Here is a 115343-nt window from a genome sequence, read left to right as displayed (position 1 = left end):
CGCTACACCTTCGACGCCCGCGTCGCGAAACCGCTGCAGGTCACCGCGCCCGACCCCGCCGCGGCCCCGATGATCGGCGACATCAACGTGTCCCGGGTGCTCAACGGCAGGCGCGTGGTGCTCAACACGGCGTTCCTCGGCGGCTTCGGGGACATGGCGCTCGGTCACGTCGGCCCGACCCTGACCGACCAGGAGCTGACCGTCTCGATCGGCGCGCAGTTCCAGAGCCCGCCGGTCGACGGCACGCCGACGCACTACCGGTTCCGCTGGATGGAGCAGGGCGCGGTGCCCACCGGGTACACCCGCGCGCCGACCAGGGCCGAGCTGGCCGAGGTGCGGACCACGTTCGCGCCCGGCCCGGCCGACCGCCAGTACCTGCACAGCGGCAACGCCAGCCCGCCGGACGGCTCGGGCGGCTGGTCGGTGGGCCTGCCCGTGCCCGTGGGCGGCGCGGTCGTCGACCTGGTCACGCCCGACCGGCTCACGTGGAGCTGGGGCTTCCAGCGGCTGTCGCCCCAGTACCGGACCGAGGCCGACTACTCCTCGTTCAACCGCACGTACCGGCTGGGTGAGGAGCACGTGGAGCGGTTCGGGCGCCCGGTGCTCGGGCCCGGCCTGTCCGGCTACTCGGCCACCTACCTCGGCGTGCACGAGGACCGCGTCACGGCGCAGATCCCGCTGATCAACGACCGCGACGGCAACCTCGGCCGCGGCGGCCACGAGTCGGCGCGCACCTCCGTGTACCGGGACGGGCGGCTGGTCGGCCAACTCCGCGACCAGTGGGGCGAGTTCACCGTGCCGGAGGGCGAGGGCCGCTACCGGGTGGAGCACGACATCGTCCGCGATCCGACCGCGCACGAGCTGAGCACGCGGGTCAGCGGCGCGTGGACGTTCCGGATGGCGACCCTGCCCGACGGGCACGGCCGCCGGCTGCCGATGTCGGTGGTCCGGTTCAACCCGGAGCTCGACGCCGCCGGCGGCACGCCCGCCGGACGGCTGCTGAGCGTGCCGCTGGTCGTGGAGCAGCAGGACGGCGCGGACAACGGCGAGGTGGGCCAGGTCCGGGTCGACGTGTCGTTCGACGACGGCAAGACCTGGCGCCGGGTGCCGGTGGCGGGCGGGGCGGCCCTCGTGCGGCATCCCGACGCGGCCGGCTACGTCTCGCTCAAGGCGTCCGGCTCCGACAGCGACGGCAACACGTTCGAGCACACCGTGATCCGCGCTTACAAGATCACCCGCGAGTAGCGCCTGCGGTGGCGCCCCGGGCCGGTCGACCACCGGCCCGGGGCGTCAGCCGGGGGCGTCAGCCCCAGACCGGGAGCCACGCCTGCCAGCGGTCCTCCTCGCAGGAGTTGCGGCGGTTGAACTCGGCCGCCACCTCGACCCCGAACAGCCGACCGCTCACCTTGGCGTGCTCCGGCCCGAAGACGCGGTCGTAGCAGTTCGCCGTCGGCGGTGGCGGCTTGATCGTGCCCGGTGACTTCCGGATCGCCTCGCACGCCGCCTTGGGCTGCGGGTGCGTGCCGCCGTCCGGGTCGCACGTGAGGCGGAACTCGCGGACGACCGGCGTCAACCGGCCGTACACGGAGATGGTGAGGTCGGTGGTCGGGTCGGCGGTCGGGGCCGCGGTCGCGGCCGGTGCGAGCACCGCGGCGAGAGCGGCCACGACGGACAGCAGGGACAGCGCCCCGCGGATCGGGCTGATGACGGACACGTCGGTCTCCTCCAACTGATCTGCGGTGATCAAATGTGGAACCCGGTCGGGCGGCGGCGGTGTCCGCACCAGTAAACCATCTGTCCACTGTGGACAGCCTTCGGCAGGCCGCAGCGCCCCGGCCCACCCCGCCGGCGAGCGGACCTGTCACGTCTCCGGGTGTCGGCCGAGCACGTCGGCCGCGTGCACCGCCTCCAACGACAGCGTCTTGTACCCGACCTGCTCGAACAGCACGGTGAGCCGGTCGGCCTCGCTCTGCACCACCGTGCCCGAACCCCACTCGGCGTGGTGGACGCGCGACTGCGCCGGGTACTCGGGGTTGGCCGACACACCGGTGCCCGCCTCGCCCCGCGCGCACGTGTCGCAGTTGCCGCACGCCCGTTCCAGCACCTCGCCGAAGTACCCCAGCAGGTGCTGCCGCCGGCACGCCCTTGTCTCCGCGTACGCCCGCAGCACCTCGATCCGCGACCGGTCCAGGCGTTGCAGCCGCTCCGCCTCCTCCGACGCCAGGTCGGCCGCCCGCGCCGGCTCGACGACGAGTCGGAACCGGGACTTGGCCGCCTCCACCGCGCCCACCCGTTCCAGCAGGTTCACCCCGGAGGTGACCTTGCGGCGAGACTGCCCGATCTCCCGCGCCAGCTCGGTGACCCGCAGCCCGGGGTGGTCGCGCACGAACGCCGCCAGCCCGGCCAGCGCGTCCCGGTCGACGTGCCGCGACTGCAGGAAGCGCTGCAACCCCAGGTCTTGCGGCCGGTAGAACAGCACCGCCTCGGCCGGCTCGCCGTCCCGTCCCGCCCGGCCGATCTCCTGGTAGTAGGCGTCCAGCGAACCGGGCGCGGACGCGTGCGCGACGAACCGCACGTCCGGCTTGTCGATGCCCATGCCGAACGCCGAGGTCGCCACCACCACGTCCACCCGGCCGCGCATGAACGCGTCCTGCACGCGTTCCCGCTCCGCGGCCTTCATCCCCGCGTGGAACGGCTCGGCGCCCAGCTCCTCCGCGTACCGGCGGGCGTCCTTGCGCGTCGCGACGTAGACCAACCCCGGTTTCGGCGCCTCCCGCACCCAGTCGCGCACCGCGCGCCGCTTGTCGTCGTCCTCGACGAACGCGCGCACGGCCAGCGACAGGTTGGGCCGGTCGAACCCGACGGCCACCACGACCGGGTCGCGCAGACCCAGGTGGGTGATCACGTCCTCGCGCACGGTCGTGCCCGCCGTGGCGGTGAGCGCGAGCACGGGCGGCCGGCCGATCCGCTCCACCGCCGAGCCGAGCCTCAGGTAATCCGGCCGGAAGTCGTGGCCCCACACGGACACGCAGTGCGCCTCGTCGACCACGACCAACGCGGGCTCGCCCAACCGGTCCGGCACGTCGGGCTTGGCCAGTTGCTCGGGCGAGACGAACAGGTACCGCACCTCGCCGCGCCCGACGGCCGCCCACGTGGCCTCGTTGTCCACTTCGGACTGCGCGGAGTTCACCAGGGCGGCGGGCGGCGCGCCGTTGCCGCGCAGCGCCGCCACCTGGTCGCGCTGCAACGCGATCAACGGCGACACCACGACGACGAGGCCGTCCAGCAGCACGCCGGGCACCTGGTAGACCGCCGACTTGCCCGCGCCGGTGGGCAGCACGACGAACACGTCCCGTCCTGCCTGCACCTGCTCCATGGCGTCGATCTGCTCATCACGCAGCTCCGGCCACCCGAACACGTCCGCGGCGGCCCGGCGCAGGCGTTCGCGCACGCCGCTCACCGGCTCGCCCGCTCCCGCGCGAGGAGCCCGCCGACCAGGACCAAGATCGCCCCCAGCGCGAGGAAGCCGAGGTCGTAGGCGAGTTCGTGCGGGCCGCCACGCACGTGGTGGATGCCCAGGACGAGGTGGTCGGCGACGCCTTCGACGAGGTTGAACACACCCCAACCGGTCAGCACACCGCCCCACAGCACCGGGCGCGGCACCGTGCCGGCGCGGTTGAGCATGGCGACGCCGATCAGCACGAGCAGCAGGCACAGCAGGTGGAACAGCCCGTCAGCCCGCATGTTGAGGTGCAGGTCGTCCGGGTACCAGCCGGACAGCATGTGGTGCCAGCCCAGGAGCTGGTGGGCGACGATGCCGTCCACGAACCCGCCGACCCCCAGGCCGAGCACCAGCGCCGCTCGCGCGCCTCTCGTCATGGCCCGGGAGTTGCCCGCCCTGAGCGCATCAAACTCGCGTCACGCGCGGTCGAGCTGGTCCGGCGGTCACCGACCCACCCGGAACGCGAGGTCACTCGGGATCGCCGCCGCGCAGGGACGCCACCAGCGCGGTCACGGCCGGGTGCCACTCGCGCCCCGCCGGGCCGCACGCCACCAGCCGGCGCACCACCCTCGGCCGCAACGGCACCAGCACCAACCCCGCGGCCGGCATCGACGCCACCAGACCGGGCACGATCGAGATGCCGACCCCGGCCCGCACCATCGCCAGCAACGTCCCCAGCTCGCGCACCCGGTGCAGCGGGTCGAACGGCAGGCCCGCGTGCACCTGCCGCACGTGCCGCTCGCACCCGCCGCACGAGAGCAGGAACGGGTCGTCGGCCAGGTCCGCCACGTGCACCTCGCCCACCCCTGCCAACGGGTGGTCGGCGCGCACCAGGGCGTGGAACGCGTCCTCGCCCACCAGCACGCCGTGACCGGGCGGCGGGTCGACCACCACGGCCATCTCCACCGTGCCGTTGGCCAGCCACTCGGCCACCTCGTCGTCCTCGCCCTCGAACACCCGCACCCGCACGTGCGGGAACTCCGCCTCCCACCGGGACATCAGCTCCGGCAGCAGCCCCTGGCACACGGTCGGCGGCGCCGCCAGCCTGATCGTGCCGCGGGCCGCCCCACCGCGCCGCGCGGCCAGGTCCGTGATCGCCACCGACGCGGCCACCGCGGCCCGGGCGTGCGCCACGACCTCCGCTCCGAACGCCGTCGGCCGGGGCCTGCCGCGCCGGAGGAGCACCGGGTGGCCGAGGGTGCGTTCGAGCGCGGCCACGGCGTGAGACACGGCGGACTGCGTGAGGCCGAGCGCGTCGGCGGCCGTGCCGAAACCGCCCTCGTCCACGACGGCGAGGAACGCGCGGAGCTGCGCGAGGTTCAGGGCCATGAACAACTCTCATGGGTGGGCAGGTGTCACTTGTTGGACTCATCCTCGCAGGTGCGGCGATTCTCGCCCAGTGCCTACGTCCGGGAAGTTCGTGCTGCTGTCCGTGATCTGGGGCGGCAGCTTCGCGTTGATCAAGGTGGCGGTGGACGCGGGCGTGCCCGCGGTGTGGGTGGCGTTGTTCCGCTGCCTGTTCGGCGCGCTCACGTTGTGGGCGATCTGCCTGGCGCAGGGCGCGACCGTGCCGCTGGACCGGCGCACGTGGGGTCACGCCGCGGTGGTCGCGCTGCTGCTCAACGCGGTGCCGTTCACGCTGCTGGCGCACGGCGAGACGCAGGTCAGCTCGGTGCTGGCCGGTGTCTTCAACGCCACCACGCCGTTGACCACGCTGGTGTTCGTGCTGCTGATCGTGCCGAGCGAACGGATGACGGTGGCTCGGGTCGTGGGGCTGCTGGTCGGCTTCACGGGTGTGCTCGTGGTGCTGGGCGCGTGGCGCGGGTTGGCCGACGACGTCCTCGAAGGCAGCCTCGCCTGCCTGGCCGCGACCGCGTGCTACGGCGCGGGTTTCGCCTACACCCGCCGGTTCTTCTCCGGTGGCGACCACAGCGCGAGCGCGTTGTCGGCCGTGCAGATCACGTGCGCGACGCTGCAACTGGCGCTGGTCGCGCCCGCGTCGGGCGGCTTGCCGTCCTGGCCGGGGATGTCGGCCGCGGTGGCGCTGGTCGTGCTCGGCGCGGCGGGGACGGGACTGGCGTACGTGCTGAACCTGGACGTGATCCGGGCAGCCGGGCCGGCGGTGGCGTCGACCGTCACCTACGTCGCGCCGCTGTGGTCGACGGCGATCGGCGCGGTGCTGCTCGGCGAGACCGTGGGCTGGAACACACTGGTCGGCGGTGCGGTCGTGATCGGTGGCGTGCTGCTGGCCCGGTCACGGCCGAATGTGAGGATCTCTCCATGAACGCGATCTACGTCTTCGTGCACGGCTCCAACAGCAACTCGTTCCACTGGTCCCCCCTGCTCCGCGAACTCACCCTGCTCGGCCGCCGCGCGCTGGCCGTCGACCTGCCCGGGCACGGCTTCGGCGCCCCGTTCCCCGCGTCGTACCAAGCACCTCAGGACCCCGCGTCGCTGGCCACCGCCCCGTCCGGGCTCACGGGCGTGAGCCACGCCGACAACGTCGACCACGTGATCGACGTGGTGCGCCGGGCGGGCGAGCACGGCCCGGTGGTCCTCGTCGGGCACAGCCGGGGTGGGATGACCGTGACCGGGGTGGCGAACGCGGTGCCCGACCTGCTGCACCGGGTCGTGTACGTGTCCGCGTGGTGCTGCGTCGACGTGACCGCCGGCGGCTACATGGAGGGGCCGGAGTGGGCGTCGAGCGCGCTGAACGACCTCCCGGGCCTGATCGCGGCCAACCCGGCCGAGCTCGGCGTGCTCCGGATGAACTGGCGCACCGCCGACCCGGAGCTGCTGGCCAAGCTCAAGGCCGCGATGCTGGCCGACGGCACGGACGCGGAGTTCCTGGCCGCGCTGAACACCCTGGAGCCGGACGAGAGCCTGGACGGCGGCAGCGACCGCGTCGACCCGGAGGCCTGGGCACGCCTGCCGCACACCTACGTCCGCCTGGCCGGCGACCGCTCGGTCCCGGTCGGGTTGCAGGACCGGTTCATCCGCGAGGCCGACGCGCTGCTCCCGGACAACCCGTTCGACGTGCACACCCTCGACACCAGCCACATGGGCTTCCTGGTCCGCCCGCGGCAGGCCGCCGAGCTGCTCGCCGGACTCGACTAGTCCCGGTCCGCCGCCAGAATCCCGGTTTGTCGAATTATTGCGTGACGCTGCTCACTTCTTGCATGCTGATGCCGTCCCTCCAACGAAGGAGCGTGCGGTGCCCCTGTCACGCAGGACATTCCTCGGGTCGGCCCTGGCCGCGTCCGCCCTGACCACCACCACGTCGACCCCGGCGGGCGCGGCCAGTCCGCCGGGCGACGTGGTCGGCAAGATCACCGTCGGCTACCAGGGCTGGTTCGCCGCCCGGGGCGACAACTCGCCGATCGACGGCTGGTGGCACTGGAGCGACGACTGGAGCCGGCCGCCGTCGCCGACCAACCACGCGCTCATGGCCTGGCCGGACATGACCGACTACGCGACCAAGTACCCCACCGCGTTCGGCGCACTGGGCAACGGCCAACCGGCCACCGTGTTCTCCAACCACGATCACCAGACCGTGGACGTGCACTTCCGCTGGATGCGCGAGTACGGCTGCGACACCGCCGCCCTGCAGCGGTTCAACCCGACCGGCGGCGAGGGCCCGATCCGCGACGCCGTCACCGCGCACGTCCGGCGGGCCGCCGAGGCGCACGGGGTGAAGTTCTACGTCATGTACGACGTCACGAACTGGACGAACATGCAGTCGGAGATCAAAACCGACTGGCTCACCAAGATGCGCGCGCACACCTCGTCCCCCATGTACGCGCGCCAGAACGGCAAGCCGGTGGTCTGCGTCTGGGGTTTCGGCTTCAACGACCCCGGCCGCCCGTTCACCCCGCAGCAGTGCCAGGACGTGGTCGACTGGTTCAAGGGCCAGGGCGTGTACCTGATCGGCGGCGTGCCGACGCACTGGCGGCGGGAGATCGAGGACTCGCGGCCCGGGTTCGGCGGCGTCTACCGCAGCTTCGACATGCTCTCGCCGTGGATGGTCGGCCGGATCGGGAACGTCGCCGACGCCGACCACTTCTTCACGAACGTCAACTCGCCCGACCAGGCCGAGTGCACCCGGCTCGGCATCGACTACCAGCCCTGCGTGCTGCCCGGCGACCTGTCCCGGCGGCACCGGGCGCACGGCGACTTCATGTGGCGGCAGTTCTACAACATGTGCCGCCTCGGCGTGCAGGGCATCTACATCTCGATGTTCGACGAGTACAACGAGGCCAACCAGATCGCCAAGACGCCGGAGACGCAGGCCGGCATCCCGGTCGGCTCCGGCTTCCTCGCCCTCGACGAGGACGGCACACGGTGCTCGTCGGACTACTACCTGCGGCTCACCGGCGACGGCGGCCGGATGCTCAAGGGCCAGATCGCGTTGACGGCCGTGCGCCCGACCAAGCCGATGCTCACCGACACACCGCCCGTCGAGCGCGACCTCGCGGCGGGCAGGCCGACCACGCAGAGCAGCCAGACCCAGCACTACGGCAGCCACTTCGCGGTGGACGCCGACCCGCACAGCTACTGGGAGAGCGCGAACGGCGCGTTCCCGCAGTGGATCGGGGTCGACCTCGGCACGGTGGCCGCGCCGCGCCGGATGGTGCTGAGCCTGCCGCCGAACCCCGCGTGGGGACGCCGCACGCAGACCATCGCGGTGGAGGCAGGGGTGGACGGCTCGACGTTCACCACGGTGGTCGGCGGGGCCGGCCACGTGTTCGACCCGGCCACCGGCAACGCGGTCACCCTCACGCTGCCCGCCGGGGTGAGCGCCCGGCACGTGCGGCTGAGGTTCAGCGGCAACACGGGCTGGCCGGCCGGGCAGCTGGCCCGGTGGCAGGTCTTCGGCTGAGCGCCTGGGAGCGCTCCCACGGTACGCTGCCGCGCATGACGAGCGTTCTGGTCACGGGTTCGGCGGACGGTATCGGTCGGGAGACGGCGGCGACGCTGGTGTCGCTCGGGCACCGGGTGGTGCTGCACGCGCGCGACGAGGCGCGGGCCGGGCAGGCGCTGGCCGCCGTGCCGGGCGCGGCCGGCGTGCTGGTCGGCGACCTCGCGTCGCTGGCCCGGACCAGGGAGATGGCGGCGGCGGCCTCCGCCGAGCCCTTCGACGTGGTGATCCACAACGCGGGGCTCGGCGGCGGCCTGCCGGAGCGGACGGTGACCGAGGACGGCCTGGAGCTGTTGTTCCAGGTCAACGTGCTGGCGCCGTACGTGCTCACGGCCCTCGTGCCCCGGCCGCGGCGGTTGGTCTACCTGACGTCGGGGCTGGAGTCGCAGGGCGTGGCGGACCTCGACGACCTCCAGCACGAGCGCGGCCCGTGGGACGGGATGCAGGCGTACTCGGACTCGAAGCTGCTGGACGTGGTGCTGGCGTTCGCGGTGGCGCGCCGGTGGCCGGACGTGCTGAGCAACGCGGTCGACCCGGGCTGGATCAAGACCAAGCTGGGCGGCCCGAACGCCACCGACGACCTGCCGACCGGCGCCGACACGCAGGTGTGGCTGGCCACGAGCGACGAGCCCGCCGCCACCGTCACCGGCCGCTACTTCAAGTGGCGCGAGGACCTGCGCGCCAACCCCGCCGCCTACGACGTGGAGGTCCAGGAGCGCCTGCTCGGCGCCTGCGCGGAGATCACCGGCGTCACGCTGCCGTGATCAGCGGTGATCGACCTGGGGGTGGCCCAGGTCAGTGGGCCAGGGTCTCCTCGGTGACCTGCCACAACTCCGCGGCCGCCTCCGGGTCGAGCGCGTAGGCCGCGACACCGCTGATCATGGTGTCGCCCCGGTTCGGCAGGGCTTCGCCGCAGTCCTCGAAGTACCGGCCGCCGACGCCCTCCAGCAGCGGTGACGTCGCCAGCAGCACCGACGTGGCCGCGCCCTGCTCCGGCGTCTTCAGCGTGAAGCCGTCGGCCACGGCCTGGCTGATCATCGCGTCCATCTGCGCGCGGTCGGTGTGCCGCTGGAGGTTGGTCATGATCCCGCCGGGCATCAAGGCGTTCACCGTGATCCCGTCGGCCGCCCAGCGCTTGTTCGCCTCCACGGCGAACAGGATGTTCGCGGTCTTGGACTGCCCGTACGCCGTCCACGGGTCGTAGGGGCGGTCGGTGTAGTGGATGTCGTCGAAGACGACCGGCGACATGAGGTGCGCGCTGGAGCTGACGGCCACGACCCGTGCGCCCTCCCGGGCCAGGAACGGGTGCAGGCCCCTGGTCAGCGCGAAGTGGCCGAGGTGGTTGGTGGCGAACTGGAGTTCCCAGCCCTCCGGCGTCCGGGTCTCCGGCGTGGCCATCACGCCCGCGTTGTCGACCAGGATGTGCAGCGGGCCGTCCCAGCCGGCGACGAACGCCGCCACGGACGCCTGGTCGGCCAGGTCGAGCCGCGCGACCCGGACGTCGCCGCCGATCTCGTCGGCCACCCGCCGCCCGGCCCCGGTGTCGCGGACCGCCAGCGTGACCTCGGCGCCCGCCGACGCCAACGCCCGGGCGGTCTCGACGCCGATGCCGGACGCGGCGCCGGTGACCACCGCGCGCTTGCCCGTGAGGTCGATGCCCGCGACGACCTCCGCCGCGGTGGACTCCGCGCCGAACGGCGTGGTGATGTGCCCGGTCATGTCTGCTCCCCTGCCGTACACTGAAGCGGAGGTTCCTCCGTTACGTTCGACAGTAACCGGAGACTCCTCCGCTTAGCATGGAGAGCTGCGTCACACCCGTATGGAGGCACCGTGTCCCGCCCACTGCGCGCGGACGCCCAGCGCAACCGCCACCGCCTGATCGAGACGGCGCTGGAGGCGTTCACCGACGAGGGCGCGGACGCCACGCTGGACGCGATCGCCAAGCGCGCGGGCGTCGGCATCGGCACGCTCTACCGCCACTTCCCCACCCGCGAGGCGCTGGTGGAGGCGGTCTACCGCAACGAGCTGGCCAAGCTGTGCGACGCCGTGCCCGAGTTGCTGCGCACGCTGCCGCCGCACGAGGCGACCAGGGCGTGGATGGACCGGTTCGTCGAGTACATGGCCACCAAGCAGGGCATGGGTGACGCGTTGCGCGCGGTCATCGCGTCCGGCGGCGACCCGTACGCGGAGAGCAAGGACCGGCTGACCGAGGCGATGGGCACGTTGCTGACGGCCGTCGACCGTCCGGACGTCAAGCCGTTGGACGTGATCGCCACGATCGCGGGCATCGCGCTCACGGTGCCCGACGTCGGCCCGGCGGACGGGATGCTCGACCTCGTGATCGACGGCCTGCGCTACCGACCCTGACCCGCCCGCTCGCGACGCTGTCCGCTCGTGACGTCCCCCGAACGGGTTACAGACGGTAACGCACCCGCCCGGCCCGGCGAGTTCCGAGCAGGTAGGGCCGAGCGGAGTGGAGCGGGTGATGGTGAACCGTCGGGTGTTCCTGGGTGCGGCGAGCGGCGCGGTGGTGGCGACCGCCGCCGGTCAACTCGTCGCCCCGGCCACGGCGCACGCCGCCCAGGGCGGGTGGTCGAGGTGCCGGAAGTGCCGGAGCTTGTTCTTCCCCAACGTGGCGGCGGTGTCGCTGTGCGTCGGAGGCGGGGTCCACGAGCGCGACCCGTTCGACGGCGTGGTGTACAAGGTGCTGCTGGAGCAGGACGGTCCGGCGGAGCAGGTGGGGTGGCGCTCCTGCGCGGCGTGCCAGTGCCTGTGGTGGGCGGGCGGCTTCTCCGGCCACTGCCCCGGCGACCCCAACGGCCACCGGGTGAACAGCCGGACCGTCCGGGCGTCGTTCGCCTACGTCGTCGAGCACGACCTGGGCAACCCCGCGAACTGGCACCACCGGGGCTGGCGCTCGTGCTTCAAGTGCACCAACATCTTCCTGCCCGCCTACGGGACCATTCCGGTGGACAACGGCCGGTGCATGGCCGCACCCGGTTCGGGGCACGACGCCACCAACTCGTTCGACTACGCGGTGCAGGTCCACTCCGCCTAGGCGCGCTACCGGCGCACCGACAGCGCGCCGTCGACGGCCGCGCGCCGCGTGCCGACGAGGTGCCGGCCCAGGTCGCCGCGCAACGTGGACAGGGCGTCGAGCGGGTAGTTCTGCCGCACCCGCCACGGACCGCGGTCGCCTTGACGCGGGAACGCGTCGACGGCCCGCTGGATGTAGCCGGAGGCGAGGTCGAGCATCGGGCGGCGGACCAGCGGGCGGTCCGGGGTGGGCACGACGGAGGCGTAGCCGTGCCGGTCCATGTGGTCGAGCACCCGGCACACCAGGCGTGAGGTCAGGTCGGCGCGCAACGTCCACGACGCGTTGGTGTAGCCGACGCACACGGCGAAGTTCGGCAGCCCGGTGATCATCGCGCCGCGCCAGACGAACTGCTCGGACAGCTCCACCCGCCGCCCGTCCACGGTCGGCGCGATCCCGCCGAAGGCGAGCAGCCGCAGCCCGGTCGCCGTGACCACGACGTCGGCCGCCAGCTCGCGCCCGGACCGCAGCCGCACGCCGTCCGGCGTGAACGTGTCGACGTGATCGGTGACGACGGACGCGCGACCGCTCTTGAGGGCCTTGAACAGGTCGGCGTCCGGGATCGCGCAGAGCCGCTGGTCCCAGGGGTCGTAGGTGGGCGTGAAGTGCTCGCGGACCACGGCCTCGTCCTGGAGCACCTTGGTCGACAGCCCGGTGAGCACCTTGCGCGCGGCCCTGGGCCAGCGGCGGCAGAACTGGTAGAAGGCCACGCCGAACAGGATGTTCTTGGTCCGGATCAGCCGGTGCGCGACGTGGGCGGGCAGCAGCTCGCGGACCTTGTCGGCGAGCTTGTCGCGGCCGGGCACCACGCCGACCCACGTCGGCGAGCGTTGGAGCATGGTGACGTGCGCCGCGGTCTCGGCCATCGCCGGCACCACCGTCACGGCGGTCGCGCCGCTGCCGATCACGACCACCCGCTTGCCCGCGTAGTCCAGGTCCTCGGGCCAGAACTGCGGTCGCACCACGTCGCCGCGGAACGACTCGACGCCGGGGAACACCGGGTCGTGGCCCTGGTCGTAGTCGTAGTAGCCGGCACAGGAGTAGAGGAAGTCGCAGGTGATCACGCTCTCCGCGACCGCGCCGTGCTCGTCGCGGCGGCTGATCGTCACCGTCCAGCGGGCGGTCTCGGTGGAGAAGTCGGCGGCGAGCACCCTGGTCCGGTAGCGCACCAGCCGGTCGATGCCGAACCGCGCGGCCGTGGCCCGGATGTAGCGCAGGATCGACGGGCCGTCCGCGATCGACTTCGCGTCACGCCAGGGGTGGAACGGGTAGCCGAGGGTGAACATGTCCGAGTCGGACCGGATGCCCGGGTACCGGAAGAGGTCCCACGTCCCGCCCATCGTGTCGCGGGCCTCGAGGATCGCGACGGACTTGCCGGGGCACTCGGTGCGCAGCCGGTAGGCCGCGCCGACGCCGGACAGTCCGGCGCCCACGATCACGACGTCGAGGTGCTCGGGAGTGGTCATGCGCCCAGTGTGCTGGAGGGGCCGGCGCGGTTCTTGACTGGACACGACAAGTATTTGACCCTGTACGACATGTCGGTGGTCCGGTCGGCGGGGTTGCGGGGGTTCCGGGCGACGGTGGCCGAGCTGGGCGGCCGGGCCGAGGACTACGCCCGCGCGGCGGGGCTGCCGGTGGCCGCGCTCGACGTGGACGACCTGCTGGTGTCGGACCGGGTGCTGGCGGCCGTGCTGGAGGTCGCCGCCGAGGGGCTGGGCTGCCCTGACCTCGGCCTGCGGGTGGCCGCGCGGCAGGATTTCGGCATGCTCGGGCCGCTGGCGCTGGCCATCCAGAACTCGCCGACCGTGGCCGACGCGCTGGAGTGCACGTCGCGCTACCTGTTCGTGCACGCCCGGTCGTTGAGCCTGTCGCTGGTGGACGACCCCTACGGCGCGCCCGACCTCGGTGCGCTGCACTACGGCGTGCCGCCCGGCCTGCCGATCTCGGTGCAGGCGATCGACCTGGGTCTCGGGTTCCTGCACCGGTCGATCACCTACCTGGTGGGCGGCTCGTACGGGTTGCGCAGCGTGGAGCTGCCGTACACGCCCGTCGCGCCGCTCGCGGTGTACGAGGAGTTCTTCGGCGCGACCGTCCACACCGGACAGGGCGCGCCGTTGCTGCGGCTGCCGCGCGCCCTGCTGGACCGGCGGTTGGCGGGCGGTGACGAGCGGGTGTGGCGGTTGGCGCTGGCGTTCCTGGCCGAGCAGACCGCGGGCGAGGGCGCGACCACGACGGCACGGGTGCGCGGCGTGCTGACCCGGTCGTTGGGCACGGTCCCGCCGCAGATCGGCGCGGTGGCCCGGCTGGTGGACCTGCACCCGCGCACGGTGCAGCGGCGGTTGGCCGCCGAGGGCACCACGTTCGCCGCCGTGCTCGACGAGGTGCGACGTGAGGCGGCCAAGCGCTACCTGACCACGACGGACATCCCGATGAGCCAGGTGGCGGGGATGCTGGGGCTGTCCGAGCAGTCCGCGCTGAGCCGCTGCTGCCGCCGGTGGTGGGGCATCACGCCGAGCGCGGTCCGCCGCGGGGCGTGAGCTGTCCGGGTCCGGTGCGGGGCGTGATGTCGCGCGGGTGTGGTGTCGTGCCGGGTCAAGTTCCTGTCGCGTGAGGTCAAGCCGCGCCGGGCGGGTCGGGCCAGACTGGGTGGTGTCCACCGACGTCCCCCGGGAGGCCCCATGTCCCAGCTCGCGCGTTACCGGTTCGCAGGCGGCACGGCGGTGGTGACCGGCGCGGCCAGTGGGATCGGCGAGCAGGTGGCGTACGGGTTGGCGCGGCGCGGCAGCGACCTCGTGCTGATCGACCGGGACGCCGAGCGGCTCGCCGCGGTGGCCGGGAGGATCCGGGGCACGCGGGTCGAGACGCTCGTGGCCGACCTGTCCGACATCGCCGGGCTGGCCGACCTCGCGGCGCGCGTGCTGGCCGCCGCACCGCGGGTCACCCTGCTGGTCAACAACGCGGGCGTGGCGCTCGGCGGCACGTTCGACCAGGTCAGCGCGGACGAGTTCGACTGGGTCATGGACATCAACTTCCGCGCGCCGGTGGCGTTGACCCGGCTGCTGCTGCCGACGTTGCTGGAGTCGCCGGGCAGCCACGTGGTCAACGTGTCGAGCCTGTTCGGCCTCATCGGGCCGCCCGGCCAGACGGCGTACTCGGCCAGCAAGTTCGCCCTGCGCGGGTTCAGCGAGTCGTTGCGCCACGAGCTGGCCGACCGGGGCGTCGGCGTGACCTGCGTCCACCCGGGCGGCATCCGCACCAGGATCGCGGAGACCGCGCGGGTGGCGTCCGGGGTCGGCGAAGCCGAGGCGGCGCAGGGCAAGGCGAGCTTCGCGAAGCTCCTCACCTACCCCGCGGACAAGGCGGCCGAGCGCATCCTGGCCGGTGTGGCGAAGCGCCGGGGCCGGGTGCTGATCGCGTGGACCGCCATCGCACCCGACATCCTGGCCCGTCTCTTCCCCACCTCGTACCTGGCCGTGATGAACCGCCTCAGCCCCGCCGCGGCCCGCAACGCGACTCAGCGCAACACGACCTCCACCGGCAACTGAGTCACCTGGTCGTGCGACGTGATCACCGGCGACACGCGGTAGTCGTCGGTGTCGAAGAGCGCTCGCAGGTCGGCACGGGGGTCCTGCATCGACGCCGCCAGCTCGTCGGCCGCCGTGATGTCCTCTTCGGACAGTTCCGGGTCGTCGCTCAACCGGCCCCACAGGTCCCACAGGATCATCTCGTGCTTGTTCAACGACGCCAGGTCCTGCACGAGGTCGTGCCGCACCTGCGTGAGGCCGCGCGTGCCGGGGATCGTCAGCTCGGGCGAGACCACGAACCGCTCGGGCTCGATCGCACCCGAACGGCACGCCTGCCACGCGTCCGCGCCGACGAGGAACCGGTCCCTCGGCACGTCCATCAGGTCGACCTCGCCGTCCAGGAACTGCGGGTCGACCAGCCGCCACCGCCGCCCGTCCCACACCTCGGCCACCACGTGGTCCAGGTACCAGTCGGCGGCGAGGTACCCGGCGAACCCGACCCGCGACCGCGCCGGCACGCCGTGGTGCCGCGCCATCGACACGAACAGCAGCGTGAAGTCGCGGCAGCAGCCCACGATCCGCTCGGTCGGCGCACGCTCCTGTGCCAGCGGCGCGGGGTCGAGCACGTGCAGCCGGGCGAACATGTCCGCCGCGTACCGCAGGTCGACCTCCGCCAGCCGCTCCGCCGGGAACCCGTGGTCGGTGATGTCCCCGTTGCCCCAGTAGTGGAACACCAGCCCGGCCGCGACCCGCCGCAACTCCGCCAGGTCCGGTCCGACGCCGTCCAGCCACCCGGCCGCCGGACCGGGGTCGGTGAACCGGCTGTGCGTGGTGTAGTCGATCATGTGGGCTCCCCTCGGCCTGTGTGCCGCCCTGTCTAACGCCTGCCCCCGGGGCACGGTCAAGCGGTCACGGTGAACAGCACGTAGCCGTAGGTCAACTCGTGCCGACCGGGGTTCGCGCGGACCCAGCCGTCCACGACGTCGCCGGGGAACTCGATGCGCAGCACGGCTTCCAGCTCCGCCGCGTCACGGCACCGCCAGGACGCCATCACCTCGGTGCGCCCGGCGCCCCGCTCCCGCCACCACGCGTCCGTCGTGTCGGCGGTCCCCTGCGCGGACGCCCACGGTGAGGCGGCGAGCAGCTCGGAGAACTCACCGCGCCGCCAGTCGTTGTCGATCACGACGAGCGTGCCGCCGGGCCGCAGCACGCGCCGCACCTCGGCGAGACCCGGCTCGCCGTCCGGCGGGAAGAAGTAGGCGAACCGGGCGTGCACCACGTCCACGCTCGCGTCGGGCAGCGGGACGTGCTCCGCCGAGCCGTGCCGCACGTCGCCCCGCTCCCGCGCCCTGGCCAGCAGGTCCGGGTCCGGCTCGACGCCGATCACCGCGCCCGCGTCGACCGCGTAGCGGGGCAGCCAGAACCCCGTGCCGCAGCCGAGGTCCAGCAGCGTGCGACCGGCCCAGTCGGCCTGCTCGCGCAGCGCGCGCCACAGCCGTCCGTCTGGGTCGATCGCCTCGTTCTCCCGCTCGTAGAGGTCGGGGTGGTCGGCGATGTTGGGCGCGCGGTGGAAGTCGGAGAACGTCACGACGCACACGGTAGACACCGACGCCGCGGCCACGCTCAGGATTCGAGGAGCCGCTCGAAATCCGTGCCCGACGTCCCGTGACGCGAATTCGAGCCGGCCACGACCGCCGTTTTCAACACTTCGGGCTCGACGTCCGCGGCGGCTCGCGGGGAGGTCATTCCAGGTGCCTGCTCGTAATTCCAGACGATGACGTCGAGGAACACCGGGTCCGTGAACCGCCAGCCCTGGAGCAGGAGCACTTGGGAAATGGCCGGGTAGGGGGTGAAGGCCGGATTGGCGAGCCAGGTCAGCAGCACGTCGCGCGTGACGCTGAAGTCCACGCCGGCGGTGCGCAGCGCCTCGATGATCGCCGGGGCCAGGGGCGGTGCGTTGCGCTCCGGGTCGAGCTCGACCAGCTCGCCGTAGAGGCGCACGGCGTCGACGAGCGCGGCCCGGGCGTCTTCTCCCCTTCCCTCTTGGTCGAGCTCCCGCGCGGTGGCGAAGAGCTCGTGCGCGCGTTCGACCGACGGCGGGGTGTCCTCGTCACGCTGGAAGGCGAGCACCGACCCGATCGACGCGAGCAGACCTACGGCGATCAACGCGACCAGCACCGTCCGCCGGCGCAACCACCCGGGCGCCTCGGGCACGTGCGGAGTCTCGGGTGCGCTGTCCTCCGGCGCCGACGGCTCGTCGTCCGCCCTGTGCGTGGCGGACACCGCGGAGTTCTGCGGTTCGCCCCGGAGGACGGCCTGGTGCGCGGCACGCAGCTCCGGACCGGGGTCGGCCCCCAGTTCGTCGGCCAACCGCTGCCGGACGGCGGTGTAGCGGTCGAGGGCTTCCGCGCCCCGCCCGGTCGCGTGCAGCGCACTCATGAGCAGGGCTTCGAGGGGTTCCACCAGCGGGTGCTCGGCGGCGAGGTCGGGCAACGCGGTGAGCACCGAGCCGGGACGGCCGAGCCGCAGCTCGAGCCGGGCCCACTGCACCACCGCGTCCAACCGCCGCCGGTCCCAGCTGTCCCGGACCTGCGCGGCCCACTCGCCGGGCAGACCGGCCAGGGGCGAGCCCCGCCACAGCCCCAACGCCTCCGCGAGCGCGGCGGCCCGGTCCTCGTCGTCGCGACGCGGGTCCTCACCCTGGTCGACCAAACGCCGGAAGCGGTGCAGGTCCACCGACTCCGGGTCGACGTCCAGCACGTAACCGGCGTGGCGGCGCTCGACCCGCACCGCCGTCGCGCCGGCGGGCGCGGCGGCCTGCTCCAGCAGTCGGCGGATCCGGCTCAAGTGCGAGTACAGCACGGCCCGGGGATCGGCGGGCGGCGCGTGATCCCAGACGCGGTCGATCAGCGTCCCGATCGCCACGGGTCTTCGAGCGTCGACGACGAGTGCGGCCAGCACCGCCTGCTGCCGCGGTGTGCCCACGTCGAGCGACCGGCCTTCCGACCGCACCTCCACCTGGCCGAACATGCGGAATTCCACGTGCCCCCCAAACCGGTCGACTGTGCGTGGACAAGTCGGCGGAAACCCGATGCTGACTGCTCCGCAAGATCGCCGCAAGGTCCGCGCACAGGGTGCGACACCACGGTGGAATCCGCTGCGCCGACCGATGAGGCGGGAATGACCTCAAGGGAGGAAGGCAGCGCGCATTCACTTCGTCGGAAATGGAGTCCCCCATGAACAGGTTGCGGACGTTGTCCGTGTTGTGCGCGGTGGCCGCCTTCGCGGTCGCCGGCACGGTCACCGCGTCGACCGTGATCGCCGACCCCGCGCCGGCGGGCGCCGCCGATCGGCAGGTGGTCGAGGCGGTGCCGGACAAGGCCGACCCGAACCACATCGCTCCCGACCGCGTGCTCACCGCGGCCGAGGGGATGGCGATCAAGCGGCGCATCGTGTCGCAGCGGGCGTCGTCACCGCGGGCGTTGGCGCCGCAGTGGCACTGGATGGGCAACTACGGGAGCCCCACCGACGCGGCGGCCGTCGCCAACATGGAACCCGCCTCCGGAGCGGGGGCGATCATGTTCGAGGTCGCCGACAACGGGCTGATCCCGGCGTGGATGTACTACTGACGCGGTGCCGGCGCGACAGTCCCCGCGCGGGGCTGTCGCGCCACCGCCTCGGACGGTGACCCCGGCTCGCGGTGTGACGGTGACGACGAAAGCGTTGTGGCGCGGGATTCACAGGCTTTCTCAGGAAGCCCCCGACCTGCCGGTTGCCCACCCACGTGGACTAGCGCAACCGGACCAGTGGATTGGGCCGCGTATCTGATCGACAAGTCCTGGTACATGTGTTGTGGAGGGCGACCACAGGGGGTGCGTTCGTCCACCCGGGATTTCCGGGGAACCAAGACCTGGGGGGGTCTATGAAGCAGCACGGCACGAACAGCTTCTTCGTCGTGGGCGAGGGAGTGCTGGAGTTCGACCGCGACGGCGAGGCCACGACCCGTCGCCCGCTCACGGTGGAGGAGTTGCGCCGGTTCCGGTTCTCCCGGCTGGGGCCGGAGGGGACGCCGCTGGACGAGGGGACCAGGGTCGCCCTGGCCACCGCCATGACCGCGGACGTGCCGCAGCCCGACTCGGCGGACCCGTCGATCCCGGCGGGCTTCACCTACCTCGGCCAGTTCGTCGACCACGACCTGACCATGGACCGCACCGAGTCGCAGCTCGGCGAGGACGTCACGCTCGACGAGCTGGTGCAAGGCCGCTCGCCCGCGCTGGACCTCGACTCGGTGTACGGACGCGGTCCCCGCGACCGCAACGACCGGATCTTCTACGCCGCGGACGGCGTGAAGCTGAAGGTCGGCACCACCTCGCCGACGCCGTTCCCGGACGAGCGGGTCAACGTCGCGTTGGAGGGGTTCGACCTGCCGAGGTTCGGCGCGGCGGGCACGACGGGGGCGGACCGGCGCAGGCCGCTGATCCCGGACGCCCGCAACGACGAGAACCTGGCCGTGGCCCAGACCCACCTGGCGTTCATCAGGTTCCACAACCGGGTCGTGGACGAGCTGGCGCTGCGCGGGCTGACCGGGCAGCGGTTGTTCGCGGCAGCACGGGAGCAGGTGGTGCGCCATTACCAGTGGGTGCTGCGCACCGACTTCCTGCCGCGGATCGTGGACCCGGCGATCGTGGACGACGTGTTCGCCAACGGTCGGCGGTTCTTCGAGGCGCCGGGCCGGGGCACGTCGCCGCACGGGTTGGGGCCGACCATGCCGCTGGAGTTCTCGGTGGCGGCGTACCGGTTGGGCCACAGCATGATCCGCGGCGCGTACCAGTGGAACCGGGTGTTCACCGCGGACGGGCCGGGCGGCGCGGCCACCCTGTTCCTGCTGTTCGTCTTCACCGGCACGTCCGGCAACTTCGACCCGGGGTCGCAGCTGCCGGACCTGGACAACCCCAACTCGGGCACGGTCGACACGCTGCCCACCAACTGGATCGCCGACTTCCGCCGGCTGTTCGACTTCACCGAGGCCGACCGGCCGGACCTCGTGCCACCGACCGCCGACGGCGGGAACGTCACCAAGCGGGTCGACAGCCTGCTGGTGAACCCGCTGACGCAGCTGCCGGCGGGCACGTTCGACGGGCGCGGCAGCACGTTCGACGAGATCGAGCGCAACCTGGCGTTCCGCAACCTGACCCGGGCGAACATGGTCCGGCTGGCCAGTGGGCAGCAGATGGCGGAGTTCCTCGGCGTGGAGCCGTTGACCGCCGAGCAGATCCTGCTCGGCGACCGGGGCGTCACGTTGGACTCGCTGACCGACGCGCAGAAGGCCGCGGTGACCGCCGCGACCCCGTTGTGGTTCTACGTGCTGCGCGAGGCGGAGTTCAACGGCGGCAGGCTCGGGCCGGTGGGCGGCCGGATCGTGGCGGAGGTGTTCCACCGCGCCATCGAGGGCAGCCGCACGTCGATCGTCCGCGAACCGTCGTGGCGGCCGGCGTTCGGGCCGGACTCGCAGACGTTCCGGATGACGGACCTGCTGCTGTTCGCGTTCGAGGGCAAGGCGGACCTGCTCAACCCGCTCGGCGACTGACGCCCGCCGAAGACCGGTCCGGTTCCCGGTTCCCGGGGGCCGGGCCGGTCGCGTCCTCGACGGTTCAGGCGTGCCGGGCCCACTCGCGGTGGAAGCCTTCGACGTGGCGGGTGACCCTCGTGGCGGCCAGCTCGCCGTTGCCCGCCTGGACGGCGCGCAGGATCGACCGGTGCTCGCGGCGCAGCCGCACGGCGGTCCGCGACCAGTCAGGCAACGCCTGCACGGCGTCCAGCACGGTCCGGTGGATCGCGTCGCGCAGCGCCGCCATGATCGCGGTGTTCACCGCGTTGCCCGCGGCGGCGGTGAGGGCGACGTGGAAATCCGCGTCGAGCAGGTGGAACGCGTCGGCGTCCAGGTCGGGGGCGTCCATGAGGGTCAACAGCTCGGCGGCCCGCGCCAGGTCGGGGTGGTCGGGACGGACCGCCGCCGCGCGCACGGAGTGGCTCTCGATCATCACCCTGGTGCCGACGAGGTCGGCCATCGGCAGCCGGCGCGTGGCCAGGTGCAGGCGCAGGGCCGCGCCGAGCCCGCCCGCCGGGTCGGCGATGACGGTGGTGCCCGCGTCCGGACCCGACCCGACGCCGCTGCGCACCACGCCCATCGCCTGCAGCACCCGGATCGCCTCGCGCACCGTGGCCCGGCTGACGCCGAGGTCCTCGGCCAGCTTGCGCTCGGCGGGCAGCTGCTGCCCCACCCCGAGCCGGCCCGCGCTCAGCTCCGCCTCCACGTGCCGCAGCACCGCGCCGTACCCGGACAAGGGAACACCTCCGCCATGTGGTCTGACCACAGTCCTGGTGTGGTCAGACCACACAGTCTAGAGTCGCGGCGGTGAGAGTCGCGCTGTTCGTCACGTGCCTGGTCGACGGCCTGTTCCCGGACGTCGGCAAGGCCACCGTCCGACTGCTGGAACGGCTCGGCCACGAGGTGGTCGTCCCGCCCGGCCAGACCTGCTGCGGCCAGATGCACGTCAACACCGGCTACCCCGGCCAGGCGATGCCCGTGATCCGCAACCACGTCGACGCGTTCGAGAACGCCGACGTGATCGTCGCGCCCTCCGGGTCGTGCGCGGGATCGGTGCGCCACCAGCACGCCGACGTGGCCCGCAAGCACGGTGACGCGAAGCTGGCCGAGGCCGCCGCCGCGACCGCCGCGCGCACGTACGAGCTGTCGGAGTTCCTCGTGGACGTCCTCCAGGTCACCGACGTGGGCGCGTACTTCCCGCACCGGGTCACCTACCACCCCACGTGCCACTCGTTGCGCGTGCTGAAGGTGGGAGACCGGCCGTTGCGGCTGCTCCGCGCGGTCGAGGGCATCGACCTGGTGGAGCTGCCGTCCGCCGAGACGTGCTGCGGTTTCGGCGGCACGTTCGCGGTGAAGAACTCCGACACCTCCACGGCCATGCTCGGCGACAAGATGAGCGCGGTGCTGAGCACGAAGGCCGGTGTGCTCACGGCGGGCGACTCGTCGTGCCTGATGCACATCGGCGGCGGCCTGAGCAGGCTGCGCAGCGGCGTCCGACCGCTGCACCTGGCCCAGATCCTGGAGCACACGCGATGACGACGTTCCTGGGCATGCCCGCCGGTGGCGGGAACCTGACCGGCGAGCCGTTCCCGAAGGCCGCGCGCGCGGCCCTGGGCGACGCCCAGCTGCGCCGCAACCTCGCCAAGGCGACCTCCACGATCCGGGCGAAGCGCGCGGACGTGGTCGGCGAGCTGCCGGACTGGGCGCAGCTGCGCGCGGCGGGCGCGGCGATCAAGGACGAGGTGCTGGCGAACCTGGACGAGCACCTCGTGCGGTTCGAGGAGGCGTTGACGAGCCGGGGCACGCACGTGCACTGGGCGCGCGACGCCGACGAGGCCAACCGCATCGTCTCCGACCTGGTGCGCGCGACCGGCACGCGCGAGGTGATCAAGGTCAAGTCGATGGCCACGGTCGAGATCGGGTTGAACGAGGCCCTGGCCGACATCGGCGTGCACGCGGTGGAGACCGACCTGGCCGAGCTGATCGTGCAGCTGGGCAACGACAAGTCGAGCCACATCCTGGTGCCCGCCATCCACCGCAACCGCACCGAGATCCGGGAGATCTTCCGGCGCGAGATGCCGGGCGTGGACCCGGACCTGACCGACGACCCGCGCGCGTTGGCCGAGGCGGCGCGCAAGCACCTGCGGCACAAGTTCATGACGGTGGACGTGGCCGTCTCGGGCGCGAACTTCGGCGTGGCCGAGACCGGGTCGCTGGTGGTGGTCGAGTCCGAGGGCAACGGCCGGATGTGCCTGACGCTGCCGCGCACGCTGATCAGCGTGGTCGGCATCGAGAAGCTGGTGCCGACGTGGCGTGATCTGGAGGTGTTCCTGCAACTGCTGCCGCGTTCGTCGACCGGTGAGCGGATGAACCCGTACACGTCGGTGTGGACGGGGCCGACCGAGGGGCAGACCAGCCACGTGGTGCTGGTGGACAACGGCCGCACGGCGACGCTCGCCGACCCGGACGGGCGGGCGGCGTTGCGCTGCATCCGGTGCTCGGCGTGCCTGAACTCGTGCCCGGTGTACGAGCGCACCGGCGGGCACGCGTACGGCTCGACCTACCCCGGCCCGATCGGCGCGGTGCTGTCGCCGCAGCTGACCGGCGTCGACCGCAATCCGACGCTGCCGTTCGCCTCGTCGTTGTGCGGTGTCTGCTACGACGTGTGCCCGGTGGCGATCGACATCCCGTCGATGCTGGTGCACCTGCGGGAGCGGGTCACCTCGTCGAAGCGGACCACGCCGGAGTCGACGGCGATGCGCGCGTTGGCGTGGGCGATGTCGGACGCGCGGCGGTGGCGGCGGCTGGTGCGGTTGGGCCGGTTCGGGCGGGTGGCGAGCCGGCACGTGCCGCTGCCGGGGTGGTCGACGGCCCGCGACCTGCCGGAGCCGCCGAAGGAGACGTTCCGCGACTGGTGGGAGAACCGGTGAGCGCTCGTGACGAGGTCTTGGCGAGGGTGCGGCGGGCGAAGGGTCCGCGTGAGGTGGCGCCGGTGCCCCGTGACTACCGGGCGGCCGGCACCCGGGGGCCGGGTGATCTGGAGCTGTTCGCCGAACGCCTGCGCGACTACCGCGCCCTGGTCCGCGTGGTGGCCGCCGACGAGGTGGCCGGAGCCGTCGCCGCCGCCCTGGCTGACCGGGGCGCGCGCCACGTCGTGACCGCGCCCGGCACCCCGCCCGAGTGGACGGCCCAGTGGACGGCCGCGTGGGTCGGGTCGTCGGCGGAATCGGACGCCGCAGGCGGGGCTGGGCCTGGAAGCGAGGGTGGACCGCAAGCCGGGCCGGGCATCGAACCAGCCGGAACCGGGGTCGAACCGGAGGCCGGACCTGCGACGGGACCGGGCGACCCCGGGCCGGAACCGGGCGGGCAGGGGTCGGAGCACGCGGAATTGTCGGACTCCAGCGGTAGAATCGAATCAAGGGTTCCCCTTGGCGGGGACGCGCGCGAAGCGCTTCGCGAAATCGTCGAAGCGGCCGACGCCGTCGTCACGGCCTGTCACGTGGCGATCGCGGAAACCGGCACGATCGTGCTCGACCACGACGCCGCCGACCAAGGCCCCCGGGCCCTCACCCTCGTGCCGGACTACCACCTGGTGGTCGTGCGGGCCGACCAAGTCGTGGCCGGCGTGCCGGACGCGGTGGCGGCGTTGGCCGGGGTGCGCACCCAGACGTGGATCAGCGGGCCGTCCGCGACCAGCGACATCGAGCTGGAACGCGTCGAAGGCGTGCACGGGCCGCGCACGCTGGAGGTCGTGATCACGCGCTGAAGCACCGGTGATCGTGTTCTCACCCTATGGGCGGATCCGCCCACGATCGCGTGGTTCGCTAGGATCGGACTCCCGATCGAGAGGCGCTGCAACGGGCGACGAGCCCGCCACGCTCGGCCGGGGCTCGACGATCCGAAGGGCGCCTCCCAACCTGGGAGGCCGCGTGTCGGAAAACGCCCTGCGAGAGCTGCTGGACCAGCGCGTCGCGGTGCTGGACGGCGCTTGGGGCACGATGCTCCAAGCCGCCGGGCTCACCCCGGCCGACTACCGCGGTGACCTGCTCGGCGACCACACGCACGACGTCACCGGTGACCCGGACCTGCTCAACCTGACCCGCCCGGACGTCGTCCTCGACGTCCACCGCCAGTACCTGGCCGCGGGCGCGGACATCACCACCACCAACACGTTCACCGCGACGAGCATCGCGCAGGCCGACTACGGCCTGGAGAAGCTCGTGCGCGAGATGAACGTGCGCGGCGCGCAACTCGCCCGCCAGGCCGCCGACGAAGCGGGCGGCCGGTTCGTGGCGGGCTCCGTCGGCCCGCTCAACGTCACGCTGTCCCTGTCGCCGCGCGTCGAGGACCCGGCGTACCGGACGGTCACGTTCGACCAGGTCAAGAACGCCTACGCGGAGCAGATCGAGGCGCTCGCCGAGGGCGGCGTCGACCTGCTGCTCATCGAGACGATCTTCGACACGCTCAACGCCAAGGCCGCCGTCGCCGCGGCCCGCGAGGTCGCGCCCCACCTGCCGCTGTGGATCTCGGTCACCATCGTGGACCTGAGCGGGCGGACGCTGTCCGGGCAGACCGTCGAGGCGTTCTGGAACTCCGTCGCGCACGCCGAGCCGCTGGTCGTGGGCGTGAACTGCTCACTGGGCGCGGCCGAGATGCGACCGCACGTCACCGAGATGTCCAGGATCGCCGGCACGTACACCGCGAGCCACCCCAACGCGGGACTGCCCAACGCGTTCGGCGGCTACGACCAGACCCCGGAGGAGACCGCGGCGCTGCTGCACGGCTTCGCCGAGGAGGGCGTGGTCAACATCGTCGGCGGCTGCTGCGGCACGACGCCCGAGCACATCGCGCGGGTCGCGGCGGCCGTCAAGGACCTGCCGCCGCGGTCGGTGGCGGGGGTGCCGGACCGGACCAGGTTCAGCGGCCTGGAGCCGTTCGAGATCAGCGCGGACACCGGGTTCGTGATGATCGGCGAGCGCACCAACGTGACCGGGTCGGCGAAGTTCCGCCGGCTGGTCGAGAGCGACAACTACCAGGCGGCGGTGGACGTCGCGCTGGAGCAGGTGCGCGGCGGCGCGAACCTGCTCGACGTGAACATGGACGCCGACCTGCTCGACAGCGAGCGGGCGATGACCACGTTCCTCAACCTGGTCGCCACCGAGCCGGAGATCGCCCGCGTCCCGATCATGATCGACAGCTCGCGGTGGAGCGTGCTGGAGGCCGGGCTGAAGTGCGTGCAGGGCAAGGGCGTGGTCAACTCGATCAGCCTCAAGGAGGGCGAGGAGTCGTTCCTGGCCCAGGCCCGCCGCATCCGCGACTTCGGCGCGGGCGTCGTGGTGATGGCGTTCGACGAGCTCGGCCAGGCCGACACCGCCGAGCGCAAGGTCGAGATCTGCGCCCGCGCGTACGACCTGCTGACGCAGAAGGCCGACTTCCCGGCCGAGGACATCATCTTCGACCCGAACGTGCTCGCGGTCGCGACCGGCATCGCCGAGCACAACGGGTACGCCAAGGCGTTCCTGGACGCGATCCCGCTGATCAAGCAGCGCTGTCCGGGCGTGCGGATCAGCGGCGGCATCTCGAACCTGTCGTTCTCGTTCCGCGGCAACGACACCGTGCGCGAGGCGATGCACTCCTCGTTCCTGTTCCACGCCGTGCGCGCGGGCCTGGACATGGGCATCGTCAACGCGGGCCAGCTCGCGGTCTACGAGGACATCCCCGCGGACCTGCTGGAGCTGGTCGAGGACGTGCTGTTCGACCGCCGCCCGGACGCCACGGACCGGCTGGTGTCCTTCGCCGAGACGGTGGCGAGCTCGGGCACCAAGCGCGTGGTCGACCTGGCGTGGCGCGAGGGCCCGGTGGCCAAGCGGCTGGAGCACGCGCTGGTGCACGGCATCGTCGACTTCATCATCGAGGACACCGAAGAGGCGCGGCTGGTGGCCGAGCGCCCGCTCGACGTGATCGAGGGTCCGCTGATGGACGGCATGAAGGTCGTCGGCGACCTGTTCGGCGCGGGCAAGATGTTCCTGCCGCAGGTGGTGAAGAGCGCGCGGGTGATGAAGCGCGCGGTCGCGCACCTGGAGCCGTACATGGACGCGGAGAAGGAAGCCTCCGGCTCCACCCGCGGCAACGGCAAGGTCGTGCTGGCCACGGTGAAGGGCGACGTGCACGACATCGGCAAGAACATCGTCGGCGTGGTGCTGGGCTGCAACAACTACGACGTGGTCGACCTGGGCGTGATGGTGCCCGCGGCGAAGATCCTGGACACCGCGATCGCCGAGGGCGCGGACGCGATCGGCCTGTCCGGGCTGATCACGCCGTCGCTGGACGAGATGGTGTCGGTGGCGGCGGAGATGCAGCGGCGCGGGATGAAGCTGCCGCTGCTGATCGGCGGCGCGACGACGTCCCGCCAGCACACGGCGGTCCGGATCGCGCCCGCGTACGACCAGACCACCGTGCACGTGCTGGACGCGTCACGGGTGGCCGGCGTGGTGTCGGCGCTGCTCGACGAGGAGCGCGCCGAGGAGCTGGCCGCGGCGACGCGGGTCGAGCAGCAGCGGTTGCGCGAGGAGCACGAGAACCGGCAGAGCACGCCGTTGCTGACGGTGGAGCAGGCGCGGGCGAACGCCGAGGTGGTGTCGTTCGAGGAGCTGCCGACGCCCGCGTTCACCGGGCTGCGGGTCGTGGAGCCGTCGCTGGCCGAGCTGCGCGAGATGATCGACTGGACGTTCTTCTTCCTGGCCTGGGAGCTCAAGGGCAAGTTCCCGAAGATCCTGGAGACGAACCCGGCCGCGCAGGAGCTGTTCGACGACGCGAACGCGATGCTCGACCAGATCATCGCGGACGGCTCGTTGCGGGCGAAGGGCGTGTACGGCTTCTGGCCCGCGCACTCCGAGGGCGACGACATCGTGGTGGACGGGCGGCGGCTGCCGATGCTGCGCCAGCAGACGCGGAAGCCGGCGAGCAGGCCGAACCGGAGCCTGGCCGACTACATCGCGCCGGCGGGCGACCACCTGGGCGGGTTCGCGGTGGCCATCCACGGCGCCGAGGAGCTGTCCGGGCGGTACGAGCGGGAGCAGGACGACTACAAGTCGATCATGGTGAAGGCGTTGGCCGACCGGCTGGCCGAGGCGTTCGCCGAGCACGTGCACCTGCGGGCGCGGCGGGACTGGTTCGAGCCGGACGCCGACCCGGCGCTGGAGGACCTGCACGCCGAGCGGTTCCGCGGCATCCGGCCCGCGTTCGGCTACCCGGCCAGCCCCGACCACAGCGAGAAGCAGGACCTGTTCGCGATGCTGGAGGCCGAGGAGGTGGGCCTCGCGTTGACCGACTCGTTCGCCATGACGCCGGCGGCGGCGGTGAGCGGCGTGATCTTCGCGCACCCGGAGGCCCGCTACTTCACCGTGGGTCGGATCGGCCGTGACCAGGTGGTCGACTACGCGCGCCGGCGCGGCATGCCGGTCGCGGAGGTCGAGCGCTGGCTCCGGCCGAACCTGGCCTACGAGCCCGGCGCCTGACACCGCGACAGAGCCTGCGCGAATGCACGATCAACGGATCAACAGTCCCTCGTCGGAGTCCGTCGCATTCACACCGACGAGGGACTGCCAAGCGCCGACGGCATGGCTATCGTCACCTTCGGGACCGTAAAAGGATCCCGAAGGGGGAGCTGTGAATAAGAATTCTCTGGCCGCATGTCTCGGCGCGCTGATCGTTTTCGTCATGATGGCGTTGGTGCCGTCCTCCGCGTCCGCGGCGTCGACGGCCGCGCCGGCGCCGACCGGCCACGCGGTGGACCGGTCGGACGTGCCCGCGTGTTACGTCACACCCAAATCAGGCGTGAGCGGCGTGAACGTCCGCTTGCGCACCAACGACGACTCCACGCGCCTCGGCATCATCCAGCCCGGACAGCGCGCCGCGGCGTCGTGCGACGCCACCTCGGGCAGCAGCTACACCGCGTGCGGCGGCACGAGCAGCTGGTGGATCCAGGTGCAGTGGGACGGCCGCACCGGTTACGTCGCCCACCTCTGCGTGGACTGGTACGAAGAAGTCTGATCCCGCCAACCGACAATCGACGGTCCCGCACATGAAGAATGGTGCCGCCCTCTTCTCCGCGAACGAGGGCGGCACCATCGCGGGAATGAATCGGAAATCGACCGGAGAAGAATCGCCGGTCAGGCGGCGGAGCGTTCCTCGGCCGGGCGGCGGCGCAGGCGGGCCTGCTGCACGGCGGGCGTGCGGTAGTCCATGTCGAGCGCACCGACGCCGGTGCCGGGCGGCACGATGGCGTCGATCCGGTCGAGCACGTCGTCGTCCAGCACGGCGTCCGCGCCGGCGAGCAGGTCGTCCAGCTGCTCCGTGGTGCGCGGGCCGATGATGGCGGACGTGACGCCGGGGTGGGCGATCGCGAAGGCCATCGCCAGGTGCGTCAGGGACATCCCGGCGTCCTGGGCGACGGGGATGAGCTGCTCGACCGCGTCGAGGCGGCGTTCGTCGGTCATGTGCTTGAAGCCGTAGCTCGCGCGCTTGCCCTCGGCCTGCACGCCCTTGCGGTAGCGGCCGGTGAGCAGGCCCTGCGCGAGCGGGCTCCAGACGAGCGTGCCCATGCCGTAGCGCTCGCAGACGGGCAGCACCTCGTTCTCGATGCGCCGGTCGAGGATCGAGTACGGCGGCTGTTCGGCGCGGAACCGCGCCAGGCCGCGCCGTTCGGCCACCCACTGCGCCTCGACGATCTCCGAGGCGGGGAAGGTGGAGGAGCCGATGGCCCGGACCTTCCCGGCCCGCACGAGGTCGGTGAGCGCCGACAGCGTCTCCTCCACGTCGGTGTCCGGCGCGGGCCGGTGGATCTGGTAGAGGTCGACGTGGTCGGTCCGCAGGCGGCGCAGCGAGTCGTCCAGGGCGCGGACCAGCCAGCGCCGCGAGTTGCCCTGGCGGTTCGGGTCCTCGCCCATCGGCAGGTGCGCCTTCGTCGCCAGCACGACGTCGTCGCGCCGGCCCTCCAGGGCCTTGCCGACGATCTCCTCGGACTCGCCGTGCGAGTAGATGTCGGCGGTGTCCACGAAGTTGATGCCCGCGTCCAGTGCCTTGTGGATCATGCGGGCGGAGTCGTCGTGGTCGGGGTTGCCGGCGGCGCCGAACATCATCGCGCCCAGGGCGTACGGGCTGACCTTGATGCCGGTGCGGCCCAGCGTGCGGTACTTCATGGTTCTCCTCGTGCGTTGGCGGGTGCCCGGCGCAGCGCTACGCTGACACAAACGGAACAACGTTCGACTTCGACAATACGGAACGTTGTTCCGCTTAGCAAGGAGGGGTGCCGTGAGCGAGGAAGTCGACGCGGGTGTGACCGAGGAACGGCCGGGCAAGCGCGTGCGCGCCGACGCCCGGCGCAACACCGACGCGCTGCTCAGCGCCGCCGCGGAGGTCTTCGCCACCTCGGGCGTGGACGCGCCCGTGCGCCAGATCACCGCCAAGGCCGGCGTGGGCGCGGGCACGCTCTACCGCCACTTCCCGCAACGCTCGGACCTCATCGCCGCGGTGTTCCGCCACGAGGTCGACGCCTGCGCCGACGCCGCGCCCGTGCTCGCCGCCCAGCACGAGCCGCTCGAAGCGCTGGTCAAGTGGTTGCAGCGCTTCACGGGCTTCATCGGCACGAAACACGGGCTCAGCGCCGCCCTGCACTCCGGCGACCCGGCCTACACCAGCCTGCCCGCCTACTTCCAGGAGCGCTTCGTGCCGGTCCTGCGCGGTCTGCTCGACAGCGCGGCGCGGGCCGGCGAGGTCCGCGCCGACGTCGACCCGTACGACCTGCTGCGCGCCACCGCCAACCTGACCCTGCCCGCCCGGGAGGACGACGGCCACACGCAGCGGATGGTCGGGCTGCTCATCGACGGCCTGCGCTTCGGAGCGCGCTGACCGGTCAGAACCGCGCGTGCCCGGCGCGGGTCGGTGGTACCGCACGACAGAAGGTGCACCCGGTCGCCGCCCCCGTCGAGGATGGCGGAGGAAAGCCAACCGGCGGCGACTGGAGTGAATTCGTGGACAGCAGCGGTGCAGCAAATCCTTCCGACAGGGAATTGGCCGGTATTCGCCTGTTCGACGAGATGTTGGGCTACGTCTACTCCGCGGCGCTCCGGGCCGCCGCCATCGCGGGCGTGGCCGACCACCTCGTCGACGGCCCGAAGACGCCGGCCGAACTGGCCGCGGACACCGGGACGAAGGAGGACCACCTGTTCCGCGTGCTCAGGTTGCTGGCCATGCGGGGTGTGTTCCGGGAGGACGACCACGGCCGGTTCGAACTGACCCCCGAAGCCCACCTGCTGCGCACGGACGCGGAGGGGTCGCTCCGGGCGGCTGTCGTGACGTTCACGGACAAGGCGTTCTGGGCCTCGCACGGCGAACTGGTCGAGAGCCTGCGCAGCGGGAACCCGAGCTTCGACCACGTTTTCGGCACGTCGTTCTTCGAGTACTTCCGGGACGTGGCGTCACCGGAGGTCTTCTACTCCGGGATGCAGGCGAAATCCGACTCGGAGAACCCGTCCATCATGCGCAACTACCGGTTCCCGCCGGGCGCCACGGTCGTCGACGTCGGCGGCGGGTACGGGGGTTTGCTGCTGGACGTCCTGCGCCAGGACCCCAGCCTGCGCGGCATCCTGCTCGACCTCGGCGAGCACGTCGTGTCCGACCACCGGTTGGGCGAGCTGGGCGACGACAGCCGCTGGGAGCTGGTCGCGGGCGACTTCTTCGAGGAGTGCCCGCCGGCGGACGTGTACCTGCTCAAGCACATCATCCACGACTGGAACGACGAGCAGTGCGTGCAGATCCTCCGCAACTGCCGCAAGGCCATGTCCCCCGGTGGACGGGTGCTGGTGCTGGACGCGGTGATCCCGCCGAAGAACGCCCCGCACACGGGCAAGCTGTACGACATCGTCGTGATGTCCCTGCTCCCCGGCCGGGAGCGGACGGAGGAGGAGTTCAGGGCGCTGCTGGCCAAGGCCGACCTCGAGGTGACGCGGGTCATCGACACCGGGTTCGTCGCCTCGATCGTGGAAGCCGTCGCCCGCTGACGGCCGCTGCCGGCGCCTCCCGAATCGTGAATCGGGAACGCCCCGCCGCCCGGTGTGGACGGCGGGGCGTTCCCGGCCCCACGAGCTCAGACGCCGACCGGCTCCCGGTCCTCGACCGGCTGCTCGGCCTTGCGCGCTCGGCGACGTTCCTTGCGGCCCTCCACCATCGAGTACAGCGTGGGCACCAGCACCAGGGTGAGCAGCGTCGAGCTGATCAGGCCGCCGATCACCACGATCGCCAGCGGCTTGCCGATGAACGCGCCCTCGCCGGTGATGCCCAGCGCCATCGGCAGCAGCGCGAAGATCGTGGCCGCGGCCGTCATCAGGATCGGCCGCAGCCGCCGACGTCCACCCTCGACGACCGCCTCGCGCACCGGCATGCCGTCCCGCCGGTACTGGTTGACCAGGTCGATCAGCACGATCGCGTTGGTCACCACGATCCCGACGAGCATCAGCATGCCGATCAACGCGGGCAGGCCGAGCGGGGTGCCGGTGAGCAGCAGCAAACCGATCGCGCCGGTCGCCGCGAACGGGATGGACACCAGCAGGATCAGCGGCTGCACCAGGCTGCGGAACGTCGCCACCATGATCAGGAACACGATCGCGATGGCCGCGAGCATGGCCAGCCCCAGGTCGGCGAACGTCTCGGCCTGGTCGGCGCTGACGCCGCCGATGCTGTGCGTGGCGCCCGCGGGCAGGTCCAGCGCGTCCAGCCGCGACGTCAGGTCCGCCGTCACCGCGCCCAGGTCGGACCCGGTGGCCTTGGCCGACACGGTGGCGCTGCGCGCGCCGTCCGTGCGCCGCACCTGCACCGGACCGTCCACCACGGCCACCTCGGCGACCTGGCCGAGCGTGACGCCGCCCGGTAGCGGCAACGCGCGCAGCGCGGCCACGTCGGTCGGCGCGGTGCCCGTGCGCAGCAGGACCTGCTGCGACCGGCCGTCGATCGGCAGCTGCCCCACCGGCACGCCGCGCAACGCCTGCGCCGCGAACTGGCCGATGGTCTGGCCGCTGAGCCCGCGGGCCGCCGCGGCGGCCTGGTTCACCGTCACCTGCACGCGAGGCGCGCTCACCGACAGGTCGTCGGTGACCTCGCCGACGCCGGGCGTGCCGGACACGACCTGCCGCACGCGGTCGGCCGCGTCCCGCAGCGCCTTCTCGTCGGGCGCGGTGACCAGCACGTCGATCGTGTCCGAGCCGAAGCCGGACGCCGCCGCGCCGAACGCCACTTCGCCGGCGCCGGCCGTGTTCTTCAACTGCTCGGTCAGCCGGTCCTGCAACGCCTCCAGGTCCGTGCCCTCGCGGACGGTGGCGCGCACGCTGGTGTCGCCGTCACCGCCGACGCCGAACGCGGCCAGGCTGTTGTCCGTGCCGACGGTGACCTGGTAGGTCTCGACCTCCTCGGTCTCCGCCAGCACGCCTTCGAGCTTGCGCGCCGCGTCGTCCCGGGCGGCGAGGCTGCTGCCCGGCGGCAGCTTCTGGCTGCCTTGCAACGCGGTGCCGCCCGCGTTGTCGATGAAGTTGGTCTCCAGCGACCCGGCCAGGCCGAGCGTGCCGCCGAAGATGAGCACGGCGATCACCAACGTCACCCAACGGCGCGTGGTCGCGAACTTGAGCACCGGCACGTAAGCGCGCTGCAACGGGCTGCGCTTCTCCTTCTCCAGCACCGCCTCGCGCGCCTTCGCCGCCTCCTCCGGGTCGGTCGGCACGGCCGGGCGCTTGAGGAACCAGAACGCCAGCACCGGCACGATCGTCAGCGACACCAGCAGCGAGGCCAGCAGCGCCACCGTGACCGTGATGGAGAACGGCCCGAACAGCTCGCCCGCGATGCCCCCGACGAACGCGATCGGCAGGAATACCGCCACCGTGGTCAGCGTGGACGCGGTCACCGCGCCCGCCACCTCGCGCACGCCGTCCAGCACGGCGCGTTGCTTCTCCTCGCCGTACCCGAGGTGCCGCTTGATGTTCTCCAGCACCACGATCGAGTCATCCACCACCCGGCCGACCGCGATCGTCAGCGCGCCGAGGGTGAGCAGGTTCAACGACAGGTCGCCGGTGTAGAGCGCGATCAGCGCGACCACCACGGACAGCGGGATCGACACCGCCGTCACCAGCGTGGACCGCACCGACAGCAGGAACAGCAGGATCACGACCACCGCGAACAGCAGGCCGAGCAGGCCCTCGGTGGTCAGGCCGCTGATCGCCTTCTCCACCTGCGGGCCCTGGTCGAACGCGACGGTGAGCGTGGAGTCGGCCGCCTCGCCCCACTCACCGAGCTTGTCGCGGACCTGCCGGGAGATCTCGACCGCGTTGCCGTCGGCGGTCATGGTGACGCTGACGCCCAGCGTCGCCTCGCCGTCGGTGCGGGTGAGCACGGTCGCCGCCTCGGGCGCGGACTCGACCCGGGCCACGTCGCCCAGCTTCACCGCGCCCGTGGGCGAGGCGAGCAGCAGGTTGCGCAGGTCGTCGACGGTGCCGACGGGGCTGCCGACCTGCACGGTCAGCGTCTTGTCCGCATCCGGCACGGTGCCCGCGGGCATGACCGCGCCGGCCGTGGTCAGGGCGGCGGTCAGCGCCTGGGGGTCCACCCGGGCCGCGCCGAGGCGGGCGTAGTCGACGGTGACGCTGACCTGGCGGTCGCGCTCACCGCTGACCCTGGCCTCCCGCACGCCGGGGATGGCCTCCAGGCCGGGCACGACCTCGGCGCGCAGCCGGGCCGCGGCGGCGATGTCGTCGTCACCGGAGGTCGCGGCGAGCGCGATCACCGGGATGTCGTCGGTGCTGCCCTGGGCGACGGTCGGCTCCACGCCCTGCGGCAGGCGCGGCTGGAGCCGGTTCACCGCCTGCTGCATCTGGGCCACGGCGGCGTCGATGTCGGTGCCGTAGGTGAACATCACCTGCACGGTCGCGGAGCTCTCGGCGGAGCGGGTGAACACCTGCTCGACGCCGTCGACGCCGCGCACGGCCGACTGGATGGGCTCGGCCACCTGGCTGTCCACCAGGTCCGGCGACGCGCCCGGGAAGGGCGCGATGACCACCGCGGCGGGCAACTCGATGGACGGGAAGAGCTGCTGCTTGATCGAGGGCAGCGTGAACACACCGAAACCGATCACGAGCAGGCTGAGCAGCCCGACGAGACTTCGGTTGGCCAGGCTCAGCCGAGCCAGCACGGACATCGTGGGAATCTCCTTGGTGAGCGGACCGGCCGGCAGGCGACTGCTCGGGGTACCGCGGGCGGATGTGCGAACGCTGGCACACCCCACCTGAGAACGGGCTCAGACATGGGTTGACCGCACCCCCGCCGAACCGGCTCTGACCTGTGCGAACGGCGAGCGTTACAAGATCGCGCGGGCATGGTGATCTTTGTCACGGAGACCGGGGACGCGTGTCCCCGGCCTCCTGCACCCACGACGGCGTGCCCTGCCGGACGCCCTTGGTCTCGGCCGCCGCCACGGACCGGCCGCCGGTTGTGGGGCCCGGCGACCTGAATCAATTACGAGATAGGGGGCGCGGAAGTTCAGCGGGCCCGTTCGGAATACCGCAGTCCGGTGTGGCGCAGCCAGAGCAGACCGAGCAAGGGCAGCACGAGCGGGACGAACCCGTAGCCGCCGCCGAAGTCCGACCACACCGTGGCGTCCGGGAACGCGTCGGCGAACGCCAGGCTCGCCGCGCCGACCACGACCACCCCGACCAGCTCGACACCGCACGCGAGGTAGGCGACCCGCCGTGACACGACGCCGGCCAGCGCGGCGGTGGCCACGACGTAGACGACCGCCGCGAACGCCGAGAGCACGTACGCCAGCGGCGCCTCCTCGAACCGGGTGGCGAGCTGCACCGCGGAGCGGGCGGTGGCGGCGACGGCGAAGATCCCGTAGACCGCGATCAGCATCCGACCCGGACCGGACCGGGTGGTCACCGCCAGCTCGTCGCGCCGCTCACCCATGGGTCGCCCAGAGCTGGTTGAGCCGCAGGATCATCACCGGCACGCTCGAGCACGCCACCGCCAACACCCCGGCGCCCCACCGGGACCGGTCGCCCAGGGCCCAGAACGCGCCGACCGGCAGCACGGCGACCACCGCGATCAGGTAGCCGAAGAACGTGGGCGCGTCCAGACCGGCCCGGTCGGAGCCCAGCACGGCGACCGTCGCGGCCACCGCCTGCACGAGCAACCCGGCTTCGAGCAGCACGACGACCGCGGCGAGGCCGAGGGTGGGCTTGGTGGCGAGCGTGATGGGCCGGTCGGCGACCACCAGCACCAGCGACCACAGGGCCGCGACGAGCGCCACGACCGTCAACGCGGTCGCGAGGACTTGGATCATCAGCACTTCCCGGTCGAGCGGACTTACCGCCGCAACCTACCCGGCGTCACGACAGCGGCAGCTTGAAGCCCTCGTGGGACTGGACGAAGCCGAGGCGGCGGTAGAAGCGGTGCGCGTCCACGCGGGTCTTGTCCGACGTGAACTGCACGACGACGCAACCGCGAGCCCTCGCCTCGTCGACCGCCCACCGCATCAACTGCTCCCCCAGCCCCTGCCCGCGCACCGCGGACGCCACCCGCACGGCCTCGACCTGGGCCCGCGCCGCACCCCTCCGCGACAGGCCGCGCAACACCGTGAGCTGCAGCGTGCCCACGACCTGCCCGTCGCGTTCCGCCACCGCCAGCACCTCGTGCCCGGCCGCGTCGATCGCCTCGAACGCCCGCAGGTAGGGCGCCAGGTCGTCCGGCGACTCGCGTCGCGCGCCCAACTCGTCGTCGGCGAGCAGGGCGACGATGGCGGGGACGTCCTCGGCGGTGGCACGGCGGATGATCACTGGCACGGTCCTCCCCGGTAGCAGGCGACCCCACCTCATCACATGCCCGCGAACCGGTGCGGAGCGTGTGCCGGACGCGATAAACAGGGTGTCGACGGTGGAGGAGGGGTCCGTGGAGCCGGTGGTACTGCGGGTGGGCGGCACGCTGGTCGGGTCGGCGTTGAAGCTGTGGCTGACCCAGCGCACGGGCCGGGCGGAGCGGACCAAGCCGCTGGTGGACCTGATCGGGGCCCGGCTGACCGACGACTTCCAGCGGCGGCGGTTCAACCGCGAGGTCGAGGCCCTGGTGGACGCGGTCGCCGAACGCCTGCTGCCGCTGTGCCGGCAGGAGGTGCCCGGCCTGCCCGAGCACGAACGGCTCGCCGCGATGGCCGAGGTGGTGTCGGCGTTCGAGGGCGCGGACCTGTCCGACGCCGGGCTGTTCGAGGTGGACGTCGACCCGGCGAAGCTGGCCGGTCGGCTGCGCGCCGCGTTACCGGCCGGCGCCGGCCTCGGCGAGGCGGCGTCGTGGTTCCACACCGTCCTGCTGGACGAGTGCTGCGCGTGCTTCATCCAACTCGTCGTGCACCTGACGCCGTTCGCGGCACGGGCGAGCGCCGAACTGCTGGGCCGGGTGTCCGGTCTGTCCGAACAGGTCGGGCAGGTGCTCGCCCGGCTGCCCGCGCCGGCGTTGATGGCGCCGCAGGGCACCGCGAACGACGCCGAGTTCCGCACCCGCTACCTGCGGCTGGTGAGCGAGTCGTTGGACGACATCGAGCTGTTCGGCGTGGACGTGCGCCGCTTCCGGCCCCGGACCACGTTGAGCGTCGCGTACATCAGCCTGTCGGTCACCGGGGCGCAACGGCGCGCGCACGCGGCCGACGAGCTGACGCGGTGGCGCGACGGAACGCACGACGGGCAGGACGGCGCGGTGCGGGTGGAGCGCGCTCTGGCCGCCAACGAACGCATCCTCATCCGGGGCGAGGCGGGTTCGGGCAAGTCGACGTTGTTGCGCTGGCTCGCGATCAACGCGGCACGCGGCGCGTTCCGGGGTGAGCTGGCGGACCTCAACGGCCGCGTGCCGTTCCTGGTCGAGCTGCGTGGTCACGCCGGTCGCGGTCTGCCCGGCCCCGAGGGGTTCGTGGAGGACACCGCGCAGCCGTTGGCCGGGGTGATGCCGCCCGGTTTCGTGCACCGGCAACTGGAGTCCGGGCGCGCGCTGGTGCTCGTGGACGGCGTGGACGAACTGCCGGCGGCCGAACGCGGCCCCGTGCGGGAGTGGTTGAGCAAGCTGAGCCGGGCGTTCCCGGACGTCCGCTGGGTGCTGACCTCACGCCCCGGCGCCGCGACGGCGGGGTGGTTGACGGCGGAGGGCTTCGAGTCCGCGTTCCTGGAGCGGATGAGCGCCGCCGACGTCCGCGCGCTGATCCGCCACTGGCACCGGGCCGCGCGGGACGCGGGCGGGCTGCCGTGCGACGAAGCCGACCTGCCCCGGCACGAGGGCGCGTTGCTCAGCCGGTTGGACGCCAACCCGCACCTGCGCGCGCTGGCCACCAGTCCCCTGCTGTGCGCGATGCTCTGCGCGCTCAACCTCGACCGCCGCACGTTCCTGCCGCGTGACCGCCTGGAGCTGTACCGGACGGCGTTGACGCTGCTGCTGGACCGGCGTGACGCCGAGCGCCACATCCGCGGCGCGACCGAGCTGGCCGGCCAGGACCGCCGTCACCTGCTGCGCCACCTGGCCTGGCGGCTGTCGATCAACGGCCGGTCCGAGCTGAGCCGCGAGGAAGCCGTGCGCCGCCTGGCCGAACGGCTGGCCGCCATGCCGCGCGTGACGCACGACGCGGAGACGGTGCTCGACCACCTCGTCCACCGCAGCGGCGTCGTGCGCGAACCTGTGACCGGCCGGATCGACTTCGTGCACCGCAGCTTCCAGGAGTTCCTGACCGCCGAGGAGGCCGCGGACCAGGGCGACATCGGCCTGCTGGTGCGGCAGGCGCACCTGGACCAGTGGCGCGACATCGTGGTGATGGCCGCCGGTCTCGCGAACGCCCCGCTGCGCGCCGAGCTCCTGTCCGGCCTGCTCGACCGCGCCGACGCCGAGCCGCGGCGACGCCGCCGACTCCACCTGCTGGCCGCCGCGGCGATGGAGGCCGACCCGGCTTTGTCCCCGGACCTGGCCGAACGCGTCGAGCGTTGCCTGGCCGACCTCTTGCCGCCCCGCAGCGTCGTGGAGGCCCGGTCCCTGGCGGCAGGCGGCGAAGCCTTGTTGCCGCGCCTGGGCGTCAACCCGGGGGACCTGTCGGAGGCCGCCGCCGCCGCGACCGTGCGCACCGCCGCGTTGATCAACGGCCCCGACGCCTGGCCGGTCCTCGAACGCTTCGCGCGGGACCCGCGCCACGAGGTCCAGCGCGAGTTGATCAAGGCGTGGCGCTACTTCGACCCGGGCGAGTACGCCGACCGCGTGCTGGCCGACGCACCGCTCCTCGACGGGGAGATCAGGGTGGATGACGAGGTCCTCCTGACCCAGGTCCCGAAGCTGCGCCACCTCGGCGGGCTCCGCGTGGAGTTGGAGAGCATGGCCGACCTGCGCCCCCTCGCCGGCCTGCCGCACCTCACGTCCGCTTCGCTGGGCGGCCGGTTCGACGACCTCGCCCCGCTGCTGGAACACCGGGAACTGCACACGCTCCTGCTCGGCCCGGTCCCGCACGTCCACCTGGAGCCGCTCGCCGGTTTGGCGCTGGAGCGCCTGTACTTCTACCCGCGCGGCGATCAGTCGGTCGACCTGTCCGAACTCCGGGCGCTGCCCCGGCTGTCCGGGCTGGGTGTGAAGAACCTGGCGCCCACTGCCGACCTGGCGCCGCTCACGAGCCTCTCCCGGCTGGAGCAGCTGGCGCTCTACGACTTCCCCGCCGGCCTCGACCCGGCGCCGCTCGGCGAGCTCGAAGCGCTGCGCGACCTCGACCTCGGCCGGCTCGGAGACGGGCGACCGCTGGGGTTCGAAGGCGGGCTGCGAGCGCTCGCCGAGTACGCGCCGCACCTGACGAGCCTCGGGTTCTACCGGGTCGACGGGCTCGACGACCTCGCTGAACTGGCGCACTTCCCCGCGTTGCGGGCGTTGTCGTTGCGCCTGTGCGGGGCGCTCGACCTGTCGAGGCTCGACGCGGTGAGGTCCCTGACCACCCTCCAGATCTCCACGACGGCCCACGCCGAGTACCTCGACCAGATCAGGGGGCTGTCCGGGGTCCAGGTGGTGGAAATCCTGTCCAGCCGGGACGACATCCAGGACATCGACCTGTCCCCGTTGGGCGACCGGCGGATGACGGTCCGCGTCTACGCGAACCGCCACCGAGTCGTGGGAGCGGGCAAGGGGATCAAGGTCGAGCGAATCTGACCCCGCGCCGCCACACGACGGACACCGCGCCGATCGCCGTGATGTCGGTGGTCGGGTCGCCGTCCACCAGCAGCAGGTCCGCGCGCAGGCCGGCGCGACGCGGCCCCGGTCGGTCAGTCCGAAGTGGAGGGCGGTGCGCTGGTCGGCGCGGTGAGGGCTTGTCGCGGGGTCAGGCCGGCCCGGGCGAGCAGTTCCAGTTCCCGGTGCACGGCCACGCCGTGCTCGTGACGCCCACGGGTTCGCGTCGGTGCCCGCGACGATCGGCACGCCGGCCTGGTGCAGCACACGTGCCGCGCGTGCAGGGCGTGCTCGAAGCTGCCGTGCGCCGCGTGGTCGACGGTGGTCGTCCGACCGCTGATGGACTCGAAGTACACGAGTGTGCCGACCACGAAGACACCCCGTTGCGCGACCCAGCCGACCAGGTCGTCGCCGGCGTCGCACCACACGTGCGCCAGGCCGTCGACCCCGCGTCCACCGCGATCCCGACCTCCTTCGCCGTGATGGCGTGGACGATGACCTTCAACCCCCGCTCGTGCGCCATGTCCACCAACGCCTCAACCACCTCCGGCGCGAGGACGGGCAGGTCGGCGCCGTCGTCTCGGGACGCGGCCAGCTCGCGCTGCCGCGCCAGGTTGCCCGGCAGGCAGGCGTCTGCTCGATCACCGACCCGGACAAGCCCACCCGCCCCGCCTAACGCGGCCCGGCGCCGTGCAGGAGGGTGTCGACCACCCGCTGCGCCAGCGCGTCCGGTTCGAGGCCGCTGTCCGGCCCGTGCACCGCCTCGCCGATCAACGCGTAGAACACCCGCCGCGTCCAGTCCAGGTCGGCGGAGGCGTCGAGCAGCCCCTCGTCCCGCGCCCGGCGCAGCAGCACCAGGCAGCGGTCGTCCACCCGGCGCTTGCCCTCGGCGGCGGGCGAGTCGGCGGCGGTGAAGACGACGCCCATCGCGAACGGCCACCCGATCTTGACCCGCAGCACGTTCGCGGTGATCTCGTGCAGCGCGACCAGCGGCGGCGCGGTCTCCGGCCGGCCCGCGTCCATCACCTCGTCCAGCTGCCGCACCACGTCGGCCGTCATCGCCTCCACCAGCGCCTGCCGGTTTACGAACCGCCGGTGCACGGTGGTCCGCGCGACGCCCGCGGCCTCGGCGATCTGCTCCATGGACGCGCCGGGGTTCACCGACAGCAGGCGCTCGGCGGCTTCGAGGATCGTCCGCACGCTGCGTTCGGCATCGGCGCGCAACGGCCGTGTCGCTGCCAAGACTGTCTCCTCCCGTGCACCACCGATGGTACAGCTATCGCATCAAATGGAACATCAGTGTCGCAGCTAGTGGCCTACCTGTGCCTAACATGTCTCACATAACCGAGCCGATGGAGATGACATGGCCCACCGCCCCACCGCCCTCGTCACCGGCGCGTCCGCCGGGCTGGGCGTCGAGTTCGCCGACCGGCTCGCCGCCCGCGGCCACGACCTCGTCCTCGTCGCCCGCTCCGCCGACCGCCTGGACGCCCTCGCCGACCGCCTCCGCCACGAGCACGGCGCCAAGGTCGACGTCGTCGTGCAGGACCTGTCCGCGCCGGACGCGGTCGACTCGGTGGTCGCACGGCTGACCGGCCCCGTCCACACGCTGGTGAACAACGCCGGCTTCGGCACCGCCGGCCGGTTCGAGGAGATCCCCAACGGCCACGACCAGGAGCAGCTGATGGTCAACGTGGTCGCGCTGGTCGGCCTGACCCGCGCGCTCGTGCCGGGGATGCTCGAAGCGGGCTCCGGCGCCGTGGTCAACGTCGGTTCCACGGCCGGGTTCCAGCCCTCGCCGTACTTCGCCACCTACAGCGCGGGCAAGGCGTTCGTGCTGAACTTCAGCCTCGCGCTGCGCCGGGAGTACCGGGACCGGGGCATCAAGGTGCTCGCCCTGTGCCCCGGCCCGACCGAGACCAGCTTCTTCGACCGGGTCACCCCGCGCGCCGCGATCGGCGGTCGGATGATGAGCGCCGAGGCCGTCGTGCGCGCGGCCCTCGACGGGCTGGACCGCGACCGCGCCTACGTCACGCCGGGCCTGCGCAACGCGCTCGGCGCCCACCTCGTCCCGCGCCGCCCGCGCACGATGGTGGCCGCGATCGCCGAACGCGTCACCCGGTCCGTGCTCCAGGGCTGAGGCTCAGGACCCGCCCGACAGCGACAGGTCGCCGATCACCACGGTGGTGCGCACCGGCGCGACGGCCTCCGCCACCCTGGCCACCACCTCGTCGAACACCGGGTCGTCGTAGTAGTCGCTGTGCCCGCGCAACGGCGAGGCGACCATGTCCGGGTCCGGGTCGAGGAACTCCGGGTCACGCAGCCGCACGTCGTTGCCGCAGCGCACGCCCCACAGCTTGGGCCCCGCGAACACCTGCTCCTCGGCCGTCTCCGGCCACACCTGCACCGGCCCGCCCAACGGGTCGGTGAGCCGGTGCACGTTCCACCAGCGGTCGCCGAGCTCGTCGTGCAGGCCGACGAGCTCGGCGTGGCCGAGGTAGTGCGGGAACAGCCGCGAGTACGCCCACTGCAACTGCGAGCCGTACGTGACGAGGCCGACCCGGCGCAGCGCGGCGACCGCGTCGGCCTGTCGGATGTACCGCTCGCCGTCGGCCGGGTCGGGTCGCTCGCTCTCCCGGCGCAGCAACGACAACGCGGCGAAGCACACCACGCTGCCCTGGCTGTGCCCCGACAGCACGACCGCGCCCACGTCGTGGTGCCCGGCCAGCCGGACCGCCCGGGAGGTGAGCTCGATGGTGGCGCGACCGCCGTAGGGCGGCGGGCAGATCGGGTGCGCCAACCTCGGCCAGAACGCCACCAGGTCCCACACGATGCCGACCGCCGTGCGCATCCGCGGGCTCTGCCACGTCCGCACGCCCAACAACAACAAGACCAGCACGAGCCCGGACACCACCAGGCTGCCCAACGCGCCCAGCTCCTGCGCCGGGACGGTCGACAGCCAGTCGGCCAGGCCCGGCGGCGGGGCGGCCCGCCAGTCCGGGTGCGCGAGCCGGGCCAGCGCGAGCCCGCCACCCGCCGCCACCAGCACACCACCCAGCAACGCGATCGCGCCGAGCAGCCAGTGGTAGCGGTACTTCGCCGAGGCCAACCGCTGGTTGAACGCCACCTTGCCGATGCCCGGCCGGTCCGCGCGCCCGGGGTAGTCGGTCACGACGCCCTCGCGGACCTCGACGCCGTTCGCGTGGCGCGCCCAGGACACCGCGCCGACCGCGTACAGCAGACCGGCCGCGACCGCGGCGGCCCAGAACGCCCAGCCCGGCATCGGCGTCCACCGCAACACCACCGCCACCGCCGCGGCGGCCGAACCCGCCGCGAGCACCAGCGCGCTCGACACCTGCCGCACCATCGCCGCCACGATCGGCGCCACCAGCAGCGGGAACGCGATCGCCAGCACGCCCCACAGCCCCGCGCCGACCAGGTAGCTCGTGCTCAGCACCAGCCCCTGGCGCCCCGCCTCCGGCACCGGGTCGCCGATCCAGTCCACCACCCGGTACGCCAGCCCACCGCTGAACCCGACCGCCAACGTGGTGGCGACCGCCGCGATCACCACGGCCGCGTAGCCGTGCCACATCGGCCGGAACCGCTTGTCCGCCACCATCAGCTCGACACCGCGCGCGGAGTGCCGCAGGCGCACGCACGCCCCCAGCAGCACGACCAGCAGCAGCATCGCCGAGGCCGCCAGGATGTTCGTGACCGACTCGAACCCCGCCAACGGCGTCACCGACCCGGACGCGCCGGTCGGCACCCGCCACAGGAACGCCGTCGCCAACCCCGCCGCGAGCAGCAGGTACGCCGCCGACACCCACTTGAGCGCCCGCGAGTTCACCTCCCGCCGGTCCGGCGACATCACCACGCACCCGATGGCCCACGCCAGCACCACCACGCCCAGCCCGACCACCGTCCACGACAGCACGTCCGACGGCCGATCGGGTTGCGAGGTCCGCAACGCGCCCGCGTACAGCACCCCCACCACCACGCACGCCGCCGCCACGTGCGCGTCACGCAGCACTGGCGTGCGCGGCGACGTGTGCCAGAACGCGTAGTCGCCCAGGCTGCCCGTGCGGGTCTCCCACGCGTGGTGCGTGCCCTTGGGCTCGTAGAGGAACGTCTGCCGGCCGAACCACCACAGCACGGTGATCACCAGCCCCGGCGGGACCGCGCCGACCAGCAGCATCGCCCCGAACGGCCAGCCGTCGAAGAACGCCAGGTGCTCCGACCGGCACGCCGCCGTGCCCGCGCACTGCCGCACCAGCAGCTCCAGCGACACGTACGCGGTGGCCGCCACCAGCATGCCCGTCAGCACCAGGCCGAGCAGCCGCAACACCGCCTCGGCGAACCGGCCCGCGCCGAGCAGCGTGTACCGGGCCAGGTTGAGGATCGCGAACGGGATCAGCACCAGCCACAGCGCCCGGCTCGCGCCGCCCGAGGTGAACCGGCCCCAGTGGAACGCCTCCACGGTCCGCGTCCGCCCGCTGGACGGCGCCCGCGCCGGCTTGGCCGCCCGCAGGAACCGCGCGACGTCGTCACCGGCCACCGGGGTCGGGAACGGGTCACCCAGCATCGCTTCCGGCGGGGTGCCGGACACGCCGTGCACCCGCAGTTCGACGACGTCCTCGGGACGCATGCGTTTCCCCTGCCGTAGGTAGCCGTGAGCTGTTACCTACCGGATCGCCCACGCGTGGTAGGCCGTTTCAGCACAGGAGACACCCGGTTGGGCGATGCACCGGCTGGTGAGAGCATCCTGGGTGACGCCCGGTCGCCGATCGCGATCGGGCGTGCTCACGGCCCCGACCCGAAAGGCTGCCCACGGTGACCAAACCCGCCCGCCGCGACCCGAGCAAGCTCGTCGACGCCTCCGGGTTCCGCGAGTTCGTCCAGCACGGCTGGGGCCCGGCCGACCGCGCCGCCCGGGTCGCGCCCGGAGCCGCGCGGGCCGCCGCCGCGCACCGCGACCGGCTCAGCGCCGCGTTGCCCGGCGCGCGCATCGCGGTGGCCGCCGGCTGGGCGCCGGTGCGGTCCAACGACACCGACCACGGCTTCCGGCCCGACAGCGATTTCTCCTGGTTGACGGGCTGCGCCGCAGAGGGCGCGGTGCTGGTGATGCACCCGGTCGCCGGCGGTCACGACGCGGAGCTGTTCCTGCGCCCGCCGGCCGGTCCGGACGAGCCGGACTTCTTCGCCAACGCCCGCGACGGCGAGCTGTGGATCGGCCCGGTGCCCGGCCTCGCCGAGTGGGGCGAGGCGCTCGGCGTGCGCTGCCGCCCGCTGCACGAGCTGCCGTCGGCGCTGCGCGGCAGGCTGCCCGCCGTGCACGCGACGACCGGCGTGGACCCGCTGCTGGACGCGTTGGCGGGCGGCGACCACACCGCCGAGCTGCGCACCGCGCTGGCCGAGCTGCGCCGGATCAAGGACGACTGGGAGGTCGGCCAGCTCCAGGCCGCCGTGGACGCCACGATCCTCGGTTTCGCCGACGTCGCCGCCGAGCTGGGAGCGGCCGTCAAGGGCGGTGGCGAGCGGTGGTTGCAGGGCACGTTCGACCGGCGCGCCCGCACCGCGGGCAACGGCCCGGGTTACGCCTCGATCGTGGCCGCCGGGCCGCACGCGCCGGTGCTGCACTGGGTGCGCAACGACGGTCCCGTGCCCGAGGACGCCGTGCTGCTGCTGGACGCGGGCGTCGAGCTGGACACCCTCTACACCGCCGACATCACCCGGACGTTGCCGGTGTCGGGCTCGTACAGCCCCGCGCAGCGGCAGGTGCACGAGCTGATCGAGCGCGCGTCGGTGGCGGCGCTGGCGGTCGTGCGGCCGGGCGCGGCGTACCGGGACTTCCACCAGGAGGCCATGCGGGTGCTCGCCGAGGGCCTGCACGACTGGGGCCTGCTGCCCGTGTCGGTCGAGGAGTCGCTCGACCCGGACGGCCAGCACCACCGCCGCTACATCACGTGCGGCGTCGGCCACTTCCTCGGCCTGGACGTGCACGACTGCGCCAACTCCAGCCCGGCCGCCTACCACGAGGGCACGCTGGAGGTCGGCATGGCGCTGGCCGTCGAGCCCGGCCTGTACTTCCACCCCAACGACGAGACGGTGCCGCCGGAGCTGCGCGGCATCGGCGTGCGGCTGGAGGAGAACGTCGTGGTGACCCGGGAGGGCAACCGGGTGCTGTCCTCCGCGCTTCCCAACGACGTGGCCGGGCTGGAGGCGTGGGTCGCGGCGGCGGGCCGGTAGTCAGCGCCGGCGCAGCCGCACGGACGTGATGGCGTGGTGCTCGACCTTCAGCACCTCGATGGACCAGCCGGGGATCGTGATCCGGTCGCCGGGGCCCTCGGGGATGCGGCCGAGCACCACCAGCACCAGGCCCGCGACGGTGGCGTAGTCGCCCTCGGGCGGGTCGGCCAGCTCGACGCCCAGGTCGACCAGGTCGTGGATGGGGAACGTGCCGGGCAGGACGAGCGAGCCGTCCGCGCCGCTGCGGACGGCCATCACGTCGCGGTCGGTCTCGTCCAGGATCTCGCCGACGATCTCCTCCAGCAGGTCCTCCAGCGTGATGATGCCGTCGACCGCGCCGTGCTCGTCCACGACCAGGCCGAGCTGCTCGCGCTCGGCCTTGAACCGGCGCAGCGCGTCGGACACCCGGACCGAGTCGGGGAAGACCATCGGCGTGCGGGCCACGTCGACCAGCTTGGCGTCGTCGTCGAGCAGGTCTCGCAAGTGCACGACGCCCACGACGTCGTCCAGGTGACCGCCGCGCGCGACGGGTGCGCGCGAGTGGCCCGAGGCGGCCAGCTCGGCGCGGGCGGACGGCACGTCCGTTTCCGCGGCCAACGTGACCACCGACCGGCGCGGCACCAGGACCTCGCGCAGCCGGCGCTCGCTGATCTCCAGGGCGCCGGTGATGATCATGCGCTGCTCGGCGTTGAGGCCGCGCTGGGCGGAGACCAGCTCGCGCAGCTCCTCGGCCGACATCTGCTCGGACTCCGGTTCCGGTTTGCCGCCGAACAGCCGGACCACGAGGTTCGTCGACGCGCTCAACGCCCACACCGCGGGCCGTGAGGCGGCCGACAGCACGTGCAGCGGCCGTGCCACGAGCAACGCCCAGCGCATGGCGTACTGCATCGCCAGCCGCTTGGGCGCCAGCTCGCCGAACACCAGGGTCAGGAACGTCAGCACCACCGTGACCAGCGCGATCGCCACCGGGTTCGCCGCGCCGCCGAGGAACGACAGCGCCGGCACCAGGGGTTCGGCCAGCGACACCGCCGCCGTCGCCGAGGCCAGGAACCCGGCCAGCGTGATGCCGATCTGGATGGTGGCCAGGAACCGGTTCGGGTCGCGCGCCAGCCTCACCAGCGTCTTCGCGGACGCCCGGTCGTCACGCTCCAACGCCCGCAGCTGCCCCTCGCGCAGGCTGATCAGCGCCATCTCGCTGCCCGCGAACACCGCGTTCAGCAACACCAGCACCGCGACCAGCGCGACCGTCCACCCGTACCCGTCCACACCCGACTCCATACCCGATCCGGGCCGTCCCGCAACCGGGGTGTTGGTCATTTCGAGTGGAGCGGCTGCCACGCCACCCCTCGGCTGGACTACAACAAGCATGGGGAGGTCACATGGAGTCTGCCGCGGTGCACCACTCGTTCGTCGTCGTGGACGTGGAGTCCTACGGCGATCCGGCGCGGACGTCACCTCACCGCACCGCCGTGCGCAACGGCATGTACCAGGTGCTGATGAGCGCGTTCGCCGACTGCGACCTGCCCTGGGACGACAAGTCGGTGGACGACGCGGGCGACAGCCTGATGGTGCTGGTGCCCGCCGACGTGCCCAAGTCCGTGCTGGTCGAACGGCTGCCGGAGCGCGTCGTCGCCGCGCTGCGCAGGCACAACCACACCCACGCGCACGAAGCGCGGTTGGGGATGAGGATGGCCGTGCACGCCGGCGAGGTCCACTTCGACGAGCGCGGCAAGACGAGCGAAGAGATGATCTTCACCTACCGGATCCTCGACGCACCGGCCGCCAAGCAGGCCCTCAAGACCTCGACCGCCACCCTGGTCCTGGTCGTCTCCGACCACTTCTACCGCTCCGTGGTCCACCACGACGCGGCCACCAGGCCCGACGACTACGTGGCGGCGCAGGCCAAGGTGAAGGAGGTGGACGCGCACGTCTGGGTCCGCCTGGTCGACGGTCACCCGATCGAGACCACACGCCCCGCCGCCCGCACCCGGAGCCTGACCCTGGCCGAACTCGGCCCGGTCATCGAGGTCATGCTGCGCACCCCCGGCTTCGACACCCGCGAGGGACGCGACCTCGTGCTGCGCGAGGTGCCCTTCGCCGCCTCCATCACCCGCCACAACGCCGACCGCCCGGACACGGTCAGCATCGTCCGGACGTGCGCGCACTACCCGGGTGGCCTCGAAGCACTGCTGGCCGCGATCCGCTTCTACGCCGCCGGTTCCACCGAAATGGCCGAACTCGACACCCTGTTGGCCGAACGGGTCAGTGGCGTTTAGTTGCCCCTCACGGCGCCGAATACCGCCATACGCACCACTTCCGCTCTGTTTCCAGGACATTACACTGGGTCATGCCATCGAAGGTGAATCCCCACCGCGCGGGGGCGCCGTTGCCCGGTGGCCAACTCGGGAGGCCCGCTAGTGGATGAATCGGCGATGCGGATCGACTCCGACCTGGTCGACTTGACGAACGTTTCCCTCGAAACGTTGGACACATTCGACGACGAGATCCTGGCAGTGTCGACGGACCGCCTCCTCAGACAGGTGGACCACGCCGGCAGCAGCGTAGGCGGCGGTTCGGAAGGCGGCTCCTGACCGACGGACCCGGCACCATGACGAGGGGCGACCACGAGGTGGCAGGCTGCAACTCCGCGCACGGGTTATCGCTGCCCCACCACGGCATGTCTCTGGCCCAGTTCGACGCCATGGCGTCCGAAAGGACCGACGGCGGCACCTCGGCGCTACTGCACCACGTCGAGCGGACACGGCGACTACTCGCCTTGCGCCTGGTGTTGCACCACGCCCGCCACCACCACGCCTCACAAAACCCGTTGCCACCCGTGGACGAGGCGTGGGAACTCCTGATCACCGCCGAGCGCGCCGACCCTGAAGCGGTGGCCGCCCTGCTGTCACGTCCGCAGGTCGGCCTGTGGCTGGCGCACGTCCTGCGGCGCCTCCGGAACAAGGTCACCGACACCGCGCCGGTGTGGTTCCACCTCGGCCAATTGCACCTGTTGGCCGCCGCGGGGGGCTTGTCCGCAAAACTGCGATTTGCGATTCCTATTCCGCTGTGGAATGGAATCGGCGTGCTTCCCGGCCTGGGTTCCGTGCGAGTGCCCGAGGCGGCCGAATGGGGTCATGGCACGTTGGTCGCGAATGCGACGGGGTTGACGGTGAAAACCAGCGACGGCACGGCCCACCCGGTCGAATGTGAGCCGATCCGCCTTCTCGGGGACGAGGCGGGTTCCGTCGCGCCGCGCATCCACCTGGACGACACCGGACCGTACCGGGGATTGGAGGTCCCCGAGCATCCCGACCCATTGTCGGAATCATCGGCGACGCGGTGGAACAAGGTCTTCGCCGAGGCGTGGACGATCCTGGAGCAGAACCACCCGCACCGCGCACGGGAACTCTCCAGCGGCCTGTCGGTGATCACACCGCGACCCGCGGCCCACCGCTTCCGACCGTACAGCGGGTCGGTCGGCGAAGGGTACGGCGCCGCGATCATCTCCGAACCGCACGACGCGGCACAGCTGGCCGTGACGATGGTGCACGAGTACCAGCACAGCAAGCTGAACGCGATCAGCCATCTGACACCTCTGGTCCACGAGGGCCCGCCGGCCACCTGCTACGCGCCGTGGCGCGACGACCCACGTCCGGTATCCGGTCTGTACCAAGGGGTGAACGCCTTCCTCGCTGTCGCGGAGTTCTGGGTGAGGCAACGCGAGCACCTGAGCGGTTCACACGCCGCTCTGGCGCACTTCGAGTTCGCCCTCGTTCGCACTCAGGTGACCGAAGCGCTTCACGCGCTACGCCGGCACCCGTCGCTGACCGATCTCGGACGGAGGTTCGCCGCTCGCCTGGCGGAGCGGCTGGAGCCTCTGGACAAGGCCGCGGTGCCCGCCGAACTGCGCGCAGCCGCAGAGGCAGCAGCACTGGACCACCGCACGGCCTGGCGCGCCACGCACCTGCACCCGGTGCGAGCACAGGTGCTGGAGTGCGCCCAGCGATGGCACGCGGGAGAGCCGGCGCCGCCCTTGGAAACCCACTCCCCCGTGGTGGCCGCCGCCACACCTCCCAGGCTGGATGCCAAGGCCATCCTCACCCGCATCCTCCTGGCGGGCCGAGCGGAGCTCGACGCGTTGCGGTTCGACCCTCCCGGTCACGTCCACAAGATCACCGAAGACGTGACCGAGGCGGATTTCGCCCTCGTCACAGGAGACTACAAACGGGCGCACGCGCTGTACTCGACCGAACTCACCGGGGGCTCGGACCGGCCCGGCGCGTGGTCCGGCTTCGGGATCGCGGTGCGCGAACTGTCGCCTGGTCCGGCGTCGCGGGCGTTGCTCGAACGCCCGCACCTCGTCCGCGCCGTGCGGAGGAGGATCGCCGCCACCGGCGAGACGCCCGACGTGGAGCGCCTCGCCGAGTGGCTGGGGCCGGTTGGTTAGAGCGGCATCGGGTCGATGTCGCAGTTCGCCCGCGCCCGGGGGTCGCTCAACTCGGACACCGCAGGATGGTGCTGCCCGAGCCGTTCACGCAGGGCGGCCACCGCTCGCAGGTGGAGTTGGTCCGCCTCGTCGGTGCGCCCGAGCGAACGCACGTCCTGAGCGAGGTTCACCTGGCAAGCCAGCGCGGTGGGGTGGTCGGCGCCGAAGACCGCTGTCACCCGGCGCAGGATCTCGACATCGGCGTCGTGGGCGCCTTGCACGTCGCCCAACGCGTGCAGGTCACTGGCCAGGTTGATCCCGGTGATCAACGTGGACGGGTGGTCATCACCCAGTCGGGTGTGGAAGCCCGCCAAGGTCGCCTGGTTGAGGTCGCGGGCACCTTCGAAGTCGCCCTTCAAGCGGCGGAGGATCGCCACGTTCACGGCCGCGGACAGGGTGTGGGGGTGATCGGCTCCCAACGTCTTGGCATAGCGGGTCAGCGTGTTCTGCGCGAGCTGCGCGGCCGTTTCATGGCGACCCAAGTGCCTCAGCTCGACGGAACGGGCCAACGCGGCGGCGAGCACGTCGGGGTGGTCGAGGTTGTACCGCCGCCGCAAACCCTCGAACGCCGTCTCCGCAGCGCGCATCGCGCCCTCGTGGTCACCCGCCTTGCTGCGCATCACAGCCAAGTGCCGCACGGCGCGGAGCCACGCCGGGTTCAGCGGTCGTCCCTCGCTACGCCGTTCGTAGATGCGCACGATTTCTTCCTGCTCGGCGGCGGCCTCCCGGTAGTGGCCGAGTTCCCTCTTGTCGAGGACGAGGCCGACCTGGGTGTTGAGCGGTACCTCGTGCTCCTGGCCGTAGATCTGCACCCTCCGGTCCCAGGTGTCGGCGTCGAGCGTGGCGGCGGAGGCGAAGTCACCCATGAGGCGGAAGTTCACACCCAGGTTGTGCGCCGCGCCATGGGTCACCGGATCCTCGTCGCCGAGATAGCGCACGCAGATGTCGTAGTTGCGCTTCGACAGCTCCAGCGCACCGACGAAGTCGCCCTCCGCCCGCTTGTCCGACGCGACCTGGCCCACGGCCACGATGGTTGCCTCGTGCTCCTCACCGTAAACGCGGCGATGCCGGTCCAGCAGTTCCAGGTTGAACGGGGTCGCCTCGGCGTACCGGCCCTCCACCCAGAGCATGAAGCCGTACCAACGGCCCATCCGCAGGGTCTCCGGGTGGTCCTCCCCCAACCGCTCCACCCAGTTCTTGTACATCCGCTCGGACAGCTCGGCGCTGCGCTTGTGCTCGCCCCACCGGTAGAGGAACTGGACCTGGTTGTGGAGCAGCGACCGGACCGACTCGGCATCGCTCTCGTAGGCGTTCGAGGCGGCCAGGTGCGCGCTCAGGTCGACGTAGGTCGGCCAGTTGTCGGGCTCTTCCGGCGCCTCCGGGTCGTTCTCACCCAGGATCAGGTGCGCCGCGTTGCGCATGACCGCGCGGTCGCCCTCGTTCATCTGGCTGATGAGCACGGCTTGGACGAGGCGGTGCAGCTCGATGGAGTTCGTGCGGTGGTCGACGCGCACCAACGCGAAGCGGTTGATGTCGCGGATGGCCTCGTTGAGCCGCAAGCGGTCGCGCAGGACCCGGGACAGCTCGGGCGGCACACCGGTGATGTTGCGGCTGTAGCTGAACATCGTGCGGTTGATCGGCTCCGGCGACAGGAAGGCGCACACCTGCAGCAACCGCAGCGCCGACGGGTTCTTGCGCTTGAGCTCGTTGAGCGACAGGTCCCACATCGCCGCCACCGACTCGGGGTAGTCGAGGGTCGTGGTGACGTTGAGCAGTTCCAGCTGCTTCTCGGCCAGCAGTTCCAGGTACTCGTCGGCGGGCATGCCCGTCTCCACGCGCCACGCCGCCGCCTGCGCGATGGCGAGCGGCAGGTCGCCCAACGCCTCGGCCAGGCGACCGGCGTCCTCCTCGCTGAGTTCGGGGTCACGTCGGCGCAACAGCTGAACGCTCTCGGAGCGCTGGAACACGTTGACCTCGAGCGGGCGGGCGACGCTCAACCACTGGGAATTGCGCGAGGTGACCAGGATGCGTCCCGTGCCGCCGGTGGGCAGGTACTCCTGCACGGCGTCGGGGCTGTCGGCGTTGTCGAAGATGAGCAGCCAGTTGGTCGGGACCTTGGCGTGGTTGCCGCTGCGCAGGGCGTCGAGCACCTGCTGGACCGCCACGTTCGATTCGGCGCCGCCTTCGAGGCCCAGGCGTTGTCCCAGTTCCACCAACGAGTTGACGATCTTGACCGACCGCTCGGCGGGCACCCACCAGATCAGGTCGAAGTTCGCGCGGTTGCGGTAGGCGTACTCGATGGCCAGGTGAGACTTGCCCACCCCGCCCATGCCGTGCAGCGTTTCGGGCAGCACGGCCGCGGTCCCGCCCCGGACCAGACGCCGTTCGAGCTCTTGGAGGAGGTCCGCCCGCCCGGTGAAGTTGACGTTCCTCGGTGGCACTCCGCCGAAGACGGGCGATGCGAGAGTCCTTCTCCTTTCTTCCTGCTCGACGGCAGTCACCTCTAATCCTCCCGCATTTCGATCGACGTCGACCGTGTCCTCACGAACACGTGTTCGGTCATGCTCGTCAGCGTGTATAACCGCGCGCGCCTCATCATTCCCGACGGCCGACGGCGGCTCTACTCCGGGGTGCTCTTGCGGCGTGGAATAGCGGTGGAGGTGAACCCCTGACCAGGCCCCCAGCACCGCTCGCTCGGCTTCGGCCACGTGCGGCGACGCGACAATGGGCGAAGTGACCGATACCGGCTCGTCGTCCAGCGACCATTCGAACCCCGCCACCACCGGCCGGCGTTCATCCAGGTAATGGCGGACCACCTTGCGCACCCGCTCGGTGTCGACACGACGGCCGTGCGCGAGCAGTTCCTCCCGAATGCCCTCCCGCACGAACCTGAAGACCACTCGATTCTCGCGGTCGTCGGACCCGCGCGGCACGATCGCCACCAGCGGGCCGCCGAGGAATTCCGACAGGGCCGGGCGGCCCGCCTCCGGGTGCAGCAGCTCGAGGATGCGAACGAGGAGGGGCAGTTCCAGGGGCGCGACGGCGCAGTGGACGGCGAGGTCGAACACGACCTTCGAGGCGGTCGAGCGGTACGCGGCGACGAGTTCCGCGGCGCTGAAGGTCACATCATCCGAGTGGTCCGGCACCGCCCCGGGCGCCAGGTCCGACCCGACCGGCACGAGGGCCGCGCCCAGGTTCGCCCACCCGGCGGCCGCGGCGAGGGTGGCCCACTCGCGCAGACCCGCCGGGGCCAGTTCGACGAACGACACCGGGACCACGTCACCGAGGTCGTCGTAGAGGCCGGGCACGTCGACCTGCGGCTCCCACTCGTAGAAGTGGTTCGGCGCGCCCGGCTCGGACGCCCGCAGGCGCAGTCGGTGCAGGTCGAGGCCGGTGCGGCAGGCGGTCCACCACGACAGCGGGCTGACCACGGCCACCGAGTGCGCGGCGCCCAGCTCGCGCAGCGACGTCCAGGCGCCACCCGACCGCCAGGCCGGGTCGACGGCGTCGGTCAGCGCGAGCAGCAGACGCCGCCCGGAACCGACCATGTCCGGCGGGCTCGCCCCGCCGGAGCCGCGCAGCACCGCCCGACCGCCGTCGTCGACGCCGAGGGCGCACACGGTGACCTCACCGAAAACCCCGGATTCGACGAGAGCACGGGTGAAGGACTCGACAGTCGACCCCCAGATCGACATCGCCGGACCGTCATCGACCGCGACCACGAGGTCGCGGGACTGGCCGACGAGGGGCGCGAGCACGTCCCGCAGCGCCTCCGCCGTCCACTCGTGGGCGTCCGGACCTGCGGTCACACCCGCGACACCGTCCTCAGGGTCGACGCGCACCGTCACATCCTTCCGGTGCGGGCACGACACCCGGGTTCGGATCGATGAGCCGATTCAATGCCAGTGCGCCCGGAATCAGGGAACCATGGCTTGGGCACCACCTTAGCGCCCCATCGCGGCATCAGTGCGCGTTGACGAAGTGGATCGATTCCGAACAGGGAGGATAATCGGGGATACACCTGGGAATCGACTACTATCTCACCATTTCGAGTGAACCGACTGCTACGCCTAACAGGTGAATTAGCAACCACTGTGCGTCTGGTATCGGGGGCACGCCGACTCGGCATCAGATACCTCCCTGCGAACCCCACCCAGAGGCCAGAGGTTCCGGTAGACGCTCCGCGTCGTCCCACAATACGGCAAGACTCCGGCCCGCGTGCGGCCCATCTGACTCATTCGTGCGCAGCGCTTCCCGGCGCAACCGGGCCAACCGATCCGGCAACCGACGCACCTCCCCCTCGGCGAACAACCGCGTCACGGCCTCGTGGAAGTGACTGGTCGAACAGTCCTCCCGATCCCAGATGATGATCGGGATGCCGGCCCTGAACGCCATCGCCGCCTCGTGCCACGCCCTACCCCGACGATCACCCGGCGGCTCGCTGAGCACCAGCGACACGATCGAGGTGTCGTTCAGGTCCACCGCCATGCCGGTGAGGTCCCACCCGCCGTTGGTCCGACTCCAGTACGGGCGCGCGGCCTCCGCGGAGATCGCGTTCCACCGCTGCTTCCACACCAACCAGTACCGCTGCGCCCGCGTCCGCTCCAGGCTCCGCACCAACACCGGGTGATCCACCGCCAACGGCACGCTGACATCGGCCGGGGAAGCCTTCGGCCAGAATTCGACCGCGGTGTTGATCATCTCCCAGGGCAGCGCGAACTCCACCACGATGGCACTGACGTGCTCGGCCGCCGGCGTCACGCCCAACTCGGCCTCCAACTCCGCGATCACCCGGTCGACCTCCGCCTCCAAGTCGTCCCGCCGGATCGCGGCATCACCACGACGACGGCCGTGCCAACCGGCACCCTCCCAGTTCAACCAGTGCGAGAGCACCACCTTGGCCTGGTCGACCGGATCCGGATCGACCTCGAAGACGAGGTGCACCACATCGGAGTCATCGCCGTCGGCCTTCGTTTCGTTGCGCCAACGGGCTTCCTCGACCAGATCGGTCACCTCGAACTTCTCCGCCAACCTCCAGTTGCAGCGGCGCAGCTCCGCCGCCAGGGCGCCGTCCTCGAGGCGTCCGGCGAGGCAGTCCACCAGCACCATGGCGGGCAGCAGGGCGCCCGGACCGGCGTTGTGGTCGGCGAGGTGCAGGAACAGCGACCACACGGACCGGCACCGCGCGGGCAGGTCGTCGCAGTGCCCGTCGGTGGCCACGTCGGCCAGGCGGCGCAGCTCACGCCGCTCCTCGAACGGGTCGTCGGAGAGCCGCACCGACCGCAACGCCTTCGCCAGCCGGTCCCAGTCCCCCGTCGGCAGCGCCCGGAAGGCCACCCACTCGTCCCCCAGCTCGACCAACTGGGCGGTCTCGGGCGAGTGGGGGTCCACCAACCGGAGGCAGTCGACCAGGTAGCGCAACCCGCCGGCGTGGCGGCAGCACCACCGGACGAGGCCGAGGAGCTGGAGGTGGACCTCGGAACCCTCCAAGGGCACCTGCTCACCGAGGACGTCGGACAGCAGGCTCACCAGCATGGTGCGCCCCCGCTCGGCGCGCAGGCTCTCGCAGCGCTCCAACAACGCGACGATCTCGCCTTGCAACCTCAGTTGGGTGGTGCTCACCCCTTCGTCCACGACCATGCGACCATCCCCCCTCCACCGTCGGCGCGCCGCATCCGGACAAGCGCCGACCTGAGAGAACCGTGACTCCCGGCCGTCACTGTTTCACAGGCGCAAGTGGGGTTCTCCGCAAAATGCGGTCAGCGGACGGCGACGGGGTGGCGGGTCAGCGCCCGGCCGCTGGTGGTCAGCTCGGTGGCCACGCGGTCGACCGCGTCGGTGAACTCGGGCTCGTCGCAGTGCCAGTCGGTGAGCTTGACGAGCAACCAGCGGCGCCAGGCGGCGACCAGGTCGGTGAACACCTCGGTGCCCTGAGGCGTGAAGCGGTAGCGGGCGTCGGATTCGGTGACGTAGCCCCTGGTCTGGAGTTGGCGGGCCACCGGTTCGAAGACGCCCGCGGGCACCTTCGTGGCCTCGGCCAGTCGTTCGAGGGTGGCGTGGCCGTGGTCGACGCTCTGCCGGAACACCTTGACCAGCAGCCACGCCTGGGCGTGCGTGAGCGGGACACCCGAGTCGCGCAGCACGTCCGGCGTGGGGTCGCGGCGCTCGCGGCTGACGATCAGGGCGACCAGCTTCGCCAGCTCGTCGCCGGAGTCGGACGTGTGCGGCGCGGCGAAGTTGTCGCCCACCTCGGTCGCGGCGGCACGGGCGGTGTCGCGCAGCGGGACTTCCTTGAGGAACAGGGCGACCAGGAACGCGACCGCGGCGACCGGAGCGGCGGACAGGAACACCAGGTGCAGGGTGTCGGCGTACGCGGCGATGATCGGGGCCTTGAGCTGGTCCGGCAGGGCGTGCAGGGCCTGCACGTTCGCCGCGGCGGCCGGGTCGACGCCCGGTGGGACGGCGGCGGCGAGGTTGTCCGGCAGGGTGCTCGCGTACACCGTGCCGAAGACCGCCACGCCGAACGAACTGCCCAACGTGCGCAGGAAGCTCACCCCGGACGTGGCCACGCCGAGGTCCTCGTAGCTGCTGGTGCTCTGCACGACCACCATCGCGACCGGCATGCACATGCCGACACCGAGGCCGAGCACGAGCATGTACGTCGACGCCTGCCAGAACGACGTCTCCGGCTGCAGCCGGGACAGCAGGAGCAGCCCGCCGACCATGAGCAGGCTGCCGACGATCGGGAACACCCGGTAGCGGCCGGTCTTGCTGATCACGTTGCCGGTCGTGATCGAGGCGACGAGCAGGCCGAGCACCAGCGGCAGCATCTCCAGGCCCGACTGGGTGGCCGACGCGCCGTGCACGTACTGCAGGTAGGTGGGCAGGAACGTGACGCCGCCGAGCATCGCGAACCCGACCACGAAGCTGAGCACCACGCACACGGTGAACACGCGGTCGCGGAACAGGCGCATGGGCAGCATCGGTTCGGCGGCCCGGTTCTCCACGACCACGAACAGGCCGAGCGCGATCACCGACCCGATCGCCATCAGGATGATCGTCGGCGACGCCCACGGGTACTGCACGCCGCCCCAACTGGTGACGAGGGTGAGGCCGGTCGCGGCCAGGGAGACGAGCAGGATGCCCAGGTAGTCGATCTTCGGCCGGGCAGTGCCACGCAAACCGGACACACCCACGCCGGGCAGCGCGAACGCGCCGACGGCCAGCACCACCACGCCGAGCGGCAGGTTGACGTAGAACGCCCAGCGCCAGCTCAGGTGGTCCACGAACAGGCCGCCGAGCAGCGGGCCGACCACCGTGGCCACGCCGAACACCGCGCCGATGAACCCCTGGTACTTGCCGCGCTCCGACAGCGGCACGACGTCCGCGATGACGGCGGCCGAGGTCACCATCAGCCCGCCCGCGCCGAGCCCCTGCACCGCGCGCGCCAGGATGAGCCACGTCATCGAATCGGCCCAACCGCACAGGAACGAGCCGACCAGGAACAGCGCGACGCTGGTCAGGAACGCCCGCTTGCGGCCGAACAGGTCGCCGAACTTGCCGATCAGCGCGGTCATGACGGTCTCGGCGAGCAGGTAGGACGTGACCACCCAGGACAGGTGCCCGCCACCGCCGAGGTCGCTGACGATGGTCGGCAGCGCGGTCGCCACGATCGTCTGGTCGAGGGCGGCGAGGAGCATCCCGAGCATGATCACCGCGACCACCGCGCGCCGCGCGCCGCGCCCGACCTCCACCCGTTCGACCACGTGGACCTCCTGGGCCGACGATAAAACCGCCGCCGCGCACCCGCCCGCCACGACCACGGCCGGGTGATACTCGATCCCATGGGGAACCTTCGCGACATCACCGTCGCCGGCGCGGGCGTGACGTTGGCGGGTTCGCTGACCGCGCCCGGCACCGGCGAGCCGGCGCCCGCCGTGGTCATGGTCGGCGGCTCGGGACCGTCCGACCGGGACAACGGCGGCTACTTCCCGGCGATCCGCGCGCACCTGGTGGCCGCCGGGTTCGCCGTGCTGTCCTACGACAAGCGCGGCGTCGGCGGCTCGTCCGGCGACTGGCGCGACTCGACGCCGGCCGACCTGGCCGCCGACGCCGCCGCCGCGCTGGACTTCCTGCGCGGTCAGCCCGGCGTGCGGGCCGGGGCCACCGGGCTGTTCGGCCACAGCGAGGGCGGCGGGGTGGTCCTGCGCGCGGCCACCCTGCGCGACGACGTGCCGTGGGTGGTCACCAGCGGCACACCGGGCATGACGTACGCCGCCCAGGACCGCTACGCGGTGGCCACCTGGCTGAGGGGGACGGAAGGCGTCACCGACAAGGGTGTCGACGCCGCTCTGGCCGCATACGACCGCGTGGTCGAAGCCGGTCGGCGCGACGCCGACTTCGCGGAGGCGAACCGGCGGTTCGAGGATGAGCCGTCGCCACCCGAGTTCGTCGAGAACTGGGCCGACGTGGACGAGCGCCTCTGGGAGTCCATGAAGCGCAAGCTGGACCACGACCCGATCCCGGACGCGCTGCGCCTGCGCTGCCCGCACCTGGCGGTCTTCGGCGGCGCGGACGAGCTGGTCCCGGTCACCGAGAGCGTCGAGCTGTTCACCGCCGCCGCCACGCACCCCGACCGCGACCCGCGGGCGACGTTGACCGTCGAGGTGTTCCCGGGCGCCGACCACCGCGTCCTCGTCGACGGCGGCCACCTGGCGCCCGGTTACCTCGACGTCCTGACCCGCTGGATCACCGCCCACTCCAACTGACGACGCCGTGCCGCGAAATCCGTGTCCCCCTTAGGGTTCCTCCCTGATGTCCGCACGGCGTGCGCTCCTCTACCGTCGCCGCCAGAGCCGACGCTTCCGGCAGGCCGGCCACGCACCCGCACGCCACGGAGGCCCCCATGAAGGCGATCGTCCAGGACCGCTACGGCTCGTCCGACACCTTGCGGTTGGCGGAGGTGGACACCCCGACACCGGCCGACGACGAGGTGCTGGTCCGGGTGCACGCGGCGTCGGTCAACGCAGCCGACTGGCACGTCATGCGCGGCGACCCGCGCCTCGCGCGCGTGGTGATGCCGGCGGCCTTCGGCTGGTCCGGTCCCAAGCGGCGCATCCGGGGTCGTGACTTCGCCGGTCGGGTGGAGGCGGTCGGCCGGCGCGTGACCCGGTTCCGACCCGGTGACGAGGTGTTCGGCGACCTCGGCTTCGCCGACGGCGCGTTCGCCGAGTACGTGTGCGCGCCGGAGGAACTGGTGGCGCGCAAGCCGGCGGCGCTGACGTTCGAGCAGGCGGCGGCGATGCCGGTGGCGGGCAACACCGCCCTCATGGGCGTGCGCGACCTGGCCGGAGCCCGTCCGGGACAGCGGATGCTGGTCAACGGGGCCTCCGGCGGCGTCGGCACGTTCGCCGTGCAGATCGCCAAGTCGTTCGGCGCCGAGGTGACCGCGGTGTGCAGCACGAGGAACGTCGACCTGCTCCGGGCGATCGGCGCGGACCACGTCGTGGACTACGAGGAAGAGGACTTCGCCGCGAGCGGGCAGCGCTACGACGTCGTCTTCGACCTCGTGGCGAACCGCTCCCTGACCGACCTCCGGCGGGCCCTGACGCCCCAGGGGGTCCTGGTGCTCAGCGGTGGCGGCGTGTCGGACGGCGGCAGCCTCGTCGGGCCGATGGGCCTGAGCGTCAAGGCCGCGCTGACGTCCCGCTTCGTCAGCCAGCGCTTCGTCGCGCTGAACACGAAGACGAGCCGGGAGAACCTGGCGACGCTGGCCGGGCTGGCGGAGTCGGGCGAGGTGGTCCCGGTCATCGACCGGACGTACCCGCTGCCCGAGGCCCCGGAGGCCGTCCGGTACCTCGAACTGGAGCACGCCCGGGCCAAGGTCGTCATCACGGTCGACCAACCGGGCTGAGGACCGGTCGCGACGGTCGGGCGCGGACACCGCCCGCTCAGCCGACGACACGACGAGGCGGAAACCAGCCGCGGCCAGGTGCGGTCGCGGTCACAGGCGCCGTACAGGTGGACCAACTTCTCCGCCGACTCCCCGATGAGGACCCGCGGCGTGGTGCGGTCGGCGGGGTCGAGCAGCGCGAGGTCGAAACCGTCCGTGCCGTACACCGCGTGCGCCAAGCCAGCCAGACGCGGCCATGCCCGCACGTCCCGCTCGGCACTCACGGCTCGACCATAGCGGCGGTGGACACGACCGGACGGTGCGGTTCGCCACGTGGCGTCGATTCTCCTGGACCGCCGGCTCCGGAACTCGTCCAAGTCGATGCACTGGATGACGTGGGCGGTGCGCCTCGGTGGTGGGGGGGGGGGGGGGGGGGGGCGGGGGGGCCGCCCCCCCCCCCCCCCCCCCCCCCCCCCCCCCCCCCCCCCCGCGACCAGACCGCCGTGGGGCGCGCTGTCTGCTCAACGGCACCGCGTCGAGCCTGGCCCACCACTGGCGCGGTCCCGCCGTACCCATGGCACGGCACCGGCAGGCTACCCACCACGACCGGTCTGAACCCCTTGCCGCCTATGTCGTCGGTCGCGTGCCGTCGGAGGAGGCAGGAGTGGTGGGACACCTTGGGCGGTGACCGGCAGCGGGGTCCCGGCCGCCCGCTCGGTCAACCGCCGACGGGACGCGGCCGGGGCGCACTACCGCAGGCCGCGGGTGATGAAGGCGTCGGCGCCGGCCCGGACGCGGAACGGTTCGAGGTCGGCGCGTTGCCGCGCGGCCCGGTCGATCAGGTGGTCGAAGTCGACGTCGGGCAGGCGTTCCCGCAGCCCCGCGAGGTCGCGCAGGGTCGTCCAGAGCTGCTTCTTGCCGTCGATGCCCATCGCGAGGAACTCCAACTCCTCGAACCGGCTCAACGGCGAGTACGTCGTCAGCCGGCCGTTGCGCTTGAGGCGGCCGAGGCGTTCGGCACCCAGCGCCAGGCCGGTCTTGACGGGTCGGTGCGCACCCCGAGCCGTCGCATGATCGTGCGAACGTCTCGACATCCTCCGCGATGGCAGTCGCGACACCTCCCACAGCGGCGCCGAGCTCGGTGCCGCGGTTGTTGCGCTGCGCGCGCCGCGCCGGCTCGCGCCACAACACGCCCATCGCGAGCTGGTCCTTCAGGTAGATGCCCAGGAAGTCGTCCACGGACGCCAGGTGCCCGGTCCGTCGTCCGCCCGAACCCTTGCGACAGCGGCACGCCCGCGCTGACGACGCCCCGACCGGACCACTTGTCAGTCCTCGGCGGCGAGGAGGTCGTTGACGAAGCGCTCGGCGAAGTCGCGGAGCTTGACGTTCTCGCGCTGCGACCGCTCGACCAGCATCGTGAACGCCTCGTCGGCGCCCACCCGGTGCACCGCCATGACGATGCCCTTGGCCTGGTCGATGACCGCCCGCGAGGTCAACGCTTGCCGCAGCTGGGCTGTCTGCTCACGCGCGTTGAAGTAGCGGCGGGCGTTGCGCATCGCCGCCTCGGCAGCGGTGGTGTACAGCTCCAGCAGCGCCACGTCGAGCGCTCGGAAGCCGTCGGTCCGCTCGCTGTAGAGGTTGAGCGACCCCGGGGCCTCCTCGTCGACGCACAACGGCACCGACAGGAAGCCGGCCACGGCGAACCCTGAGACCTCCTCGGCGAAGGCCGGCCACCGGTTCGGCAGCTCGTCCGCCACCGCGTGCACGAGCTGACCTGTCCGCGCGGCCTGCAGGCACGGCCCTTCCTCGGCCCGGTACTGCGCGAGGTCCACCTGCAACGCGTCTTGCCGGGTCATCGCCCCGGTCACCGGACCCTCGTCGGACAACAGCGTCACGCTCACCATGTCGGCACCGGGGATCGCGTGCCCGACCTGGTTGCAGACCCGGTCGAGGATCGCCGACAAGTCCTCCTCCTGCTCGAGGACCGCGCACAACCCGGCCAACGCGCCTGTGACGTCGTCCAGGCGCCGGATCACCACATCGGTGATCTTGTCGCCCACCCTGCCCCGCGGTCTGCCGTCCATCACCCTGCCTCCTCCATCAGTGCCGCCCACCGTCCCGCTCCCGCGGGTCCGGCGGCGGGACCGCTGCCACCACGCCGATAACGTGCCCTTTCCGAATCGTCGTCACACCCGCAGGGCCGCAGTCGACGCGGGCAGCGCCGTGCCGGCCCCCTTCCGCGGTGGCCGCCGGACGCGGTGGTCATCCGCGCCGACGGCGAAGGGGATGCTCAGCCGCGCGGTGTCGAAGACGCCGTCCGACTCGGCCGCCCGGGGCCCGCTGCGACGCCACGTCGAGCGAACCCGAGACCGGAAGGCGCTCACCGCCGGGTCCGGCACGAAACAGGCGGTGGCCCCGGAAGGCGGCGGTGCGACCTCCCGCACGGCGGCGCGGGCGACGGCCACCGGCTCGACGAGGTCCGCCACGACATACCGCGAAGTCGGCGATGCCCCGGTCAGCTCGGGGCTTGAGGTGACGTCTCCGTCGTCCCGACGGCAGGTGCGCGGGGCACCCTCGTGACGACCTCCCCGTCCGGCGCCGGCACATCGCGCGTCGCCGGAGCGACCGGGCCCGCGCCGGGTCGGTGGTCAGTCCGGCGGTTCCGCTGCGGCCGCGTCGTGGCTGACGTCCTGGCCGGTCGGTGCCGTGCGCTCGACGTCCGGGGCCCGCACGTCCAGGCCGTCCAGGCGCGGCGTGCCCGGCGAGTGGGGCGGGTCGGGGTTGACCGGTGCGTTGTCACCTTCCGTCACCGCAGGTGGTTACCCAGGGCGATCGATGGTCAAGCACCTCGATCGAGTGATCTCGGAGCAACGCGCTATGCCGATCGGCCGCTCCTCCACCGGGTGGCGGAGGGCACTTCCGACGGGGAACCGAGGCGCGTCGTACGGTTCTCCAGGGTGGTCGGTGCGGTCCGTGTCCCCCGGGCCCCACCTGTAACGCCTTCGCGGAACACCGTTCGGCTGGAGCCGCGTCGTACCACTCGCCGAGAGGCGACCGCCGTACCGACCCCTTGATCCCCTCCACCGGCCCCGGCCGCACGCCGGCACGAGCGGTCAGGTGGACCCCTGCTCGCCCCGTGTCCCGTGACCCGGACTCACCTCCACGATCGGTCGGGCCCGAACACCGGCACCCGGACGCGTTCGGTGAAGGGGTCGACGAGCACCTGACCGAAGACCAACCGGGCCGCGGACCGGTGTTCCGCTCCCCGGCCGATCGAGCACGTGGCCCGGGAGGACGCCCGCTGGTGCGCGGCGGCGAGTGGTGTCCGGCGTGGGCCTGTGGTCGCGCCCGCCCGCTCACCGACGCGCCGACCTGAACCGGACCCGACGTGACCCGAGCGGCGGGAACCGCCCACCAGCCGGTCCCGCCTCCGGGGTGTGCCCGTCGGTGGACCCCGGAACCGCTGCCGGTGGTCGCGGTAGAAGAATCGCGTGGATGTCCGCTCCAACCACCGACATCGAAAAAGCCGCGGGTGTCCTGCGTGACGGCGGCCTGGTGGCCGTGCCGACCGAAACCGTCTACGGTCTCGGCGCGAACGCCGAGGACCCCACCGCCGTCAGGCGCGTCTTCCAGGTCAAAGGACGCCCGCCATCCCACCCGCTGATCGTCCACATCGGCGGTGCGGAGCACCTCGACGACTGGGTCCGGGACGTTCCCCCCGCCGCGCGCCTGATCGCCGCACGTTTCTGGCCGGGTCCGCTGACCCTGGTCCTGCCGCGCGGTCGCCGGGTGCCGCTCGAAGCGACCGGTGGCTTGGACACGGTGGCCGTGCGCGTGCCCGACCACGCCGTCGCGCTCGCGTTGCTGACGACGTTCGGCGGCGCGGTGGCGGCCCCGTCCGCCAACCGCTTCGGCTCGGTCAGCCCCACGACCGCCGACCACGTCCGGGCGGAGCTCGGCGACGCCGTCGACTTCGTCCTTGACGGCGGTCCCTGCCAGGTCGGCCTCGAGTCGACCATCGTCGACGCCACCGGCCACGTCCCCGCCATCCTCCGACCGGGCGGAGTGGCCCGCGAGGAGCTCGAAGACGTGCTGGGGCACCCGCTCGCGGTCCACTCGACGAGCCAGGTCCGGGTACCGGGTCAACACCCGTCCCACTACGCGCCGCAGGCGCGAGTCGTCCTGGTCGAACCCGAGGACCTCCTCGCCGAGGCCGAACTCGCCGGCGCACGAGGTCACCGGGTCGGCATCCTGCTCCCGCCCTCCGCCGCGGACGCCCCGGTGGCGGCGCACGCGGTGATCGCCGTCCCCGCCTCGATGCCCGACTACGCGCGCGGGCTGTACGGGTTCTTGCGCGCACTCGACCAGGATGGGTGCGACCTCGTCATTGCCTCCCTGCCGACCGAGGACGGGCTGGGACTGGCGATCGCCAACCGCCTCCGCCGAGCCGCAGGACCCCGGCCCGCCGGCTGACCGACCGCCGCTGTGCGGGCATGTGGCCGCCGGCCGCATCAGGTCGTGGGAACGTGCTCCAAGCCGCGGGCCGCGACGACGTGCGCGCTGCCGTCTGCCAACCGGTAGCACAGGTCGACCACGGCCGTCCGGCCGGCGTCCACCCGCTCGGCCGGCACCTGCGACCGCTCCAGCAGCAGGTCGGCGGTGCGACTGACGTGCTCGGCCACGACCTGCCCCGGCTCCACGCGGCCCACCGCGTCCTGGTTCGGGTGCTCCGGCGTGCCGGAGACGAAGCACCGGAGCAACAGAGGAGAGAGGACAACCATGACGACCGCGCTCGACACCATCACGACCGCCTTGAACCCCGTCGCAGACCGGTGTGACCGGTGCGGTGCGGGTGCATGGATGCGCGTGGTGCTACCGGAGGGGCAGCTGACGTTCTGCGACTACCACGAACTCCGGCACCGAGCCGCGCTGGAGCGCGTCGCCGTGCGGATGGAGCACCACGTCGAACCCCGCGACCGCTGATCACCGCGCCCGAGCGGAGGAGACCCGGCGCGGGAGATCAAGCAGCGGCGCGTAGACGTGCAGGACGACAAGACCAGGGCCAAGGCACGCCCGCGCGTGAGGGCGCTGTCCGAGGATCACCTGCCTGCGCCGCTCGCCAGGCGGCCTGGTCGTGCCGCAGGCCTCGCTGCGCATCGGGTTCGGTTCGTCCGCGCCTACTCCCCCTGCTCGCCGGTCAGGTACCGCTGCACCGTCGGGCCGAGCCAGGCCACGACCGCGGCACGGTCCAGCGCGACGACCGGCGGCAGGCGAAGAACGTACCTGCTCAGCGCGAACCCGAGTGCCTGGGTGGCGACCAGCCCGGCCCGCACCGGGGCCTCGGCCGGATCGGCGGCCAGCGCCGCGACCGCGGGTCCCAGCTGGGCCGCGAAGAGCTCGCGCATGCGGTCGGCCGCCGCCTGGTTGGTGACAGCCGCCCGCAGCAGCGCCATGAGCGTGTCGTCGTGCTCCCAGCGGTCGACGAGGTGCCCGGTCAGCCGGGTGCCGATCTCGTCGCGGGGCACACCGGTCAGGTCCGGGAGCCGCAGGTCGAACTCCGCGGCGGCGGCGAACAGCTTCTCCTTGTTGCCGTAGTAGCGCATGACCATGGACGGGTCGATGTTCGCGTCGGCGGCGATCGCCCGGATGGTCGCCCGCTCGTAGCCGTCCGCCGCGAAGCGCTCCCGCGCGGCCGTGAGGATCGCCGCCCTGGTCGCGTCGGAGCGGCGCGCCTTGGTCCCCGCGCTGCCGTCGTCCGTCATGACAACAACTGTAGGCCAACACCTGTTGACATGTCGAGCGGAGTCGGCTTACTGTTTGCCAACAAGCGTTGGCAAACAGGTGTTGACTTGAGGGAGGCGGACATGACCGAGGTGATCGTGGTCGGCGCGGGCCCCACCGGACTGCTGGTGGCGGGCGACCTGGCCGAAGCCGGTGTCGCGGTGACGGTGCTGGAGAAGCGGGACGGCCGGGTGTCGAACCTGTCGCGGGCGTTCGCCGTGCACGCCCGCACGCTGGAGATGCTCGACGCCCGCGGGCTGGCCGAGGAGCTGGACCCGACCGGCGCCGCGCGCGTCACCGACATCCGGCTGTTCGACCGGGTGCACGTGGACCTCGGCAGGCTGCCGAGCCGGTTCCCGCACATGCTGGTGACACCCCAGTACAACGTGGAACGGGCACTGCTCGCGCGGGCGCTGCGGGCGGGGGTGGAGATCGTGCACGACGCGGCGGTGACCGCGGTGCGCCAGGACGCGACGGGCGCGGAGGTGGACACGACCGGCGGCACGTACCGCGCGGACTACGTGGTGGGCGCGGACGGCTTCCACAGCGCGGTGCGCCACGCGCTCGGCCAGCCGTTCCCGGGCAAGTCGGTGCTGAAGTCGATCATGCTGGCGGACGTGCGGCTGCGCGAGACGCCGCCGGACACGCTGACGGTCAACGGATCCGGCTCCGAGTTCACCTTCATCGCCCCGTTCGGTGACGGCTGGTGGCGGGTCTTCGCCTGGGACCGGCGCGGTGACGTCAGCGACGACACCCCGTTGGAGCTGGAAGAGGTCCGCGCGATCACCAAGCGGGCGCTGGGCACCGACTTCGGCATGCACGAGGCCCGCTGGTTGTCCCGCTTCCACAGCGACGAGCGGCAGGTGCCCCACTACCGCGTGGGTCGCGTGTTCCTGGCCGGCGACGCCGCCCACGTCCACTCCCCGGCCGGCGGCATGGGCATGAACACCGGCCTGCAGGACGCGGCGAACCTGAGCTGGAAGCTGGCGGCCGTGCTCCGCGGCGCCCCCGACGCCCTGCTCGACACCTACCAGGCAGAACGCCACCCGGTCGGCGAGGAAGTCCTGCGCATCAGCGGCACGATGATCAGGCTGGCGATGGCACGATCGCGCGTCCTCCGCACCCTTCGCGGTCTGGTCGGCGGCACCGCCTTGCGCGTCCCCGCGATCCACCGCGGGATCACCGGCCGCCTGTCCGCACTCGGCTTCCGCTACCGCGCGCCCCGCGGCGAGCACCGACTGACCGGGACCCGGATGCCCGACGTGGCCCTCGCCGGCGGCACCCGGCTCTACGAGGCCCTGCGCGGCGGCCGTTTCGTGCTCGTGGGCACGGGCGACGTCACCGGCTGGGAAGACCGCGTGCGCGTCACCACCCCGGTCCGACCAGGAACCAACACGGTCCTCGTCCGCCCTGACGGCTACGTGGCCAAGGTCTTCGCCGGCACCCCCGACCCGACCGCGCTGCGCAACGCACTCGCGGCGCTGGCGGGCAAGTCGGTCGCCGAGTAAGCGGACCAGCCCGCGGGAAGCCGGACCGCGACCGCAGTCGACGCGGTCACCGACCTCGCACGCCGCCTGACGTCGTCGAGCGCTGCTTCGACCGGTTCGAGCAATTCGGCGGCCTGGCCCCGTTGCGCTGCACGAGCCGCCTACCACCGAGCCGGGATCCTCGACGGAGTGTCGGCCGGAGGACCGGCGCCGTTCACGGCCCGAACCTCTCGACCCAGCTTTTCAGCAGCCCCAGGTTCGTCAGCGGGATGTAGTGACCGAGCCGCGGGTGGTCCAGCGTCACACCGAAGACGCCGGCCTGGCCGAACGAGGCGACGTAGTCGATCGCGGCCGGCATCGGCACGCCCAGCAACGGCGCCGCGTCGCCCTCCGGGTCGAGCAGGCCGAGCGCACGGGCGGCTTCGTTAGCCCGTGCTGCGCTGCTGTAGAGGCAGATCATCGACCCCTGCTCGGCGGCCACGGCATAGGGACGGGGTCGGTCCGCCGAGCCCCGCGCGATGAAGAACCAGTGCTCCAACGAGGTCGCCTGGCGCCACAGCGCGATCTGCGCCGTCGTGTCCCCTGCGGGCGCTGCCTTGACCGCCTCCTCGAGGCGGTCCAACTCGGCGACCGCCTCGGGGCTGTTGTCCCTGGTCATTCGGTTCTCTCTCGTCCGCTCGGCTGCGACTGGCCGTACCGGCCGGATCGACGCGACCCGGCACGGCGTGCGGACGGCACCGAACACCCTCGGGAGCAGCCAGTCGCCTCGGTCTCGCGCACGATAGGCTATTCGGGTGACGGACCGGGCCACATCGGTCGTTCGCACCACACGCGCCGGTGCACGCGGCGACCGGCGCCGAACCGGGGCCCTCCGACCGTCGAATGCCATGGGAAATGGGCTTTCCGCCTGAGATCAGGAAAATCGAACCAGCACTCTTTTGCCGATTGACGTGCGTGACCACCGGGCAGGAGGCTCACCGGAGTCTATCCGTGACCTATTTCAGATCAGACGGAATGGAGACGGCCCGTTGACGGCGGGCGTCGACGCGACGGTGGAGGCCGTGCGGTCCAGCTCCCAGCCCGATCGGGAGCACACCCTGCACGAGATCACCGGTCCGCGGAATCCGGACGGCGCACCCGACTACCCCGACGCCATCGTCGAAGAGTGGCTGGGCACCCAACGGGCGCGATTCCCGTCGGACCCGCCGCCGAGAGCCCGCAGGCCGGTTCGACCTCGCCCGACTCGGCTTCCTCATCAAGGCGATCGAGGTGCAGAAGGAAGCCGTCGCCGCAGCGGAGCCAGGCTCGGCGAAGGCCGGCACGCTGCTCACCCTCGTCGAACCACAGCGGAAGTCAGGCGACGTCACCCACGCGTGGGAAACGCTGCGCGAATGCGCTGACGCCACGCCTCCCCACCGGTTCTGGAAGGAAGGCGACCGGGAGATGCACGGCGTCACCCGGCTGTGGATGGACGGCGTCCCGGACGCCGCGATCACCGCCGTCGAGCACGCCGGAGACGTCCACCTGCGCACCCGCTACCTGACGATCCGCGACACCGAGCTCCGCGCACCGGACCGATCGCCGGTCCGCTCGGGTCCGGCAGCGCGCGGTCCAGCCAAGCCTGACCGAAGATCGACAACGTCGCGGACCCGTTACGCATGGCCACCTCCGTGGTCGCGGGTCGGCCATGCCCGAAATCGGGCACGGCATTTGGACCGGTGGTTGGCTGTGGCCATGCTGGAGCTCGTGGGAGACGAGGTGCCGGACAGACGCTCGACAACACTCCCGCGTGGGATTGTTCCCACCTTCTGTCGAAGGTGGAAGCACATAGGTCCACCTTAACACCCAGCTGTCGACCGCCGTCAATGGTGGGAAAATTCCCACATCGGACACCGACGAGAGACAGCTTTCGTCACTCCAGGTAGCACCTCGCGTTTCATCAGATGGAACCGCACCCCTCCCGCTCACGCGTCCGGGTGGCGCCCCACCGACCGACCCCGGAATGTCGATAAATTCCATTCAGTGAAACATTTCCGCGACACTCGCCGCCACTCGGACCCCACTCTTGCTGACACCTCCGATCGCCCGGCTTTCGATCCATGGAATATTGGCCTCCATGACCGACTGAAGGTAATCTCGTCGACGCGTCTAGCGCCTGGCAGATCATGGGGGATTCGATGGGCGGCGAGGTTACAGCCGGTCGACGGTCGCTGGTTCCGAGAGGGATGGGTTTTTCCGGGGTCGACGATGCGGTCGTCGAGGCACTGAACTACCCTTCCGTAATTTCGGGAAGCCGACGACAAGTGACGACAATCAATCTCGGCGACATGGCTTCGCGCATCGATAGTGCAGAACTGGGATGCGCGATATCTTTGGTGGACGATCGCGGCCGGATTTCGAGCCGTCATGTGTTTCACCAACTGAACTGGCGACCTCACATCAGGCTGACCGCTTCGTTCGGGCGAAACTATGCGGTTCTGAAGGCAGTGCCGGATGGCAGCCTGTCGATCGACGACAAGTTGCGCCTGAGATTACCGGCGGGTATTCTCCACTACTGCGACCTGGCGAGCGGCGAACGCGCATTCCTGGTGGCAGTACCCGAATACAACATGCTTGTCGTTCACTCACGCCTGAATCTCGAGGAAATGGTCAGGTCTTTCCACCGGCTCAAGCTTAACGGACAGCAGACGGAAGGGAGGTGATCCGTGGCCACAGATGACAACGTAGCCATGGCGCGACTGCTCGTCGAGAAGTTGGGGGTGTCTCCACAGCAACTTCTCGAAGAAGGTGGACCACGACGGCGACTTCCCACGTTCGGCGAGTTCATCCCGACCGTCTCGGCGGTGGTCCCGGCGGGAACGTTGCAGGTGTATTCGACTTACTGGAGGAAGATCCTGGCGGCGTGGGGAGACCGTCGCTTGGATGAGATCGAGGCGATGGATGTCAATTGGCTTGTTGAGCACGCGAAGGCGACCGTGGTGGTGCGTCGGTCGGGTCGTGGTGGACACAGTGCGGCGGAGCATGCTTTCCAGGCGTTGCGGTGCTTGTACCGGCATGCGGTTCGCAACCGGTTGATGCATCAGTGGGACGATCCGACTGAGCTGGTCAGGAAGCCGAAGCGGGTGAAGTCCAGCCGAAGGGCTTTGGACGTCGGTTTGGTCGAGCAGATCGTGAAGGTCGCGTCGACGAACGGGGCGTGATCCGAAGTTGGATGCACTGCTGTTGCGGTTGCATATCGAGACCGCATGCCGGCGTGGTGGTGCGCTGGCCTTGCGGGTGCGCGACCTCGACCCGGAGCAGTGTCTGATCTTGCTACGGGAGAAGGGCAATATGCATCGCTGGCAGCCGGTGTCACCGACGCTGATGGCTCATCTGCGCAGGCATGCCCATGCGCGCGGGGCTCATGATCCGGAAAGTCCCGCGTTGCGATACTCGAACGGGCGACCGTTGACCGCGCGCCGTTACAATCACTTGTGGGAGCGGATCGGCGAGCATGTCGAATCGGTACACACGCAGGGAATCTCGACGCACTGGTTGCGTCATACGACGTTGACTTGGGTGGAGCGAAGCTTCGGCTACGCGGTCGCTCGAGCGTATGCGGGCCACTCCACGGCCACGACCAACCGATACGGCGTAACAGCCACTTACGTACGCGCGTCGGTGAACGAGGTAGCCGAGGCCCTGTCGGCTCTATCTGGCGAAGTCCACCCACTGGCTCCCCAGGCCGAGTTCACGGAAAGCTCGTTCGCCGTTGCCGACTGAGACCGCCTCGAGACGCGGCAGCGACGGCCGCAGTTGGTAACGACGCACACGATCGCCACCAACCGGCAACCAAACCCGGTCCCACTCGGTGGCGATCGAGGTTGAGGCGGAGCGGCGGTGACTCGGCTGGACGGCTCGTGCATCGAAATGCGGTGGTCTAAGTGCCCGTTTCCGAGCTTGGGCAGGCGAAGGCTCTTTGGTGCGCAGACGAGGGAACTCCTGGTAGATCGGACGTTGTCGAAGCGCCGCTCTGCCAGGAGTTCCGTAGTTATCGTGCCCGATGCCCGCGGGCGGATCCACCGCGGGTGCCCCGTGCTGCCGCTTGGCCGCCTCACATCAGCCCACCCGACGGGCGGCTCGGTATCCCACCGACGTCACCGACGCCCAGTGGGCCGAGCTCGACCCGCTGCTGCCCGATCCGGCGTGTCTCGCCGGTCGGGTGGGAGGTGGGAGAAGCACTGCCGTCGGGTGATCGTGGACGCGATCCTCTACGTGGTGGACAACGGCATCAAGTGGCGGGCCTTGCCATCGGATTTCCCGCCCTGGCCCACGGTCTACAAGCGTTTCGCCGCCTGGGAGTAGGCCGGTGCGTCGCAGCGACTGCTCGACGCGTTGCGCGACCGCGTCCGCCTGGCCGAGGGCCGGGTGGCGGCGCCGTCGGCGGCGGTCATGGACTCGCAGTCGGTGCGCGCCGCGCAGACCGTGAGCCGGGCCACGCGAGGTTGGGACGGCGGAAAGAAGGTCCAAGGCCGCAAGCGGCACATCGTCGTGGACACCCTGGGATTGCTCGTGGCCGTGTTGGTCACGCCCGCCTCGACTCAGGACCGGGTCGCCGCCCGCAGCCTGCTCCGACGCCTGCGCGACACCACCGGGAAACGGGCCACACTGGTATGGGCCGACGGCGGCTACACCGGCCCGCTCCTCGACTGGGCCCGCAAGACCCTCGACCTGGTGGTGGAGAACGTCCAACGTCCACAAGTGCCGTACTTCACCGTGCTGCCCAGAAGGTGGGTGGTCGAGCGAAGCCTTGCCTGGATCACCGGACACCGCCGCTGCGTGCGCGACTACGAACGCCTACCCCGCCACCACGAGGCCATGGTCCGCTGGTCAATGATCCACATAACCAGCCGACGACTCACCCAACGCCAGTAGCTCGGAACCGACTACTAACAGGGCGGAGCCGCCTGCGCTCTCGGAGTTCAGTCATAGGCAGCTCGTGGCGCAGCGGCAAGCTCCTCGACGCCTATGGCGCCAGCCCGGCCAACGGCGTCAACCTCGCCCAGTGGACCAACGACGGCGGCTAGAACATCAGCTTCGACGGGTGGACGCGGTCTGCTGTGGCCTGGGTGGACGTTCGTAGGGGTCGCGGATGATGAGCTTTGATCACTGTTTCGTTTCAGCCAGTGACATTCGAACATTGTTCGAATGTCCCGCTGATCGGGAGATGCCATCGCCAAACAGGCAAAAGGTGTGACGGTACGTGTAGGTGTCTGGTGCGTAACCGCGTTTAGCGGGGTGCGCATTGGTACGTTCGGGTGAACGGTATAAAAGAGGTTCAGCAGTTTGCCCCTGGGGGGCATATAACCGGTGGCACCGCTCGTGCGGGTGGTGCCAGGACCCTCTGTTGGGTTCGACGAAGGTCCACCGCTCGGCTCCCTCCAGATGTCCCAAGGGCCGAGCGGTGGGCTTACACCAGCACTCCGACTCCGCCGGGTAGTCTCGCGTCACTCCTTCGGGTTGCTCCCCTGCACGGCCGAGTGAGCTGGTGGTGTGTGCCTTGAGCGAACTACATCGCTGTAGTTAGGTTGATTGCATCCACTGCAGCTGGCTCTTGGAGGGGACTGGGCAGTGGTATTCGTCGAATACCCAACTGAAAAGGAGTGATCGTGTCGATCACCCTGAGCGAGGAGCAGTCGCCCCTTGCTCCTTTGCCGCGACGCCACTGGATGCTATACGTCCTGCCTGTCGCGCTCATCACCACGGTCCTGCTGGGTGAAAGTGGGCTTGTCTCCACCGTGCAACCGGGCATCGTGCCCTTGGCCATTGTGTTCGGCCTCCAGACCTTCGGTCATCTGGCCATGGATCTCTGGCGCCGCTTCAGGCCGGGTGACATTACGATTGCTATCACGGTACGTGCGCACGGTCGGCCGCCTCAGGCGAAGAAGCTCGCCGCCATCAAGTCGGGCACCGACAGCCGCTAAACCACAACTTCGGAGGAGTAATGTCACTTGGGCGAGTCGGCGAAACGGTGTTGTCGCCGACTCGCCCACATGATGTGCAGTCGTTCGTGGAGTTCTACAAGCAACACTACGGGAGACTGCGCTACAGGCTTCGTGTCCTTGTGCGCGACGATGCTGCCGCTGAGGATATTCTCTCTGATACGATGACCCTGATGTGGTCGCGGTGGCGCGAGCTGGCTGGCCCGAGTGACGAGAAAGACGGCTTTCCGCGGATGCGGGCCTACGCATATCGGACGGCGTACCTGAAGCTCGCAAGGTATAGGCAGCGGGTCAATTGCGACTCATCGCTGACCTGCTTCGAGGCAGAGTCGGAGATCTTCGCCTCGTACAACGATGCGAGTGTGGGTGCTGAGCTTGCCGAAACTATGGGTGAAATAGCAAGGCTGCCGGAGCAACAGCGTCTGACTCTCGTGTTGAAGCTTCTGGGCTACGAAGACGAAGAGGTCGCCGAGAAGCTCGGCGTTAAACGGGCGACCGTTCGAAGCAACTTGACTCACGCTCGGCGCAAGATTGTCGACTATCTTGCTCGCCATGCCTCTCTGGTCTACTAGTCCGGGTCGTTGCGTGGTTGAGCGGGTCGACGAGCCGGTCATCCGAACTCGCCAAGGCCGACAGTCCGGGGCGGGTGGATGCGGCGTTGCGGCGCGTGGAGTTGGTCAAGCCTGCGACTCGTACCAGCTCCGCCACTCTCGGCAGCGTTCCACGTACGCGGCCAGCTCCCGGTCGGCGAAGTTGGCGATGTCCCAGTCGTGGGGGAGCGCCTCGGCCTCGTCGTGACTGACATAGGCCCAGCCGCTCCGCTCGCCGTCGAGGGGAAGGCGGCGAAGTTGGTAAAGGTCGTTCTCGAAGGCATCCAGCGTTGCCCACTCGGTACTGGTCAGGCCTGCCAGGAGCATTCCGTTGGCCTGTCCGGCGGCCGGGACGAGCACGGGATAGACGTGGTCCCGGAGGGCCGCCACGCGCCATCCCTTGGCTGTCGCCATCGTGCTGGGCGGTACGCGATCGAGGAGCGTGCGCAGGACGTCAGGAAAGCGCAGGCTTCCGTAGACGAACAGCGTTGCCGCCTCCCCCGATATCTGGCCCAGCCGGCCAGCGCGCTGCGAGGTCACGGGGTGTGAGTGGGTCGCGATACGCGGCATGAAGTACCTCCGTGGCCACGGTACCGGGTGCCTCGGCCAAGGACACGAACCAAGCAATTCCGGCCGGGTAGGACCACAGATAGGAGCGGAGCAGGGGATCGGTGCCGCAGTCGGTCAGGTGGTCGGCGATGGTGGCGTCGCTCCAGAACGGCACGCGGGCGCGGGCGTGAGCTGCACAGTCCGCGGCGCTGACACCGTCGTTGATGGCCAGGTGCAGCTCGGCCTCGACCAGCCGGAGGTAGTGGTCAAGCCGGACGCGGGCCGTCAGGGCGGGGTCATCGGGCGTCACGAATAGGGGCAGCGCCTGGGCCAGCCCTTCGAACACCACTTGATGAGGGGAGAACACCGTACACCAACCACGCATGGCATGTGTACAAGCAGTTTGGCGATCGATATCATTCTCGACTGAACTCAACCAGGCTCGTCAATCGTGCCCAATTGGGGCACTGTGCTGCCCATCTAGCAGCGTAGCGGCCAGCGGAGAGATCGTTGCAGGGAGTAGTGATGCGCGTCCGACACTATCTTTACATCTCCAAAGGAAAGGTCGGCCTTTACCTGCCGCAGGTTCGGAAAACCCAAGGGCAGACGAAAACTAGAGCGGAACTCAAGGTCGGACCTGTCGGCGGGCAGGTTGAGAGGGTGGTCGAACCAATCACAGGATTGGTCGCAGACCTCGAGAAGCTCATCGACTCGTTGCGAACCAAGAACTTGATCGGGACGCTGGACGACCCGAAGGAGTTCCTCGCGCTGGAGGGAACCGTTCGTCCCCTCGTAGCGGGCGGGTACGTACTCTTCGGCGGGCAGGCAGCGACAGCGACACAGCAGGCAACGATCGTCTTGACGTGCTCGATCGAGCACATGCTGGGCAACGCGATCGGCGGACAGTCGTTGTGGGACCCTCGGCGCGATTCCGGCGAACTCAAGGCAAAGATCCACCATGAGTCGTCGACGAACATCGCCTTCTCTCGTACACTGCATAGGCTTGTCAATGCAGAGTATGACTTCCAGGCTTCGCAGTACGACGCCACCGCCGACCTTACCCGAAGGCGGGCGCGCTACCAGCTCACCGATGAAGAAGCCGCTGCCATAGCTAGGCGCCGATGGGTCAACAGGTTCCTGGGTTTCATCTACCCATCCGGCCTTGAACGCGTGATCTCAGCACGGTTGATCAAGCCCTTCGTCTTTCCATTCCTCTGGCTGTTTCTTGGAGCTGGCAGGCACGTTAAGGCGAAGGCCGCAGCACTGGAGCGAGCGCGGCGCCTCGCCAAGATCGACCTTGATAATGAGTTGGCTCAGGAGCGGCTTGAGCTCGTGGCGAGCATACGACCGGCCGCCCGGCACCTAGATGCACCGCCTGTTCCGTTCGAGGGCGTTGTTCTCCGACTTGTGGACGAGGTTATAAATGATGAGCGAGTCATTCTAGCTAGCCCTCTTTACCTAGCTCGACGGTTGTAGCCGGATGGCGTAGGCGGATGGCGTAGGCGGATGTGTTGGTCGCACTTCCATCCTGCCGCCGAAAGACCCAGGTAGTTGTTGGTGTGGGGGTGTGGGCGCGACGGCCTGAGCTGGCGATCACCTGTGGGGTGCCAAAAGTTGGCCATATCGCCTGACCTGCGGTTAGGCTGCTGTCGGTTCGTACTCGTTGATCAGGCCGCCGAGGACTGGTCGGCGGCGTATCGAGGTGTAGCCCGGCTTTGCGGTCGGCCGATCTGGTCGTGGTGGCGCGAGTTGCAGTGTCCGGTGGGGTCGTCGGTGGTTGTAGTGGGTCGCGTAACGGTCCAGCACGGTCCAAAGGTGATGATGAGCAGTCGGTCGGTGACTTCGCGTCGGACGGTGCCGACGAACCGCTCGGCGTGGGCGTTGGCTCGTGGACACCGTGGTGGGATCTTCACGACCTGGATGCCTGCGCCGGAGAGACCGCGTCGAACGAGGCGGTGTATCGGCCAGCCCGGTCGCGGATGACCAACCGGAGGTCATCTGCCCGATCTCCGAGGCCCATGAGCAGGTTGCGGGCTTGTTGGATGGTCCATGATCCGTCTGGGCTGGTGGTGGTGCCGAGGATGCGGACGTAGCGGGTGGCGATCTCCATCACGAAGAACACGTGGACCCGCTTGAGGGTAACGGCGCCGTCGACGTGGAAGAAGTCGCAGGCCAACATGCTCGCGGGCGAGGGTTGTTCCGCCGCAGCACGGCGACCTCGTGCCGCAATACCAGCAACTCTACGTCCTTGGCCGCCGATGACCGACCCAACAGAACCAACCAGCCAACGACCCGGACGAAGATCAGGTAAAGCAGTCATAGCGCCACGCCTCACGATCATGCTCCTCCAGTACATGGCGCGCGATCGCCGCAGCTCAACGCCCCAGTGCAGAGTTCTGGCACCCCACAGGTTCGCCACGCCTGGTAAATCGTCGCTGCACCCAGGCTGCGATACCGGCAAATCCGACGTTTCGGACCGACAGACGCCCTTGCCGAACAAATGACCCTTCGGGCCGAACGGGGACTGGGCGCAATAATAGTGGCATCCAAGCACGAGTAGGCAGTCGCCAGGCTGCCGATCACCGCATGTCGAGCCTGCGGCAATGGTCCCTACAGCTTGAAGGACCCCGCAATCCTTTACCGAATCGCCTAGTGCCGTATGCGCAGAACGGCCCAAACTCTCCGGTGACCGGACGATTGCGTCCAGCGATGTCGATCCCTAGGCTCCCGACCGGCAGTGCAACTTTCAATTGACCCCCAATTCGAGGGAGACCTCACCATGGGAATGCGTCGGGCATTCAACTTGATAGCCCTAGGTGCGATAACCTCCGCGATCTTCGCCACGACAACCGCACCCGCTTCCGCGCAAGGGAAGATCGTGAACGCGGGCAGCCCGGACGCCGTCGAAGGCAGCTACATCGTGGTACTCAGAGACGGCGCCCGCGCCGGTTCGCTGACTACAAGACCCGGGCTCGACGTGATCCACCGGTACTCCAGAACCCTCAACGGGTTCGCAGCGCACATGGACGAACGGACCGCCAGATCGCTGGCCGCCGACCCAGCGGTCGCCTACGTGGCCCAGGACCAGGTGGTCCACCTCTTCGGTGACCAGAGCAACCCACCGTCGTGGGGCCTGGACCGGATCGACCAGCTCGACCGACCGCTGAACGGCAACTACGGTTACGGCACCACCGCATCGAGCGCACACGTCTACGTGATCGACACCGGGATCCGGGTCACCCACAGCGACTTCGGCGGCCGGGCCACCTTCGACGTGAACACCACTCGCGACGGCATCAACTCCGACTGCCATGCCGACGGCCACGGTACTCACATCGCCGGCACCGTCGGCGGGGCCGCCCACGGGGTCGCCAAAGGCGTGCGGTTGCACGCGGTCAAGGTGGTGCCCTGCGTCGGCAGCGGCGCGATCAGCGACGTCGTGGCGGGCGTCGAATGGGTGACCGCCAACAGGATCCAGCCCGCGGTGGTCAACATGAGCATCGGCATGAAACCGGACGCCATCGTCGAGACGGCCGTGCGCAACTCCATCGCCTCAGGCATCACCTACGTCGCCGCCGCCGGCAACTCCGACCTGCCCGCATGCGCATCCTCCCCCGGCCGGATGCCCGAAGTGATCACCGTCGCCGCCACCGACCCCGGCGACAACCGGTTGTCCTACTCCAACTGGGGCACGTGCGTCGACCTGTTCGCCCCCGGCGGGACGATCACGTCCACGTCGAACGCCCACGACTGGGCCGTCGCCACCATGGGCGGCACGTCGATGGCCGCTCCCCACGTGACCGGTGCGGCCGCCCTGTTCCTGGCCGCCAACCCCGGCGCGACACCGCAGCAGGTGGCCAACGTGCTCCTGATCAACGCCGCGCAGAACAAGGTCCTCGGCGCCCGCGAGGGCTCACCGAACCTGCTGCTCTACAGCAGGACGGACCTGCCACCGCAGTCGGCTCCCGACCGGCTCCTACGCGGCGAGGTACTCCAGGCCGGGCAGAGCAAGGTGTCCAGGGACAGCCAGTACACGTTGGCCATGCAGGGCGACGGCAACCTGGTGCTGTACGGGCCCGGCAGCCAGGCGCTGTGGAGCAGCGGCACCGCGGGCTCCGGTGCGACCTACGCGGTCCTGCAGAACGACGGCAACCTCGTCGTCTACACCGCCACCGGCATACCGAGGTTCCACACCGTCACCCAAGGCACCACCGCCGATCGACTGCTCGTGCAGACCGACGCGAACCTGGTCCTCTACGGACCGGCAGGCCAGGTCTTCTGGATCCGCTGAGCGGCCTCCAACGAGGCACCTCGCCCTTACCGCAACCCGAGGCCTGCCGAGAGGTAGTAGGCCTAATGAGTTCCCTCGAGCCGCCCTTCCGGCGTGACTTCAGCCGGGTACACGAGGACGAGGGAGCGTTCTGGCGCGGCATCCGGCGAAGAACGCCCCGTCAAGTCGCATGACGGGGCGTTCGACGACCCTCGATGTCCACCCGGCCGACGTTCAGGTGCAGGGAGTTTCGACGGTAGAATCGCGCTCCGGTGACGATGACCGGCGGTTCCAGGCAGTGATTCAACGACTGTGATCCCTTAGATTCAACCAGCACTGTTGCTCCGACCGGTTGAATCTAAGCCCGCCGACGTCGACCACGCGTGGCTGCACAGGCTGTGCGACCTCGGAGCCGAACTCGCCACCACCCTGCCCGCATCCCTCCTGCTCGCTACAGCCTTCCGCCACGCCGCACAGGCCCTCCGCACCCGCGGCCACCTCCACCTCGCCGCCGTGCACGGCATGCGCGAGCTGGCCATTCACCGCCTACGCGACGACGACCCCGACGCCACCGCGGCAGCACTGCACGACCTGGCCCAGACCTACCGCGCCCAAGACCTCCCACACAAAGTCATCGGCTGCGCCGACGAAGCCCTGGAAACCTACCTACTGCACCACCACGACACCGGCATCGCCCACACACTGCTCCACCTCGGCACACTCATGATCGGCGCTGAACGATACGACTCAGCCGTCAAGTACCTAACCCGCGCCGACACCCTGCACCAGCACCTCTCCAACCCCACCGAACACGCGCACTGCCTCGCCAACCTCGGTCGAGCCCTACGGCAAACGGGCAACCACACCACCGCCCACCGCGCCCTCAGCCTGATCATCGGCAACGACGACCTCACCACCCGAAACATCCGAGGCCTCGTCACCGCAGCCCGCCAACCCTAAGATCGGCTCCACCGACCCCCACACCGCGATTAGTCTCCAGCATCAAACCGATGCTAGAACGGCCCATCTTCGCCTAAAGTAGCTGGTCAAGAAGTGTCTTCCCCGCGCGAGCGGGGGTGGTCCCCCCTGGATCAGGCTCGCGCCGTTGGGGTACAGGTCTTCCCCGCGCGAGCGGGGGTGGTCCGTCCACCACTAGGTCCCCGCGCTGCGCCACCACAGCAACGCCGTCTACCTGGTCGGCCCACCGGCCCGCGAGGTCGTGGTCAAAATCGGGCGTCCGGGCCACGACCCCGACCAGGACCTGCGTGACGCCCACGGGCTGGTCGAACTGGTCCAGTGGCTGACCCACCACCAGGTACCGACCACGACGCTGCTCGACACCCAGCCCCAGCCTCTGTTCATCGACGATCACGTGGTCACACTGTGGCGCTACCTGCCCCAATCGGCGGAGATAACCACGCGCGCCATCGCCGCGCCGCTACGAGCGCTGCACGAAGCACCTCCCGCCCCGGTACCGCGTCCCCCTCTCGACCCGCACACCGCGATCACGCGGTCCATCGCCGTCAGCCGCATCCTCACCGACAGGCAACGAGAACTGCTTCTCGATCGACTCGACCACCTCATGCCGGCCTGGAACGCATTGTGCGCCGGCACGAAACCCCGACTCGTTCACACCGACCCGCAACACCGGAACACCCTGTGGCGCCACTCCACCAAGCGACCGCAAGCAGCTCCAAAGGCAACCGCGGCTCACGCCGTGCTGTGCGACCTCGACGATGTCACTCTCGGCCCGATCGAGTGGGACCTGGTGACCATCGAAATCCACAGCCGCCGATTCGGACATTCCGACTACGACGCGTTCTGCAGCGCCTACGGACGCGACATCAGAGAATGGCTCGACTACGCCGACCTTCGTGACCTGCGAGAACTGCGCATGGTCACGACCAACGCGCGAAAATCCGCCCCCGATACCCCACAGGCCGCCGAAGTTCAACACCGTATCGACAGCCTAGACGATGACCGGAATCAACGATGGCGGATTCTCTGAACTCAACTTCAACCGCACCCGTACCACGGCGAGCGTGTCGATCACCGCGCGTTGGCGCGACCGGCCCAGTGCCTCCCAGGCTTCCCTGACGTCCTCCGCCCGCACGAGATCCCCCAGGATGTCCGCACGGGCTGTATCGGCCATCTCAGCCTCGATCTCACCGATGCGGGAACGTAGACGCTGCGTGGCGGTCTGAGGCTGCGACCTGGTCAACAGACCGTCCGCGAAGTCGAGCGCCAGCGCATCAAGTCGCGCCCGTTTCGCGGACAACTCCTCGCGCAGCTCGGCCACGTTGGACCGCTGCTCATCCACCAGCAGATCCGCCGCGTCCGACCGCGAGAGACGAGCCACAATCACGTCGGAAACGTACGTGTCGACTGGCCATTCCGTCCATCGATACCGCGGGGTCGCCGGCAACCCGGCTACTCCGGCAAGATTTCCTGTTCAACGCGGCTCAGTTGTTCCGGTGACAATTGAGGAGGGTGCCAACCGGAAGAGGCGGCGTGATCAGTGAACTCCCGGGGCAGTAGGACGTTGTAGTGTTCGACGTAGTACGGGAGGTCGGCGGGCCACAGCCAGTCGCCGTCGGTCATCATCGCGAGGCGACCGGCGTTCACCTTCGAGTTGCTTAGGACATCGAACGCGTCCTTGGTTGTGACCGCCAAGATCGATCCGCGACGGAGGTAGCTGACGATCCGACCTTGGATGGTGGCGTCGCCCTTCGCAACGGCCTCCCGCAATGACGGGCCGTCCGGGCTGCCGTGCGGCAGTTCGCGGAAGAACCCGAGGTCCTTGACTGTCATTCCAAAGCCTTTCTCACACGGTGCAGTCGGTCAACGGAGTGGCCGGGGCGGACCCGCCGGGTCCGGGTCCGCCCAGGCGGATCTCATCCCCGTCCTGGGGTGAAGAGCCTCCACGCGTTCGCCGGGGAAGTGAGATTACGAGGGCCTGGACCGACCCCCATTCTCCCGTTGGCGAAAGCCCACAACGTATCGGTCGGTGCCAGGACGTTGACCCCCATCTTGTTAGCCAGGTCCTGCGCGAACGACCCGTTGGGTGATCCGGTGGAGCACGAGCACAACCGGATGTCGCCGCCAGTGTAATTGGAATCGTTCTTCAGAAGGTTGGCCAGATCCCGGTGGTTGACCGCTCGACCGCGGACCTCGGCGGAGTTCGGGCTCCCGTGGGCCACCACGTCATGGAACCCTGCGAGGGGTTTCGCCTTCGCGTGGTGGGCGACAAACAGGTCGTTCGGCTCCATGAACACGGACCGCGTCCCACAGTTGTGAACCAGGAAGTCCAGCCCGCCGGTCACCACGTGGTAGGTGTGGACGCCCTCGACGGTCAGGTCGTAGACGGGCTCGAAACGCATGTAGCGCTCGATAGTGGTGACCTGCGGCGAGGTGCCAGCGACAGCGGTGAGTTGCTCGCCGGGCTTCAACTCGCTGATGTTGACGAAGCGGTTTTCGGCAGCTACCCAGACGGGGTGCCAGGAAGTGGCGTCGACGGTCCCTGTCGTGCCGTCGGCGGCGGTGACGGTGAGGCGGGTCATGTCGTCTTCGTCGTTGTGGACGATGGTGGCGACGACGGTGCGGTCGGTGGTGTGGCCGGTGGTGGGGTCGGTGGCTTTGACCTTGTCGCCGATCTCGACCTCGGAGATAGGTTTGGTCGAGCCGTCGGCCATCAGGACCAGGGTGGTGGCGACGAAGCTGTGCTTGGCCACGCAGCCCTCGCTGCCCCTGGACACCAGTTTCTGGAACTTCTCGGCGGCGATCCGGGTGACGTCGTCGGTGATGGCCTGGACTCGGCGTAGGACGCCCTTGGCCTTGTCGACGATGCCGGCCAGGCGGCTGACGGCCTTGATGGCGTTGTAGCCGGCTTCGAGGATCTTGGCGGCCTTGCCCCACGGGACGAGGCCTGCGACGAGGCCGCCGCAGGCCCAGATGTCACCCTTGGTGAAGCAGTCGACGATGTCGTTCCACCCCGAGATGTCCTTGATGACCTCCCAGGCGACTTCCTTGATCACATCCCACTTGGTCTTGTGCGCGTCGGACAGCGCCCTCTGGTACTCCTCCCAGGGGATGCCCTCCTCGGCCGCACGGGACCGGACGGCCTCGTCGTTGCCCGCGTTGGCCTGCTGCAACGCACGATCACGGGCACCGAAGGTGGTCTTCTCGTCCTCCCAATTCGGGCCGTGGATACCCCTATCCGGGCCATTGCACAGGACGCCGTCGGGGCCGCAGTTGTTGACAAGCAGGCCGGTCGGGTCGCTGTAGGTGACCGGGCTGTTGTTGGCGTAGGCGTAGCCGTTGAGCTGTTGCGGGTCGTTGTTCTCGATGACCGGGTCCGCGGTGAGGAATCTGCCCGAGGACTGGTCGTAGAGGCGGGCGCCGACCTGGGTCAGGCCCGACTCGTCGTTGCGGCCGCCGACGAAGCCCAGTCGGTCGGGCCAGTCCGGTGGTGCGGTGCCGCGGGTGGCGCCGTAGGGGGTTTGGCGGCGTTGGGTTGCGGTCTGGGCGTTGTCGTTGGCGACGGAGAGTTGGTTGGTGCCCTGGTGGTCGGGGATCAGCCACTTCAAGCCGGTGATGCTGTTGCGGGCCGCGACGGTCTGGCCGCCGTGGCTGTACCAGCGGGTCCACGACGGGGTGGTCGTGCCTTTTTCCAGGCGGATTTCCTGGCCGAAGACGTACAGGGTGGTGGCGGAGGGTTCGCGGCTGATCAGGCGGTTGCCGTCGGCGTCATAGACGTAGGTCGACGCGTTGGTGCCGTCGGCGTCGGCGATGCGGGAGACGCGGCCTTCGGCGTCGTAGTCGAGGACCTGGGTGTCGCCGCCGACGGTGCGCGACTTCGTGCGTCCGGTTTTGTCGTAGGCGAACGTGTCGAGCGCGTCGCCGTTCGGGCCTTCGGTGAGGACCGACTGGGCGGTGTGCGGTTGCGGGGCGCCGAGGGGCGGGTAGCCGGTGGTGCGGGTGATGTCACCGGTGGTGGCGTGTTGGGTTTCGGTGCGGCGGTTGCCGGTCTTGTCGAACGACCAGGAGTGCCAGTACGGTGCCGCGCCCCCGAGGGCGGTGGTGGACTTGGTGGCGGTGCAGTCGCCGGTGGCCGGGGTCCAGGCGTCGGTCATCCGGCGCAGGTGGTCGTAGCCGAAGCACTGGGTGTCGGCGGCACGCCCTTCGGGGGTGTCGGCGATCTTGGTGATGTTGCCGGCGGGGTCGTAGGTGTAGGTGCGGTCGGCGAGTTCGGGTTCGGTGGTGGTCTCGCGTTCGACGACGGTACGTTCGGGGCGTCGGCTGCCGACTTCGTAGAAGTTGGTGATCGCGAGGTTCTTGGCGGTGTCGGCGCTGCTGCCGTACTGCAGTCGCAGCACTTCACCGAAGCTGGAGTAGCCGGTGGCGGAGACGTAGACCTCTTGGCCGGACAGGGTGGACTCGAGCGCGCCGTTGGCGGTGTTGTAGTACGACCCGACCGACTCCGACGGGACGATCACCTTCCCGCCGGAGCTGACGGCGGAGTAGGTGATGGACTTCGGCTTGCCGTTGTAGGTGTAGTCCTGCTTCAGCTCGTAGGTGGCCGGGAGCACGCCATCCGAGGCGGGCACGACGAGTTTCTGGCCCTTGGGGCGTCCGGCGGTGTCGTAGCCGGTGATGTACTTGTGGTAGACGAGGTTGCCTTCGTAGCGGCGGGCGGACTTGAGCATGCCGATGCCGCCGCCGGCGGCGGTGTCGTACTCCCAGGAGGCGAGCTTGGGGCCGCCCAGGGAGTCCTGGTGCTTGGCGATCAGTCGGCCGAGGTCGTCGTAGGCGTTGGCGACGGTGCGGTTCTCGGCGTCGGTGGAGGACAGGACCTGGCCCGCGGCGTCGTAGGTGACGGTGCTGCGGCCGGTGTCGGGGTCGTTGGTCTCGACCAAGCGGCCACGCAGGTCGTAGGTGTAGGACCAGGTGTTGCCGTCGGGGTCGGTGAGGGTTTCGAGCAGGCCGGCGGCGTTGTAGCTGTACTTGGTCGCGTCGTAGGGGCTGGTGATGTCGCCGGTGTGCTGCCATTTCTCGATCGTTCGGCCCTGGGCGTCGTTGATCAGGGTGGTAGTGGTCCCGCCGGGCGGTGGGGTGGTTGTGACCCGGTCGCCGCCATACGACGTCGTGGTGTGCCACTGCTCTTGGAGGAACTTGCGGTAGGTCGCCTTGGTCGGCCGCCCCAGGCCGTCGTACGTGGTGACGGTCTGGTTGGGCACCTCGTTGTCGAAGACGCCCGCGAGGGTGCCCCCGGCCGGGGCGGTGTTGTTCCAGTAGACGCCGTTGGTCTTGAACGGCAGGCCGCGGGAGTCGTAGAACGTGTCCGTGATCTGACGACCGCCGTCCGGACCGGGTGCCGGGATCTGGGTCTGCCGTTCGCGCAGCAGGCCGTCGTAGAGGGTGTAGACGGACAGGTACTGGCCGTTGTCCTGCAACTGCTTGGAGACGACGACGCTGGTCTTGTCGTTGTTGTACTGGTACTCGAACCTCGCGTTCGCCGGCGCCGTGGCCTTGTCGAAGCCCGGGGTCCAGGCGGCGGTCAGGCGGCCGAGCGGGTCGTAGGCCAGGTCCGCGCGGCGGTTGTTGGCGTCGACGGAGGCGACCGAGAGGCCCCAGGCGGGTTCCAGGTACTCGTGGCTGACGTGGCCGAGGGGGTTGGTGCTGGTCAGCTGCTTGAGCGGACCGTTGGCCGGGGTATAGGCGGTGGTGGTCTTCTTCCCGCGGGCGTCGTGGACGTCCAGCGGCCGGCCGTAGCCGTCGTAGGTGGCCTGCGAGGCGGTCACGAACGTCTGGCCCGACGCGTCCCACTTGTCGAGGGCCTCGACCTTGGTGATCAGGCCTCGAGTCGGTGCCACATCGTGTGCCTGGCCGTCGTAGTAGGAGCGGACCAGGGACTGGATGGTGGCCGGTGACGCCGTCACCTCGCACGTGCCCACCACGGTCTCCACCTGCGAGGCGAGGCTGATCAGCCATGCGGCCTCGTTGCGGGCGAACGTGCTGCGCGTGCAGGTCTCGTCACCGGTGACGGCCTCGTCACCGAGGTCCTCGGTGACCTCGACGATGCCTTCCGGGGTGAAGTCGAGCTTGTCGACCTTCGTGCGCCGCCAAGAGCCGTTCGACAGCAGGGTGCGGCCGCGGACGGAGGCGGTGCCGGTGACGAACGCCTTGTTGCCCGCGGCGTCGGTGGCGGTCGGGGTTTCGGGCAGGTATGGGTCGTTGACCGATGCCGCCACCAGCACGCCGCCGTCCTTCTGGCGGGTCTCCCGGACGAAACCGCGCAGCCGCTGCACGTCCCGGATCGGCTGGCCCTCGCTGGCGGATATCCACGCCTCACGGACCCCGTCGGGCAACCCGTCGCCGTTGGTGTCACCGGGCAGCTTGTCGCCGTCCATGCCGCGGCCGTAGACGACCTCGGTCACCGACTGCTTCTCTTGGTGGTTGCCCTTGATCGTGCGCACCGTCTCGTAACCACGCCACTGCGACCACGTGCGGCGGGCGGGCTCGGCGAACTCGGCCTCGTCGAAGTGCCACGCGGCCTTCTCACCGTTGCCATCGCCGTACTGGTAGGCCGTGTGGATCGGTGGGGAGGCGCCGGTGCGGTCGTGGTCGATGACGGAGACGACGACGTACTTGTGGAACCAGTGCAGCTGCGGCTCCAGCGCACCCTCCGGCGTCCACCACGACGGGTAGCAGCGCAGCGTGTTCGCCTCGGGCGAGGCCGGCATCCGGGTGCCTGGCTTACAGTCCTCGTCGCTGTACGAGACGTCCGTGTAGCCGCCCGCCTCATTGGTGATCAACGTGATCCGGAAGCGGGTGATCGGGGGCTGGTTGTCGTTGCTGGTGTTGATCCGGTTGGGCATCGCGATGTGCCCGAACACCGTCGGCGGCAACGTCACGCTGCCGCCCACCAGGCCTGTGCGGGTCACGGAGTTCAGGTTCAGCGCGGGCGCCAGACCGTCACCGGTCTTGAGGAACTTGTGCTCCAGCGACCACGAGTCGACGTCCTGGAACGTCGACGCGCCGTTGGCGACCCGGGTCACGACCTTCGTCAACCGCTTGCGGGTGAAGAACGACGGGGTCAACCGGTGCGTGCACGACTCCCCCGCCGCGCACACCTGGTCGAACGGCACGTCCGGCCAGTGCGCGGCGGTCGCGGCGGTCAACTGGCCCGGGTCGCAGGTGATCGCGCCACCGGGCAGGCAGCGTTCGGCGGTCTCGAAGCTCACCTTCGCGCCGGGGTGCGCGAACAGGTTGTCGCCGCGCAGGCCGTACTCGACCCGGTCCAGCCATCCGCTACGCACGTAGTCGGTGCCCTTGTTGGCATCGCCGTTGCGCCCGTACCGGTTGAACTCGCGGTTGTAGTAGTAGGTGGTGACGTTGCCGTGCACGTCGACCGAGTAGTCCAGGTTCCACCGGTACGCCTGCTGGCACCACGACGCGTCGAACGTCGTGGTGTTGCACTCCTCGTTGCCGTGGTTGCCGAACACCGGCGTGGTCCACGCAGACTGCGTCTCCGGCTTCCCGTCCGCCCACCCCGGCAGGCGGTTCAGGCCCAGGAAGTACTGGGTGCCGTCGGTCGTGGTGACCTTCCAGTGCTCACCGTTGTTGTCACCGTTGACCGCACCGGTCAGGCGCTCGATCTTCGCACCGTCGTCGGACTCGGCCCGCCACTGGTCGGTGCCCGGGATGTTGATCAGCTTCCCGGACACGCCGACCAGGCTGATCGTCGCGTTGTGCGTGGCCCAGCACTGGTCACCGGTCTTGGTCTGACCGTTGTTCCCGCCCAGGTCCAGGCTGCACGGCTTGTACTGGCGCTCGATGAACCCCGCCGGCGCCAGGTCCCAGCCGTCACCGGCCCACGACGCCTGGTTGTTCGTCGACGACGTCCGCCCGTCCAGGCTCTGCGCCGAATACCCCAACGACAACTTCGGCGCCGCGCCACCGATCGCCGGCGGCACCCGCATCGGATAGCCGTAGGTGAAATCACCCGACGAACCACCAGCACTCCACGACCCCGCCGGAGCCAACGACGTCGCACCATACGTGCCCGCCGCACTTCCCGTGGCGGCAGCCGCCGCGAACACCGCGGGCTCCGACGACGCCAACGTCGCCGTGCCGGACAGCACACCGGCCGCGGTGTCGTTGGTCGCGCCGTCCACCGGGGTGCCCACCTGGCACTCGGACTTCTCCGGCGTCGTCGCCGCACACGCGGGCAGGCTCACCAGCCGGAGTCGGGCGGCGTAGTCACCACCGAACGCCGACGTGAACGACGAGTAGTCGAACGTCACCGCCAGCGACTTGCCCTTTACCCCACCCGCATCCGCCAGGCTGAACACCACCGCGCTCGACCCGGGCTTGCGGTCGTGCACCTGGACCCGCACCTTGCCCGTGGCGCTCTGACGCGCCGCCACTTGGTCCAGGCCCACTGCGACCGGCGTGCCCACGGCTCGGATCGGCCTGCCCGTGGCGCGCGCGGCGGCCTGCGCGGGCGTCCCGCCCTCGGCGGCGAAGTCTACCTCGCCACTGGCCGCAGCTGGCCAAGACGACGTCGACGGCGCGGTCACCACCTTGTCCGCCGCCGGGTCGTCCGGCACGGCTTCGACCGTCACCGCTCTGGTCGGGACCGATCGCTCAAGCTGGAGCGACACCCTCCACGACTGCTCCGCGGCCATCGCCACGGCCTGTCCGGTCGAGGCGGTCAACACCAGCACGACACCGAATGCGACGGCCTTCCGGGCCAGCTTCCGCACGGCAGCACTCACAACAGGGCCTCTCGTGACGTCTTCGGATCGAACCGGTGGCTCAGAAATGCCTGGAGGACTCGTACACGGTGCGGATCTGCTCGGTCGTGAGCACACCGGAGTACGCGCGGGCGTCGTCCACACCGCCGCGCCACACGTCGGCCTTCTGCGATCCCCACAGGCCACGCCCGAGCCAGAGCGGGCCGGAGCCGTTCCAGCCGGTCACGCCGCTGCCGTCCGCGGCGGTGCCGCTGAAGTTGTGGATCTGCCGGTCGCCGTTGACGTACAAGGCAATCCGACCGCTCACCGCGTCATAGGTGCCCGTCAGGTGCACCCACTGACCGGTGCCCACGATCGCGTTGTCCGAGAACGCGATCCACCACGACGAGGTCGCCGGACCACGCGTCATCATGAACGCCCACTGCCGGCTCGCCGGTCGGTACTGGAGCATGAACGGCGAGTACTGCGAATCACCCAGGCTCACCGCCGTGCGCGCATTGGTGTCATTGTCCAGACGCACCCACGCCGACACCGTGAACGAACGGTCCGTGCGCAGGTTCACCGGACGTGAAGCAGTGACCTGGCCCGTGCCGGAGGCGTCGAAGTCCAGCCACTCGTCCTCGCCGGTACGCACCTGCTCCGGGTCGTCCGGGTCCACCGGCGTGCCCGCCCACGTCGCGCCGCCCGAGATGACGGCCTGCTGGCCGGACACCGACTCACGGGTCGTCGTCCCCGCCCGCTCGTCCAACGCGAGCCGTGCTCGCAGCACCGCGCGGTTCGCTTGCTCCGCCGCGTCCTCGACGGTCAGCACCCGGTCCCACACGTGCACCGCGTCGACCGTGCCGGGAAAGTGGTTCGACGCTTCACCCGCGGACTTGGCCCGGCCGACCACGAAGCCGCCACCGGCCCCCCACAACACCGCCGTCGCCGTGCCCTGCACCTTCCCGTCCACGTACAACGTCAACGCCTCGCTGTTGGGCTCGTAGGTCGCGAGCAGGTGCGTCCACACGCCCAACTGCGGCGGCGCCGTCGACGTCACCCTCGCGTACGACTCCGGCCCGTCGGCGTCATCGCTCGGCGTGGTGATCGCCCACCGGTCCGCGTTGACGGCGTACTGCAAGTAGAACGAGCTGGCCCGGTTGCCGTCCTGGCTGACCAGGGTTGCGTAGGAGTCCTTGCGGTCCAGCTTCGCCCACGCGGACACGGAGAACGCCCGCGACGTGTCCACCACCGTCGACGCCGACGCGGCGAAACCACCGTTCAGCGTCAAGGCGTTGCCGTCGTAACCCGGAGCGAACGAGGCGGCACCGGACAACGTGAGCGGACGGTTGCCGCCACTGCTGTCCGCCGCGACCGTGCCCGACGTCTCGTCGAACGCCCACACCGCCTTCGGCGGAGCCTTCCCGGCAACGTGGAAGGTGTACGTCGCGTTGTGTGCTGACGGGTTGTTCGCACGGTCGAACGCGCGGACGTGCAACACGTTCGTACCGACCACAGTGGGCGTGACCGGCACCGACACCGACCCGTCAGCCGACGTGACCTCCACGATGTTCGTCGTCGCCGTGTCGTTGTTCAACGACCACCCGTAACGGCGAACGTCCATCGTGCCGCCGAACCCCGTCTTGCCGTTGGGCGTGAGCGTGAACGCGCCGGTCTTCCCCACACTCCCGTGGTTGAAGCCCGAAGCCGGGTAGTCGAGGGACGAGACCGCCGGCGTGTTCGGCGGCGTGGTGTCCACTTCGAACTCGCAGGGGCTCGACAACGGACTGGTCAGCTCACCGTCATGGCTCACCACCTGCCACGTGTAGAGGCCGCCGTCATCGGTGATGTGGCCCGCAGGCACCGTCCACTCGCTGTAGGCACCCGAGCCGACCTCCGTGCCGCCGAACAGCCGCCCATCCCACGACGCACCCGACCCCACCCCGGTGAGCAGCCGGTACTCGCCGTACACCCTGCTGTTGTCCGGATCGCTCACCCGCGCGCGCAGACGGGGCGTCCTGGTGAACACCGCCGGCCGGTCAGCACCCGTGCGACACGGCAACGCATGGTCCGACGTCGACCCCTCCATGCCCATCTCGGTCGGGGTGTTCGGATAGCTGTTGTACCTGACCTCCAGGTACGGATTCAGGTCGAACTTCCGCCACGACGTGTCGAGATCGTTCTCGTTCTCCGCCTTGAGCACGAACGTCGTCCAGAACCACGAGCCCGATGCCGCGGCCCGAATGGCCTTGATCGCCTCGAAGTCCGCACCGCCATCGGTCGGACAGTGCCCCGGGTTGTTGCGCACGCTGGTGCTCGACTGGTACTCGCCCCAGCTGGTCTGGTTGTGCCACGTCGTGTTGGCGTCGATCCACCCGGCCAACCGGAGCTCGGTCGCCGAAGGCGCGCACGAATAGGTGTTGATCACCTTCGTGCGCAGGATGGCCTCGTGGATGTACTTGCCGATGAGCGGCTCGGTGTTCATCTGCAGGTACGACCGGGACCTCGCGTCGTACCTGGCGCCATTACCCAGGGCTCTGGCGTTGAGGAAGCCGGCCTTCAGATCGCTCAGGTTGCCGTCGGTGGCATCGAAGTTCCTGGCGTCCGGCCATTCCTCCTGCACCACGGCGTGATGCACTTTGCCGCAGTTGCCGCAGTAGTACTTGGGGTCGAGCACCACGGGATAGGTGGTCGCCGGATCGTCGAGGAAGGCCTGGTCGGGCGTGATTGCCACGGCTTCCGGGGTGACCTCGACCTCCATCGTGGCCTGCCGGTCGCCGGGCACCGGCTCACCTTCGCGATCGCGGGGTTCCGTGCCCGACGAGTCCCACATCTGCGAAGCATCACCGACGAACACCGGCTTGCCCGCCGCGTCCTTGACCACCAGGTCGCCCCCGCCGTCCACCGAACCGTGCTCCACCCGCACCCCCTCGGCGTGGGTCGGGAACGTGACCGTGTCCAGCTCCGGGTTCCGCGCTGCCTCCGGCGTCTTGATCACCAGCAGCTCGCTGAAACCCTCAAGATGCGCCTCGACCCGCAGGTCCACGTCCGGCAACACGTTCGGGTAGGTCAACGTCGCGCCGTCCACGACCGGCTCGGGCAACTCGCCGTCCCACCGCAGACCGACCTCGTGACCACCCAGCGCGACCTTGGCCAGCGGATGGGCCTCGCCATCCGTGCCGCCCGGCGAGAACGCCACCTCCACCGTGGACGCCTTCGGCGCGAACGAACCATCCGGCTTGCGCTCCAACGCCAAGTCGACCGGCACCCACCCGTCACCACGCCGCACCCGCACCGGCTGCACGTGCTGGGTGAACGTCATCGTGCCGTCCGGGTTCGCCCGCACCTCGTCGGTCTCCGTGGTCTCCGACTCCACGACCACCGACTCACCACTCTGCACCGCGTAACGGACAGCCGTCGCCTCATCCGGCGCCGACCTCGGCACCCCCGACCCTCCCGCCATCTTCGGCTGGGCCACCGCCCCAGGCGGCACCGCCACAACACCGGCCACGACAGCGGCGACAAGCGCCACTGCGAAAGCGCGCAGGGTCGAACCCCGCGCATGCACGCGCGAACCCATAGAAAGAAGCCCCCCGGCTCGCGCAGAACACGCGATCTGTGCTGAGTCCCCCGACCCGAGGAAGAATCATGAAGGTTCAACCAACCCCGGCACAGCGGCCAAACGGCCCAATGACCGCGGACCGCCCCTGTGATCAACGACTCACTCAAACAGCCCGCCTACCAGCCACGATCGTCACCACGCGTGCCGTTACCGTCCCCTCCCCATCCGAATCGGGGGTCATCCTCACGACCGCCCTGCTGACCGGGTGCTCGACCGCACCCAAGGCCACACCACCATCGAGCACCACGACCACAACCAGCACGCCGGCGGCACCGGACCCCGCGCGCATCGAGGCACGACCCGAAGGTCCCACTGCCCGACGGCGTACTCGTCCCACTCGGCTACGCCGGCAAAGACCTCTCCGAGCAGAAGACCTACGTGGTCGTGCTCTGTCCGACCGAACTGCCCACCGACGACGCCACGTCCACGACGCGACCGTCCAGCTCGTGGATTAACAAGCCCGCGTTCTCCTACGTCGAACAATTCCGTGTGTCCTAGAGGAGCCGCAGAGTGTTGAGTCCGAGGTCGAGGCGGCAGTGGTCGACTTTCGGTCCTCTTGGTCGAGCGACAGCCGGCCCTCGTCACATGATCACCCGGGCCAGCAGGGAGGCACGGACGGATTCCCCCTGGACGTGGAAGGCCGCCGGTCGCCGGCCGTGCGCGAGCATGTCGGATCGACACCCGCCACGGCGGTGGCGGAACGTGTTCGGCGCAGCCAGGAGGAGTGGCTCAACGTGCGTCAAGCTCCCGGCGCGCGGGGCCGCGAGTTGCGACCCGGCCGGGACGTCGTGGCCGACGCGATCGCGGTGCAAGCCAACCGTCCGGCCCACGGGCGGACCAGGTAGGCAACCGGCGATCTTGAGGAAGTCTTGCGGCCACTCCCCGACCAAACGGGTGATCCGTCGACCAGGGACAGTGCGTGACCCGCTGACTTCGTCGGGTGTCGGCTAGCGTGTCCGATCCGGGTACCCGAGGGGTTACGTAGCGATGGCGAGGCGGGCGACGCTTCAGCACCAACTGCCTCGCGCACGTGCTGGCCGCGTGCCTCACGGCGGCCTTGGACGAGGACTGGGAGCAGTACACCGCACGGCGGCTGTTCGCACCGCTGGGCATCACGCGGTGGCGGTGGCCGCGCGACCCAGAGGGGTTGCCGTACGAGTTCGGGCACCTCGAGCTTTCCGCGTCGGACCCGGTGCGGTTCGGGTGGTACCAAACGCGCGACCGGTCGGCGTACGGCCGTGACGCGGTGACCGCCCACACGCCGGGCGGGCCGCCGGAGGGCGTCGGCTACGGCTACCTGTGGCGGGTCACCGAGATGGCCGGACACCCGGCGTTCTTCGCGGGCGGGTACGCGGGCCAGCACCTCGTGGTGGTGCCGTCGCTGGAGCTGGTCGCGGTCACCACGGGAAAGGAGGCCGCGCTGCGCGACGGCTGGCGGCCCGGGCTCGACGCGGTGCGAGGGATCGTGGCGGCGGTCGCCACGCGGTGACGAGCCCGGTCGTCTCCGACTGTCGGTGGCCGAACGCATAATCCGGGGATGGGTGAACCGGCGGAGGTGCCTGACGAGGTCGTGGACCGCCTGCGGGCGGTGTGCGCGGCGTTCCCGGAGGTGGTGGAGGAACGCGCGTGGCGGGGCACGCGGTGGCGGATCCGCCGGCGGGCGTTCGCGCACGTCTTGGAGGTCGAGGACGGCAACCCTCCGTCGTACGCGCGGGCGGCGGGGACCGACGGGCCGGCCACCGTGCTGACGTTCCGGTCGACGGGTCCCGAGCTGGCCGCGCTGAGCCACGCCCCCCACCCGTTCTTCAAGCCCGCGTGGGCCGCGAACGTCGTGGGCCTCGTGCTCGACGACGACACGGACTGGGACGAGGTGGCCGAGCTGCTGACCGAGAGCTACCGGTCCTCGGCGCCGCGGAAGCTGACCGAGCGGATGTCCCCCGCCTGAACCGCGTCCGGCCTGCGAGCGGGCGGTGTCACGCCGGCTGCGATTTCGACGACGAGGCCCTACACGGTCTCGGCATGATCGGCACCGCGCGGCACAATCTCCGGGCTGGGCTTTGCGTGAGGGCTGTCTTCGATGCTGCGGGCGACTTGCCGAGCACGCTGTGTGACGCAACGAAGATCACGACGTCGCCAAGCCGAGACGCGTCGCAGTGGGCGAGCAAATGACTCCGCCAGCAGCGCCGCATAGGGCGCGGGACCGCGCATCCGCACCACCACACCCCAACCCATCCCCACCCCCGGCCGACGCCCCGTGGACCACCATCACCTGCCCCAACCACGCCCTCACCCCCGACCTCCAGGCCGCACTGACCGTCCTGAGCCGCCGCGACACCACCCACGACCACAACACCCGAACCGACCTGCGCAACACCTGCCTGACCAAAGCCAACCTGTACGGCGTGAATATCAGCGGTGCGGACCTCCGCAACGCGTACCTCCGCGACGCAAACCTCAGTGGCGCGGACCTTTTCGGCGCAGAGCTCAGCGGCGCGGACCTCAGCAACACCGAACTCCGCGGCGCTGAGTTCAGGAACACGCCCCTCTTCGGCGCAAACCTTAGTGGCGCGGACCTCTTAGGCGCGGACCTCCGCGGCGCAAACCTCCGCGAAGCGAACCTCACCGGCTCGAACCTCAACGCGGACCTCCGCGGTGCGGATCTCCGTCGTGCGGACCTCAGCGGCGCGGACCTTTCGGGGGCAGACCATGACGAGAACACCATCGTCAGCGAGGTCGTGACCGACGAGCTCACCTCGGGTGCGTGGTGGTGACGACGGTCAGGCTGAGACGCCGTGATCAAGAACGGGTGTCTAGACGGCCTCTCATGATCGGGAACGGGTGCACGACATCTTCTCGGACGAACACCGACGCAGCCACGGGCCACCGAGCTCGGCGCAGGCCCGCGACGAACAGCCCCACCTCGACCACCAGGCCGCAGCCGCCCCGTCGTGACCCAGGACCAGACCGAGCCCGATCATGTCGACCACCAGCACCACGACCACCAGCACGGCGGCCGAACCCCGCACCCCTCCCAGGAGGGGTGCGCAGCGGCCAAGGGGCGCGACCCAGCACGCCGAGGTGGCCGAGGCCGCGGCACCCGACCAGCACCACGTCGACCACGCGGTGACCAACGCATGCGGCACGCGCGGCGACCCGCCGAGGCGCAGGAGGCCGAGGACGTCAACCGGAACGCGGTGGCCGAGCACCAAGCCGTCGACCACGTCGTGCCCCGCGCAGCCCCGCCGCCGAGCACCAGGACCGAGCCGGGTTCGAGGGCTCGCCCCGACAGCGCGGAAAGTTCTCGAGCGCTGGGGTTCGCGTTCGGCCGGGTCGCGGGAGTTACTGGGTGCAGGGAATCTCCGGACCGCCGAATGGAGAGCACCGATGAACGGGCACGGCAGCCGCCACCTCGACCTCCCGGGCCACACCGGCTCGGGCACGGGCGGGAACGACCGCATCACCTCGGGGGCGATCATCCCCCCGCACCCGACCGGGCAGAATGCGAACGCCTGATGTTCCCTCCGACCACCGAGGGCGGGCGCCGCGAGGGCAAGGACCCGATGGCCGCGATGCTGCGCGACTGCTGGGTCGAGCTGGCCGCCTACATCCGCAACCGGTTGGACCCCCACGAGCATCACGAAACCGAGATGTTCATGCAGGAAGCCGCGGTCGACTTCGTCAACGCCTGGTACGGCAAGGGCCCGCCCCGGACCAGGAACGACGCCATCGCCCGGCTCAAGGCGTCGGCCAAGAAGGACCTGCTCAACCACTGGGCCAAGCAGGAGCGACGCAGGACCTCGCCGTACGCGATCGACGACCAAGTGCTGCTCAACCACGCCCACCCGGACTCCGAAGACGAGGTCCTGGCGCTGCTGGGCCGCATCGACTGCCAACGCCTCGGTCTGAACGAGCTGCTGCCCCGGCTGCTGACCGAACGGCAGCGCGAGATAGTCGCCGCCGTCGCGGTCGACGAGGTGGCCAAGAAGGACGTCGCAGACCAGTTGGGCGTCAGTCTGCGCAGCGTGCAGAAGCACTACGCCAATGCCCTGGAGCGCCTGCGGACGCACCTGGAGTCCGAACCCGCGCAGGGGACGAGCAGGGAGAACCCGGCATGACCCGCATCCACCACTTCGACGACGGGGTGACCCCGCCACTGGACCTCGACGCCATCGAGCGGCGACGCGCCGAGCGCTCCCCCGCCGAGGACGCCGCCCGCCAAGCCCACCTGGACGCCTGGCAGATCGGCCGCGACGCGTTCGCCCTGGGTGAGCAGCAACTCGCGGCCGGCTACCTGGAGCGTGCCCGCGACGCCTTCGCCATCGCCGCCCGTCATCAGGCGCCCGACGCGGCCGACCTGCTGCACACCGTCACCGAGCTGCTCGACGTCCTGGACAACTCGATCATCACCGACGCCACCGCCGACACCGCCCTGGCCCGCACGCCCACCGACCCCGACGACGAGCCGGACATGATCGCGCTACGCGCGCAGGACCTCGTCCACCGACTCGACCAGCTGAAGGCCCGCATCGAACGGCTCGCCGCGGACGCCCGCAGCGCCCACGCCGCCATCACCGACGCCCGCACCCGGGCCGCCGCGATCCTCGACGAGACCCGCACCCAGTCCGCCACCATCCTGGAGACCGCGGCGAAGGCCGTGAGGAAGGCAGCCGAAGCCGGGCACACCACCCGGTCCGCCACTCACGGCGACCTGCACCCGGACAACGTGTTCTCCCGCGCCTACGGCGACAGCTTGATGGCGCTCCTCCCGCGCGGCGACACCGGGCGGCTCAAGCTCATCGACGTCTCCATGCCGGAGGTCCACGACAGCCTGCTGGCCACGCGTGCCCAGCTGGCGGAATTCGAGCTCGTCCGTGACAAGGTCAAGTCCTTCCACCACGCGGTCGAGGCAGCCCGCGGTACCGCCGCCCTGCTTCCCGCCCTCACGGTGCCCAGCGTCCTGTCCGACGTTGCCTGGTACTCGCGGATCGCCGGCGACCTCACGCCCCGTCTACCCCAGCCGCCCCTGCGCAGGCACCTTCTGATCGTCTGCAACTCCTACGACGAGGTCCTGCGGTTCGTGAAGGTGACCAGCCGCGTCTCCCGAACGCGGACACGCGAACCCGTCGCCCCGGTGCCGCGCGTCGGCCCGCACTACACCGCCCTGCTCGAACGCTGGAGGCGGACAGCCGAGTGGACCGCGCTGGACGACCTGGACGAGGTGATCGACGCGCTGCACCAGGACGGAACGAGGGTGGCGAGCACCGCCCTGCGGGACCTGGACGCCAAGATCAGGAACAGCAGGGTGGACCGGATCGCGCCTGTGCGGGAGTTGGCGCACACCGAACTGCTCCTGGCACTGGTGCGTGACCTCGCGGCGCTCTGGTGAAGCAATCCACGGTGTCGGCACAGCCGCAGTGAACCGCACCGGCGCAACACACGTGGGCACGAGCACGCCGCACGCGGGACACCGACCCCCGGCGACACGATCCCGGCACCACATACAGGACCGGCGGGCGACCGACCGCGCTCGCCCGCCGACCGCGAACCAGCCCCTGGTGTCGCGGCTCAGTCCCACACGACACCAGGGGTTCGCGTTCGGGCCAGCCGCGGGAGTCATAGAGGTCAACACCGCGAAAGGGGTCGCCATGCTCAACGGCCCGGACCACAACTGGTGGTCCCTGCTCAACCACATCCTCACCGACGACGCCTGGGCGCCGTTCGTCCGCGCCCTCGTCATGATGTTGCTCCTGGGAGCCTTCCTCACGGGAGTCCTGATCATCCTCGGCCCCGCCGCCGCCGGCATCGGCGCGGGCGGCACTCTCGCCACCGGCGCCGGCAAGCGCTACCTGGCCCGCCGCCGCAACCGCAAGGCCAGGGGCAACTAGCACCACCCCGCCCCACCCAGGAGCCTGGCCAGCAGCTCGCTGACCAGGCCTTTTCCATTCCCGAGCATGCTGGGCAAAGCCCGTACGAGGCGCTGCGGGCGTCAACACGCGGTGGCCGAGACCGAACATCACGACGCCGAGGCACACGACGGCGAACACGTCGACCACCACCGAGCCCGAGCACCGGGCCCGCCGCCCACGGCGCGCGGTGCACCGGCACGACGTCCCGAACCCTGGGGGGACGCGGTAGCCGAGCAGGACGTCGTCGACCACCTCGGCCGCGACCACCGGCGCGGGCACACGGGGTCGCCGGATCGGGTGGACCTCCACGTTGGCGGCGGGTCGACGAGCTGCGGGGCGGGACGATCGCCACGGCGGTGATCCGGCCGTGCCGGGCGGTCGAGCAGCTGGTGGAGGTCGTGGTGGCCGGGGTGGTGCGGGTCGAGGCGACGGGTGGCGTGTGCTGGCTGGACGGGTTGCCGGCGGTGGCCGGGGAACGGCTGCCAGGCCGTCGGCGCCGGGTGCGGCTGTTGTGCCGGTTGCACGACGCGGCGGTGTTCGGTGGTCCGGAGGCGGTCGCCGCAGTGCGCGCCGCGCGGGCACGTAAGGCGGTGACCAGGCCCGATGACGATGGTGAGGTGCGGACGCACGGGCGGTTCGCGTGGCTGGCGGAGCAGAGCCACGACGGGCGGAGCGGGTGGGTGATCGCCTCGCACCCGGTGCTGCGGGAGCAGACCGCCGGCGGTCTGGTGCTGGTCGACGACCATGCGGTGACGGCCCGGTTGGACGCGGTGGTGGAACACGTGGTGGACACGTGGACCGCGCGCCTGGTGCTCGACGACCCGGTATGGGCGTGGGAGGACGACTGGGTGCGGTGGTCGGTGTGGGACCTGAACACCGCGGTGATGCCCGACGGCGGCGAACTGCCCGACGTCGACCGCGTGCCGCCGGTCCTGCTGGGGCAGTTGCTGCGCTACGCCTACAAGGTCGAACCGACGGCCGTGGTGGTCTACGAGCCGCGCGAGCTGATCGGGATCGCGGATGCCCGCGAGCTCGCGGCCGCCCACTCGGCCGCGAGGCGCTGACCAGCCGTGATGGCTGGTCTCTACGGCGGCCAAGGCGAAGTCACCGAGGTATCGACCGCGGCCGAGGACGTCGACCGGCGGCACGTAGCTGACCCATCCCGGAACACGTAGCCCAGCCCGCCGACCACGTAGCCGTCCACCACAACCACGCACCCGGAGCACCAGCAGCCAAGACGATCGAGCACCAGGCGCACGACCGCGGTGAACGCGGCATCGAACAGCCCGACGACCAAGACGACCTCGACCACGCGGGCGCCGAGGCCGAGGCCGGACGCGGCGGCCGCCGCCGAACCGCGGCATCGGCAGCCGGCCGCCAGGAGATCGACCGGTGATGCCGCCACAACCGGATCGAACGTGGTGCTGCGGCCGAGCACGCGACCTCCTTAGTCCGCCGGAACGCGGCGCGGCGCCGGCACACGACGTCGGGACGGACATCGACGCGAACACCATGACGAACGTGGTGTACTGCGCGGCGGCCGAAGCAGGTCGAGGCATCCGCGGCGCGCGGTGACGCGGATGCCGGGCCGCGGCGTATCCGAACACATGGTGCGCTCCCGGGTCAGTGCGCCAACTCCCACTCCAACCTCAGCTCGGACCGGTCGACCTCCTCCGCGTCCGGGTTGCCGAGGCACCGGACCAAGGCGGCGCGGACCTCGGCAAGTACGTCCTCGCGGCTGCGTCGCCGATCGGTCGGGCACGACAGGACCAATCGCCAGTGATCGTCTACGACGTGGTGTCCCAGACGTACCGGCAGCATGTTCCCGTAAGACACCAGGTCAAGGTTCCGGTCGGCGTCGGTGACGGCGGCGAACAGCATCCGGTGTGCGTAGGTTCCCCTCAACCCGGTCCAGGGTGAACGCAGCCTCATGTCGGCCAGTTCGTTGCTGACCTCGATAATGCGGGAAAGTCGCGCCCGCGCGCGCGCCCCCTGCTCCTGAATGGCGCTCAGAGGTTCGGGCAAGGCGTTCAGACCCGGCAGGATCAACCTGCTCCGCCAGAGGTCGTGGGAGTCCTGCCCGGCATCGACGGCGTGGGAGGCACGGCTCCCGGCGGCTGCGACGATCGCGTCGGCCTTGGCCTGTGCGGTCGACAAGGTCTCGGCGGCCGCGGTCAGCGCCAAGGCCAGCACGGCCTGTGTGCGGCGGTGCGCGGCGGCGGCCTGGACGGCGTGGTCCTCGATGCCGCGCAGCAGTTCGGCGGTCTCCCATGCCCGGTGGGCGGTGAGGTCGCGCTCGGCCCGTGAGTCGGTGTGCCCGCCGTCCAGGGCGGTGCCCGTCACGGTGGCGGTGATCTCCGGGTCGCGAGTGGCCTCCAGCAGCGCGTCGACGGTCCGCAGCATCGCCTCGGCGTCGGCCGCCCGGTACCGGGCGGCCATCGCGAAGAACTCGCGGGCACGCTGCAGGTCGCCGTCGGCGAGGTGTTGTTCGCCCAGGACCATCGCGTCCTCGCCCAAACGCAGGGCGTCCAGGCCCGCCTTGCGGGCGGCGCTCTCCTCGGGGCTGCGCGCGGCGAGCCGGGCGCGGATCGCCGCCATGTCCAGGGGCGGGTTGTGCCCGTGGTCGGGCCGGTGGGTGCCGCTCATCGTGGGATCTCCCAACTCGTGCTCGGCGCGCGGTCGACGGACGCGGCGCCCAGGTGCTCGCGCAGGCGTGTCAACGCCCTGGCACGCAGCTTCTCCAGGCCGCTCAGGCTCATGCCCAGCTGGCGTGCGGCCTGGGGTTGGGACAGGCCCAGCACGTCGACCGCGACGATCACCCGTCGTTGTTTCCCGGTCAGCAGCCGGGGCAGCTCGGCCAGCAGCCGTTCGTGGTCGAGGCGGCCCAGCATGGCCAGGATCTCGTTGCCGCTGTCGGGGTCGACGTCGTTGAGCAGCACCTCGTTGTCTACCGCGACCGTGCTGGTCCGGCGCCGGTTCTGCTTGCTCCAGTGGTTCATCACGTCGTACTTGATCGACCGCTGGAGCATCACGGCGACCTCGTCGGGGTCCATGCCGCCGGCGTCGGGATGGTGCTCGATCAGGTCCACGATCGCGTCCTGGACGAACTCCTCGACCAGATCGGGCTCACCGGACAGCGCGCCCCGCGCGTAGCGCCGGACCTGGGGCAGCACCGTGGTCAGGACCGCCGCCAGCCCGTCGTCCGGACCGGTGGCGGCGGACGGCGGGGTCACGCGCTCGCGTCCTCCCCCGCCACGTGACCACGGCCTTCGGCGGCCGCGGTCGGACGCACGGTCATCGACCACCGCGACCCGTCGTTCTCCGCGACCGTGATCTCGGCGCCCACGCCGGTCCCGCCCAACACCCCGGCCAACTCCACCATCGTCCTGCCGCGAACCCTGGCGCGCGAGGTCCGGCCCCGCTGCGCCACCACCTCCCCGACCACCTCCGTCACACCCGTACCGCGCACCGGGCCGAACGGCCAGCCCGGATCCAGGTTCCCGACGTCCGTCGTGTTCATGACCGCTCTCCCCCATCCGAGCCGGCGGGCGCCGACACCCTGCACCTCCCGCCACGACGACCAACCCCGCACATCCGCGGTGCAGTACTCACTGCACCGCAGAGAACGCCTGGGTCGAAGTCCTCTCCGCGTTCATCCGCAGCACCACACCACGAACCCCGGCCCCCGACGGGACGTCCGGCCGCGGACGACCTCGCCACCCAACAGCGGCTTCTCGTCCGGGCCCTTGACGTACGGGCCCCGGTGGATGACCGTGTGACGACCGCCGCGGTGCACCGGTGCGGGCGCCCGAAGACGACGTCGACCGGCAGCACGTAGCCGGCCCGCCTGGAACACGTAGCCCCGCCCGCCGGCCAGGTCGACTCAGTCGTCGCCGGTCCGCTCCCGGCGCACGGCCGCGCCGAGCTTCACCGCGGCCAGCACGACGGCGCCGAGCATCACGACGCACGTGCCCACCACCGTCCACACCGCCACCGGCTGCGGCAACCGCATGAGGACGACGGCGGTGAAGGCCAGCAGGGGCACCATCAACGACGCCGAGCGACCCATCAACCGCAACGCCCGGTTGGTTCGGCGCTCGTCGGCCACCACGTACCGGAGCAGCTCCACCAACTCTGCCAAGCCCGACCTGTGGATCGTGCTGATGTTGACGTCGCCGCGCGAAAAGTGGCCGGCCATCTCGACCGGGGGAGTCTGGGCGGAGGCGACACCGCCGGCCCTGGCCACACGGGCGTCCGCGACCTCCCCGGACAGCCGCGACCACAGCTCCATCACGTCGACGACCTGCTCCTCGCGGACGCTGCACGCCCGCAGGAACGCCATGACCTGATCCGAGACCGGGACGGGAAGTTCCCAGCCCTGTTCGACGCCGTACTCGCCGACGCGAACGTCCAGGTCGTCCTCAGCGGTGTCCGCATCCCGCGGATGAACGCGATCATGGAACGCTGGATCCGCAGCTGCCGCCACGAACTCCTCGACCGCACTCTCATCTGGAACCAACCGCACCTACTTCACGCCCTGCACGAGTACGAGAAGTTCTACAACCCACCGACCCCACCAAGGCATCCACAACGCACGACCACTACACGCCCTACCACCACCCATCACCGACCAAGCAGCGCTCACCCATCTCGACATCCGCCAACGACAGCGGCTGGGCGGAATCCTCAACGAGTACTACCACGCTGCCTGACCGGCACGGACGACGTGTTCGGCAGGCACACCCTTCACCTCGCCGGGTCAAATCGGCGCGTCTTCGGTCGCAGGAGCCTACGGTTCGACACGACGAAGGCCGCCCCGCCGAACGACGGCAGGGTCAACTTATCGCGCCCGCGGGAACTGCGTTGCCGGGTGCCGGAGACGATCGGTTGCGCACATCCCCGTCACGGGCCGCTGTGGATGAAGGAGGCCCAGAGGTCCGGACGGTCGGGGTGCTGGTCCTTGAGTCCTCGGACAACGCGGTGCAGGGCCGGTGCGAAGTCGTGGGGTTCGGGCGAGGGTGGCAGTTCGCGGTAGAAGGTTGCGGCGGCGTCGGACGCGACGTTGTCGGCCAGCGGCCAGAGGCTGCCGATGACGTGGCGGTACCCGGCCAGGTGGACGCCGAGACCAGGTGGATCGCCTCGTCCGCGTGCCACAGGCTGGTGCGGGCGGTCGAGCAGGCCGACAGGTAGGCCAGTTCCGCCCGGTCGAGCCGCAACCGGGTGATCCGGCCGATCGGCAGCCGGCCGTCGTGCAGGTGCAGGCCGCCGTGTGAGGGTGCGGTCGGGTCGGTGTCGGCGTGGCAGGCGAAGTGCGTCCAGGTGCTCGTGGTGAGGGCGGTCAGCACGCGGGCGGCCGTGGCGTCCTCGTCGAGCAGCACGAGCCGGTCGGGTGCGTCGTCGGCGAACGCGTCGGCTTCGGCGACGGTCGCCGGCAGCGGGGGCAGGCCGGGCGTGGAGGACAGCGCGACGACCAACTGGCGGCGAGTGGAGGCGGGCGGTCTGCGGTGCGTGTGGGCCAGCGCGCGAAGGGTCGGCGTGTAGGAGGACACGGCCCGGTCGAGCATCCCTGGCCGCCCCCGGTGACCCGCGGCGTGCAGGGGGAGCAGGCTCAACGGTCCGATGGGGAGCCACCACACGCGCGTGAGCCGATCGGCGGGCAGCGAGTCGACCACCGGTCCCGCGACGGTGTCCCACAGCCAGGCGAGCACGTCCCCGGTGGTCCGCCGGGCCCGCGGGCTCGCGGCCCACGACCCGGTCGCCGCGGTGGCCTCGCCGAGCTGCTCCACCCAGGTGAGCGCGTCGCCGTGGCGGAGGTCCGGCAGCCGAACGGGCACCGGGTCACCCTGGGCACCCACGAGAAGCGCGTCGCCACGGGCGTCGGCGGCGTTGACGAGCACCACCACACCGTCAGTGGGAGCGGCAGCAGGAACCGCGAGCACCCAGGCAGCTCGCGGACCGCGGCGACCAACGCCTCGTAGTCTCGCCACCGCCGAGCGAGTTCGGCCGGGCCCGCGTCCTCGTCCGACCTGGCGACCCGGTCCCGTGCCCACCGCACCCGCCCGGCCAACGCCGGATCGACGTCGGCGAGTCCCTCCAGGTCCGTGCGCAGGTCGAGGGCGGCAGAGAACAGCACACCGCGCCCCAGCTCGGCGACCTCCACCGCGCGCACCGCGTCACCGACGGACAGGTGGGCGGCCACCGCCTCGCTGACCAGCCCCGCGTGCCCGGCCAGGGCGAACTCCCGGTCGTCCTGGGTCAATTCACTCGGGGCGACAGAGGGCAGCGCCCGCACCGCGGCGTCGAGTGCCCTGGCCGCGTCAACGTGCTCGCCGATGGCGTTGGCCAGCGCACCCACCAGGTGGCCGACCTGTACCCCGTGATACGCGGATCTCGGTGTAGCGCCGTCGATCCAGTCGACCACGTGGCGCAGTTCAGCGGAGCCGACCCGGTGCCCGGTCGCGTCGAACCGCGCCCGGTACGTCCGGCACAGCTCGGCGATCAACACCATGTGGTCGGGGTGGTCCGGTGAGCTCGCCACGACCGCGCGTTCCCCGAGCAGCACGGCGCGTTCGAGGTGTGCCGCATCGGAGGTGCGCTCGTACTTCTTCAGGTACGCGACGCCGAGGTTCGACAGCCACCGGGGCAGCTGCCGGTGGTCCCCGGGTGTGGCGGCGAGCACCTGCTCCCCCAGCGCGATGGCCTCGTCGAGGTCGCCCGCGTCCTGGCTGCGCCGGTACAGCTCCATGCGGGTGTTGAGGAGATTGGTCCGCCACAGCAGGCTGTTCGGGTGCCGCGCCGGAGTCGCCGCCACCGCGCGCTCACCGACGTCCACCGCGGCGCGGAGGTCGGCCGCCAGGCCGGTGCGCTGTGCCCGCCTGCGCAGCACAATGCCCAGGTTGGACAGGTACCCCACCCGGTCCGGGTGGTCGGGCGGAGTGCGTTCGACCGCCCGCCCCAGGAGGTCGACCGCGTGGTCCAGGTCCGCCGCCGCGCCGAGGTGCGAGTAGCGCTTGAGGAAGACCAGCGCGAGGTTGGAGAGCCGGCCGACGAGCGTGGGGTCGTCACCGACGGTCGCGGCAACGGCCTGTTCGCCGACGACCACGGCCTCGTCGAGGTCGTCGAGCCGGCCGGTCGCGTCGAAGCGCTGTTGGCGGGCCGCGCACAGCGCGGTGAGCGCGATCGGGAGCGAAGCCGCGCCGCCGGGCATGGCGGCCACCGCCCTGGCTCCGATCTCGACGGCGCGATCGAGGTGGCCGAGGTCGCCGAAGCGGTCGTAGGCCATCCGATGGGCGTTGGCCAGGTTCGCCGACCTCCCGCCGACCTGCTCGCCGCCCGGCTCGGACGCCGCGACGGCCGCCTCGAAGGCCTCGATGCTCCGCCGGAGGTGCCCGGCCCCTTCGAACCTCTCGAACGCCTGCCAGTGCGCGCAGCCGACCTCGTTGTAGTACGTCGGGAGGTCGGGGTCGTCGGGTTCCAGGGCGGCCAGCGCCTCCTCGGCGAAGTCGACCGCCACGCGGACGTCGTCGTCGTTCCCGAGCCGTTCGGCACGCAGCCGCAGCACGAACGCCAGGGTGACCGCCACCAGCGGCCGGTGGGGCTTCCCCACCGCGGTGATGTCGACGGCCCGCCGCGCGGAGTCGACCGCCCGTCGCAGCGCGCCGAGGTCACCGGTCTGCTGGAAGGCGGTCGCCGCGGCGACCGACTCCTGCACCCGCCAACTCGCGCGCGCCCGGTTCCACAACGCCATCCGTCACCGCCCCTTCCGCACCAGCGAGGTGATCCGGGCGCCGTGTTCGGGAGTCAGCGGCCCCACCGCGCCTTCCTCGACGACACCCAACGCGATACCGAGGTCGCGGCCGTGCAGGTCGACGGCCGCCTCCGACAGCGCGGTGAGATCCGTGACGGCGCCGCGGGCCCGCGCCCAGCCGGTGGCACCGACGACCAAGCCGACGGCGAAGGCCGGCCACCAGCGGACGCCGAGGGCGAACAGCGGCCAAGCCCACGCCGCGACCGCGATCCCGGCGGCGAACGAGGCGTGGGTCGTGGTGATCTCGGCACGCGTGGTCTCCGGCAGCACGAGCCACAGCCGCGGCCAGGCGAAGATCAGGTCGAGGCCGTAGCGGTTGCGCGCGACGGCCTCCACGGCGTGCACCCTGTCCCCCATCCAGGTCGCGCTACCCGGCTCGGCCATCGCCAGCGCGTTGACCCTGGCGGCGGCCCGGTCGACCGCGCGCTGCTGGGCCGCGGTGCGGGTGCCCGACGGGTGTTCCCGTTCCAGCTCGCGCCGCTTCGCGACCCTCCGGTGCCAGCGGGTGCGCCGCCGCCCGGTGCGCCACCGGACGAGGGGGGTCAACGGCCACGGCCACGTGCCGAGGAAGACTCGCCTGGTCACGCCAGCCATCGCCTGGACCACCAGGCCGACCGCGCTCGCCGCGATGAGCAGCCCCACAACGACCGACGCCTGCCCGCCGCCCGACAGCTTCCCTACCGCGGCGGCCCGGTCGGTCAGGTGTCGTGCCGCCCTCGTCCAGTCCAGCGCGTGCCCGTGCCCCAGGTGGAGCCCGAGCACGGCGGCCACGACGAACAGCGCTCCCGGCACGAGGAGCAGGCCGACCCACCGCTCGGCCAGCTTCTTCGCCAGCTCCTGGAAGAAGCCGCTCATCGGGTTACCGGCGCTTCATCGCGGCGCCGAGGACCAGGCAGCGCGGCACCGGCCCGGCGGGCACCGGCACGCTCGTCCGGTCGCACGCGTCGTCCGGGCAGCCGAACGACTCCTCGTCGGCCTGCCCCGCGCCCATCCCCGGCAGACCACCGCTCAGCTGGCGCGTCGCCTCGTCACCACCGCCGTCGAGCAGTTGGTCCAGCAACGCCAGCACGGGTCGGCGCGCGCGTGCCTCCTCCTCGACCCGTGCCAGCAGCCGTCGGGCGCTCTCGGGTTGGTAGCGGCACTCTTCGCGCAGTGCCGGCAATTCGGCGCACAACGCGGTCAGCGCCATTCTCTCGGCCGGGTCCACACCAGCTCCGTTCTCGTCCGCGGGTGGTCCCTACGAACATCGCCCGATCGGCGCACGGCGTAACCGCCACAGGTCAGCACGGTGCGTTTCGATCGCATCCAGCGACCTAGGTCGTCTGTTCGGGTGAGAACGGATCCCTGCGGCTAACGCACTGACCACCAGGTGTGATCATACGGAACGATGTCCCCCTTGCTGACCCATCCGCTGGACTGGACCGACGTCCGCGTGCAGGAGCTGCGTGACGCCCTGAGCACGACGATCTACCGCGAGTCGGAGGCCGAAGCCGTCGTGCGCGAGGCGGGCCTCTCACCGGGTGTGATCCGTTGGGGCCAACCGGCGCGCACGCTCTGGCTGGACGTGCTGAACGAGGCCGCGATGCACCTGGTGCTCACCGACCTGCTGCACGCGGCGGCCCGCAGCCGTCCCGTGCTCGCTCAGCGGGTGACCGAACTGCTGGCCGCCACGCCGCGGGTCGCGGCGCCGTCGCAGGACGCCGGTGACTTTCGGTGGCGCGGTACGGGCGACGAGCGGCAGATCGTGGACGGGCAGGAGACGCTGCTCGACATCGCCTTCCTCCAGCACGGTCTGGACCGCGCACGCGCGGTGTGCCTGCTGCGGGTCGAGGCGGGCGGGCGGAGCTACCATGGCACCGGATTCCGGGTCGGCGAACGCGTGCTGCTGACCAACCACCACGTCCTGCTCCCGAGGGACGTGCCGGCGTCGGGCGTGGTCGCGGAGTTCGGCTACGAGGTGGACACCAGCGGTGTGCTGCGGGAGCCGCTGGTCGTCGAGTGCGACCCCGCGACGGTGGTGGGCGAGCGGCCTGACGACTTCGCCGTCATCACCACCTCGGTCCCGTTGCCGGAAGACGTGCCGATCCTGCCGCTGTCCTCGGGCGCGCGACCCGAGGTGGACGACCGGGTCGCCATCATTCAGCACCCCGGAGGGTTGCCGAAGAAGATCGCCCTGCACCACAACCTCGTCCGTTACGCCGACGACGAGGTGGTGCAGTACTGGACCGACACCAAGGCGGGGTCGTCCGGCTCGCCCGTCTTCGACGAGCGGTGGCGCGTGGTGGCGCTGCACCACCGGTGGGTCGCCTCGCCCGAGCAGGACGGCGTCGCCTACCGCAACCAGGGCCGCGCCATCGCGCGGGTCGTCGAGCGACTGGACGCGCTCGGCGTCGACTTGCGGGCGTGAGCGACGATGCGGTGGGTCCGGTCACCCGACTGGCACGACGCGACCGCGCAGCGCCTGCACCGGACGTTGCAGGCGGCGATGTGGCAGCAGCCGCAACTCCAGGAGGTGTGGCTCGTCATCGGCATGCCTCCCGCCGAGGTCGCCTGGGACCAGCCCGCGGCGAGCCTGTGGCCGACCCTCACCCGTGACGCCTCCGACGCCGGCAAGCTCGAACACCTGATCCGAGCGGTGCGGGACCGCGTGCCCGCGGTCGCCGCCGAGTTGGACCAGGTGCTCGCCGCGCGGAACCTCACCACGCAGTGGTACGTGCCACTGCACCGGCACCTGTCGGTGCTCATCGGCCCGGGGTCCAAGCGGGCGGTGATCGACCGGGACGGCCTGCGCCGCAGCGTGCTGCGGATGCTCAAGGACGAGTACCCGGTGCTCGCGATCACCGGCGACCCGGGTTCCGGCAAGTCCTACAGCCGCCACCTGATCCAGCACATCCTCCACGACCCGTCGCTGAGCTGCGACTTCGTCGTCATCGACGTCGAGGAGGACTGGTACGACGACGTGCGCGCGGCCGACCTGGTGTCGACCCTGGCCACCCGGCTCGACCTGGGGCGGCTCGACCCGGTCGACGAGCACGTCGAGCAGTCCCGCGCGGTGCGGGACCTGGTGCACCAGTTCGTGGGCAGGTTCCGGCGACTGCCGCCACGCCTGCGGTGGCTGTTCATCGACGGCTTGGACCGGCCCTGGGTGCGGCCGTGCGTCCACCTCGCCGTGGCCCGGCTCGCCAAGGAGATCGAGGCGGGCCAACTGCAGGACACGCGGCTCGTGGTCACGGGGCACCCCGGCGACTTCTCCCCGGACGTGCTCGACGTACTGCTGGTCGAATCGCTGGACGGCATCACCGAGAAGCACCTGCACGACTTCTTCCAGGAGGTCGCGACCACGGTGGGCGCCCCGCTCACCGCGGACGAGGTGTCCTCGATCGTGGCCGACGTACTGACGGAGACGGACCTGTCGGACCTTCGGGCAGTGGGCGCGTCCGTCGGTCGGGCGGCGCACGCCCGGTTCGCCCCGAAGGTGACCGCGTGAACCACACCGCCACGCTCGACCTCGACCAGCTCCGCCTCCGGGCGAGCCTGCTGTCCCACTACGAGCTGTCGTGGATCGGCACGGGTACGGAAGGCGAGGCACTGCTCGCCGAGTCCACCCGCGTGCTCGTCGGCGGTGTGCGCCACTGGATGCTGGACGACTCGGTGCGGCGGTCGGTGACGAGCCGGGCGACGTTCGACGAGTTGCGCGCGGCGTGGAGCCGGTTGGCCTACCGCCCCTCCGACGCCCGCCAGCGCGCGATCGACCGCGTCGTCGGCGCGCGCGCCGCGGTTCGCCCGGAAGAACTCGGCACGACCGACCTGCGCGCGATGGCCTGGTTGTCCCGGTGGCTGGGCGACCACGTGCCGATCGGCGCGGAGGTGCACCGCGCGCTCGCGCACGCCGAGCTGCTGGAACCGCTGCGGGCCCTAGGCGACGAGCACTTCGTCGGCCGCGAGGAGATGCTGTCACTGCTGTGGGCGCACTTCCTGCGTCCCGGCCCACCACTGCTCCTGCACGGTGTCGGCGGCATCGGCAAGTCCGCGCTGCTCGCGCGCCACGTCCTGCGCATCGGCTCCGACGGCCTGGTCTGCTACCTCAACTTCGACCAGAGCGAGCTCGATCCGCGGTACCCCGCCAGCGTGGTCGCCGCGATGGCGCACCAACTGGCCGCCCAGACCGGCGAGAACCGGTTCGACCGCCTGCTCACCGGCGCCCGAGACCTGCTGCGCGGTGGCGACAAGCTGCACGAGACGAGCATCCGTTCGCTGCACCAGGGGAGGTCGCACGACCACCTGCTCCGCTTGCTGGAGTCCGGCCTGTCGGGCGAGCGGGTCCTACTGGTCCTGGACACGTTCGAAGAGGTGCAGCGCCGCGACCGCGAAGTCCAGCGGTCGTTCGCCACCTTCCTCACCGAGGTCGCCGAGGCGCTGCCGCGCCTGTCCATCGTGCTGGGCGGGCGGTCCCCCGCCCCGGACCTGTCGTTGCGCGCGGTACAAGTTCCTCTGCTCGATCCCGACGAGGCGATCGCGCTGCTCCGGTCGCTGCTGCCCTTCGACCTCGCGGCCGACGAGGCGGCGCGGGTGGTCGACGCGGTGCGCCCGAGCCCCCTGTGCGTCCGGCTCGCCGCGGGCATCCTGCGCAAGCACCCCGCGGACGACCCGTTCCGCGAGGTCGCCGTGCGGCTCGGCGCGATCGAGGGCGAGCTGTACCACCGGCTGCTCGGCTACATCGACAACCCGAAGGTGCGCAGGCTCGCCCACCCGGGGCTCACCCTCCGCCGCGTCACCCCCGACCTGATCCGCACGGTGCTGTCCGTGCCGTGCCGGGTCGCCGTGCCCGACCGGGCCACGGCGCAACTGCTGTTCGACGAACTCGCCCGCGAGGCCATGCTCGTCGACCGGGCGCCGGGCGGGTTGGTGCACCGCAAGGACGTCCGGCAGATGATGCTGCCCCGCCTCAGCGCCGACGATCCCCGCACCGTCGCGGACATCCACCGACGTGCCATCACCTACTACCGCGCCCGCGGGGGAGACGCGGACCGCACCGAGGAGCTGTACCACCGCCTAATGCTCGGGCAGGAGCGTACCCGGCTGGAGCAGCGCTGGGCCGACGCCGCCCTGCCGGGGCTGCTCCCCTCGTTCGACGAGTTCCCGCCCACCTCGAAGGCGTACCTGGCGACCAAGGCGCCCGGCCTGGGCCTGTCCGAGGAAGACCTGGGTGCCGCCGAAGCGGTGGACCGGCGCGAGCAGGTGCTGCGCCGCGCGCGCCACCTGGTACGTGACCGGAAGCTCGACGAGGCGCTCCGGCTCGTCGAGACGCACCGGTTCAGGTACGGCGACCGGTCGTTCGAGATCATCGACCTGCTGGTGCAGGTGTTGGAGCACCTGCACCGCTACGACGAGGCGCTGGCCGAGGTGTGGGACGCGCGGGACCACTCGTCGGATTCCGGGACGCCGCTGGAGTTCTACGCGCTCACGTTCCACGTCATCCGGCTCGCCGAGCTGACCAACGACCTCGAAGAGTCCCGGGACGAAGCGCTCGCGGCCCTCCGCACCGTGGACACCGCGCCGGACACCACCGACTTCCGGCTCATCCGGCTGAGGCTCGTCGTGCAGTGCCTGCGCCTGGTGCGACGCGGCCTCGACACGGACCCGTTCACCGCCGAGGGGTTGGCCGACGAAGCGGTGGGCCTGTACCGACGCCTGAGCCCACGGATGATCCGGCGCGTGCCCGGCCTCCTGCGCGACCTCGCCGGCGAGGTCGGCGAGCGCGATCCGGGACTGCTGCGCACCGCGATCCGTTCGATCGGTCTCGACCCCCGCGACATGCCCGACATCCTGGCGGCGTTCGACGGCGAACAGCCATCGAGCCTGTTCCCGTCGCCCCAGGACGACACTGATCGCTACTCGTTCGCGGATCGGCTCGCTGATCTCGCGGACGAAAGGTTGCTGTCCACACGTGTCGCCGAGGTCGTGGCCGAGACCTACCGGCAGGGAACCGATGACGCCGTGTTCGGTGAGGTGGACAGCGAACTCGCGCTCTCGCACCGACCTGAGCCGGCCTTCGACGCGGTGCTTCCCGCGGATCGTCCCGACGTACTGACAAAGGCCAGGGAAGCCGGCGCGCAAGGCCGGCACGTCCACGCCCTGCGGCTTCTCAAACGAGCAGCGCACAGCGCCGCTACCGACACCGACTCGCGCGCCCTGATCACCATGGCCCTCGCCGCGGCGCAAGCCGAGGTCGGGGACATCGCAGCAGCCGTCGAGTTCGCCTCGCGCGCGAACGAACTGGCCGCCGGCGGACCGAACGCGGCACTGGTCGAAGCACAGTACGCGATGGTGCTGCACCGGGTCGACCGATCAGCAGCAGCCCTCGATCACTACGACAACGCCCTGAGCCTCATGCGGCGGTCGGTGGCGATCACCGATACCGCGGTGGCGAGCACGACTCTCGACCGCGGGCTCGCACGGCTTGCCGTCGGCGATGTCGAAGGCGCGGTCACCGACTTCACGGTCGTCGCCGGGGTACCAGGCCGCCCCGAGTTGCGGGCGCGCGCACTGGCGAACCTGGGCAACGCCGCCCGACTCGGCGGCGACCTACCCGCGGCCCTCGCCTGGCACGAGCGAGCCGAGCGGGTGCTGCGGGACGCCAGGATCGCCGTATTCCCCGATTCCCGACTCGACTTCGCCGAAGCGCTGCTGGACGCCGGACTCGCGGACGAGGCCGCCATGCGGCTCCGCGATGTGCTCATGCACCTGCGGATGGCGAAACTCGGCATCGACGTGGCCGTGGCCGAACAACGCTTGGCCGTGGCCGAACTTCTGCTCGGTGACTACGCCCAAGCCGGCGTGCACGCCGCGGCGGCTCGCCGCCGGTTCACCCGTCGTGGTGCACAGCATTGGGCAACCCTGGCAAGGCTCACCGAGCTCCGGATCCACCTCGCCCGGGATCGGTCGACGGCGGCGATCCAGCACCGTGCCGTCGAGCTGGCGGACGAGCTCGCCTCGCAGGGCCTGCCGGACGAGGCCGGGGTGGCGAGGCTGCTCGCCGCCCGCGTCGCGATCCGCCGTCGGGCGTTGGCCGAGGCGGAGGAGTTGATCCGAGCGGTACCCCCGCCGGGGTGGCAGGCGCCGGTGGACTGCCGGGTGCTGTGGCGGCTGTGCCGAGCCGAACTCGCGGTCGCTTCCGGCAAGCGAGCCCGTGCGCTGAACGAGGTGCGCCACGGGTACGCCGAGGTCAGCGGCCGCCCGGAGCGGCTCGGCACGCTGGACCTGCCCACCGGAACCGTCGTGCACTGGCCCGAACTGGCCCAGCTAGGGGTGGACATCACCGCGGAGCACACCGACACGGCGTTGTTCGACTCGCTGGAGCGGGCCAAGTCCCCGATCCACCACCACGGCCCGGCACCGACGAGCGAGGAGGTCGTCCGCGCACGCACCTTGAGCAGGCTGCGTCAGCAGCGCAGGTTCGAGGGCCGCAGGGTCGAAGGCCTCGGGGTGCGTGGGAACCGGGTGCCGCGGGACGCTTGGACGCGCCACGCCCGGCCCGCACCGCTGAGCGCCGTGACCGGGAGGCTGGGCGATCGGGCCTTGGTCGGCTACGGGGTCACCCGGGACTCGCTGGTCGCGATCGTCGCCGTGGGCGCCCTGGTCCGATCGGTCCGGCTCGGGTCGGCCGAGCGGGCTGCGGAGAACGCCCGGATGCTCACCGCCGACCTGAACGCCTTGGCGCCCGACCACCTGCCACCAGCGTTGATCAGCGTACTCTCGGCATCGGCGCGCAAGCGGGCCGATCAGCTCGACACCCAGTTGATCCGGCCCCTGGCCGACCTGATCGGCGAACGGGAACTGGTCGTCGTGCCCACCGGCGCGCTGCACGCGGTGCCCTGGGGCGTGCTGCCCACGCTGCACGGTCGTCCCGTGGTGGTTGCACCCTCGGCCACCGCCTGGCTGGCCGCCGACCGCGCCGAAAGCTCCCCGGCCGGACCGACCGTGCTGCTCCGCGGCCCCGGGATGCCCGCGTACGCCGGCGAGATCGACCACCTGCGTGGTTACTACCGCACCGCGACGTCGGTGACCGGCGACCGGGCCACGGTGGCCGCGGCGCTGGACGCCTTCGACGGGGCCGGGATCGTGCACGTCGCCGCACGCGGCGTGCACGAACCGACGAGCCCTCTGTTCTCCCACCTCGAACTCGTCGACGGCCCGCTCTTCGCCCACCAGTTGACCGGCCTGACCACGCCTCCTCGCCATGTGGTGCTCGCGGCGTACGCACCCGACCTCGGCCGCATCCACCGCGGCGACGATCCGCTGGGCTTCGCCGGTGCGCTGCTGGCCGGTGGTACGCGGACCGTCGTCGCACCGCTGTGCGGCGTCGGCGATCAGGTGTGCGCCGCGACCATGGCCGACTACCACCGCAACCTGGCCGCCGGCGCGCGTCCCGTCGAGGCACTCGCCGACGCCGTCGCCGTCGCCCCCCTGCGCAGGCCCTTCGTCTGCCTCGGCAGCGGGCAGAGCTGACCGGCGCCGTACCGGTTCGGCCGCGGCGTCGGACGGCGGTTGTGTGATCAGCGCACCGGCACGGGCGTGGCGGTGCTGGTGAGGATGGGCAGATGCGTGCTCGACTGCGTCGTGGACGGCATGGTCGTCATGGTCGTGGTGGACGGGGGCGTGGTCGACGGCGTCGTCGTCGGCGTGGACGTGGGGGTCGGGCGGAGCGACGGGTAGTCCTTGCACACGGGGTTGTCGGCGAACTGCTTCTTGGTGTCGGTGGTGCGCTGCTCGACCTGCTCGCGCTCGATCTTCACCACTTCCCAGGCGGTCTTCAGCCGCTCCAGCTCCTCGCGGGAGATCACACCGCTGCCCGCGAGCTTCAGCGCCGCGTCGTACTCGTCCTTGGCCAGCCGTTCGAGCTCCCGGCGGTGGGCGAGCTCGTCCAGCAGGCGGTTGAGTTCCAGGGACAGGGTGACTTTGCGTGTCAGAAGTGACCGCGTCTGTCGGTCAGCGGTGACCGCGCCCGCTGTCGGCGAAGGTGTGTGTCGGTGAGATTTGACCGCAGGGGGTTGCTTGCGGTGGGAGGATCGGTGTGCTCC

Annotated in this window: 95 protein-coding genes and 5 pseudogenes (1 of these 100 running past the window's edge); 52 read left to right on the top strand and 48 right to left on the bottom strand. The window is 70.8% G+C overall.

Annotation, left to right across the window (positions count from 1 at the left end):
• Window positions 1-1245: the 3' end of a S8 family serine peptidase gene (locus LNK82_RS26000; RefSeq protein ID WP_230569617.1), read on the top strand. Its footprint begins 1968 nt before the window's first position; only the last 1245 of its 3213 coding nucleotides appear in the window; the start codon falls outside the window, past its left edge; the stop codon is at window positions 1243-1245.
• A 58-nt stretch (window positions 1246-1303) separates the two neighbouring features.
• Here the strand turns inward: LNK82_RS26000 and LNK82_RS25995 are convergent, their stop codons facing one another.
• From LNK82_RS25995 to LNK82_RS25980, 4 genes are all read right to left on the bottom strand, one after another.
• Window positions 1304-1714 carry an SSI family serine proteinase inhibitor gene (locus LNK82_RS25995; protein WP_230569616.1) on the bottom strand — a complete coding sequence of 137 codons (411 nt, stop codon included), beginning with the start codon at window positions 1712-1714 and terminating at the stop codon, window positions 1304-1306.
• A gap of 147 nt (window positions 1715-1861) precedes the next feature.
• Window positions 1862-3460 carry a RecQ family ATP-dependent DNA helicase gene (locus LNK82_RS25990; RefSeq protein ID WP_230569615.1) on the bottom strand — a complete coding sequence of 533 codons (1599 nt, stop codon included), beginning with the start codon at window positions 3458-3460 and terminating at the stop codon, window positions 1862-1864.
• Window positions 3457-3879, bottom strand: coding sequence for a DUF2243 domain-containing protein (locus tag LNK82_RS25985; protein ID WP_230569614.1), 423 nt, complete (start codon window positions 3877-3879; stop codon window positions 3457-3459). The genes LNK82_RS25990 and LNK82_RS25985 overlap by 4 nt, the downstream gene beginning before the upstream one ends.
• Window positions 3880-3970: 91 nt before the next feature.
• Window positions 3971-4831 (bottom strand): LysR family transcriptional regulator, encoded by an 861-nt coding sequence (locus LNK82_RS25980; protein WP_230569613.1) that lies wholly within the window; start codon window positions 4829-4831, stop codon window positions 3971-3973.
• Between the two features lie 70 nt (window positions 4832-4901).
• Between LNK82_RS25980 and LNK82_RS25975 the strand changes: the two genes are divergently transcribed.
• The 4 genes from LNK82_RS25975 to LNK82_RS25960 all read left to right on the top strand — a co-directional run bounded on the left by LNK82_RS25975 (window position 4902) and on the right by LNK82_RS25960 (window position 9184).
• The gene (locus tag LNK82_RS25975; protein WP_230569612.1) at window positions 4902-5786 is read left to right on the top strand and encodes a DMT family transporter; all 885 of its coding nucleotides are present in this window, start codon (window positions 4902-4904) and stop codon (window positions 5784-5786) included.
• Window positions 5783-6619, top strand: a complete 837-nt coding sequence (locus LNK82_RS25970; RefSeq protein ID WP_230569611.1) for an alpha/beta hydrolase — start codon at window positions 5783-5785, stop codon at window positions 6617-6619. Before LNK82_RS25975 ends, LNK82_RS25970 begins: the two co-directional genes overlap by 4 nt.
• 97 nt (window positions 6620-6716) lie before the next feature.
• Window positions 6717-8381, top strand: coding sequence for a glycoside hydrolase family 99 protein (locus LNK82_RS25965; RefSeq protein WP_230569610.1), 1665 nt, complete (start codon window positions 6717-6719; stop codon window positions 8379-8381).
• A 35-nt stretch (window positions 8382-8416) separates the two neighbouring features.
• On the top strand, window positions 8417-9184 hold the full coding sequence (locus tag LNK82_RS25960; RefSeq protein ID WP_230569609.1) for an SDR family NAD(P)-dependent oxidoreductase: 768 nt from the start codon (window positions 8417-8419) through the stop codon (window positions 9182-9184).
• A gap of 31 nt (window positions 9185-9215) precedes the next feature.
• Here LNK82_RS25960 and LNK82_RS25955 read toward each other — a convergent pair whose 3' ends face one another.
• Window positions 9216-10139, bottom strand: coding sequence for an SDR family NAD(P)-dependent oxidoreductase (locus LNK82_RS25955; RefSeq protein ID WP_230569608.1), 924 nt, complete (start codon window positions 10137-10139; stop codon window positions 9216-9218).
• A 111-nt stretch (window positions 10140-10250) separates the two neighbouring features.
• On the opposite strand from LNK82_RS25955, the gene LNK82_RS25950 reads away from it, so the two are divergent.
• Window positions 10251-10787, top strand: coding sequence for a TetR/AcrR family transcriptional regulator (locus LNK82_RS25950; RefSeq protein WP_230569607.1), 537 nt, complete (start codon window positions 10251-10253; stop codon window positions 10785-10787).
• A 118-nt stretch (window positions 10788-10905) separates the two neighbouring features.
• Window positions 10906-11478 carry a hypothetical protein gene (locus LNK82_RS25945; protein ID WP_230569606.1) on the top strand — a complete coding sequence of 191 codons (573 nt, stop codon included), beginning with the start codon at window positions 10906-10908 and terminating at the stop codon, window positions 11476-11478.
• A 5-nt stretch (window positions 11479-11483) separates the two neighbouring features.
• Here the strand turns inward: LNK82_RS25945 and LNK82_RS25940 are convergent, their stop codons facing one another.
• A complete protein-coding gene (locus tag LNK82_RS25940) occupies window positions 11484-12980 on the bottom strand; it encodes a flavin-containing monooxygenase (protein ID WP_230569605.1) in 1497 nt (498 codons plus the stop codon).
• Between the two features lie 69 nt (window positions 12981-13049).
• On the opposite strand from LNK82_RS25940, the gene LNK82_RS25935 reads away from it, so the two are divergent.
• Window positions 13050-14051: an AraC family transcriptional regulator gene (locus tag LNK82_RS25935; RefSeq protein ID WP_230569604.1), complete on the top strand. Its 1002-nt coding sequence runs from the start codon at window positions 13050-13052 to the stop codon at window positions 14049-14051.
• A 183-nt stretch (window positions 14052-14234) separates the two neighbouring features.
• Window positions 14235-15059, top strand: coding sequence for an SDR family NAD(P)-dependent oxidoreductase (locus LNK82_RS25930; RefSeq protein ID WP_372470650.1), 825 nt, complete (start codon window positions 14235-14237; stop codon window positions 15057-15059).
• Here LNK82_RS25930 and LNK82_RS25925 read toward each other — a convergent pair.
• From LNK82_RS25925 to LNK82_RS25915, 3 genes are read right to left on the bottom strand one after another with little or no spacing between them, the layout of a single operon-like run.
• The gene (locus tag LNK82_RS25925; protein WP_230569602.1) at window positions 15029-15883 is read right to left on the bottom strand and encodes a transglutaminase-like domain-containing protein; all 855 of its coding nucleotides are present in this window, start codon (window positions 15881-15883) and stop codon (window positions 15029-15031) included. The genes LNK82_RS25930 and LNK82_RS25925 overlap by 31 nt on opposite strands.
• A gap of 56 nt (window positions 15884-15939) precedes the next feature.
• Window positions 15940-16626: a class I SAM-dependent methyltransferase gene (locus tag LNK82_RS25920; RefSeq protein ID WP_230569601.1), complete on the bottom strand. Its 687-nt coding sequence runs from the start codon at window positions 16624-16626 to the stop codon at window positions 15940-15942.
• Between the two features lie 35 nt (window positions 16627-16661).
• On the bottom strand, window positions 16662-18080 hold the full coding sequence (locus LNK82_RS25915; RefSeq protein ID WP_230569600.1) for an AfsR/SARP family transcriptional regulator: 1419 nt from the start codon (window positions 18078-18080) through the stop codon (window positions 16662-16664).
• A gap of 194 nt (window positions 18081-18274) precedes the next feature.
• Between LNK82_RS25915 and LNK82_RS25910 the strand changes: the two genes are divergently transcribed.
• Complete coding sequence (locus LNK82_RS25910) at window positions 18275-18667, top strand: hypothetical protein (RefSeq protein WP_230569599.1); 393 nt, start codon at window positions 18275-18277, stop codon at window positions 18665-18667.
• A gap of 293 nt (window positions 18668-18960) precedes the next feature.
• Window positions 18961-20625: a peroxidase family protein gene (locus LNK82_RS25905; RefSeq protein ID WP_230569598.1), complete on the top strand. Its 1665-nt coding sequence runs from the start codon at window positions 18961-18963 to the stop codon at window positions 20623-20625.
• 64 nt (window positions 20626-20689) lie between these two features.
• On the opposite strand, the gene LNK82_RS25900 is transcribed toward LNK82_RS25905, so the two are convergent.
• The gene (locus tag LNK82_RS25900) at window positions 20690-21382 is read right to left on the bottom strand and encodes a FadR/GntR family transcriptional regulator (protein ID WP_230569597.1); all 693 of its coding nucleotides are present in this window, start codon (window positions 21380-21382) and stop codon (window positions 20690-20692) included.
• 71 nt (window positions 21383-21453) lie between these two features.
• On the opposite strand from LNK82_RS25900, the gene LNK82_RS25895 reads away from it, so the two are divergent.
• From LNK82_RS25895 to LNK82_RS25875, 5 genes and pseudogenes are all read left to right on the top strand, one after another.
• Complete coding sequence (locus LNK82_RS25895; protein WP_230569596.1) at window positions 21454-22182, top strand: (Fe-S)-binding protein; 729 nt, start codon at window positions 21454-21456, stop codon at window positions 22180-22182.
• The gene (locus LNK82_RS25890; protein WP_230569595.1) at window positions 22179-23576 is read left to right on the top strand and encodes a LutB/LldF family L-lactate oxidation iron-sulfur protein; all 1398 of its coding nucleotides are present in this window, start codon (window positions 22179-22181) and stop codon (window positions 23574-23576) included. Before LNK82_RS25895 ends, LNK82_RS25890 begins: the two co-directional genes overlap by 4 nt.
• 506 nt (window positions 23577-24082) lie before the next feature.
• Window positions 24083-24412: pseudogene (locus LNK82_RS48635) on the top strand (LutC/YkgG family protein); the annotation flags it as partial.
• Between the two features lie 163 nt (window positions 24413-24575).
• Window positions 24576-28163 carry a methionine synthase gene (gene metH / locus LNK82_RS25880; protein ID WP_230569594.1) on the top strand — a complete coding sequence of 1196 codons (3588 nt, stop codon included), beginning with the start codon at window positions 24576-24578 and terminating at the stop codon, window positions 28161-28163.
• Between the two features lie 151 nt (window positions 28164-28314).
• The gene (locus tag LNK82_RS25875) at window positions 28315-28698 is read left to right on the top strand and encodes a hypothetical protein (protein ID WP_230569593.1); all 384 of its coding nucleotides are present in this window, start codon (window positions 28315-28317) and stop codon (window positions 28696-28698) included.
• Window positions 28699-28817: 119 nt separating this feature from the next.
• Here LNK82_RS25875 and LNK82_RS25870 read toward each other — a convergent pair whose 3' ends face one another.
• Entirely contained in the window at window positions 28818-29846 is a 1029-nt protein-coding gene (locus LNK82_RS25870) for an aldo/keto reductase (RefSeq protein ID WP_230569592.1), read from the bottom strand.
• A gap of 112 nt (window positions 29847-29958) precedes the next feature.
• Between LNK82_RS25870 and LNK82_RS25865 the strand changes: the two genes are divergently transcribed.
• Window positions 29959-30555 (top strand): TetR/AcrR family transcriptional regulator, encoded by a 597-nt coding sequence (locus tag LNK82_RS25865; RefSeq protein WP_230569591.1) that lies wholly within the window; start codon window positions 29959-29961, stop codon window positions 30553-30555.
• Between the two features lie 161 nt (window positions 30556-30716).
• Window positions 30717-31706 carry a methyltransferase gene (locus LNK82_RS25860; RefSeq protein WP_230569590.1) on the top strand — a complete coding sequence of 330 codons (990 nt, stop codon included), beginning with the start codon at window positions 30717-30719 and terminating at the stop codon, window positions 31704-31706.
• A gap of 86 nt (window positions 31707-31792) precedes the next feature.
• Here LNK82_RS25860 and LNK82_RS25855 read toward each other — a convergent pair whose 3' ends face one another.
• The 4 genes from LNK82_RS25855 to LNK82_RS25840 all read right to left on the bottom strand — a co-directional run bounded on the left by LNK82_RS25855 (window position 31793) and on the right by LNK82_RS25840 (window position 36518).
• On the bottom strand, window positions 31793-34882 hold the full coding sequence (locus LNK82_RS25855; RefSeq protein ID WP_230569589.1) for an efflux RND transporter permease subunit: 3090 nt from the start codon (window positions 34880-34882) through the stop codon (window positions 31793-31795).
• A 341-nt stretch (window positions 34883-35223) separates the two neighbouring features.
• A complete protein-coding gene (locus tag LNK82_RS25850) occupies window positions 35224-35649 on the bottom strand; it encodes a hypothetical protein (RefSeq protein WP_230569588.1) in 426 nt (141 codons plus the stop codon).
• On the bottom strand, window positions 35642-36025 hold the full coding sequence (locus LNK82_RS25845; protein WP_230569587.1) for a hypothetical protein: 384 nt from the start codon (window positions 36023-36025) through the stop codon (window positions 35642-35644). Before LNK82_RS25845 ends, LNK82_RS25850 begins: the two co-directional genes overlap by 8 nt.
• A gap of 46 nt (window positions 36026-36071) precedes the next feature.
• Window positions 36072-36518, bottom strand: a complete 447-nt coding sequence (locus LNK82_RS25840) for a GNAT family N-acetyltransferase (RefSeq protein WP_230569704.1) — start codon at window positions 36516-36518, stop codon at window positions 36072-36074.
• Window positions 36519-36630: 112 nt separating this feature from the next.
• Here LNK82_RS25840 and LNK82_RS25835 point away from each other — a divergent pair, with 112 nt between their 5' ends.
• On the top strand, window positions 36631-39891 hold the full coding sequence (locus tag LNK82_RS25835) for an NACHT domain-containing protein (RefSeq protein WP_230569586.1): 3261 nt from the start codon (window positions 36631-36633) through the stop codon (window positions 39889-39891).
• Between the two features lie 113 nt (window positions 39892-40004).
• On the opposite strand, the gene LNK82_RS25830 is transcribed toward LNK82_RS25835, so the two are convergent.
• Window positions 40005-40337: an amidohydrolase family protein gene (locus LNK82_RS25830; RefSeq protein WP_230569585.1), complete on the bottom strand. Its 333-nt coding sequence runs from the start codon at window positions 40335-40337 to the stop codon at window positions 40005-40007.
• A gap of 86 nt (window positions 40338-40423) precedes the next feature.
• Here LNK82_RS25830 and LNK82_RS25825 point away from each other — a divergent pair, with 86 nt between their 5' ends.
• Complete coding sequence (locus LNK82_RS25825) at window positions 40424-40585, top strand: hypothetical protein (protein ID WP_230569584.1); 162 nt, start codon at window positions 40424-40426, stop codon at window positions 40583-40585.
• Here LNK82_RS25825 and LNK82_RS25820 read toward each other — a convergent pair.
• Window positions 40582-41151 carry a TetR/AcrR family transcriptional regulator gene (locus LNK82_RS25820; protein ID WP_230569583.1) on the bottom strand — a complete coding sequence of 190 codons (570 nt, stop codon included), beginning with the start codon at window positions 41149-41151 and terminating at the stop codon, window positions 40582-40584. The two genes, LNK82_RS25825 and LNK82_RS25820, sit on opposite strands and share 4 nt — an antisense overlap.
• Window positions 41152-41272: 121 nt before the next feature.
• Here LNK82_RS25820 and LNK82_RS25815 point away from each other — a divergent pair, with 121 nt between their 5' ends.
• Complete coding sequence (locus tag LNK82_RS25815; protein ID WP_230569582.1) at window positions 41273-42049, top strand: SDR family NAD(P)-dependent oxidoreductase; 777 nt, start codon at window positions 41273-41275, stop codon at window positions 42047-42049.
• A gap of 3 nt (window positions 42050-42052) precedes the next feature.
• Here LNK82_RS25815 and LNK82_RS25810 read toward each other — a convergent pair whose 3' ends face one another.
• Window positions 42053-44554 (bottom strand): hypothetical protein, encoded by a 2502-nt coding sequence (locus tag LNK82_RS25810; protein WP_230569581.1) that lies wholly within the window; start codon window positions 44552-44554, stop codon window positions 42053-42055.
• Window positions 44555-44739: 185 nt separating this feature from the next.
• Here LNK82_RS25810 and LNK82_RS25805 point away from each other — a divergent pair, with 185 nt between their 5' ends.
• The gene (locus LNK82_RS25805) at window positions 44740-46155 is read left to right on the top strand and encodes an aminopeptidase P family protein (RefSeq protein WP_230569580.1); all 1416 of its coding nucleotides are present in this window, start codon (window positions 44740-44742) and stop codon (window positions 46153-46155) included.
• On the opposite strand, the gene LNK82_RS25800 is transcribed toward LNK82_RS25805, so the two are convergent.
• Window positions 46156-47421, bottom strand: coding sequence for a hemolysin family protein (locus LNK82_RS25800; protein WP_230569579.1), 1266 nt, complete (start codon window positions 47419-47421; stop codon window positions 46156-46158).
• 113 nt (window positions 47422-47534) lie between these two features.
• Between LNK82_RS25800 and LNK82_RS25795 the strand changes: the two genes are divergently transcribed.
• The 3 genes from LNK82_RS25795 to LNK82_RS25785 all read left to right on the top strand — a co-directional run bounded on the left by LNK82_RS25795 (window position 47535) and on the right by LNK82_RS25785 (window position 50602).
• A complete protein-coding gene (locus LNK82_RS25795; RefSeq protein WP_230569578.1) occupies window positions 47535-48431 on the top strand; it encodes an effector-associated domain 2-containing protein in 897 nt (298 codons plus the stop codon).
• Window positions 48432-48572: 141 nt separating this feature from the next.
• Complete coding sequence (locus LNK82_RS25790) at window positions 48573-48746, top strand: hypothetical protein (protein ID WP_230569577.1); 174 nt, start codon at window positions 48573-48575, stop codon at window positions 48744-48746.
• A gap of 38 nt (window positions 48747-48784) precedes the next feature.
• Complete coding sequence (locus LNK82_RS25785; RefSeq protein WP_230569576.1) at window positions 48785-50602, top strand: HEXXH motif domain-containing protein; 1818 nt, start codon at window positions 48785-48787, stop codon at window positions 50600-50602.
• On the opposite strand, the gene fxsT is transcribed toward LNK82_RS25785, so the two are convergent.
• The 3 genes from fxsT to LNK82_RS25770 all read right to left on the bottom strand — a co-directional run bounded on the left by fxsT (window position 50599) and on the right by LNK82_RS25770 (window position 58350).
• On the bottom strand, window positions 50599-54483 hold the full coding sequence (gene fxsT, locus LNK82_RS25780; protein ID WP_230569575.1) for an FxSxx-COOH system tetratricopeptide repeat protein: 3885 nt from the start codon (window positions 54481-54483) through the stop codon (window positions 50599-50601). The two genes, LNK82_RS25785 and fxsT, sit on opposite strands and share 4 nt — an antisense overlap.
• Window positions 54484-54769: 286 nt before the next feature.
• Window positions 54770-56263: a VMAP-C domain-containing protein gene (locus LNK82_RS25775; RefSeq protein ID WP_230569574.1), complete on the bottom strand. Its 1494-nt coding sequence runs from the start codon at window positions 56261-56263 to the stop codon at window positions 54770-54772.
• A gap of 137 nt (window positions 56264-56400) precedes the next feature.
• Entirely contained in the window at window positions 56401-58350 is a 1950-nt protein-coding gene (locus LNK82_RS25770) for an MDR family MFS transporter (protein WP_230569703.1), read from the bottom strand.
• A 135-nt stretch (window positions 58351-58485) separates the two neighbouring features.
• On the opposite strand from LNK82_RS25770, the gene LNK82_RS25765 reads away from it, so the two are divergent.
• Both LNK82_RS25765 and LNK82_RS25760 read left to right on the top strand, forming a co-directional pair.
• Window positions 58486-59409 (top strand): alpha/beta hydrolase family protein, encoded by a 924-nt coding sequence (locus tag LNK82_RS25765; protein ID WP_230569573.1) that lies wholly within the window; start codon window positions 58486-58488, stop codon window positions 59407-59409.
• Between the two features lie 137 nt (window positions 59410-59546).
• Window positions 59547-60554 carry an NAD(P)-dependent alcohol dehydrogenase gene (locus LNK82_RS25760; RefSeq protein WP_230569572.1) on the top strand — a complete coding sequence of 336 codons (1008 nt, stop codon included), beginning with the start codon at window positions 59547-59549 and terminating at the stop codon, window positions 60552-60554.
• 98 nt (window positions 60555-60652) lie between these two features.
• On the opposite strand, the pseudogene LNK82_RS48385 reads toward LNK82_RS25760, so the two are convergent.
• From LNK82_RS48385 to LNK82_RS25740, 5 genes and pseudogenes are all read right to left on the bottom strand, one after another.
• Window positions 60653-60799, bottom strand: a pseudogene (locus LNK82_RS48385) (DUF6817 domain-containing protein); the annotation flags it as partial.
• 483 nt (window positions 60800-61282) lie between these two features.
• On the bottom strand, window positions 61283-61627 hold the full coding sequence (locus LNK82_RS25755; protein WP_230569571.1) for a hypothetical protein: 345 nt from the start codon (window positions 61625-61627) through the stop codon (window positions 61283-61285).
• A gap of 231 nt (window positions 61628-61858) precedes the next feature.
• On the bottom strand, window positions 61859-62617 hold the full coding sequence (locus tag LNK82_RS25750; protein WP_230569570.1) for a GAF and ANTAR domain-containing protein: 759 nt from the start codon (window positions 62615-62617) through the stop codon (window positions 61859-61861).
• A gap of 102 nt (window positions 62618-62719) precedes the next feature.
• Window positions 62720-63019: a hypothetical protein gene (locus LNK82_RS25745; RefSeq protein WP_230569569.1), complete on the bottom strand. Its 300-nt coding sequence runs from the start codon at window positions 63017-63019 to the stop codon at window positions 62720-62722.
• A gap of 162 nt (window positions 63020-63181) precedes the next feature.
• Complete coding sequence (locus LNK82_RS25740; protein WP_230569568.1) at window positions 63182-63343, bottom strand: hypothetical protein; 162 nt, start codon at window positions 63341-63343, stop codon at window positions 63182-63184.
• Window positions 63344-64028: 685 nt separating this feature from the next.
• On the opposite strand from LNK82_RS25740, the gene LNK82_RS25735 reads away from it, so the two are divergent.
• Window positions 64029-65006, top strand: a complete 978-nt coding sequence (locus LNK82_RS25735; protein ID WP_230569567.1) for an L-threonylcarbamoyladenylate synthase — start codon at window positions 64029-64031, stop codon at window positions 65004-65006.
• A 38-nt stretch (window positions 65007-65044) separates the two neighbouring features.
• Here the strand turns inward: LNK82_RS25735 and LNK82_RS25730 are convergent, their stop codons facing one another.
• Window positions 65045-65293: a hypothetical protein gene (locus tag LNK82_RS25730; RefSeq protein ID WP_230569566.1), complete on the bottom strand. Its 249-nt coding sequence runs from the start codon at window positions 65291-65293 to the stop codon at window positions 65045-65047.
• A 19-nt stretch (window positions 65294-65312) separates the two neighbouring features.
• Between LNK82_RS25730 and LNK82_RS48630 the strand changes: the two genes are divergently transcribed.
• Window positions 65313-65516, top strand: a complete 204-nt coding sequence (locus tag LNK82_RS48630) for a DUF7455 domain-containing protein (protein WP_443706263.1) — start codon at window positions 65313-65315, stop codon at window positions 65514-65516.
• 194 nt (window positions 65517-65710) lie between these two features.
• Here LNK82_RS48630 and LNK82_RS25725 read toward each other — a convergent pair whose 3' ends face one another.
• The gene (locus LNK82_RS25725) at window positions 65711-66295 is read right to left on the bottom strand and encodes a TetR/AcrR family transcriptional regulator (RefSeq protein ID WP_230569565.1); all 585 of its coding nucleotides are present in this window, start codon (window positions 66293-66295) and stop codon (window positions 65711-65713) included.
• Window positions 66296-66397: 102 nt separating this feature from the next.
• Between LNK82_RS25725 and LNK82_RS25720 the strand changes: the two genes are divergently transcribed.
• The gene (locus LNK82_RS25720) at window positions 66398-67822 is read left to right on the top strand and encodes an FAD-dependent monooxygenase (protein WP_230569564.1); all 1425 of its coding nucleotides are present in this window, start codon (window positions 66398-66400) and stop codon (window positions 67820-67822) included.
• A 193-nt stretch (window positions 67823-68015) separates the two neighbouring features.
• Here LNK82_RS25720 and LNK82_RS25715 read toward each other — a convergent pair whose 3' ends face one another.
• Entirely contained in the window at window positions 68016-68459 is a 444-nt protein-coding gene (locus LNK82_RS25715) for a hypothetical protein (RefSeq protein ID WP_230569563.1), read from the bottom strand.
• A 1519-nt stretch (window positions 68460-69978) separates the two neighbouring features.
• On the opposite strand from LNK82_RS25715, the gene LNK82_RS25710 reads away from it, so the two are divergent.
• The 7 genes and pseudogenes from LNK82_RS25710 to LNK82_RS25685 all read left to right on the top strand — a co-directional run bounded on the left by LNK82_RS25710 (window position 69979) and on the right by LNK82_RS25685 (window position 74354).
• Window positions 69979-70503, top strand: a complete 525-nt coding sequence (locus LNK82_RS25710) for a hypothetical protein (RefSeq protein ID WP_230569562.1) — start codon at window positions 69979-69981, stop codon at window positions 70501-70503.
• A gap of 3 nt (window positions 70504-70506) precedes the next feature.
• The gene (locus tag LNK82_RS47895) at window positions 70507-71001 is read left to right on the top strand and encodes a hypothetical protein (protein WP_308257269.1); all 495 of its coding nucleotides are present in this window, start codon (window positions 70507-70509) and stop codon (window positions 70999-71001) included.
• A 7-nt stretch (window positions 71002-71008) separates the two neighbouring features.
• A complete protein-coding gene (locus LNK82_RS47890) occupies window positions 71009-71563 on the top strand; it encodes a tyrosine-type recombinase/integrase (protein ID WP_308257268.1) in 555 nt (184 codons plus the stop codon).
• Between the two features lie 147 nt (window positions 71564-71710).
• On the top strand, window positions 71711-72145 hold the full coding sequence (locus LNK82_RS47030) for a transposase (RefSeq protein WP_268997068.1): 435 nt from the start codon (window positions 71711-71713) through the stop codon (window positions 72143-72145).
• A gap of 15 nt (window positions 72146-72160) precedes the next feature.
• Window positions 72161-72715: pseudogene (locus tag LNK82_RS25695) on the top strand (IS5 family transposase); the annotation flags it as partial.
• Between the two features lie 734 nt (window positions 72716-73449).
• The gene (locus LNK82_RS25690) at window positions 73450-73764 is read left to right on the top strand and encodes a hypothetical protein (protein ID WP_230569559.1); all 315 of its coding nucleotides are present in this window, start codon (window positions 73450-73452) and stop codon (window positions 73762-73764) included.
• Between the two features lie 86 nt (window positions 73765-73850).
• On the top strand, window positions 73851-74354 hold the full coding sequence (locus LNK82_RS25685; protein WP_230569558.1) for an RNA polymerase sigma factor: 504 nt from the start codon (window positions 73851-73853) through the stop codon (window positions 74352-74354).
• 105 nt (window positions 74355-74459) lie between these two features.
• Here LNK82_RS25685 and LNK82_RS25680 read toward each other — a convergent pair whose 3' ends face one another.
• The gene (locus LNK82_RS25680) at window positions 74460-74912 is read right to left on the bottom strand and encodes a gamma-glutamylcyclotransferase family protein (protein WP_230569557.1); all 453 of its coding nucleotides are present in this window, start codon (window positions 74910-74912) and stop codon (window positions 74460-74462) included.
• A complete protein-coding gene (locus LNK82_RS25675; RefSeq protein ID WP_230569556.1) occupies window positions 74827-75270 on the bottom strand; it encodes a hypothetical protein in 444 nt (147 codons plus the stop codon). The genes LNK82_RS25680 and LNK82_RS25675 overlap by 86 nt, the downstream gene beginning before the upstream one ends.
• A 176-nt stretch (window positions 75271-75446) precedes the next feature.
• On the opposite strand from LNK82_RS25675, the gene LNK82_RS25670 reads away from it, so the two are divergent.
• Complete coding sequence (locus tag LNK82_RS25670; RefSeq protein ID WP_230569555.1) at window positions 75447-76397, top strand: SAVMC3_10250 family protein; 951 nt, start codon at window positions 75447-75449, stop codon at window positions 76395-76397.
• Between the two features lie 433 nt (window positions 76398-76830).
• Here LNK82_RS25670 and LNK82_RS25665 read toward each other — a convergent pair whose 3' ends face one another.
• Window positions 76831-77340: a hypothetical protein gene (locus tag LNK82_RS25665; RefSeq protein WP_230569554.1), complete on the bottom strand. Its 510-nt coding sequence runs from the start codon at window positions 77338-77340 to the stop codon at window positions 76831-76833.
• A 459-nt stretch (window positions 77341-77799) separates the two neighbouring features.
• Between LNK82_RS25665 and LNK82_RS25660 the strand changes: the two genes are divergently transcribed.
• From LNK82_RS25660 to LNK82_RS25650, 3 genes are all read left to right on the top strand, one after another.
• The gene (locus LNK82_RS25660) at window positions 77800-79212 is read left to right on the top strand and encodes a S8 family serine peptidase (RefSeq protein WP_230569553.1); all 1413 of its coding nucleotides are present in this window, start codon (window positions 77800-77802) and stop codon (window positions 79210-79212) included.
• 318 nt (window positions 79213-79530) lie between these two features.
• Complete coding sequence (locus tag LNK82_RS25655) at window positions 79531-80151, top strand: tetratricopeptide repeat protein (RefSeq protein WP_230569552.1); 621 nt, start codon at window positions 79531-79533, stop codon at window positions 80149-80151.
• A gap of 205 nt (window positions 80152-80356) precedes the next feature.
• Window positions 80357-81199, top strand: coding sequence for a phosphotransferase (locus tag LNK82_RS25650; protein WP_268997065.1), 843 nt, complete (start codon window positions 80357-80359; stop codon window positions 81197-81199).
• Here the strand turns inward: LNK82_RS25650 and LNK82_RS25645 are convergent.
• The 4 genes from LNK82_RS25645 to LNK82_RS47885 all read right to left on the bottom strand — a co-directional run bounded on the left by LNK82_RS25645 (window position 81161) and on the right by LNK82_RS47885 (window position 92328).
• Window positions 81161-81556, bottom strand: a complete 396-nt coding sequence (locus LNK82_RS25645; protein WP_230569550.1) for a hypothetical protein — start codon at window positions 81554-81556, stop codon at window positions 81161-81163. The genes LNK82_RS25650 and LNK82_RS25645 overlap by 39 nt on opposite strands.
• Before the next feature lie 65 nt (window positions 81557-81621).
• Complete coding sequence (locus LNK82_RS25640; RefSeq protein WP_230569549.1) at window positions 81622-82002, bottom strand: hypothetical protein; 381 nt, start codon at window positions 82000-82002, stop codon at window positions 81622-81624.
• Window positions 82003-82085: 83 nt separating this feature from the next.
• Window positions 82086-88958: a DUF8616 domain-containing protein gene (locus tag LNK82_RS25635; RefSeq protein WP_230569548.1), complete on the bottom strand. Its 6873-nt coding sequence runs from the start codon at window positions 88956-88958 to the stop codon at window positions 82086-82088.
• A 52-nt stretch (window positions 88959-89010) separates the two neighbouring features.
• Window positions 89011-92328 carry a LamG domain-containing protein gene (locus LNK82_RS47885; protein WP_230569547.1) on the bottom strand — a complete coding sequence of 1106 codons (3318 nt, stop codon included), beginning with the start codon at window positions 92326-92328 and terminating at the stop codon, window positions 89011-89013.
• A gap of 1228 nt (window positions 92329-93556) precedes the next feature.
• On the opposite strand from LNK82_RS47885, the pseudogene LNK82_RS25625 reads away from it, so the two are divergent.
• The 3 genes and pseudogenes from LNK82_RS25625 to LNK82_RS47020 form a co-directional block, all read left to right on the top strand.
• Window positions 93557-94039: pseudogene (locus tag LNK82_RS25625) on the top strand (serine hydrolase); the annotation flags it as partial.
• A 48-nt stretch (window positions 94040-94087) separates the two neighbouring features.
• On the top strand, window positions 94088-94495 hold the full coding sequence (locus tag LNK82_RS25620; protein ID WP_230569545.1) for an MmcQ/YjbR family DNA-binding protein: 408 nt from the start codon (window positions 94088-94090) through the stop codon (window positions 94493-94495).
• Window positions 94496-94715: 220 nt separating this feature from the next.
• Entirely contained in the window at window positions 94716-95321 is a 606-nt protein-coding gene (locus LNK82_RS47020) for a pentapeptide repeat-containing protein (protein WP_268997050.1), read from the top strand.
• 51 nt (window positions 95322-95372) lie between these two features.
• Here LNK82_RS47020 and LNK82_RS25610 read toward each other — a convergent pair whose 3' ends face one another.
• Window positions 95373-95771, bottom strand: coding sequence for a hypothetical protein (locus tag LNK82_RS25610; protein ID WP_230569544.1), 399 nt, complete (start codon window positions 95769-95771; stop codon window positions 95373-95375).
• A 163-nt stretch (window positions 95772-95934) separates the two neighbouring features.
• On the opposite strand from LNK82_RS25610, the gene LNK82_RS47015 reads away from it, so the two are divergent.
• From LNK82_RS47015 to LNK82_RS25590, 5 genes are all read left to right on the top strand, one after another.
• Entirely contained in the window at window positions 95935-96063 is a 129-nt protein-coding gene (locus tag LNK82_RS47015; protein WP_268997049.1) for a hypothetical protein, read from the top strand.
• Complete coding sequence (locus LNK82_RS25605) at window positions 96063-96665, top strand: RNA polymerase sigma factor (RefSeq protein WP_230569543.1); 603 nt, start codon at window positions 96063-96065, stop codon at window positions 96663-96665. Before LNK82_RS47015 ends, LNK82_RS25605 begins: the two co-directional genes overlap by 1 nt.
• Window positions 96662-97936, top strand: a complete 1275-nt coding sequence (locus LNK82_RS25600) for a hypothetical protein (RefSeq protein ID WP_230569542.1) — start codon at window positions 96662-96664, stop codon at window positions 97934-97936. Before LNK82_RS25605 ends, LNK82_RS25600 begins: the two co-directional genes overlap by 4 nt.
• A 259-nt stretch (window positions 97937-98195) precedes the next feature.
• Entirely contained in the window at window positions 98196-98435 is a 240-nt protein-coding gene (locus LNK82_RS25595; protein ID WP_230569541.1) for a hypothetical protein, read from the top strand.
• Between the two features lie 377 nt (window positions 98436-98812).
• Window positions 98813-99520, top strand: a complete 708-nt coding sequence (locus LNK82_RS25590; protein ID WP_230569540.1) for a hypothetical protein — start codon at window positions 98813-98815, stop codon at window positions 99518-99520.
• Between the two features lie 20 nt (window positions 99521-99540).
• Here LNK82_RS25590 and LNK82_RS25585 read toward each other — a convergent pair whose 3' ends face one another.
• The 9 genes and pseudogenes from LNK82_RS25585 to LNK82_RS25545 form a co-directional block, all read right to left on the bottom strand.
• Window positions 99541-99894 (bottom strand): hypothetical protein, encoded by a 354-nt coding sequence (locus LNK82_RS25585; RefSeq protein ID WP_230569539.1) that lies wholly within the window; start codon window positions 99892-99894, stop codon window positions 99541-99543.
• A 185-nt stretch (window positions 99895-100079) separates the two neighbouring features.
• Window positions 100080-101102 (bottom strand): hypothetical protein, encoded by a 1023-nt coding sequence (locus LNK82_RS25580; protein WP_230569538.1) that lies wholly within the window; start codon window positions 101100-101102, stop codon window positions 100080-100082.
• A complete protein-coding gene (locus LNK82_RS47880; protein WP_230569537.1) occupies window positions 101099-101689 on the bottom strand; it encodes an RNA polymerase sigma factor in 591 nt (196 codons plus the stop codon). Before LNK82_RS47880 ends, LNK82_RS25580 begins: the two co-directional genes overlap by 4 nt.
• Window positions 101686-101976, bottom strand: coding sequence for a hypothetical protein (locus LNK82_RS25570; protein ID WP_230569536.1), 291 nt, complete (start codon window positions 101974-101976; stop codon window positions 101686-101688). Before LNK82_RS25570 ends, LNK82_RS47880 begins: the two co-directional genes overlap by 4 nt.
• Before the next feature lie 363 nt (window positions 101977-102339).
• Window positions 102340-102798 (bottom strand): hypothetical protein, encoded by a 459-nt coding sequence (locus LNK82_RS25565; RefSeq protein ID WP_230569535.1) that lies wholly within the window; start codon window positions 102796-102798, stop codon window positions 102340-102342.
• Window positions 102799-103358: 560 nt separating this feature from the next.
• Window positions 103359-104128: pseudogene (locus LNK82_RS25560) on the bottom strand (CHAT domain-containing protein).
• The gene (locus LNK82_RS25555) at window positions 104065-106203 is read right to left on the bottom strand and encodes a tetratricopeptide repeat protein (RefSeq protein ID WP_230569533.1); all 2139 of its coding nucleotides are present in this window, start codon (window positions 106201-106203) and stop codon (window positions 104065-104067) included. The pseudogene LNK82_RS25560 and the gene LNK82_RS25555 overlap by 64 nt, the downstream one beginning before the upstream one ends.
• A 3-nt stretch (window positions 106204-106206) precedes the next feature.
• Window positions 106207-107118, bottom strand: a complete 912-nt coding sequence (locus LNK82_RS25550) for a hypothetical protein (RefSeq protein WP_230569532.1) — start codon at window positions 107116-107118, stop codon at window positions 106207-106209.
• 4 nt (window positions 107119-107122) lie between these two features.
• Window positions 107123-107470 carry a hypothetical protein gene (locus LNK82_RS25545; RefSeq protein ID WP_230569531.1) on the bottom strand — a complete coding sequence of 116 codons (348 nt, stop codon included), beginning with the start codon at window positions 107468-107470 and terminating at the stop codon, window positions 107123-107125.
• Window positions 107471-107650: 180 nt separating this feature from the next.
• On the opposite strand from LNK82_RS25545, the gene LNK82_RS25540 reads away from it, so the two are divergent.
• Genes LNK82_RS25540 through LNK82_RS25530 form a run of 3 tightly spaced genes read left to right on the top strand, consistent with a single transcriptional unit; the run spans window position 107651 to window position 114771 of the window.
• A complete protein-coding gene (locus LNK82_RS25540; protein ID WP_230569530.1) occupies window positions 107651-108670 on the top strand; it encodes a trypsin-like peptidase domain-containing protein in 1020 nt (339 codons plus the stop codon).
• A gap of 6 nt (window positions 108671-108676) precedes the next feature.
• Window positions 108677-109750: an effector-associated domain EAD1-containing protein gene (locus tag LNK82_RS25535; RefSeq protein ID WP_230569529.1), complete on the top strand. Its 1074-nt coding sequence runs from the start codon at window positions 108677-108679 to the stop codon at window positions 109748-109750.
• Window positions 109747-114771: a CHAT domain-containing protein gene (locus LNK82_RS25530; protein WP_230569528.1), complete on the top strand. Its 5025-nt coding sequence runs from the start codon at window positions 109747-109749 to the stop codon at window positions 114769-114771. The genes LNK82_RS25535 and LNK82_RS25530 overlap by 4 nt, the downstream gene beginning before the upstream one ends.
• A 47-nt stretch (window positions 114772-114818) precedes the next feature.
• Here the strand turns inward: LNK82_RS25530 and LNK82_RS25525 are convergent.
• Window positions 114819-115343: hypothetical protein (locus tag LNK82_RS25525; RefSeq protein WP_230569527.1), on the bottom strand; the 525-nt coding region annotated here is incomplete at its 5' end.

This window comes from Saccharothrix luteola, assembly GCF_020859565.1.
Classification (GTDB): domain Bacteria; phylum Actinomycetota; class Actinomycetes; order Mycobacteriales; family Pseudonocardiaceae; genus Actinosynnema; species Actinosynnema luteola.
The sequence above is the reverse complement of the archived record's forward strand: the minus strand, read 5'-3'. Positions and strand labels throughout refer to the sequence as shown.

What these genes read in the sequence shown, in the direction of transcription:
- LNK82_RS25985 (WP_230569614.1), bottom strand. Translation starts at nt 3,879, where the DNA reads ATGACGAGAGGCGCGCGAGCGGCGCTGGTGCTCGGCCTGGGGGTCGGC.
- LNK82_RS25980 (WP_230569613.1), bottom strand. Translation starts at nt 4,831, where the DNA reads ATGGCCCTGAACCTCGCGCAGCTCCGCGCGTTCCTCGCCGTCGTGGAC.
- LNK82_RS25970 (WP_230569611.1), top strand. Translation starts at nt 5,783, where the DNA reads ATGAACGCGATCTACGTCTTCGTGCACGGCTCCAACAGCAACTCGTTC.
- LNK82_RS25960 (WP_230569609.1), top strand. Translation starts at nt 8,417, where the DNA reads ATGACGAGCGTTCTGGTCACGGGTTCGGCGGACGGTATCGGTCGGGAG.
- LNK82_RS25955 (WP_230569608.1), bottom strand. Translation starts at nt 10,139, where the DNA reads ATGACCGGGCACATCACCACGCCGTTCGGCGCGGAGTCCACCGCGGCG.
- LNK82_RS25945 (WP_230569606.1), top strand. Translation starts at nt 10,906, where the DNA reads ATGGTGAACCGTCGGGTGTTCCTGGGTGCGGCGAGCGGCGCGGTGGTG.
- LNK82_RS25940 (WP_230569605.1), bottom strand. Translation starts at nt 12,980, where the DNA reads ATGACCACTCCCGAGCACCTCGACGTCGTGATCGTGGGCGCCGGACTG.
- LNK82_RS25935 (WP_230569604.1), top strand. Translation starts at nt 13,050, where the DNA reads ATGTCGGTGGTCCGGTCGGCGGGGTTGCGGGGGTTCCGGGCGACGGTG.
- LNK82_RS25925 (WP_230569602.1), bottom strand. Translation starts at nt 15,883, where the DNA reads ATGATCGACTACACCACGCACAGCCGGTTCACCGACCCCGGTCCGGCG.
- LNK82_RS25910 (WP_230569599.1), top strand. Translation starts at nt 18,275, where the DNA reads ATGAACAGGTTGCGGACGTTGTCCGTGTTGTGCGCGGTGGCCGCCTTC.
- LNK82_RS25905 (WP_230569598.1), top strand. Translation starts at nt 18,961, where the DNA reads ATGAAGCAGCACGGCACGAACAGCTTCTTCGTCGTGGGCGAGGGAGTG.
- LNK82_RS25890 (WP_230569595.1), top strand. Translation starts at nt 22,179, where the DNA reads ATGACGACGTTCCTGGGCATGCCCGCCGGTGGCGGGAACCTGACCGGC.
- LNK82_RS25870 (WP_230569592.1), bottom strand. Translation starts at nt 29,846, where the DNA reads ATGAAGTACCGCACGCTGGGCCGCACCGGCATCAAGGTCAGCCCGTAC.
- LNK82_RS25855 (WP_230569589.1), bottom strand. Translation starts at nt 34,882, where the DNA reads ATGTCCGTGCTGGCTCGGCTGAGCCTGGCCAACCGAAGTCTCGTCGGG.
- LNK82_RS25850 (WP_230569588.1), bottom strand. Translation starts at nt 35,649, where the DNA reads ATGGGTGAGCGGCGCGACGAGCTGGCGGTGACCACCCGGTCCGGTCCG.
- LNK82_RS25845 (WP_230569587.1), bottom strand. Translation starts at nt 36,025, where the DNA reads ATGATCCAAGTCCTCGCGACCGCGTTGACGGTCGTGGCGCTCGTCGCG.
- LNK82_RS25815 (WP_230569582.1), top strand. Translation starts at nt 41,273, where the DNA reads ATGGCCCACCGCCCCACCGCCCTCGTCACCGGCGCGTCCGCCGGGCTG.
- LNK82_RS25810 (WP_230569581.1), bottom strand. Translation starts at nt 44,554, where the DNA reads ATGCGTCCCGAGGACGTCGTCGAACTGCGGGTGCACGGCGTGTCCGGC.
- LNK82_RS25795 (WP_230569578.1), top strand. Translation starts at nt 47,535, where the DNA reads ATGGAGTCTGCCGCGGTGCACCACTCGTTCGTCGTCGTGGACGTGGAG.
- LNK82_RS25770 (WP_230569703.1), bottom strand. Translation starts at nt 58,350, where the DNA reads ATGCTCGGGATGCTCCTCGCCGCCCTCGACCAGACGATCGTGGCGACC.
- LNK82_RS25765 (WP_230569573.1), top strand. Translation starts at nt 58,486, where the DNA reads ATGGGGAACCTTCGCGACATCACCGTCGCCGGCGCGGGCGTGACGTTG.
- LNK82_RS25760 (WP_230569572.1), top strand. Translation starts at nt 59,547, where the DNA reads ATGAAGGCGATCGTCCAGGACCGCTACGGCTCGTCCGACACCTTGCGG.
- LNK82_RS25755 (WP_230569571.1), bottom strand. Translation starts at nt 61,627, where the DNA reads ATGTCGAGACGTTCGCACGATCATGCGACGGCTCGGGGTGCGCACCGA.
- LNK82_RS25750 (WP_230569570.1), bottom strand. Translation starts at nt 62,617, where the DNA reads ATGGACGGCAGACCGCGGGGCAGGGTGGGCGACAAGATCACCGATGTG.
- LNK82_RS25735 (WP_230569567.1), top strand. Translation starts at nt 64,029, where the DNA reads ATGTCCGCTCCAACCACCGACATCGAAAAAGCCGCGGGTGTCCTGCGT.
- LNK82_RS48630 (WP_443706263.1), top strand. Translation starts at nt 65,313, where the DNA reads ATGACGACCGCGCTCGACACCATCACGACCGCCTTGAACCCCGTCGCA.
- LNK82_RS25725 (WP_230569565.1), bottom strand. Translation starts at nt 66,295, where the DNA reads ATGACGGACGACGGCAGCGCGGGGACCAAGGCGCGCCGCTCCGACGCG.
- LNK82_RS25720 (WP_230569564.1), top strand. Translation starts at nt 66,398, where the DNA reads ATGACCGAGGTGATCGTGGTCGGCGCGGGCCCCACCGGACTGCTGGTG.
- LNK82_RS25715 (WP_230569563.1), bottom strand. Translation starts at nt 68,459, where the DNA reads ATGACCAGGGACAACAGCCCCGAGGCGGTCGCCGAGTTGGACCGCCTC.
- LNK82_RS25710 (WP_230569562.1), top strand. Translation starts at nt 69,979, where the DNA reads ATGGGCGGCGAGGTTACAGCCGGTCGACGGTCGCTGGTTCCGAGAGGG.
- LNK82_RS47030 (WP_268997068.1), top strand. Translation starts at nt 71,711, where the DNA reads ATGCGGTGGTCTAAGTGCCCGTTTCCGAGCTTGGGCAGGCGAAGGCTC.
- LNK82_RS25670 (WP_230569555.1), top strand. Translation starts at nt 75,447, where the DNA reads ATGCGCGTCCGACACTATCTTTACATCTCCAAAGGAAAGGTCGGCCTT.
- LNK82_RS25640 (WP_230569549.1), bottom strand. Translation starts at nt 82,002, where the DNA reads ATGACAGTCAAGGACCTCGGGTTCTTCCGCGAACTGCCGCACGGCAGC.
- LNK82_RS25620 (WP_230569545.1), top strand. Translation starts at nt 94,088, where the DNA reads ATGGGTGAACCGGCGGAGGTGCCTGACGAGGTCGTGGACCGCCTGCGG.
- LNK82_RS47020 (WP_268997050.1), top strand. Translation starts at nt 94,716, where the DNA reads ATGACTCCGCCAGCAGCGCCGCATAGGGCGCGGGACCGCGCATCCGCA.
- LNK82_RS47015 (WP_268997049.1), top strand. Translation starts at nt 95,935, where the DNA reads ATGAACGGGCACGGCAGCCGCCACCTCGACCTCCCGGGCCACACCGGC.
- LNK82_RS25605 (WP_230569543.1), top strand. Translation starts at nt 96,063, where the DNA reads ATGTTCCCTCCGACCACCGAGGGCGGGCGCCGCGAGGGCAAGGACCCG.
- LNK82_RS25600 (WP_230569542.1), top strand. Translation starts at nt 96,662, where the DNA reads ATGACCCGCATCCACCACTTCGACGACGGGGTGACCCCGCCACTGGAC.
- LNK82_RS25595 (WP_230569541.1), top strand. Translation starts at nt 98,196, where the DNA reads ATGCTCAACGGCCCGGACCACAACTGGTGGTCCCTGCTCAACCACATC.
- LNK82_RS25580 (WP_230569538.1), bottom strand. Translation starts at nt 101,102, where the DNA reads ATGAGCGGCACCCACCGGCCCGACCACGGGCACAACCCGCCCCTGGAC.
- LNK82_RS25570 (WP_230569536.1), bottom strand. Translation starts at nt 101,976, where the DNA reads ATGAACACGACGGACGTCGGGAACCTGGATCCGGGCTGGCCGTTCGGC.
- LNK82_RS25565 (WP_230569535.1), bottom strand. Translation starts at nt 102,798, where the DNA reads ATGGCGTTCCTGCGGGCGTGCAGCGTCCGCGAGGAGCAGGTCGTCGAC.
- LNK82_RS25555 (WP_230569533.1), bottom strand. Translation starts at nt 106,203, where the DNA reads ATGGCGTTGTGGAACCGGGCGCGCGCGAGTTGGCGGGTGCAGGAGTCG.
- LNK82_RS25550 (WP_230569532.1), bottom strand. Translation starts at nt 107,118, where the DNA reads ATGAGCGGCTTCTTCCAGGAGCTGGCGAAGAAGCTGGCCGAGCGGTGG.
- LNK82_RS25540 (WP_230569530.1), top strand. Translation starts at nt 107,651, where the DNA reads ATGTCCCCCTTGCTGACCCATCCGCTGGACTGGACCGACGTCCGCGTG.
- LNK82_RS25535 (WP_230569529.1), top strand. Translation starts at nt 108,677, where the DNA reads ATGCGGTGGGTCCGGTCACCCGACTGGCACGACGCGACCGCGCAGCGC.